The sequence below is a fragment of the Serratia sp. BW106 genome (assembly GCF_002607755.1).
Taxonomy (GTDB): Bacteria; Pseudomonadota; Gammaproteobacteria; order Enterobacterales; family Enterobacteriaceae; genus Serratia; species Serratia proteamaculans.
On sequence record NZ_MCGS01000002.1, the window covers coordinates 1 to 86,704 of the forward strand.

The following is an 86,704-nucleotide window of genomic DNA, read 5'->3' on the forward strand; positions in this document are numbered from 1 at the left end:
GGTTTTCTGGGCACAAAAAAACGGGGAACACGCAATGCGCATTCCCCGTTTCGGCTACCCGGTCAAGGCTTAACGTTGACCTTGCGGATGAGCCCGTTCATTGTGCGGCAGTTGCTGGTAGTGCTCGCGCCAGGCGGCCCCTTCCGGCAGTAACCAAACACGCTGATGCAAGCGCGATAACGCAACGGGATCGCTTAACAGCTCCAGGCGTTTGCCCTTCACCAGCTTCTCCGGCCCCAGTTGCAATGCCTCGTTCACCCGCTCTTCACGGTTGTGCTCGATAGCACCCCGCAGGTGGTGACGCGCGGTCGCCAGCGCAGCCGCCAAAGCATTGAACGACGGGTTAACCACCGCGTGCATAAAGCCATTGGCCAGAGCACGTTCACGGTTAAGCTGCAAATACTCTTCGGTCGCCAGCAGTTCACGCGGCGGAGAGTACTCTTCCGGGATCAGGAACAGTTTGGCTCGCTTGCTTTTGATACCCAGCGTCGCCCGGCTCGACAGAGACGAAACGATCGGTGACAGGATCAGCGAGAACACGATCGGCGATAACCACCACAGGAAGCGCAGATCCAGCCAGGCCATACCACCGGCCCAGACCAGACCGAGCAGCATCTGTGAACCGTGGCGTTTAAAGGCTTCGCTCCATGGCGTGTCATCGTCGTCACGCTGCGGAGAGTTCCACACCACTTCCCAACCGAGGAAGGCGCTGACCACGAACACCGTATGGAATAGCATACGTACCGGTGCCAACAGCACCGAGAACAGCATTTCCAACAGCATCGACAGGAACAGACGCACACCCCCACCGTATTCTTTGGCGCCCTTCGCCCAGATCAGCACGATACTGAGCAGCTTAGGCAGGAACAACAGCACCAGAGTGGTAGAGAACAGTGCTATCGCCAGTTCAGGACGCCACTGCGGCCAGACCGGGAACAGCTGACGTGGCTGCAGGAAGTACTGCGGCTCCATCAGGGTATGCACCACCTGCAATGCGGTAGACAACGCCAGGAACATAAACCACAGCGGTGCCGACAGGTATGACATCACGCCGGTCAGGAACACCGCACGGTGCACCGGGTGCATGCCTTTCACCAGGAACAGGCGGAAGTTCATCAGGTTACCGTGGCACCAGCGACGGTCACGCTTTAGTTCGTCCAGCAGGTTCGGCGGCAATTCTTCATAGCTGCCCGGCAGATCATAAGCAATCCACACGCCCCAACCGGCACGGCGCATCAGCGCGGCTTCCACAAAGTCATGCGACAAAATGGAACCGGCAAAGGAGCCTTCGCCCGGCAGCGGTGCCAGTGCACAGTGTTCGATAAACGGCTTCACGCGGATAATCGCGTTGTGACCCCAGTAGTGCGACTCACCCAACTGCCAGAAGTGCAGACCGGCGGTAAACAGCGGCCCGTAAACGCGGGTAGCAAACTGCTGCACGCGAGCATACAACGTATCCATACCCGAGGCTTTCGGCGCAGACTGGATGATACCGGCGTTCGGATTGGCTTCCATCAGGCGCACCAGACCGGTGAGACACTCACCGCTCATCACGCTGTCGGCATCCAGGATCACCATGTAGCTGTACTCGCCACCCCAGCGACGGCAGAAGTCGTCGATGTTGCCGCTTTTACGTTTCACACGGCGACGACGGCGGCGATAGAAGATACGGCCATGGCCTTCTACGTCACGGCACAGTTCCATCCAGGCCTTCTGTTCCGCCATGCAAATATCCGGGTCGTAGCTGTCGCTCAGCACGTAGATATCGAAATGTTCGAGCTGACCGGTGGCGGCAACCGACTCATAGGTCGCACGCAGGCCAGCGAACACCCGTTCGACGTCTTCGTTACAGATCGGCATGATCAACGCGGTGCGGTGCGCCGGATTGATTGGCTCATCGCCCTTGATGGTGGAAGAAATACTGTATTTGTCTTTGCCGATCAGCAACTGCAGGAAGCCCATCAGCGCGGTCCAGAATCCGGCCGACACCCAACAGAACAGAATGGCGAACAGGATCAGAATGCCGGTTTGCAACACGTAAGGCAGCAGTTGCAGCACCGACTGCATCAGATCCTGGTCCAGCATCGCCAGCGGATCGATCAGCGCCCAGCCCTGATATGGCAAGATGGTTTTCATGTACCAGGTAGCGATACCGGTCTGCACCAGCATCAGCACCAACAGCACATAACGGCGCATCGAACCGACCACGCGCCAGCGGTTTTCCGCGGCGGCTTCCTCTTTGGAAGCATGACGGTTGTGCGGCGAGCGCCCCAGCAGAGAATCCCAGAAGCGCGCCACCGGGTTGGTGCGCCAGGCTTCCGGGAACATGCTGGTGCGTTTAATCGGCGGCGTGGCCTTCAGAATACTGCGGCCTTCCACGTCATTGTCAAAATCGTCGTCGCTGACCGCATCCGGCCAAGCGCTTTCGATACGCGCCTTGACCGAGGCCAGCGCCACGTCATCCGCCGACAGCGTATTGACGTTGGCATCGGCGGCGCCCATCTTGCGATGCAGCGCCTCCAGTGCCTGGGCGTCATCCGCTCCCGGCTGGGGTTTAAGCGCCTCTGACTGCTGAGCAGTCAGAGGCATTGCCGCAAGATAATCCTGGGCAAGTTGAGTAGGCTTATTCATTGGCAGGTAGCTGATAGCTCCAGGTTTCCGACAGGGTCTTATCACCATTGACCAGCGCTGCGCGCATTTCTACCGGCTTCTTGTCGTCTTTCACTTTCAGACGCACCGTCAGACGCCAGCCTTTGGTCACTGGATTATAGCGGACATTGTTTTCTACCATTTCACCGTTGTCACCGATGCTCACCTGAGCGGCAACCGGCGTCGCCGCGTCCAGACCTTTCAGTACCGGGCCAACGAAGTCAACCAGGAATGCCACGCTGCCGTCTGGCTCGCGGATCAGGTTAGACTGCTTCACATCACCGGTAGAACGCATGGTCTGGCTGACGTAGGCAATGTCCTGCGAATGCAGTTTGTCTTCGTCACGGGTGAAATGCAGGCGATAGTTTAGTGCCAGCGGCGTTTTGGCATCCGGCAACACGTCCGGAGTCCAGAAGGCCACGATGTTGTCATTGGTTTCATCCGCCGTTGGGATCTCCACCAGCTCAACTTTCCCCTTGCCCCAGTCGCCACGCGGTTCGATCCAGGCGCTTGGACGCAGATCGTAACGGTCGTCCAGATCTTCGTAATCCTTGAAGTTACGGCCACGCTGCAGCAGACCGAAACCTTTCGGGTTCTCGACCTGATAGGTGCTGACGGACAGGTGCTTCGGATTATTCAGCGGACGCCAGATCCATTCGCCGTTGCCGGCATGGATAGACAGACCGTTAGAGTCATGCAGCGCCGGACGGTAGTTCAGCGTCGGAGAAGGCTGGTTTGGCCCGAACAGGTACATGCTGGTCAGCGGTGCCATACCCAGTTTGCCGACCTTGTCGCGCAGGAACACTTTAGACTCGACGTCCACCGTGGTATCGCGGCCTGGATAGACCACAAAACGGTAAGCCCCGGTAGCACGCGGTGAATCCAGCAGCGCGTAAATCACCAGATGTTTGTCGCCCTGCTTCGGACGTTCAACCCAGAATTCGCGGAAACGCGGGAACTCTTCACCGGACGGCAATGCAGTATCAATCGCCAGGCCACGTGCGGAAATACCGTAAACCTGCCCTTTACCCACCACGCGGAAGTAACTCGCGCCCAGCAGGCTCATAATTTCGTCGTTCTTGTCCGCACTGTTGATCGGATAAATCACCTTGAAACCGGCAAAGCCGAGGTTTTTTACCGAATCCGGATCGTGCTTCACCGAACCAAAGTTGAAGTAGTCCGGGTTGTACTTGATCTGCTTCACGGTGGTCGAGGTGACTTCATTGATTTTCACCGGCGTGTCGAAGTACATCCCCTGATGATAAAACTCAAGCTTGAATGGGGTTTTCAGCTTGCTCCAATAGGCTTTATCGTGATTGAACTGAATTTGCTGATAGTCCGCGAATTTCATCTCACGGAATTGAGAAGGAAGGTTGCTCTTCGGAGCCTCAAAGCCTTTTCCTGCCAGATCCTGTGCCTGCTTGGCCACATCATCAATAGAAAAAGCCCATGCCGGCGAAGTAAACAGCGTGAACAATACGGTCGCACCTAACCAACGTACGCTCGCGGCGCGTGGTTTCTTGGATAATATATTAACTAGCACATCCCCCCCTATTCGTGTGCTCAAATCATTTAAATCCATATTAATGGATTATTCAGCTTTCCGACAACATGATAAATGGATGGTTCATGTTTATGGCTCATAGTTTAAGCAGCTGACTAAACACCAGCGTAGCAAGCCCCGCAACAAGACGCTATGGAAAAATGTGAAACGCTATAGTAGGGTTTGAGGTTCGATTTAACCATTGCCGACTTATTAAGCGTGTTAATGACCATTCGATAAAATCACCAGCGGTAACCTATGACTAAAGGCAGCAACCAACGCGAGTTTTTCCTCGATTCGATCCGGGCTTATTTGATGTTGCTCGGCATCCCTTTTCATCTGTCCCTGATCTATTCCAGCCACGCCTGGGCGGTAAACAGCGCTACGCCTTCCTTCTCGCTAACGGTGCTGAACGACTTCATCCATGCCTTCCGCATGCAGGTGTTCTTCGTGATTTCCGGCTACTTCTCGTACATGCTCTACGAGCGCTATGAGCGCCATAAGTGGTTGAAGGTCAGGCTGGAACGGGTGGCGATCCCGCTGCTGAGCTCGATCCCGTTAATTACGGTGCCACAGTTTTTCATGCTGAAATACTTCACCGATAAATTAAACGGCTGGGAAAATTTTTCGCTCTATCAGAAAATAAATGTCACAGTTTGGGAACTGGTTTCTCATCTGTGGTTTTTATTAACCCTGACATTGCTGACCACCCTTTGTTTTTATCTGTTCAAAAAAATCAAGGCGATTAAAAGCAATACCCTTCCCTATCCAATAAATAAAATGACTGGATTAGGAAATATCTCACTGCTCTTTCTTATTTATGCTTTATTCTATTCGGCCGCGCACCGCATTATTTTAATTTTCGCACCGCATTTACTCTCCAATGGCCTGTTCAATTTCGTGGTGATGGAGACCATGTTCTACCTGCCGTTCTTCATCCTGGGTGCTTACGCCTTTAAGTATGTGTGGCTGAAAGAGATTTTTCTCAAGCCCTCACTCTGGTCGCTGCTCGGCTCGCTGCTGTTGTTCATTGCCTACATGCTAAATCAGAAGTATCTGGCCCACAGCAGCTATATGTTCGAGCTGGAAGTGGTGATCAAAACCCTGCTGGGGATCCTGATGGCGAACGTGGTTTTCTCATTCGGACATAACCTGCTGAACTATCACTCACCCCGAATCACTTATCTGGTCAATGCATCGCTCTTTATATATCTGGTGCACCACCCACTGACCTTGATATATGGCGCTTTTGTGACGCCGTATATCGACAATAATCTGCTGGGTTTCGTGCTCGGTCTGGTGTTTGTCTTCTCCTGTGCCTTTGTCTTATATGAGCTGCACAAACGCATTCCCCTGCTGCGGTTCCTGTTCTCCGGAAAACCGCAATAAGCCAATGGCCCAGTATACTGGGCCGTTTGCTGTCATACGTCTGTACGCCTTAACCGATATCATGATTTCGCATACCCGTACCTCAGCCTGTTTGAGCCACTGAGCACACATTGCTCACCCTGAAGGTGAAAGTTAAGGCAAAGTTATGCTGGAGCATATTGCCGCTAGTTGTTATAACTACAACGCATAAGTGGAAATCCACATCCCTGCCTTACGGTAGCGATTGGGCTCAATGAACCCTGAGGGACGGCGTTGTCGCTATCATTACGACAATGTTTGCAGTATCTCCCTTCCGTCACGACAGAGAGGATTTTTAATGACTGATAAAGACACTTCGGCTCCGGAAGCCGTACCAGAAAACGCCACCCTGCTAAAAATTCTTGGCCGATTGCTGTCCGCACTGGATGCGTCGATCGGCGGCAAGGACCGCAGTATTCTGGTCACCGAGCTTTCCAGCCTTAACCTTGACGGTATTTCGGAGTCAGAACGCAAACTGGCTGCCGAGCTGATCAAGCGGGCTTTGCAATCACTCGATCATTAATCACACCACGCCTGCAAACCATTAAGCCTCCTGACGGGGGTTTAATGGTTTTTCCTCCACCGTCGCAATGGAAATTGAGGTTTATTGTCAGGACAGAACCACAGTAAGCTGATAAATATAGATAAAAGTAAGAAGTTCACCGATTTATCCCCACTTCCTCACGCTTTCCTTCTTAAATGACAATAAATGCCAAACTGTTTTGTAAATCAGCCTTGGCGTTTTACCTAAAAAACAGGCTATCATCATGGGGTATCTGCGCCCGCGCGCAACGCCTTTCCCCCAGCCTGCAGGAGAACGTTATTTTGGATGCCAGCACCATTAACAGTTTGTTCATCATCGGTGCCGTGTTGGTGGGAGCAAGTATTCTTCTCAGTTCATTTTCCTCACGCCTGGGGATCCCCATTCTGGTGATCTTCCTGGCTATCGGCATGCTGGCGGGGGTCGATGGCCCTGGCGGTATCGTTTTCAGCAATTACCCTGTGGCCTATCTGGTCAGTAACCTGGCACTGGCCGTGATCCTGCTGGACGGTGGTATGCGCACCCGTGTCAGCTCATTCCGCGTGGCACTCTGGCCGGCACTTTCCCTCGCCACCGTCGGCGTGGTGATCACCGCCGGGCTTACCGGGCTGGCGGCCGCCTGGCTGTTCAACCTCGACTTGCTGCAGGGCATGCTGATTGGCGCCATTATCGGCTCTACCGATGCCGCCGCGGTATTTTCACTGCTGGGCGGTAAAGGGCTTAACGACCGCGTCAGCGCCACGCTGGAAATCGAATCCGGTAGCAACGATCCGATGGCGGTGTTTCTTACCATCACCCTGATTGCGATGATCTCCGCCGGCGAAACCACGCTGAGCTGGATGTTCCCGCTCCATTTGCTGCAGCAGTTCGGCATGGGGATTGTCTTTGGCCTCGGCGGCGGTTGGCTACTGTTGACGCTAATCAACCACATAAAACTGGCGGAAGGCCTGTATCCGCTGTTGGCCGTCAGCGGTGGCATTTTGATTTTTGCCCTGACCACCGCGCTGGACGGCAGCGGCATTCTGGCGGTCTATCTGTGCGGCCTGATGCTGGGCAATCGCCCGATCCGCAACCGGCACGGGATTGTCCAGACCTTCGACGGACTGGCCTGGCTGAGCCAAATCGGCATGTTCCTGGTGCTGGGGCTGCTGCTCAATCCGCACGAGTTGTTGCCTATCGCCATCCCTGCCCTGCTGCTGTCGCTGTGGATGATTTTGTTCGCCCGACCGCTTTCGGTGTTTATCGGGCTGTTGCCGTTCCGCAGTTTTACCCTGCGTGAACGCAGCTTTATCTCATGGGTTGGCCTGCGCGGTGCCGTGCCGGTCATTCTGGCCGTCTTCCCGATGATGGCCGGATTGCCGAATGCTCAGCTTTTCTTCAACGTGGCCTTCTTTGTGGTACTGGTCTCACTGTTACTACAAGGCACAACGCTGTCGTTCGCCGCGAAGAAAGCCAAGGTAATCGTGCCGCCGGCACTGGCGCCAATTTCGCGGGTTGGGTTGGACGTACACCCTGAAAACCAATGGGAACAGTTTGTTTATCAGCTGTCGTCAGAAAACTGGTGTGTGGGTGCTGCACTGCGTGAGCTGAAAATGCCGCCGGGCACGCGCATTGCCGCATTGTTCCGTGGCAAAGAGTTGTTGCACCCCAGCGGTAGTACGCGACTGCGTGAAGATGACATTCTGTGCGTTATCGGCCACGAACATGACTTACCGGTGCTGGGCAAACTGTTTAGCCAGGCGCCGGTGGTCACCATGGATGAGCGTTTCTTCGGTGACTTTATCCTGCAGTCGGACGCACGCCTGAGCGATATTTCACAGGTGTATGGGCTTAACCTGCAGGAAGGCGTGGACGAACAACAAACACTGGGGCAATTCGTCCTTAAACTGATTGGCGGCGAGCCCGTGGTCGGCGACCAGGTAGAATGGGATGGTCTGACCTGGACCATCGCCGAAATGGATGGCAACGCCATCAGTAAAATTGGCGTAAGAATTGTTACTGACTGATTTTTCCGCATCACCAGCCGCTGCGGAGCAACACACGCAGCGGCCCCCTCAAAACAGACGGAACTTATGGTCCTGGAAAGGTTCTTAAACTCTGTAATTATCAAAAGCGGGCGTTCAGCCCCGGCGGTTTAACCTTTACTCTGGGAACACTGCATCGCGGTGATGGGTATTGATTTGAACAGTAAAACTCGATTTCTATCAGCCATGCTGGGGATTGCACTGACGGTCATAGTGCTGGATCTGGGTATCGCCGATTTGGTCCACAGGCTCTTAATTGGATAATTTTAACGTGGCACAGCAGCAACAAGAAAAAGACATTCTGGGAAAAATACTGATAACCGTCTCCACGCTCTGCCTGGTTACCGTGGCGGCGCTGCTGATTTGGGGATTTGTGCTGGATTAATCGTTGACCTGGTGGGCGTAACACGGGAACACAACAACAACTATTTTGTTACAATACGCCCACATCTCTTGCCGACCATTACGCGTATGCTAAGCGCAGTCGGTAATAAAAATAAACCCTCATACTACTTAAGTGTTGGCCCGCCTGAAACGGGCTTTTTTTTGCCTGAAACACGGATTTTGGGCATAAAAAAACCGCCGCAGCGGTTCTTTATTAACGATGGCAATCAGATCTTGCAGCCTTCGCAGTCCGCCTCATCCTCAAGGATTTCTGGCAGTTCTTTGACTTTCTGCGCCGCTTTCTCTTCTGCTTGCGCCAATTCGGCATCGATATCAAAATCGAAAATGTCATCACTCATCGTAAATTCCTCACGCTTAACGGGCTTCAATGCGTGAGTATAATCGACAACCGCGCAGGCGGAAACCCTTCAGTTAAGCACCGCCACCTGCGGCTGCTCATCCTGTGGCTTCTTTGAATACGCCAGATCGTAAACGTCATAGAAATCAATCTCGCCCTTATTGGCGATGATTTCCTGCATCCGGGTTTTCATCGCAGCACCGATCGACGGCTCATCCAAAAGCGCCTTCACCGACTGCGGCGACAGTGCGCGAGTGAAATACCACTCGCCGTTATAACATACGCGCAGATCCAGCACGCCGATGTCCTCGAAACGATACACCGGTTTGATTTCAATCAGCAGCATGGCGAACATGAACAACACGAAGGCGGTAAAAGCCAAAAAGGAGATGAAACCCATGTAGGGGACCTGATACATCACGGCGATCACGGCAAAATAGCCGGCAAACATGGCGAGGCACAGGTAACGGTGATCGCGGGCAAATTCGCTGTTAAAACGCAGCTTGCCGTCGCGCCCTTCCTGCCGATTGATCCGCTCTATTTCTTTTACCAAGATGCTTTTAATCGCGTCCATCGCTACAACCTTATGCCTGGGGGACATTATTGCTATCAATAATCATTCCTCAAACTAACACAGGTACAGTTTGCCCGGGTAGATCAGTTATGCAATTTAAAATCGGCAACTGTTATACCTATGCTGGCTAACGTTGCAGGGAGTTTTTACCTTGGGCAAACATAAACATCCGCTGAGCGATATCGTCAGCCTGCTTGATTTTTTGCTTTTGCGGCTCATTGCAGCGCTGAATGGCGCGAGCATAGGCAAGTTCATGCGCCTGGTCGATCATCGCAATAATCTTGTCACGGTCCTGTTTCTCCAGGTTACCGAGCATGGTAGTGATAATCGCCTGATAGGCATTGGAGGCGGCGGTCAGCGACTGTTCGCGGGCTTCAAGTGCCGCTACGCGTTGCAATAATTCCTGCAGTTGATCGGACTCAGACATAGCGATCTCCTGTTGCCGGGCAGCATACCTGCCTGATTACAGTTTAGCAAAGATCGATGGAACAGAAGAAAACATAAAGAAAGGAGAGGAAACGGTTACGGCAAAGCACACCCGAAAAACCCAACAAGGAGCCGATAGTGCAAATCAACCCGGGTGCACTTTACGGTAACAGTTCACGAAAGGAAGCTGGCGCGCTATGCAGGACTCGAACCCGCGTCTATCAATTTTGTAGCCAAAAAAGCATTTTAAAACCAACCACTCTGCCAACTGAGTTAATAGCGCATTCCGTTGCTTCGGGTTGGTATTATCCATATTAATGCTACGGGTTCAAGTTATTGACCTATGAATGGCTGATTTTGCAGAGAAATCTTATATTTTCGCCTATTTAACCTGCAGCGTGGGATTGCTTTCAGATAGTGATCATTAACCATCGCCATTTTATCGCCCGTCTGCAGCGTGTTTATTGTTAGTTAAAGCGCTGGATGCCACTATAGCGCCTTCTGGGATCATCGTTTTCTGTTATGGATAACACTATGAAAGTCACTCCGCGCCGTTTGGCGTTTATCCTGGCCGGCGCCTTGCTGGTCATACTTGCCCTGGTGGCCGTGTTCTCTTTGCAAAGCTCCTCTCAGACCGCCTCGGTCACGGTACCGGCTCGTCTGGGCGATATAGAAAATGCTGTACTGGCCACCGGCAAGCTTGATGCAATAGAACGGGTCAATGTCGGGGCGCAGGTTTCCGGCCAGGTCAAATCCCTGAAGGTTAAACTGGGCGACCGGGTCACCAAGGGCCAGCCTATCGCCGACATCGACGATCTGCCGCAACGTAACGATCTGCGTAATGCCGAAGCGGCGCTGAACGTCGCCAAGGCGGATTTACAGGCTAAACAGGCGCTATTGAAACAGGCCGAGTCTCGCTTTAAGCGCCAGAAACGCATGTTGAGTGATGAAGCCGGCTCCCGCGAAGATTTTGAGGCGGCGGAAGCCACGCTCGCCGCGACCCGCGCCGAACTGATCGCGTTAAATGCACGCATCGTGCAAGCGCAGATTGAGGTGGACAAGAAAAAGGTCGACCTGAGTTACACCCGAATCCTGGCTCCGATGGACGGCATCGTCATCGCAGTGATTACTCAACAGGGCCAAACGGTGAATGCCAACCAGAGCGCCCCCACCATCGTCAAACTGGCTCAGTTGGACGTGATGACCATTAAGGCGCAGATTTCCGAGGCCGACATTACCCGCGTTTCGCAGGGGCAAAAAGCCTACTTCACCATTTTCTCCGAACCGGACAAACGTTACGACGCCACGCTGCGCACCGTCGAGCTGGCGCCGGAATCGGTGATGAAAGACGACTCAATCTCCGGCGGCAGTTCGTCCTCCGGTTCCGGCACCTCCAACGCCTCGGTGTATTACAACGCATTATTGGATGTACCTAACCCGGATAACCGCTTGCGGATTGCCATGACGGCTCAGGTTTCATTACTGCTCGGTGAGGCAAAAAACGCGCTGTTAGTACCGATCCAGGCGGTGCATAAAACTGCAGATAAAAAACAGCAGGTGCAAGTGCTGACCGCGGACAACCGGTTGGAAATGCGCGAGGTGAAAACAGGCATCACCAATAACGTCGATATTCAAATCCTGTCCGGGTTGAAGGTGGGTGAAAACGTAGTGCTGGTGCAGGAAAGTGCCAGGCCAAGCGAGGAAGGCCTCTCACTGTGAACACTATCATTGAGCTGAAAGGCATCGGCCGCACCTACACCAACAGCAGCCAGCCGCTGACCGTGTTGAAAAACATCAACCTGAGCATCGCTGCCGGGGAGTTGGTCGCTATCATAGGCGCTTCAGGCTCTGGCAAATCCACGCTGATGAACATCATCGGCTGTCTGGACGTACCGGACCAGGGTGACTATTACATCAACGGCCAAAATGCGGCTCACCTGTCGCCGGATCAATTGGCCAGGCTACGTCGTGAGCATATCGGTTTTATCTTCCAGCGTTATCATCTGATGCCGGATATCAGTGCGCTGGGCAACGTCGAAATCCCCGCGATTTACGCCAACAGCAAGCGTGATCAACGCCGTCTGCACGCGGCGCAACTGTTGGCCCGACTGGGGCTGGAAGGCCGTGAGCACCATAAACCTGGGCAGCTCTCCGGTGGCCAGCAACAGCGCGTCAGTATCGCTCGTTCGTTAATTAACGGTGCTGAAATCATCCTGGCGGATGAGCCCACCGGTGCCCTGGACTCCCGTTCCGGCCAGGAAGTACTGGAGATCCTCAGCGAACTTAATCAGCGTGGCCATACTGTCGTGATCGTCACCCACGATATGAAGGTGGCGCAGCACGCACAACGCATCATCGAACTGCAGGACGGTGAGATCGTCGCCGACAGGGGCCGTCAAACGACGGCCCCACTGCCGAAGATGCAAAAGACCCCACCGGCGGCACAAGGCTACTGGCAGAGTCTGCTCGATCGTACCCGTGAGTCGCTGCAAATGGCGCTGAAAGCCATGAATGCCCACCGCCTGCGTACCGCTCTGACCATGACCGGCATTATTTTCGGCATTGCTGCGGTCGTGACGGTGGTCGCGCTGGGCGAAGGCGCCAAACAACGCACGCTGGAGAGTATTAAAAGTCTCGGCACCAACGTGGTCAGCATCTACCCCGGCCGTGATTTCTTTGATGATGCCATCGACAGCATCCGTACTCTGGTTCCGGCAGATGCCGACGCGCTGGCCAGTCAAAGCTTTGTCGACAGCGTCAGCCCTGAAGTCACGGCCTCGGACAGCATTCACTTTCGCAGCAAGTCAGCCAATGCGTCGATCAGCGGCGTTGGACGCGATTATTTACGTGTTAACGGTTTCACGCTGGTGCAAGGTCGCAACTTCCGGGATGACCGTAATGCGCTGCAGGAAGTGATCATTGACGAAAACGCCCGTCAGTCGTTGTTCGGTGATTTCGGCGTAGAGCCGCTGGGCCAAATTGTGTTTCTTGGTGCCGTGCCGGCCCGGGTGATTGGCGTGGTGCAAAGTAACCAGGACTCGGCCCCCAACCGTATCAGAGTGTGGATGCCCTATAGCACCGTGATGTATCGCATGGTGGGCAAAACCACGCTGAGCAGCATCAGCGTCCGGTTGAAAGATGACGTCGCCAACGAGGCTGCCGTCGCCGCCATTAACCAGTTGCTGACCCAGCGCCACGGCGTTAAAGACTTTATGCTGTTCAACCTCGACAAGTACCGTAAATCGATCGAACACACCTCAATGACCCTCAGCCTGCTGATCCTGATGGTGGCCTCAATTTCTCTGATTATCGGCAGCCTTGGCGTGATGAACATCATGCTGGTCTCGGTGACCGAACGGACGCATGAAATTGGCGTGCGTATGGCTGTAGGCGCACGTCGCAGCGACATTATGCAGCAATTTATGATTGAGGCCGTGCTGGTCTGCCTGATCGGCGGGGTGCTGGGCATTTTGCTGTCCTTCGCCGCCGGCTCGCTGTTTACCCTGCTGGCGGGCGGCATGCTCACCGCCATCTATTCCTGGCAGGCCGCCGCGGTAGCCTTCTTCTGCTCCACCTTGATCGGTATGATCTTCGGTTATCTCCCGGCCCGCAAAGCGGCGCGGATGGATCCGGTCATTTCACTGGCCAGCGAGTAACTTATGAAAATTTTATCCCCCCTGGCGTTATGCCTCGCCGCCCTGCTCAGTACCGGCTGCGGCAACGCGCTGAAAAGCGAATATCAGCCAGTGAAGGTAGACTACCCGTCCCAATGGCCGGACAGCAGCGATGCCGCCGCCACGCCGGTGCCTTTTGACTGGCACGATTTCCACGATCCCCAGTTAGACCGTTGGTTGCAACAGGTCATGCTGGCCAATAACGACCTGGCCGCTGCCGCGCTGCGCGTTTACCGCGCCCAATTGACGGCACAACAGACCGATATCGCCACCGAGCCAAGCGTCAATGCTACGCTCAATAGCCAAGCCAGCAACGCCCTTGCCAATTCATCACCCTGGAATAAAAGCAGCAGCGCCAACCTTGGCGTCAGCTACGAGGTCGATCTGTGGGGCAAACTGGCGCGACAGCGTGACGCCGCAGAATGGGCCAGTCAGGCCACCCAACAGGATTTGCAAAGTGCGCGTTTGGCCTTGCTCGCCAACGCCAGCAAAAATTACTGGCGCATAGGCTTTATCAACCAACGGATCAGCGTCAGTCAGCAAAATATCGCTTACACCCGGCAGACCTTACAGTTGGTCAATGCCCGCTATCGTGCCGGCAGCATCTCTTCACTGGACGTGGTGGATGCCGAGCAAAATCTGATCAATCAGGAAAGCAGTCATCTGGCGCTGCTGCGTGAGCGTCAGCAGGCGTTGAACGAACAGACGGTATTACTGGGCGCACCGCCGGGCAATGCGCTGGTGGAACCTGGTGGTTTGCCGACCGGTCCGCTGCCGCAAATCAACGCCGGTATCCCGGCCAGCGTGCTGCGCCACCGCCCGGATATCAGCGCCAAAGAGTTGCGATTGCGCGAAGCGCTGGCCAACGTCGATGTGAAACGCACTCAGTACTATCCGGCCTTTAGCCTGACAGGTTCATTGGGTAGCAGCAGTAGCGCATTGCTGGAATTTCTGCGCAATCCGTTGGCCTCGGTGAGCGCAGGACTAACGTTACCGTTCCTTGAGTGGCGGAAAATGGACGTTGATATCAAAATCGCCCGCAGCGACTACGATCTGCAGGTGCTGGAATTCAAACAGACGCTATATAAAGCCATGGCCGATGTAGACGATGCCTTGTCGTTGCGTACGCAACTGATGGCACAGGAAAAACACTTGCAGGCTTCGTTGGCGTTGGCACGCAAATCTGAGCGCTTGAATGAGAGCCGTTACCGGCAAGGTGCCGTCCCCATCACCTTCTGGCTGGATGCACAAAACCGTCGCAGGCAGGCGGAGCAGGCGCTGGATGAAAATCGCTTTAGCCAATACCAAAATCTGGCACAACTCTATTTAGAATTTGGCGGTTCCCCGCAATAATTCGCCGGCCTGGCGTCTGCGTCAGGCCTTTTTCTTCGCCCGAAAAATGCATTAATTTTGCCGTTTTTTGCTGCAGTTGTTCCTATACTTAACGCATCCCCCACCAGACAAAAAACCAGCAAAATGCACAATAGTTAACCTGTTTATGCGCTAAATTGGTGCAAATCCATAAGATAAACTGCTAAATTTGATCGCCATCAGATATAACGTTAAGCTATAGATGCAAAATAATTAGTCACCTAAATGACATATTCCCGGTGAAAATTGAAACATTACGTGATTCGCATCACACAAAAAATGGCAATGGGGGATCTCTGCGCATAGCGTTTAGATTAACCAAACTGATAACTGGGCAGAAGGATCGCGAATTCACGTACGACTAGAATTGATTAAGGGATGATTATATGAAGTTAAGAAAAAAACGACATAAGCCGATGTTGATTAATGACATCACCATTATTGACGACAGCAAACTGAAAAAGGCGATCACCGCGGCTGCATTGGGCAACGCAATGGAATGGTTCGACTTTGGTGTTTACGGCTTTGTCGCCTACGCCCTTGGGCAAGTCTTTTTCCCTGGCGCCACTCCCGGCGTACAGATGATTGCCGCACTGGCAACCTTTTCCGTTCCCTTCCTGGTACGTCCGTTAGGTGGCATCTTCTTTGGTTCGATGGGCGATAAGTTCGGTCGACAAAAAGTCCTTTCCATCACCATTATTATTATGGCGGTGAGCACCTTCTGTATCGGTCTGATCCCCTCTTATGCGTCGATCGGTATTTGGGCACCGGTGCTGCTGTTGGTAGCCAAGCTGGCACAGGGCTTCTCGGTCGGTGGCGAATACTCCGGCGCAGCGATCTTTGTCGCCGAATACTCCCCGGACCGAAAGCGTGGCTTTATGGGCAGTTGGCTTGATTTCGGCTCGATTGCCGGCTTCGTGCTGGGTGCCGGCGTCGTGGTGCTGATTTCCAGTATCGTCGGTGAAGCTAACTTCCTCGACTGGGGCTGGCGTATTCCGTTCTTCATCGCCGCACCATTAGGCCTGATCGGCCTGTACCTGCGTCATGCGCTGGAAGAAACTCCGGCGTTCCAGCAGCACGTGGAAAAGATGGAGAAAGAAGACCGCAACGCCATCGAAAATCCGCCGAGAACCTCGTTTAAAGAGATCGCGGCCAAGCACTGGAGAAGCCTGCTGGTGTGCGTCGGTATCGTGATTTCGACCAACGTGACCTATTACATGTTGCTGACCTACATGCCGAGCTACCTGTCGCATAACCTGCACTACTCGGAAGATCACGGCGTCCTGATCATTATCGCCGTCATGATCGGCATGTTGTTTGTGCAACCGGTCATCGGCCTGACCAGTGACCGTATCGGCCGTAAGCCGTTTATTATTGGCGGCAGTATCGGCCTGCTGGCGCTGGCTATTCCGTGCTTTATTTTGATCAACAGTAATGTGATCGGCCTGATCTTCGTCGGCCTGTTGGTGCTGGCGGTGCTGTTGAACTGCTTCACCGGCGTCATGGCTTCGATCCTGCCGGCGATGTTCCCAACACACATTCGTTACAGCGCGTTGGCAATTTCGTTTAACATCTCGGTACTGGTTGCCGGTGCAACACCCACGGTAGCCGCCTGGTTGGTCGAATCCTCCGGGAACCTGTATATGCCGGCCTACTACCTGATGGTGGTCGCCGTGATCGGTTTGATCACCGGCCTGTATATGAAGGAAACCGCCAATAAGCCGCTGCGTGGTGCTACCCCGGCCGCCTCGGATCGCTCGGAAGCCAAAGAACTGCTGCAGGAAAACTACGATAACATCGAACAGAAAGTCGATGACATCAACGAGCAGATTTCCGAGTTGGAAAAGAAAAAACAGATGTTGATCGACCAGCATCCAAAACTGGACTAAACAACGTTCTGACGACAAGCCACCTGCGGGTGGCTTTTTTTTGGCTATCAACGCCGAAGGGTTACTCTGCGTGCCGTGGGTTAATCAACGAGGTCAATACGTGATCTTGCCAGCGGCCGGCAATTTTAAGATAGGATTTCGCGTAACCTTCTTTCTCAAACCCCAGGCGCAACAACAGCTTTTCGCTGCGAGCATTGGTCGGAATATAAGCGGCCATAATGCGATGCAGATCCAGTTCAGCCAACATGTAGTCAAGGGCCGTAGTGAGCGCCAGGGTCATTATCCCCTTGCCTTGATGGCAGGCAGCTATTGAATACCCCAGATGGCAGGCCTGAAAGGGACCACGAGCTATATTGGAAAAGTTGCAGGCGCCCAACATCTCCGTGCCGGTGCCATTGATAATGCCAAACTGATAAGCCACTCCCTGCTCGGCATCCCGCTGCGCATGCCACAACCGCTGGTGGATCACCTCTGCACTGTAAAAATCGGCAGGTCGCTTCGGCTCCCAGGGGGAAAGGTGCTGCTGGTTCTCCTGGAAGTAACGATGAACGATGTCCGTATTCGCGTCCGTCAGGATCTTTAGACGTAGGTCATTTCCCACGATAGTTAATGCTTTCACCACCATCCTCCTGATTCACTGAACCGACACAATAGCGCAACGGTTCCTCCCCCGGAGAACATTTTTGCATGCCGAACTGTAGTCACAGTAGCCAGATATTTTATCCCCGGGGCGTTTGATGCTAGGCTGGGAATCCTGTTAACCCATTGAAGACGATAGCCAATGAGTAAAATGGATTTACCGGTTGTGATTGGGGTGGCCGTCATGATTGCCGTCTGGATAGGCGCAATGTTTAACATCGGTGATATCACCCCCAGCCTGGCACGCATCTTCCACTGGATAGAAAGCCTTCGCTAACCTGCTTTACCGCCCGCTTTAGCCAAAAAAAACCGCCTTGCGGCGGTTAGTCATTCTGCAATGGGCTCAGTTAACCTGACACCAGTTGTGCTGTTTCACAATGCCGCCGTCCGGTGAGGTATAACCGATGCAGCCGAGAATACTGTCGAACAGCTTCTCGTGGAAAACCGGCGTTTTTGCCCGCTGTAGCGCTTTCAACTGATTAAAGGCCGCCTGATGATCGGGCTGGCTGAGAAACTTGTCCGATGCCCAGACCATGATCGGAATGGTACGTTGCGCCTTTGGTGCATGGTCACGCGGGGTACCGTGAAAATGCATATTTTCCGAGATCGACTCACCGTGATCCGAAGCGTAGAACACGATGGCATTACGATTACGCAACTGATTGAAAACCTGCTCAAGGACGTAATCGGTATACAGCAGGCTGTTGTCGTAAGAGTTAACCATCGATTGCGTAGAGCAAGTGTCGTCAATACCCTGGCATTCCGGCTGGTAGCGGGCGAAAGCGCGAGGGTAGCGCTCGGTGTACATATAGTGCGAGCCTTTGGTATGCAGGATCACCAAGTGCTTGCCCTGCGGGTGACGATCTAACGAATCCCGCAACTCATCAATCAACGCAATATCATCCACAGGTTTGCCGGCATTGCGTTTTTCCGCCTGAATACTTTCTCTGAGCGCGTAATCATCCGCCTGGGTTTTGTTATAAAACCAGGCTTCACTCTGCATCGAGAATAGCTCTGAGGAAAAGCCCTGCTTTTTCAGCACTGAGAACACGTTCATTTCCTTCAGCGTCCGCTCGGGGGCTTCCGACGCACCGCCTTCTCGCACGAACATGCAACGTAGCGAGAGTTTGGTCGAGGTGTCGCAGGAATACCCTTGCAACACCGCAAGGTTGGTTTCCTTATCCAGATTCGGCGTGTTGTCACGCTGGTAACCGTAAATGCCCATATGGTCACGTCTGGCGCTTTCGCCGATCACAAACACCACATACAGATCATTCACGTCTTTTGGCGCTTGATAGGTAAAATGTGCTGCCGGATCAAACAGATTACGGCTGTCCTCTGCCTGGCTGTATGAGCTGTAGGTCAACAGCCCCAACGCCGAGAGCCAGTTGGACGGTGAATAACTGCCGGCCACCACGCCACCATAGCTGGCCATCATTTGATTATTATCCCGATCGTGGCGGTCCTGCACCTGGCCCATGAGTTTCAGTGGTAACCAGCACAGCAGTGCAGCGCTCAGCATCACGCCGCCCTTTTTGAACCAAGCCAGGTGGTTACCGCGCTTATAACTGGCCTCATGCATCGGCACCAACCAAATCAGCAGCAACGGCAACAGGCTAACCAGCACCACCCACACGCCAAAATGCCAGCCCACCGACTCCCTGGACAAGTCAACGTCAGTGGTCATCACCGCCGCCAGAATGCCGTAACCAATATCGACATGGAATAGCACCATGTAGTAGCTGGCAGCAACCGAACTCAATACCAATAACGAAGCCAAAATACGGAACAGTCTGCGCCCCAAAAACGAGATCAGTAGCGTGATGAAACACACCAGGCAGAAGGCGGCGACCACTTCAATGCCGATCGACAATAAATTGTCATAATGAAGTTGCTGATACCGGCGGTAAAATATGGGGATATTGAGTAACACACCGAGATAGAAAGCGATAAAGAAAGAGACCTGTAACTGGGTCCAGCGTCGGAACTTCTGCATTGTTGATACCATTCTTGCCAAAGTGAATTCATAACCGTTTGCCAGATACAGGTTATTGTTGAGAGTTTTCTCTCTCCTGCTGCTGGATGGTTATCTGACAGGCAATTTAGGCGGGCGTTGCTGCGGTGGCAAAAATTAACGTTGTTATAATGTAACAAGTCGTGTGTAAACCCTTTTTCATTCCCTTGCTGCGACGGCGACCTGTACGATCACCGCCGCAGAAAGTGCCTATTTTATGGTGTCTGCGGTTGCTCATCAGCCACGGCGTTTGGTACTGGCACCGCCGCCTGATTTTCTTCACGGTATTTTTGCTTATCCCAGGCACGGAAGAAGGGATAGTAAATTGCCATTGAAATCAACAGATTGACCACCTGGATCACCGTTCCCGAAATATGGCCACCGGTCGCCAGATAGCCACTGATGAAAATCGGTGTGGTGAACGGCAAGGCAATCCCCACCGGAGGTGTTACCAATCCGGTCGCCATCGCGCTGTAGGTCACGATCACCAGCACCACCGGGGTCAGGATAAACGGCAGGAAGAAGTACGGGTTCATCACCAGCGGGATCCCGAACACCATAGGTTCGCTGATATTAAACAGACAACCCGGTGCGGCGATTTTCCCCAACTGTTTCATCTGTGCACTACGGCTGCGCAACAGCATAAAGATCACCAACCCCAACAGAGCACCCGTGCCGCCGGGCGCAATCCACAGGTCGTAAAATTGCTGGGTAATAATGTGTGGGATCGGCTGATTGCTCTGAAACGCCACCAGGTTTTCTGACATATTCGCCAGCCACACCGGTTGAATAAACACCAGTACAATGGCGTCACCATGCAGCCCCAGCGTCCACAGCAGGCCGATCAGGATCACCGAGAAAATCATCCCCGGCAGCGTTCCCCCCACGTGATGCATTGGAATGCCGATCAGGGTGGCGATCATGGTATTGATATCGCCAAACGGCGTGGCCTCAACGATCAAACGCAACAACAAGATCACTGCCAACACGCAGAACCCCGGGATCAGCGCCAGGAAAGATTTCGCCACCGCCGGCGGTACCCCTTCCGGCATGTTGATCACCAGATTACGGTTATGCACAAAACGGTAGATTTCCGTCGACAGTAGTGCCACAACGATTGCCACAAACAGTCCCTGACTACCGATAAAATTCATCGGCAGCACGCCTTTAACAATTTGCTCCGCAGCCCCTTTCACCGGCGCAAACAGCGTATGCTGGGGAATGGTCATGATAAACGCCACCAGCGAAACTGCACCGGTACTGAGCGGATCCATCCCGCGGTATTTCTCCGCCAGCCGATAGGCAATACCAAAGCTGGAGATAATCGCCATGATGTCGTAAGTCGCCTTGACCGGATACAGCAACTTGTCCCGCCATGCTGCACCAAACACCTCGCCCATCAGATTGGCGTAGCTGGGGATCGGTAAATAAGCGAAGATCAGGAAAAATGACCCGATTAACATAAACGGCATGTTGAGAATTATGCCGTCCCGCACTGACAAAATATGTTTTTGCCCGGCGATTTTTAACGCCGTCGGCAACACGTAACGTTCCAGAATACTATTTAGACCCGCCATCATCCCCCCTGCCCGGCAAAGCCGGCTGTCGTGATTGTTATTATGGAATATCGACTTAATTAAACTGCGGTAAATAGGCCTGGTTAAGGCTCAACACTTCGTCCAGCAAGGGTTGTGCGATGCCGACACCGCCAATCAGCGGGTTCACCACCAGCGCCAACAGCGCACTCTGGCGATCGCCATGCACCGCCGCCTCTATGGTCAGCCGTTCAAAATCTTTAACCTGCTGGGTCAAGCCGTTCATGGCCAGTGGCAACGGGCCGAAACTCAGCGGGTGAGCGCCTTGCGCATCGATCACACAGTTGGTTTCAATCACCGCATCATCCGGCAGGCCCTGAATGGCGCCGTTATTACGGGTATTCACCACCAGCACCTTGCCGCTGTTATTGTGAATGGCGCGGATCAATTCGACCGCCACCTCAGAATAGAAAGCACCGCCACGAAAGCTCAGTTGCTCCGGTTTTTTATCCAGTGTCGGGTCGGCATACAAGGCAAACAGCTCCGCCTCAACCTTCATTACCTGTTCGGCGCGAGTGCCCTGAGCCGCGGCCGCTTCCATCTCTTCTTCCAGCATGCCGGCGGTTTGATAAAAATAGCGGTGATACGGACAAGGGATCGCTCCCAGCGCCTGCAAAAATGCCGGTGGCCACGGCAGGTCTTTGATGTTGTTCATTGACAGCGTTTCGCCATTGCTCAGCATCTCCAGCACTTTGGCGGTCACATCCTTACCGCTTTGTGTGACCTGATGCACCCACACCATATGGTTCAGCCCGGCGAAACGCAGATCCACCTGATCGTGCGGTGCTTTCAACATATCGGCGATCATGTGGTGCATGGTGATCGGCACGTTGCACAGACCAATAATCTTCGCCTTGCTGTAACGTGAGACCGCTTCGGTGACGATCCCGGCCGGATTGGTAAAGTTGATAATCCAGGCATCCGGCGCCACAGTTTCTACCACGCGCGCCACTTCCAGCATGACCGGAATGGTACGTAGTGCCTTGGCGAAGCCGCCGATGCCGGTGGTTTCCTGCCCCAGCCGCTGGTATTTCAGCCCCAGACGCTCATCGGCAGCACGGGCGGCCAGTTGCCCCACCCGCAACTGGGTCAGCACAAAACTGGCACCGCGAATGGCCGGCTCCAGTGTGAAATGCACCGAAACCACCACCTGCTCCAGCCCATTGCGCTTAAGCATTCTTTTGGTCAATTCGGCAATGATGCTCACTTTCTCACGGCCGGATTCCACATCGACCAGCGCCAGCTCGGTTAACGGAACGTCCTGATAATGCGCGATCAATCCTTCGACCAGCTCCGGCGTGTAGCTGCTGCCCCCGCCGATTACGGTGATTTTAGTCATTGCCTGTCCCCTGGGGTAAACGACGATAAAGTTCGATCATGTCGGTGGCCAGATCCTGGATCAGCATCGCATTCATCAAATGATCCTGCGCATGCACCAGAATTAAACTGACCGGTACCTTTCCACAGCCTTCATCCATACCAATCAGCTCCGTCTGCATGCCATGTGCCCGGCCGATAGCGGCCTTCGCCTCTTCCAGCCTGTCGCCAGCGGCCTCAAATTCACCGCGACGCGCTAATTGCAATGCAGAAAGCAGCGAACTTCGCGCACTGCCGGCATGAACCAGCAATTCCATCACGCTAGTTTCCAAATCCATCATTCCCTCCCCCGCCTGATGACAGGCACGGTGATCCCACTACGGGTCAGTGATATAACCCGCAATAAATCAATAAATAAACGAATGTGAGAAGCCTGGTTCCCGAAGGATTTTCAGGCCAGCAGGCCGAGCGCCTTGTCCAGTACCTTGTCGCCGCGCATGGTGCCGTAATCCATCATGTCGATAACCGCCACGGTTTTGCCCAAGGGCGCCGCCAGTTCAGCAAGCCGCGCATGTTCATATTTAACCTGCGGCCCCAACAGGACGATATCCGCCCGGCCGACGATACGTTCAAAATCCGCTACCGGTACAGCTTCAATCTCGATATCCAGCGCCCGTTTTTGGGCTTCGATTTTCATTTTTTGTACCAGCATGCTGGTAGACATTCCTGCGGCGCAGCATAAGACGATTGTTTGCATTTTTCAGTGTCCCGGTTGTTAGCCACCACGGCTGTTCAAATATAAAACAGCTATGTAACACGCTTGTAAATACCTTAGATCCATACGATTTGATTATGATTTTTATTTAATTGTTTAAAAACATACAGTTATATAAAAATCGTCATGAAAATTTTTTTCAACACTGTGATCGGCGATCGAGTTATGCTCGACTAAAAATTTCAATTTAGAGTTTTATCGTTTAAAAACAGCAGGATAAATAACCAGCGAATAAACATTGAGAGCAGCGTCGTGTTTTCCCACAGGGTATATTGAAAATTATTTTCATTGGCTTATTCTGCGGGTTATCGCTTTATGCCGTGCGAAAAACAGGCTAGCTTGAAGCACAGGTGCCGGTTGGCATAACAGAAGGGACACTGCAGTCATGGATCTCGTTTACCACATTCAGTTTCGCCAGAGTCCGTTCAGCCGCCAGGAGGCGAAAATTGCCCGGACTATCCTGGACAACCTCAGCTTCACTTCAACGGCGACCATTGAACAGTTGGCGGAGCGAGCCGGCGTCAGTACCGAGATCGTCGCTCATTTTGCTAAAACCCTGGGCTGCCAGGATCTTAACGACTTTATCTCGCTGATGCGTACCCAACCTGTGCCGGCAAACCAGCCGGCAGCAGTAGCACAACCCGTGCTGGGCGGCATGGATATCGCCTTCGCCTCAGCCGCCGGTATTGGCAAGCTGCCCGGCGTCAGCCCCACGACTTTGAGTCGCTTTGCCAAATCCATCGGCTGTGAAGATATCGGCGACATCGTCTATCAGATCCGCGCGCGGCAAAACCAATTCAGTCAGCAGGAAGCCAAGGTCGCACAGACCATTCTGGACGATATCGCCTTCGCCTCTTCCGCCACTATAGAGCTACTGGCCAGTCAGGCTGGGGTCAGTCCGGCGACCATCACCCGCTTCGCCAAAACCATCGGTTGTGATGATATTCGCGATCTGCGTATGAAGCTGGCGCAGGCCAGCGTCAGTGGCTCACGCTATTTGAGCACCCAATCCACGCCCAATGGGCCTCCTCGTTTGTGGCTGCAACGTGTCAACGACGTGGAGACTACGCTGCATCAACAGCTGCAACAGGTAGAGCATTCGTCGTTAATCGACGCCAGCCAACAGGTGAGCCAGTCCAAAAGTGTGCATATTTTTGGCGTAAACAGCATGGCGCTGTACGTCAACGAGCTGCAACAACGCCTGGTGGGTTTGGGCTACCCTGCCTTTGCCTGCCAGGATGCGGCACTGATGCGCATGACCGCCTCTACTCTGAGCACACAGCAGTGCGTGATATTGCTGTCGATGAGTGGGGAAAATACCGATTTGCTCAATGCTGCCAGGCTGGCCGGCGCCACGGGGGCTTATCGCATCGCCCTTACCCCGGCAGGTAGCACGCTGGCGACGCTGGCAGATAAGGTATTGCCGCTCAGTGGCGGCAGCGCAGCTCGCTACGGGCTGATGCTGACCCTGGACCTGCTGCTGGCACAGCTGCTGCCCGAGAGTTTGGGCGCACAAACAGAAGATTAAATCCGCACTGCCGCACCGTTCAGGTTTCCTCAGGATCTGCCCGTCAGGCCAGGGCAACGACCTGAGGATTTTCCTAATTAGCCATCCAGATTGCCGCTGCCTATTGATAGGAATATTCTTACTACGCTATCGTTAACCTTCCACCTGGATATCACCCTAAGTGGAATTTGCACGATTTTATTTTTTATATGGCTTCTCTGCCAGCTTCGGCTGGCGCTTTAAATTTCATCAGCGGTAAAATTCCATGATCGATTACACCCTTTACGGTCTCAACGATAAAGATATCGAGACGTACCGTGAACAAATCTACAACTTGCTCGGTAAGGGCATTATTCAGGTGCTCTCCGCCAATCAACCCATCAGCAAGCAAAACATTCTCGCTTATCTGATCAAAGAGATCGAAAGACAACCCGATGACTACGGCCAAAAGCTGCACCGAGCGGCAATCGAAGTCATTGGCGTCACTGGCCGCTAAGGAACGGCATATGCAGTACCATCATCTCCATCACCGCCACAGATAAGCACAACCCCGGCTCAACGGCCGGGTATTTTCGCCAGGCCAGAATGATGATTGTCGTTTGGCCGTCAGGAAATGATTTGGCGTTTGAATAGGGTAAAGGGATATCAGGAGGGTATGGCGAAGGGGGTCAGAAACAAAAAAACCGCCTCACGGCGGCTACGACATTACTACTTATTGCTTTGTTATTCTTGAATTTATTTTCCTGGTACCCGGGGCGGGACTTGAACCCGCACAGCCATAAGCCGAGGGATTTTAAATCCCTTGTGTCTACCGATTTCACCACCCGGGCTCGGGAAAATTGGAGGCGCGTTCCGGAGTCGAACCGGACTAGACGGATTTGCAATCCGCTACATAACCGCTTTGTTAACGCGCCTAAATTCTATTTGCCTTTTACAGGCTAAAGCTCGTAAAACACCAGCTTTATTAAATTTGGAGCGGGAAACGAGACTCGAACTCGCGACCCCGACCTTGGCAAGGTCGTGCTCTACCAACTGAGCTATTCCCGCATTAATCAGAACTTACTGATTTTTTTGCTATCTTTCGGCAAATCACTGCTGCCGTCTGATGCGATGCATTCTACTTACCTGACGTAATGAGTCAATAAAATTGTTGGCTCATTACGTTTGTTTGACGATTTTTGCAGCGCTTTGATCAGGGTTCCAGCAAATCTTTGCGGGCAGCGTTCAAATATTGGAACATTGACCAGAAAGTCAGCACCGCCGCGATGTACAACAAACCAAAGGACACATACTCAACGGTCCGGTCCGGGCGCCACAGCAACCCGACCAGCGACATCATTTGCGCCATGGTTTTCACTTTACCAATCCAGGACACCGCCACGCTGCTGCGCTTACCGATCTCCGCCATCCACTCACGCAGTGACGAGATGATAATTTCACGGGCAATCATGGTCGCCGCAGGCAGGGTAATCCACCAGACATGGTAGTGTTCTGCCACCAGAACCAGCGCTACCGCCACCATCACCTTGTCCGCCACCGGGTCGAGGAACGCCCCAAAACGGGTAGTTTGCTTCCAGCGACGGGCGAGGAAACCATCGAACCAGTCGGTTATGGCAGCAAACACAAAGATGACGGCGCAAACCATCGGAGCCCAGGTGAACGGCAGATAAAATGCCAGAACAAAGAATGGGATCAGAACTACGCGAAACAGAGTAAGCCAAGTCGGTATATTCAATTGCATAATGCTACGGTAACTATCTGGCTGGAGTGGGAATTAAGAGTATGTTGCTACATTGCCCTCAGTGTTTCAATGCATTGTAGATCTTTTCTGCCAATGCTTGTGAAATACCCGGCACTTTTGCAATTTCCTCAACGCTGGCGTTCAATAATGGTTGAAGTCCGCCCATATACTTCAACAGCACCTGTCGCCGTTTTGGTCCAACGCCGTCGATCAGTTCCAACGCGCTGGTATTTCTTACTTTTGCCCTTCTCTGACGGTGCCCGGTGATCGCGTGGTTATGCGAATCATCGCGGATGTGCTGGATCAGATGCAGCGCCGGTGAATCCGACGGCAGGGCAATGCCCTCACCTTCCGGCACAAAGAACAACGTCTCCAACCCGGCTTTGCGGTCAGCGCCTTTGGCGATGCCAATCAGCAAGGGTTTGTTTTTATCCCAGCTCACGTTCAGCGAATTAAACACATCAATCGCCATACCTAGCTGCCCTTTACCGCCATCAATAAAGATAACGTCGGGGATTTTTTTCTCTTCCAGAGCCTTACCATAGCGGCGTTTCAGCACTTGCGCCATCGCCGCATAGTCATCCCCCGGTGTAATGCCGGTGATATTATAGCGCCGATACTCAGAACGCAGCGGCCCATTCGCGTCAAACACCACGCAAGAAGCGACGGTTTGCTCACCCATGGTATGGCTGATGTCGAAGCACTCCATGCGGTTAATCTCGGAAAGATTCAGTACCTTCGTCAATTCTGCCAATCGCTGATGAATGGTCGACTGCTGAGAAAGCTTGGTGGTCAAGGCAGTCGCTGCATTGGTACGCGCCAGTTTGAGGTAGCGTGCGCGATCCCCTCGCGGTTTGCTCTGGATCTGGATTTTACGACCGGCCAGTTCAGAGAGCGACTCGGCCAACAGGTCTTTCTCCGGCAAGGTGAAATCCAACAGGATTTCTGCCGGCAAGGTACGCATCTGGCTGCCCTGTAGATAGAACTGACCGACAAATGTCTGTACCACTTCGCTCATTTCGGTGCCGCCCGGCACTTTGGGGAAGTAACTGCGGCTGCCCAACACTTTACCCTGGCGAATAAACAATACGTGCAGGCAGGCCATACCAGACTCGAATGCCACACCGATCACATCCAGATCGTCGCTGTTACCGGACACGAACTGCCGCTCCGTCACTCTGCGTACTGCCTGGATCTGATCGCGTATCCGCGCGGCCTCTTCAAAGTTCAATGTCTTGCTGGCGTTTTCCATCCGTTCAATCAACTGATGCAGCACCTGTTGATCCTTGCCGGACAGAAACAGGCGCACATAATCCACCTGCTGGCGATACTCATCTTCACTCACCAACCCGGCGACACAGGGCCCCAGGCAACGACCGATCTGGTATTGCAAACAGGGGCGCGAGCGGTTGCGATACACGCTGTTCTCACACTGACGTATCGGGAACAGTTTCTGCAGCAGCGCCAGCGTCTCACGCACGGCATAGGAATTGGGGAATGGGCCGAAATACTCCCCCTTGGCGTGTTTGGCACCACGATGTACGGCCAGCCGTGGGTGGCTGTCCGCACTGAGGAAAATCAGCGGATAAGATTTATCGTCTCGCAAAAGAACATTGTATCGCGGCTGGTATAACTTTATGTAGTTATGTTCCAGTAATAGCGCCTCTGTTTCGGTATGCGTAACAGTTACGTCTATTTGAGCGATATTTTTAACCAGCGTCTCAGTTTTACGGCTACCCACCTGCTGGCGGAAGTAACTGGCGAGGCGTTTTTTCAGATCTTTGGCTTTACCGACGTAGATAACCGTGCCAGTAGCGTCGTACATTCTGTAGACGCCAGGCTGGCTGGTTACGGTGCTTAGAAATGCTTTGGCATCAAAACGGTCACTCACTGCTTAACAACGTCTCCGCATTGAACAATCCGTGTCGGATAGCCAGGTGGGTCAATTCAACATCACCGCTGATATTCAGCTTGCTGAACATACGGTAGCGATAACTGTTCACCGTTTTAGGGCTGAGACTCAGTTGTTCCGAGATCTCGTTAACCTTTTTACCTTTGGTGATCATCAGCATAATCTGCAGCTCGCGCTCAGAAAGGCAGCTAAACGGCGTTTCCGTCTGCGGCTCCAGCTGACTCAACGCCATTTGCTGGGCAATATCGGACGCGATATAGCGCTGTCCGGCCTGTACCGCACGAATGGCATTGACCACATCCTGTGGTGCAGCGCCCTTACTCAGGTAGCCCGCGGCCCCAGCCTGCATCACTTTGGCAGGCAATGGGTTCTCGGTATGAATAGTCAGCATGATAACTTTCACGTCGGGCGCATAACGCACAATCTTGCGCGTGGCTTCCAGCCCGCCAATACCCGGCATGTTCATATCCATAAGAACGATATCTACAGCATTGCCACGGCACCATTTCACGGCGTCTTCACCGCACTGGGCCTCCCCGACAACTTTTATACCTTTGATATCTTCAAGAATGCGTCGTATCCCTGCGCGCACCAGTTCGTGGTCATCAACAAGAAGAACGCTAATCAAGGAAAAATCTCCAAAAAGAAGGGAGTAACGCAATCAGCCTCTGTTATAGCCTGAGATATTACTTGTTTTTCAGACAAGAATGAACACAGATTAATACTTACTCCCGATTAACTTTGCGGAATGGGCCTGATTTTTGAATTTTAGCCGCCCAATGCAGCCCGATAAAACCATGGATTGCAGAGGAAAAGCCGACGATGGAAATATTACCATGTGCAGTCCTGACCTTATGATAGTGCGTCTACCCTAAACCGCAGGTAAAATCAGTGTAAGCAATCGCAACACAAATAATAGTAATGCCACTCAATGTGATTGTAATCCATTGAAACAAAACAATATGGTAACTTTGCCTTTATCTCACAGGGCTAAAACCATTGCAAAAGAAATTATTCACCCCGCGTCCGGGCACGTCAGGCAAGGGGCTAATGTTGATCATTTAAATAATCGGAACAAGTAAACAATAAACAGGCGGACAAATACTTATTAACACAGAAAAAATAACCTGGCGGTATTGTTTGGCAAGCTGATTAATTAATCAATAGTGAGTATGCACTATAATGTGAAATCGGTTAAATCCCGGATAGATACCAGGTTAACCACCACGGTCCCCGATCCAGCGCTATCAGTGCAGATGGATACCTGGATGCTATGCTATACTCCGCGCCCAGTTAAATACGCATCTGCAGGTCCGAGTGAATGACATCGGTGTGGGTGCGCATAAAAATGTACATTGCTTCAGGCTTCGGCCTCAAAAATCAGGAGAGAAAATGAGCAACGTTGATTTCACTACGTCTGCAAACCCGGAAACGCTGGCGACAGAAGTTGCCTGCCTTAAAGCCACACTGACGCTGATCCTGAAATCGATCGGTCAGGCCGATGCCGGGAAAGTCATTATCAACATGGAACGCTTTATCGCACAGATTGAAGATCCGGCCCAGGCCGAAATCTTTAAAAACAGCATCCAACAGATTAAGCACGCTTACCGTCAATAATCTGTCGCCCTTCCGGCCTGCCGTCATTGCGGGCCCGTTTCCTCTGCGGGGATGGTGGCAAGGGCGTTGATTGCGCCCCGCCTGAATTACGGCTTACTGGCCTGCAACACAAAGCCGCGCTGCATATCACCCGCAATGCGGAAATAGCGGCTCTCACCGGCGCGCAGCGTCATTGGCAAGCGCCCGCTGGTATCACGCCAGATGCACAGGCTATTTTCGATCATATCCTGCCCAATGCTAATTTCATTATTGCCTACCGGCACCCGGAACTCGGCCTTTTCTTTGGACGCCAGCGATGCGGCAAATTCTCCGTTGATATAAACCCCGGTCCGGCAACTTCCTGCCAGCATCCCACTGTCGCGCACTACCACTACCGTGGCAAAAGGCGTTTGCGGGACATTCTGATACAGCATCAACCGGCTGGGAGGCGGTGATTCAGCCTGCTGTAAGGGGACCGCCTGAGTGGCACAGCCAGACAACAGCACGGTGGTAACGAATAACGCAGCGTAATGCTTCATCCTGAACTCCTGAAATAAACCCATCCTCATACTAGCAAGAGAACTGCCACTGACTGTAGCATCGGGACATCATCAATGAAAAATTAGGATAACTTCCAGTGAACTGGAGAAATTCTGGGAGGTAACAATACCTCGGTGCCGACCGCCTTGCCTGTCAGGCAAGGCAACCGACCACCATAAGAAGATTCTGTGGTTAGCGTATTGAAATGAGTAAGATTTTTATGATTTCTTAAAGCTTAACCATGCGTTTTTTGATGTCATCACGAAATACACTGCCCACATAGTTAAAGCCATCCTCAGTCACATAGACCCGCGAGTAGCCGTTTTCTGACAGCGTCGTCACCATATAACCGGCGTTAATCATCTCCGTAGAAGGTGCATTCATAAGGGTAAGAAAACCGCGTCCTCGGCACCATTGATAAAAGCGAGTGCGGCCATAGCCAAATGAATCACCGACATCAGAAAGGTTTCTCAACCTGTCACAATCATCTGATAATGAAGGTAAATCACCACTGTCTTTAGGTATCTCTGATTTATTCGCCAAAATAAAACTCCCTTTAATTTCTTCATCATCATGATGAATCACTCATCCTTGCTGAATCTAAAAAATTTGTACATAAATTGCAATCGTATTACCGGCGAATTCAATAATGGCTTTAATTGTGATTATTTTGAAAAAGCAATATAAACATCCCAACTTTAATTCCCCACTGAATAAATATCCTTTTGCAGCCAATAATAAGAAAAAATCCTTAGGTAAATATCTTAAGGAATAAGTCGGATATATCATCAGAAAAAACTTAGCACGAATATGATAACAAATAAGTATTATTTCACTTCCAGATACTCATCCTTGCTACCCGTCACCTCAACCTTTTCTAAACAATAACTATTATCATTTCCAATTTTTGCCTCAGTTTATTACACTCACGCCCCACCTCGCCTAGGAAGATTCTTAGCGAGTGCTTTTAGGATGAAATGAAGAGTTAGGGATATCATGAAGACGTATAGATTTTTGATTTTATTACCATTAGTTACATTGACGGCCTGCACTCAATGGGAGAGAGCCGGTGCCGGGAACGCCACACGCGAGGCGGAATATGCGGAGTGCAAGGGACGAGGCTACGAACGTTTCCCCCCCGATGTGGTGAGAGATTTCGAGTTTAGCTACGAAAACCAATACCATAGCTGTGAGAAAGACAAGAAAGACTGCCCGAAAGGCTACCGTTACGATAAACAACCTTCGTTTAAAACGGTGCAAAATGATCGCAATGAAGGTGCCCGTTCGGCGACCATCGAAGCCTGTATGTATGGCAAAGGCTGGCATGAGAAAACCTATTACTGGCCACAGTAACAGGAGCAACAACGGACTTGGTGTCTGGGCCCGTTAGCACAACTTGCCGCCGGAGATGACTCATCATCACCGTGCGGCGTGCCTGAGTGCAGTTAGTTGGCTTATCCGTCAGTCTCGCTGCGCCCCAAACGGGCCAGAGTGGCGACCCTGACTGGCGTCAGCGGGACCCTCGGAGCCGGCAGTGGCCAGTCGAGTAAATGGCGTGCCGCTGTCGCACAGATTTTGCCCTGGCAAGCGCCCATACCGCAGCGGCTGCTCAACTTGGCCGCTGTCCAATCTGCAAATTCACTGCACTGATGCAAAGACACATCCTCACAACGACACAAGAGCGTTTCCGGTGTCGCCAGCGTTTTCAGCACTGGATTGAGCGCAAAGGTTCGCGCCACCGCACCGGCAAATCGCCGCCACTTATCGCATTGCGCCATCAAGGCTTGTGCCTGCACCAGGTTGCCGGTTGCGGCATAGCCGGCAATCGCCCCCTCCGTCAACGCCAACTCGCTGCCGCCGATCCCAGTACATTCACCGGCTGCATAAATCTGTGGCTGACTGGTTTGCTGGTAAAGATCCACGGCAACCGCGTCATTTTGGATACGGCACCCCAACAACATCGCCAGTTCGATATTCGCTACCAACCCAAAACCGCAGGCCAGACGATCGCAATCTAGCGTGACCTCACGAGCCCCTTTTTGGATATGAATCGCCGTCAGTCGCTGTTCGCCCAACGCTTCCAGCACGTAGCTGTCAGGACGATAATGCCGGTTGAACAGGCTAAAGGACTGACGCAGTTTCACCGGCCAGCGCCACAAACCACCGGCAAAGGCCGCCAACCGAGCGACAGGGGCCTGTTCCGCCAACATCACCACTTCGCCACCAGCTTTCACTACGCTGGCAGCCACGGCCAACAACAGTGGCCCACTACCGGCAATGACGACCCGCTCCCCTTTGATAGACAACCCTTGCTTAATCTGCGCCTGCAATCCACCGGCCCCGGTCACCCCTGGCAGTGTCCAGCCGGGAAATGGCAGCAGAAGTTCCCGGGCACCACAGCACAGGAGCAACGCTTGATAATCCACCGTCCCGCTGCCCGCCGCATCTTCATAGAGAATTTTCTGCGGCCCGCACTGGGCGACAATCTTCACGCCGTTAAGCAGCGTCACATTATCCAGCCCCCCGACAACCTGCCGATATTGCAGAGCCAGTGCCGGCAATGCCACGTTCGGCCCGTCACGCCAGATCTGCCCACCGGGGCGCAGGTTATCGTCGAGCACCAACACCGACTGACCACTCTCTGCCGCAGCACCGGCTGCCGCCAACCCTGCCGGGCCGGCTCCGATAATCAGCACATCGCACGCGAGATCACTCATTTTCTGTCCTCTCAATACGCATGCCAGGCTGGCACAACGTCTGGCACGCCAAACGCCGCACACCATTCACCGTGACGCGGCATTCCTGGCAGATGCCCATGCCGCAAAACGGCGCGCGGGGTTGCCCATTGACCGAGATGCGGCAGCTATCCCGCCCGCTCAGACTGAGCGCCGCGGCCACGCTGGAACCCTCAGGTACGCAGAGGCTTTCACCGTCAAGGGTCAATGTCAGTAAATTCTGTTTTTGGCTCATACCGGCAAGGCCTCCTTACGGAACATTCGTGCCGCCAGATAAGGGGTATCGTCAATCGCCGGTCGATGGTTATGGATCTGCGCCGTAATCAGCGCAGCACTGCCCAGCGCGGTGGTGACGCCCAGGCCTTCATGCCCCAAGGCCAGCCACAGCCAGCGATGTTGTGGATGCGGCCCGAGTAACGGCAAACCGTCTGCAGACGCGGCGCGCTGGCCGGTCCAGCAGCGGATAATGTTCATCTGCGCCAATGTGGGCAAAAAAGTGGTAGCCCGTGCCAGCATGGCGGCCAGTAACGGCATATCGATGCTGCTGTCGGGGGCATCAAACTGGCGGGAAGAGCCGATCAACAGTTGGCCTGTTGGCCTGGCCTGAACGTTAAATGCCACCGAGGTACCGTCGCTGGCGTGAGCACTGGCACCATACCCCAGCTCGACCAACTGGTGACGTACCCGTTGCGGATAGCGATCGGTGATCGCCAGATGCCCTTTCTTGGCGCGTAGCAAGGGTTGTTCCAGTAACTTGTCAGCCTGTAACCCACAGGCCACCACCACCACCGGTGCCGTCAACCGTTCGCCTCCCGTCAGCGCCACCGCCTGCTGTTCCAACGCGGTAACATCACCCACAACCACCCTGACCGCCGGTCCGGCGTCGGCCACTAACCAGCGGGCGACATTGGGCGCATAAACAATGCCGTCGCCTGGTACACGCAAGCCACCGGCCAGTCCGGGCCGCAGCATGGGTTCATGAGCAGCAACCTGCGCGGCGCTCAGTGCTTCGCTCGCCACACCGTATTCCGCCATGCGTTGCAGTTTACCTTCGGCAATCGCCATTTCATCGTCCCGCTCCGCCAACCACAGCGTACCGCAGCCGCGCCAGGCACAGTTTTCCGGCATGCGATCCACCAGGTTGCGCCACAGTTGCAATGAATAGGCGCTTAAAGCCAACTCGGCGGGATTATCGTCCATGCAAACCAGGTGCCCCATACCCGCCGCCGTCGCCCCGGCACGCTGGTTGTCCACCAGCAGCACTTGTAACCCTTGCTGCGCCAACTGCCAGGCGCAGGCGGCACCGATGATACCGGCGCCCACCACTATCGCATCTGCCCGCCTGTCGGCAACCATCAGCGGATCCCCCAAACGAAGGGATCGCGCTCGTCCAGCAGCAGTTGGCTGTCGGCACACACGTAGGCCTGACCGCGAATAAAGGGGGTCACGCGATCGCCACTGCGTTGGTAATAGCCGCTGAACTGGCTGCCAATCACGCTCGCCTGGTGCCAGATCTCACCCGGCTGCAATTTGCCGTCGGCCGCCAGACAGGCCAGTTTGGCGCTGGTGCCGGTACCGCAAGGCGAGCGATCATAAGCTTTGCCAGGACACAGCACGAAGTTGCGACTGTCGGCCTGCGCGTCATCAGAAAAGAGTTCGATATGATCGATAACACCGCCGTCTTCCCCATAAATCCCTGCGCTCTCGATCGCCTGACGCACCGCCCAGCTAAAGGCGGTGAGCGCCTCCAGATTTTGCGTATTGATCGCCAGATGATGCTCACCGATCAGGAAAAACCAGTTACCGCCCCAGGCGATATCCCCCACCACCAGCCCATAGCCGCTGACCTCAACCCTGACCTGTTGGCGATACCGATAGGCCGGGACGTTTTCCACCGTCACGCTGCCGTCCTGGTGCAAGGTGGCGTTCACCGTACCCACCGGGGTTTCTATCAGGTGCTCACCGACGCCAATTCGCCCCATGTAGGCCAGTGAGGCCACCAGACCTATGGTGCCATGACCGCACATCCCCAAATAACCGCTGTTGTTGAAGAAAATCACCCCGGCGGCGGCCTGCGGTGAGCAGGGCTGACACAGCAAGGCCCCCACCAGCACGTCGTTGCCGCGAGGTTCCAGAATGATCGCGCTACGCCAGTCGTCATACTGCTGTGCAAACAGCGCCTTGCGCTCAGCCATGCTGCCGGTGCCCAAATCGGGGAATCCTTCGACAATCAGTCGGGTGGGTTCCCCGGCGGTATGGGAATCGATCGCCCGCAGCGCGGTGAAATGCGAAGAAAGTGCCATCGGAGTCTCCTGGGTTAATGAAATGTTACCGATGGGGCTAGACTGACCGAATATGCTGACGGCGGCTTGATGGATTTCGGCGTGGCGAATGCAGAAATCGGCACAATCCTCCAGGCGGGATGGTGTCGGGCCGGTACACCCCAGGGAACAAAAGTATGCGGTCATCCGCATAATTGGCAGCTAAGCTTGAAAAGTTATAAGAAAGTTAATATTGATTAAGCGCGCCAAAAACGGCCTGTCCGGCCGCCTCAGACTCTGAGTCACCCAGCGGGAAAAGGTAATGCTATGCGTTTAGCCCAGGATCATCAGGTTGTTACGGCTCCTCTCCCCCTTATCGAGGAACCGGAAGAGGACATTTTTGCCGTAGAACAACTGTCCCGCTGGTGTGATGGACTGGCGCAACAACGTCCGAACACCCTGCACGATCTGCTAAATTCACTGGCTTTGATTGCACCGCTGCTCAACGCCATTCCCAACGTGGTGTTCTTCATCAAAGACCTGCAAGCGCGTTACCTGCTGGCCAACCTGACGCTGGCCAAACGTTGCGGCTTTAAAACCGTCACCCCCCTGCTGGGGAAAACCTCGGCGGACGTGTTTCCGACCCAATTAGGGTCAGGTTATACCGAGCAGGATCTGCGCGTGCTGCGCAACGGCGTGCTGATCCAGGACCAACTGGAGATGCACCTGTACAGTGGGCGCGAGACCGGCTGGTGCCTGACGCAAAAACTGGCGTTGTTCGATGCGCAGGGCAAAATCATCGGCATGGCGGGCATCTCGCACGATCTGCAGGAGGCCAAAGCCAACCACCCAGCCTATCAGCGGCTGGCAGCGATCGACGTCTATATTCGTCAACATTACGCCCGACCGATTGCCCTTGAGGAATTAACCGCACTCACTGCCCTTTCCGTGGCGCAGATCGAACGTTACTGCAAACGTATTTTTCACCTCACGCCACGCCAGATGATCCACAAGGTTCGGCTGGAAAAAGCCACCGAACTGCTGGCAGGCGACTTGCCGATTACCGACATTGCCCTGCAGTGCGGCTACACCGATCACAGCGCATTCAGCCGCCAATTCAAAGCCATGACCGGGTCTACACCGCGCGACTTCCGCACCACCCTATCACCTTAACCCTATGATTTAATTTATTAACAAACTTCACTTCGGCGCTTTTAAGGTCAGGCTTTTCGCCGCCTGATGCGTAGTGCCACTGTGCCAATTTCGTCATGGCATTCGGAGAAAACCGTCAAGCCCCTGCGAACAATACAGGTCAATCTGTGATTGGATTTTACCAATAATTCACCATTGATTAACAAACTTGGACGACAGGACAAACATTATGAGCCATAAAGCCATTAGCTGGAGCGGCGTATTCCCGGCGGTCAGCACTCAGTTTCGTAGCGATTTCTCTCTGGATCTCGACGCCACCCATACGGTGATCAAAAACCTGGTCAAAGACGGCGTTTCTGGCCTGGTGGTGTGCGGCACCGTGGGCGAAAACACTTCGATGACCGTTCAGGAAAAACTCTCGGTGATTGAAGTGGCGCGCGATGCGGCGCAAGGCAAGGTCCCGGTGATTGCCGGCATTGCCGAATTCACCACTGCCTTTGCCCGTGACATGGCGCGTGAAGCGCAAAAGGTCGGCGTTGACGGTATCATGGTCATGCCTGCGCTGGTCTACTCCGCCAAACCTCACGAAACGGCCGCCCACTTTCGCAGCGTCGCCACTGCCACCGATCTGCCGATCATGGTCTACAACAACCCGCCGATTTACAAAAACGACGTGACGCCGGACATTCTGACGTCGTTGGTCGACTGCGAAAATATCGTGTGCTTCAAGGACTCTTCCGGCGATACCCGCCGCTTTATCGACCTGCGTAACGAGGTCGGCGATCGCTTTGTGCTGTTCGCCGGGCTAGATGACGTGGTGCTGGAAAGCATCGCCGTCGGTGCCGAAGGCTGGATCTCCGGCATGTCCAACGCCTTTCCGCGTGAAGGCGAAACCCTGTTCCGTCTGGCGAAGCAAAAACGCTTTGAGGAAGCACTGGCGCTGTATAGCTGGTTTATGCCGTTGCTGCATCTGGATGCGCGGCCGGACCTGGTGCAGTGCATCAAGCTGTGTGAAGAGCTGGTAGGTCGCGGCAGCGCCATCACCCGTCCACCCCGCCTGGCGTTGCAGGGCGATACGCTGGCCGAAGTCACCGCCGTGGTTAAAAAAGCGCTGGCAAACCGCCCTGCGCTGCCAGACGTCGGCCTGTAATTGCCACTCTCGCCCGGCCACCTGCCGGGCCCAGCCACTTGCCTATTGGGGGAACCCATGCCCAACGCCCATACCATCAGCGGTCAACAGTTTATTGGCGGCCAACGCCGCGCCAGCGGTGAGGCCGAACTGGTCAGCCTGCGCGCCGATAACGGCCAGCCGACCGGCCACCGTTTTTTCTCGGCCAGCATCGCAGAAACCGCCGCCGCCGCCGATGCCGCCGCACAGGCGTTCACCGCCTATTCTCAACTCAGTGCCGAACGCCGGGCTGACTTTCTTGAGGCGATTGCCGAGCAGTTGGATGCACTGGATGAGGAATTCTTTACCTTCGCCATGCAGGAAACCGCCCTGCCATTAGCGCGGCTGAGCGGTGAACGTGCCAGAACCAGTGGCCAGATGCGGTTATTTGCCACCCTGTTACGCCGTGGCGATGTACATGCTGTGCGTATCGACGGCGCGTTACCCCAGCGGACGCCGCTACCCCGTCCGGATCTACGCCAATACCGCACGGCACTCGGTCCGGTGGCGGTGTTTGGCGCCAGCAATTTCCCACTGGCCTTCTCTACCGCGGGCGGTGATACCGCCGCCGCACTGGCCGCAGGTTGCCCGGTGGTGTTCAAGGCGCACGGTGGCCATATGATCACCGCCGAGCTGACCGCACAGGCGATTGAACGGGCCAGAGAACAGCAACAGATCCCGGCCGGGGTATTCAACATGATTTACGGCGACCGCATTGGCGCGGAACTGGTACAGCACCCGGCCATTCAGGCGGTGGGCTTTACCGGCTCGCTACGCGGCGGCAGAGCCTTGTTCGATCTGGCCATGCGCCGTCCGCACCCCATCCCGGTCTTTGCCGAGATGTCGAGCATCAACCCGCTGATCATCATGCCGCAGGCATTAGCCCAACGTGGGCAACAGATCGCACGCGATCTGGTGGCCTCTTTCACGCTGGGTTGCGGCCAGTTCTGTACCAAGCCGGGGCTGATCATCGGCCAACGCGGCGAAGCATTCAGCCAGTTTATCCGTGAATTAACCGAGCGGGTGAACGCCGCCGCCCCGCAACCGATGCTCAATGCCGGCACGCTGGCACATTACCGCAGCGGATTGGCGGCACTGGATCAGCACCAGGGCATTTGCCATCTGGCCGGTGATCCTGAGGATCGGCCTCATCTGGCGGCGCCACAACTGTATCAGACCGACAGTCATTTACTGCTCAGCGGGGATCCGCTGTTGCAGGAAGAAGTGTTTGGCCCGGCAGCCATTGTGGTGACGGTAGAAAACCACCAGCAACTGACCGCCGCGTTGGAAAGCCTGCAAGGGCAACTGACCGCCACGCTGCTGACCGACGCTGACGATCTGGCCGACGCCGCGCCGCTGGCGCAACTGCTGACCCGTAAAGCCGGACGAGTGCTGTTCAACGGCTACCCAACCGGAGTGGAAGTGTGCGACGCCATGGTTCACGGCGGCCCTTATCCGGCCACCAGCGATGCCCGTGGCACCTCGGTCGGTACGTTGGCCATTGAGCGTTTCCTGCGCCCGGTCTGCCTGCAAAATTACCCGGCTGCGTTATTGCCGCCACCGTTGCAAGACAGTAATCCGCTTGGCCTGCTGAGGCTGGTTAACGGTATTTACACCCGAGATCCGATCCACTCACCTGCCAGCAACTAGCCCGGCCGCATCTGCATGCCACCTAATAACAAAAGGGTAAACCCATGACAACCCAAGGCAAATTCAAGAAGCAGCTTACGCTCACCGATTTGACGTTTATCGGCCTGGGCGCAATTTTTGGTTCCGGCTGGCTGTTCGCTGCCAGCCACGTCTCTTCCATCGCCGGTCCCGCCGGCATCTACTCCTGGCTGATCGGCGGTTTAGCCGTGCTGTTGCTGGGCATTGTTTACTGTGAACTGGGTGCGGCGCTGCCCCGTGCCGGCGGCATTATCCGCTACCCGGTGTTCTCCCACGGCGAACTGATGGGCTATCTGCTGGGGTTTATTACCCTGATCGCCTTCTCCAGCCTGATATCGATTGAGATCGTCGCGGCCCGCCAGTACGCCGCCGCCTGGTTTCCCTTTCTGAGCCAGCCCGGCTCCGGTAACCCGACGCTGATCGGCTGGCTGGTCCAGCTCCTGCTGCTGTGCTTTTTCTTCGCCCTGAATTACTACAGCGTCAAAACTTTTGCCAAATCCAACAATCTGATCAGCGTGATTAAATTCGTGGTACCCCTGCTGGTGATTGTGGTGCTGTTCAGCTTCTTCAAACCCGAAAATCTGCACAGTCAGGGGTTTGCGCCCTTTGGCTCCGCCGGGGTGGAAGCGGCCATTTCCGCCGGGGGGATTATCTTCGCCTATCTGGGTCTGACGCCGATCATCTCGGTCGCCAGCGAGGTGCAAAATCCGCAGCGCACCATTCCTATCGCGCTGATCCTGTCGGTGGTGTTGTCCACCATCATTTACGTGCTGTTGCAGGTGGCCTTCCTAGGCAGTATTCCCAGCGAAATGCTGAGTGGCGGTTGGGCCGGTATCAGCCAGCAATTTTCCCTGCCTTATCGTGACATCGCCATCACCCTGGGTATGGGCTGGCTGGCGTTTCTGGTGGTGAGCGATGCGATTATCTCACCGAGCGGCACCGGCAATATTTACATGAACGCCACCCCACGCGTGGTGTACGGCTGGGCCCGTGCAGGTACCTTCTTCAAGATCTTTACCCGCGTCGACGGTGAATCCGGTATTCCACGCCCTGCACTGTGGCTGACCTTTGCACTGTCGATCTTCTGGACGCTGCCCTTCCCCTCCTGGGAGAAGCTGATCGGTGTAGTCTCCGCCGCGCTGGTGCTGAGTTACGCCATTGCACCGGTCACCGCTGCCGGTCTGCGGCGCAATGCGCCGGATCTGCCGCGTCCCTTCTTCGTGCGCGGGTTCTGCGTACTCGGGCCGGTATCATTTATCATTTCAGCGCTGATCGTATACTGGTCCGGCTGGAATACCGTGTCCTGGCTGCTCGGCCTGCAGATCCTGATGTTTGTGGTTTATATCCTGTTCAAAAATAAGGTACCGACCCACGCCGTCAGCCTGAAGCAACAGATTTGGTCGTCGCTGTGGCTGATTGCCTTCTACGCCTTGATCATTGCCGCGTCCTACCTCGGCAGTTTTGGTGGCATTAATGCCATTGGCCACCCGTGGGACACCATCACGGTGGCGGTCATTGCGTTGGCAATCTATTACTGGGGCGCCTATACCTGTTTACCTCAGGCGAATTTTGCCGGTGATGAAGAAGAGTAACCGCAAAGGAGATAGCTGATGACACAAACCCAGAGCCTGAGCTTGAAAGAGGCCTATGATCTTGCGCTCCGCGCACTGCGCAGCAACGGTTTCAGCGCCGAACATGCCGATGCCGTTGCGCAGAATGTGACGGCCGGTGAACGCGACGGCTGCGCATCGCACGGTCTGTACCGGGTGCTTGGCTGCGTGCGCTCGCTGCTGGCCGGCAAGGTGTCCGCCGATGCGCGCCCGACGCTGGTCGATCAAGCCCCGGCCATCCTGCGGGTAGATGCCCACGACGCCTTTTCGCTGCTGGCCTACCGTACCGCGCTACCGGCGTTTATTGATAAGGTGCGCACTAACGGCATCGCCGCGTTGGCGATTAATCACTGCGTACATTACTCCGCGCTGTGGGCCGATATCGAGCCCCTGACCGATCGGGGATTGGTGGCACTGGCCTGTACTCCGAGCCATGCCTGGGTGACGCCGGCGGGGGGAACCCGGCCGCTGTTTGGCACCAATCCGATTGCCTTCGGCTGGCCGCGTCCGCAGCTTCCACCCTTTATTTTCGATATGGCCACCAGCGCGGCGGCACGCGGCGAGATTGAGCTGCATCGCCGCGCAGGGACACCACTGCCGCCGGGTTGGGGCATCGATCAACAGGGGGAACCTTCTACCGATGCCGCCAGCGTGTTGCAGGGTGCAATGCTGACCTTTGGCGGTCATAAGGGGTCGGCGCTGGCGGCCATGGTTGAGCTGATCGCCGGGCCGTTGATTGGCGATATGACCAGTAAGGAATCGCTGGCCTACGATCGGCAAACCGGCTCCTCCCCTTACGGTGGCGAGCTGATCATCGCGATGGATCCCGATCGTTTCCTGGGGGCGGACAAAGCGCTGCATTTGGCCAGGGCGGAAGCCTTATTTGCGGATATGAGCGAGCAAGGGGCGCGTATTCCGGGAGAACGGCGTTTTCAGCGGCGGCAGTACAGCGAGCAGCACGGTATTAGCTTACCGCAGACGCTGTATGACGAGATTGTGGCTCTCTGCCGCTAATAGTCCCCCTCTCCTGTGGGAGAGGGGGACTCTCACCTAAGCTACGTCTAAAAGATTACCTGACCACCATCACCGAGATATTGGCGTGACGCACAATGGCTGCGGCGTTGGAGCCCAGCAGGTAGGTTTTCACACTCGGGCGGCGTGAGCCGATGATGATCAGATCGGCCTCGATTTCCTCTGCCAGCACCAGCACTTCATCGCGCGGTGAACCAAAGCTGACGGTGTAATCCAGGCGATCCAGCGGAATGTCGATTTCTGACATGATCTTCTTGAGTTTATCCACCGCCTTCACTTCCGCCTGATTCTCAAACTCCTTGATACCGAAAGAATAAGCGGTAACGAATGCCGAGGCATCCGGCAACGCATGGAAGAAATGCACTTTGGCACCGGATATTTTCGCCAGGTACTCAACATGTTCCAGCGCATGCTCGGTCAACAGATCTTCTTCAATATCTATCGGCACTAATATGGTCTTGTACATATCACATCCCTTCTATGTCACCTTGGTGACTACAGGGTACTGCCGGGAAGGATAAGGGTGAACCGCTTTCTCGCGCTTTTGTGATCGGCGGTAAATACTGGTTAGGATAATTCCTTATTTAACAAAATATAAACGTCACATGTCTAACGGCTAGCCGCTTAATTATTTCAAACCGGGTTAAATAAGCTGTAAATACACCGCTTTCGCCGTGGCGGCAGTTTTATTGGCCACCGACAGCTTTTTAATCGAATTACCAATGTGGAAATTCACTGTACGCTCACTCAGCCCCATTAACAGAGCGGTTTCTTCTGAGGTTTTACCTTCGCTGCACCAACGTAAAATATCCTTCTCGCGCAGTGTCAGCACATCTTTGATCGCCTCGTCGTTCACCGATATTAATGCTTCACGCAGCGTTTTATGAACAATCTGCGCCAGCCACAAGAAGAAAGTTTCGTTACGTGCGCTGGCCTGTGGTGACTGAACGGGAATACTTTTGCCGGCAAAGGTGAGGATCCCCAGCCGGCCATAGCAATCCTTGATTGACTGCGACCAGCCTTCACGGATGCCAAACTGCGCCATGCGCCACCACAGCTCCGGCTTGTCCTGGTAGAAGCGTTCATCCCAATGAAATTGCAGCGTAGAGTGATGGGCCTGCTCAATCACCGGATCCTGCAGGTAGACCCGCAGCTTGCGGTAGTCCTCCAGGTAGGACTCGGGGAAATTCCCCTCTATCAGCATTTTGGGGCGGCTGGCCGGGTAGCAGGAAAAGACCGTGTAAGAAAAGTATTCAAAACCCAACGCCTGGGCACAAGGTTCCAGTTGGCTTAAAAAAGCCTCGCGATCTGGCAGACGGGTCAGTAAGGCTTCCATCAAAGGCTGAAGGTGGGTGTCCATAAAACAGGTTCTCCAGAAAGCCGCACCGGGTTATCGATAAGTAAGATTAACTATAGTGGAGGGCTCAGGGTGACAACAGCCGTTTCATAGTATAAAAAATTCCATGGCTATAACAAAAACAGCTATTCCCCCTCGATTATGAATAAATAACGCCCTTTAAATGGCGTTAATTCCAGAAATTACGCGAATAACATAAAGCCGATTTATTGTAAACCTGTCACTTCTACCGTTAGACACTGACAGCGCCGCCCATTACCTTCGCCATAGGCACCTGGTGCTTTTTAAATCCGAATAAATAATAAGCAATTGCGAATTTCGCAAGGCAGAAAAATACTCACGGGGATTTTTATGGCAGAGAATAATTCGGCAATCCATTCGGTCGCTGTTATTGGTGCCGGAACCATGGGCAGAGGTATTGCCTATCTTCTGGCGCAGAACGGCATACGAACCCTGCTTTATAATCGTAGCGGTAATAATCTGGATCAGGCCCGCGACTATATTATCCGTGACCTGGATAAGAAAATAGACAACGGGAAAATAAGCCAACAGAAAAAAGGCGAAGTATTGGCCAACCTGGTTTTCTCTCCCATTTTCGACGCTATCGCCGACAGCGACCTGGTGATTGAAACCATCGCGGAGCATGAGACCACCAAGCATGAAATCCTCGCGGCGATTGCGGCCACGGTGAAACAAGAGGCCATTATCGCCACCAACACCTCATCGCTGTCGTTGAATAAGCTGGCGGCAGGCGTCGAAAACAACGCCCGTTTTATCGGCCTGCACTTCTTCAATCCGGCCCCGCTGATGAAACTGATCGAGATTATTCCGTCCTATTTTACCAGCCGGGCCACCAGCCTGCGCTGCCAGCAGTTGGTGACGGCGCTAGGCAAACAGTTTGTGGTCTGCAAAGCCACGCCGGGTTTTATCGTCAACCGGATGGCACGGCCTTTTTATCTGGAAGGATTCCGGCTGTTGGAAGAAAACGTAGCATTGGCACCGCAGATCGACCGCGCCCTCAAGGCCGGTGGCCACTTTCGCATGGGCCCTTTAGAGCTGACCGACTTTATCGGCCAGGATATTAACTATCAGGTCAGCAGCCAGATTTGGCAGGACATGCAGTACGACCCTCGCTATACCCCCGGCCATTTGCAACGTTCGCTGGTGGATGCCGGGTTGTTGGGGAAGAAAAACGGCCGATCCTTTTTTGCTGCCCCTTCTTCCGAATCGAACCCCCTCGACGCAGGCAACGGCACGCTGACTTCCCTGCATTTTTATGGCGAACATACCCTGTTTGACCTGCTGCAACAGCGCGCCTTGGCTATCTGGCCAACGCTGCAGATTATTCACCAGCCGGAACGGCCGACGCTGGGACGCTTTATCCGGGTGAATGACGCATTGGCCGTCAAAATCACCGATGGTCGCACCGCCAATCTGCTCGCTGAATTGACCGATCTCGACACCTTTGTGATCGACGCCGCACTGAATTACAGCGATACCGCCTATCTGGTGGCCGCCCACAATCAGGACGCCGCCGAGGCCAATAAAGCGCTGTTTCTGTCGCTGCTGCAAACGTTGATCCCGCAGGTGGAGTTTATTAAAGACTCTCCAGGCCTGATCGTCGCCCGGGTTCTGAGCAGTCTGATCAATGAGTCGGTGATCATGGTGGAGAGCGGGGTTTGCAGCCGGGCAGATATCGATATTGCCGCCGTGGCGGGCGTTAACTATGCCGATGGCATCTTTGCCTGGCTGACGCAGCTCGGGCAAAAAAACGTGAAATCAACGCTGGATAATATGGCGCAACTGCTGCATTCCGCCCGCTATTACCCGCATTACTCATTGCTGAATGCCCCCCGGCCCGAACTGGCCGTCGCGCCGTAAGGAAAAATGATGACGATTAAAGACGATGGGGTCTATCTGATCGACGGCACCCGCACGGCAATCGGTGCCTATGGTGGCAGCCTGGCGTTAACCCGTCCGGACGACATGGCGGCCTCTATTATCCGGGCGCTGCTGCAACGGCATCCTGAAACCGAGCCGGATATTGATGAAGTGATCCTCGGCTGCGCCAATCAGGCCGGTGAAGACAACCGCAACGTTGCCCGCATGGCGGCGCTGCTTTCCGGCCTGGATCAGGCAGTGCCGGCGATTACCCTTAACCGCCTGTGCGCTTCCGGGCTGGATGCGGTGATCTACGCCAGTGCAAAAATAAAAAGCGGCCTCAGCGATCTGGTGCTGGCCGGTGGTGTGGAGAGCATGAGCCGCGCGCCCTACGTGATGGGCAAAAGCGAAACGGCTTTCGACAAGGGAGTCAAACTGTACGACACCACGCTGGGCTGGCGTTTTGTCAATCCGCAGTTGGCGCAGCGCTATGGCAGCGATCCGCTGGGCATAACGGCGGAGAACGTCGCGCAGCAGTACAGGATTTCCCGCGAAGATCAGGATGCCTTTGCCCTGGCCTCGCAGCAGAAGGCCTGGCGGGCGATTGAAAATGGCCGTTTAGCCAGGGAGATAACACCGCTTGAGGTGCAGGCCGATCGTAAAACCCGCAAAACCTTCGAACAGGATGAGTTCCCACGACAGACCACGCTGCAAAAATTGCAGGCGCTGAAGCCGGCCTTTACCGCCGAGGGTTCGGTCACCGCCGGTAATGCCTCCGGCATCAATGACGGTACCGCGGTGTTGCTGCTGGCCAGCGGCCGCTATGTGAAAAGCAAGTCGCTGCAACCGCTGGCCGAGATTGGCGACAGCGCCAGCGCCGGCGTCGCCCCTTCACTGATGGGCATTGGGCCGCTCGCCGCTACTGACCGGCTGCTGGCACGAACCGGCTTTACCCTGAATGATTTTGACGTGATTGAAATTAATGAGGCGTTTGCCGCACAGGTACTGGCGACGCTGCAAGGCTGGCGTATCGACTTCAACGATACGCGGGTCAATCCGAACGGTGGCGCCATCGCCCTCGGGCATCCGTTGGGCATGTCCGGCGCGCGGCTGGTGCTTTCCAGCGCGCTGGAGCTACATGCCCGGCAATTAAACAATGCGCTGGTGACAATGTGTGTCGGTGTCGGCCAGGGTGTTTCATTAGTTATTAAAGCCCTCTAATGCAAGGAACTTCGTATGAGCGTATTGAACATTCTTGAAGAAAAACTGGCCGAAACCAAAAAACAGGGCCGGTTCCGTGAGTTCCTTAATCTGGAACGCAGCGTGTTGGATAAACCCTGGGCCACCAGCCACGGTCAGGATGGGGAACGCCGTCTGAACGTCTGGTGCTCCAACGACTATCTGGCGATGAGCCATCATCCCAAAGTCATTCTGGCCACCACTGAGGCGGTAAACCGCGTCGGTCTGGGCACCTGCGGCGCACGCAGTATTTCCGGCACCTCGATCTACCACAGCGAGCTGGAAACTTTGCTGGCCAGCGCCTATGGCAAAGAGTCCGCGCTGCTGTTTACCACCGGTTTCGGTGCCAATGACGCCACATTGTCCACCCTGTGTGACGCCATTCCCGATCTGATTGTGTTTTCCGATGAGCTGAACCACGCCTCGATGATTTACGGTATCCGCTACAGCAAGGCGGAGAAAAAAATCTTCCGCCACAATGACGTTGCGCATCTGGCTGAACTGCTGCAGGCGGCGGATCCGCATCGGCCCAAACTGATCGCCTTCGAGTCGCTCTATTCGATGGACGGTGACTTTGCGCCGCTGGCGCAAATTGTGGAACTGGCTGAGCAATATCAGGCGCTGACCTATCTGGACGAGATCCACTCCGCCGGCGTTTACGGTCATCGCGGGCTGGGCTATGCCGAACAGCTTGGCCTGTTGGACAAAATCACCATTATCCAGGGCGGCTTTGGCAAATCTTACGGCGCGGCCGGTGGCTACATCGCCGCCCCCCGCGTGGTGGTTGAGGCGGTGCGTAGCTGGTCGCCGGCGTTTGTCTTCAGCACCTCATCCCCTGCACCGGTGGTGGCGGCCGCGCTGGCCAGCTTCAAATACAACCTGGAGCATGACAACCAACGCAAACACCTGCTGGCGATTATCGACCATTTGAAATCCGGTCTGCGCGCCGCCGGCATTCCGCTGGTCTCGGAGGACAGCCATATTCTGCCGATACTGGTCGGCGATCCGCACCGTAACAAGCACATCAGCAAGCAGCTGCTCGATGAATACGATATTTACGTACAGCCGGTGAACGCCCCAACGGTTCCGGCCGGTAGCGAGCGTTTGCGCGTTACGCCGACCTCTGCCCATACTCATGAGGACGTGGAATATTTCCTGGCGGCATTAAGCAAAGTCTGGACCGCCAACCAGTTACGGAGAGCGGGATGAAGTTGACGGACTATAACGGCCATTTTCTTACGCTGTGTCTGATGGCGACCGGCACCTTCGCCATCGGTACCGATGCGTTTATCGTCGCCGGCATACTCGACGAGATTTCCGGCACCTTTGCCGTCAGCCCCGCGCAGGCGGGGCAGTTAATCTCAATCTTTGCCCTGGCCTATATGCTGTTTGCTCCGCTAACTGCCTGGCTGCTGGGTAATCTCAACCGCAAGCATATTTTGCAGTTGGCCCTGGTGTTATTTATCGCCGGGAATCTGGTCTGTGCCTACGCCGACAGCTTTTTGCAAATGTCTGCCGGGCGCGTGCTGGCGGCGCTGGGCGCGGCTTGCTATACGCCACAGGCCGCGGCGGCAGCGGTTGGATTGGTAGCGGAAAAACGCCGCGGGCTGGCGATATCGATTGTTTACGGCGGCATGACGTTGGCCATCGCCCTCGGTATTCCCTTCGGCACCTTCCTGGCCAGGTTGATTGGCTGGCGGGAAATCTTTTTGCTGATTGCCCTGTTAGGCGCGGTCTCACTGCTGGGGCTTTCGCTGGCGCTGAGCGCCATCGCGGCACCGGGTAAACATACGCTGAAAGAACGGCTTGCCCCGCTGCGGCAAAAAGCGGTGCTGACCACCTTGTTGATCACCTTTTTCGCCGTCTGCTCCGAGCATATTGTTTACAGCTATGTGAGCGTACTGCTGAAAAACACCCAGTTTGGCCCGGAGGCTATTTTGCCGATCGCGCTGCTGGTGTTCGGTATCGGTGCCGTGATCGGCAACTTCGTTTCCGGCCTGCTCACCGATACCTTCGGCAGCAAGTTTGTTTTGCTGTTTTCGGTGTCGATTCAAACCGTTTCTCTGTTCCTGCTGACTTTTTACGTCAGCTCCCCCTGGTGGGTACTGGCAATCTTTCTGGTCTGGGGCATTACCGGCTGGATGTATCTGGTGCCGATCCAGCACCACTTATTGTCACTGTCAAAGCGCTTTGGCGCGCTGACCGTTTCACTCAACAGCTCGGTACTCTATGCCGGCATCGCCGCGGGTGGCATGCTCGGTGGCCTGACGCTGTACAGCCTGCCGGCGTTTTATCTCCCGCTGTTTTCCCTGCCGTTGGGAGCCATCGCCCTGCTGCTGACGCTGTTCTTCTTCCAGGGAGAAAAAGCCAATGACTGACCAGCCACTCCCCGTGCAGTATCAGCAAGATGACGCCATTGCCGTGATCACCCTGAACCGGCCGGAAAAAAAGAACGCCATCAATCTGGCGATGGCGCAACTGATCCAGGGCTATCTGCTACGGGCCGAACAGGATGAGCAAATTCAGGTAATAGTACTGACCGGCCTGCCGCAGGTGTTCTCCGCCGGCATGGACGTCAGGGCCTTCCAGCAGGGTGAACTGCCGGTGGTCGAACCGGGGGGATTTGGCGGGCTGGTGCATGCCCAACTCACCAAGGTCATTATTGCCGCGGTGGATGGCATCGCCTTCGGCGGCGGTTTCGAGATAGCGCTGGCCTGCGACCTGATCGTCGCCAGCCGTAACGCACAGTTCAGTTTCCCGGAAACCGGGCTGGGGCTGGTTGCCGCGCAAGGGGGTTGTTCACGGCTGCCAGCGCGGATCTCCCCCTATATTGCTCTCGACTGGTTACTCACCGGCCGAATCATCACCGCACAGGAAGCCTGGCAACAGGGTGCCATTTCCCGCATCAGCGAGGGCAGCGCATATGAGGAGTCGCTGAATCTAGCCCGGCAGATTGCGCAGAAAAATCCGCTGGCAAGTCAGGCGGTGAAGGCCATCGTCCGCCATGGATTAAACCGACACGAAGCCCCCACCTTTGACTACCAACAAAGGTGGGTAGACCGGGTGCGTCAGGCGGCAATATCCTTTTAAGAACATTCTGAATGAATGGTAATCATTCGCAGTCTAATTTTTAATCACTACAAGACAGTGTTTGAGAAGCCATTAACCCCGCTCTGCGGGGATTTTTTTGCTCCCTTAGCCCTTCACCGAGGCAAATGGCTGCATAAACAGGAAGGTGCAGGGTTTACTTTGATGCTGGTTAATCAACGGCACCAGACGCCTGAAATGTTCCGTTTGGCAATGTGCATCCAGCGCGGCGCGATCGGGCCACTCCTCGACGAAAATAAAATGCCCTGGGTCCTGATGATCGATAAACAGCTCATAGGAGAGACAAAGCGGCTCCTGCCGGGTTTTCTCCACCAGTTCCTGATACAACGGCATCACCGTTTCAACGCAATCGAGCTTGATAAAATCTTCAGCAATCACTTTTAACATTGTTACCTTCCCTGTTTGTTTTACCAAGTGTCGCGCGACGCTCGGTCGCGGCCTCTCAGCATGATGAACCTATTCAGCTAATAAAACCTAATTGACCATTTATTGAAGTTACGAATGGGACACTGGTCACCTGACGACAAATTTTTCAAGGTGGCCGATGGAACAACTCACACAAATGATCGCCAAATACAGTCCGGAACCTGAATTCCTGTTGTTGATTATCTTCTTATTTTCGCTGGGCAAGTCAGTGATTTTCATTTCCTCGCTGCTGCCACCAGCATCGGTCACACTGATGCTGGGTATCGTTGCCGGTAAACCGGTACTTTCCGACATCCATGTTTGGGCGGCGATTACCCTGGGCGCCCTGCTTGGCTCCGTTTTATCCTTCCATTGCGGCGCGCTGTTCTGCCGTCGGGGATCGCTCAAAAGGTTGCCGATCCGATTTCAGGCCCCTCTGCACCGGGCACAAACCGCACTGCAGAAGAAAGGCATGCCACTGCTGTTTATGTCACGTTTTTTGGCGGTGATGCGCTACACCGTGCCCTTGGTCGCCGGTATCATTGCACTGCCGCTCAAGCAGGTTTATTGCGCCAGCGCGCTGTCCGCCGGGATTTGGGCCATGGCTTTGATGTGGGTTAGCCGGGTATTTTGAATCGCCAGCATCGGGTTATTGGGGGCGAAACACCAATACGGCATTTTTAAAATCACCATACACAACCTGTGACGGCGGTTTGGGAAAGCGGGCGTTTGTGGTTGCTTTTATCGCTGCGCGGCAAAGAGCAGGATCACCACCTTCAGCCCGGACGCCGATAAGCATGCCATCCGGAGCCAGCGTGATCCTTAAAGAGCATTCTTTACCGACGTATAAACCGGCATCGTGCAAATGACTTTGAATAGCAGACATGATCTGCATGGCATACGTATTGACCCCGTCCGCAGGTGCAGGCGCTGTTTTGCCTTCCAAAGTAGCAAAAAGATCATCAACACCCTCTCCAGACGCCCCTGACTTTATCTCTGGATGGGTCTTCGAGCACCCCGCCAGCATCATCACGCCCAGAGCAACTATTAGCGATTTACGCATATCTATATCCCTATAGGTAAAACTTAAAAAAATAACAAATCTCAATGACGAGATTACGAGATTACGAGATAAAGCAGGAGTCTGAAAGCAAAAACAGACCTTGTGGACCGGGGTCGAAAAACGTCAAAGGCCTGTTTGATAACTACCGTGAAGTTAAGCGAATACGCTTTGCAGCGAATTTTGGCATTACCCGGCAGGCTGATGCGGCTTATAATAAGAAAATATTATCTTTGGCGGGATCCGCCACGTCTCCAAAAGCCATGAGTTTCTGATAGTCCATGTATCAATACCCTGAACATCTGACCGGAGAGGTCGCCAACCTGCCGCAGACCTGCGGGGTCTATCTCTTTCACGGGGAGAACTGTGCCCACCCGCTATACATCGGTAAGAGCGTCAACATTCGCCGCCGGGTACAGTCTCACCTGCGTAATCCACGTGAAGCTCGGTTGCTTTCCGCCACCCGTCGCATCACCTTCATCGAGACGGTGGGTGAGATTGGCGCGCTACTGCTTGAATCATCCCTGGTTAAACAACAAAGCCCGCTTTACAACAAGCGACTGCGTAAAATTCGTCGGCTCTGTGCCTTGCAGGTTCAGGACTCTCAAACGCGTATCGTCTACAGCGACGCGCTGGATTTCTCGCGAACACCGGACTTGTACGGCCTGTTTCTACGGCGCGCGGCGGCCGTCGACTTTCTACTCGACATTGCCGATCGGGAACGGCTCTGCCTGACGTATCTGGATATTGAAAAGGGCCGTCCGGGACAACCCTGTTTTCGCCACCAGTTAGGCAAGTGCGCCGGAGTCTGCTGCGGGAAGGAGACCCCACAAGCACACCAAACCAGACTGCTTGGTGCCCTGACACAAGCCCAGGTGCGGCACTGGCCCTTCCCCGGCAGGATCGCCATCGAGGAACGACAGGGCCAACTTAAGGCCTTCCACGTCATCAGTAATTGGTTCTACCTTGGTACCTCCCCCTCTCTGCATGCAGCAGAAGCACTCAGTCTCCCGGCCGATGAGTTCGACCGCGACTGTTACCGTATTCTTTGTCGACGGCTATTCCATGAAAACCGTGAGCACATTCACCTGATTGATACACCCTGAACCGTACGTAAGCATATTCATGCCTTAAGGTACGGCTGAGCCCGTTGGTTCATCCCGCCAAAAGTCCCATTACCAATTTTGTAGGAAATCTACGTTTAGAGTTCGAGATAAATCGGCTGTCGGTAGGCTCAGTTTGCGCCAGATCACTTAACTGAATATTCACGCGGGGGAATGCATTTTTTGTGGGGTGGGTCTCAATCAGGTATTAATCTTAAAAAACCATCAAGAAAAAATAACCGATAACACATTGATTTAGTTAATAGGAAGCGCTGCTTTCGTCCCTGTAATCAATTGAATAAGCGTCAGCAACTCTGCCCGTTGAACTAACGCTCCAGGGAGTTAGCGTTTTTGTTTCCGCCCCCTGAATGTCAAACGCTTACACTCATTAGTTTTTCTCATGCGGTATTTTTAACACCCTGTTTTATCAATAAGATAAGCCGCAGCAGGGCTATTAATCTGCCAGAACCCAGAGTAATCTTCCGCCCCCAAGACGTCCGATTTGCCTCCGCAGTGTAAAGAACAATCGACTTTTATCCCTCGCATAAATGTTGTAAACATGTTGCACAAAGGTGGCGTTATTGCTCTACCTTACTAAATCTGGCGCGACCGGATAATCGTATAAAAAAGAGCCACTTCAGAGCTCGCTATTTCACTCATGACAGGTAAAACAGGACATCATAAGATGGTAGATCACTCTAAAATAGCCGCAGAGGCGTCGCCCGAATCAGAAGATCATCTACGTAGAAACCTAACTAACCGACATATTCAACTGATCGCCATCGGCGGTGCTATTGGTACAGGTCTGTTTATGGGTTCAGGCAAAACTATCAGCCTGGCAGGCCCTTCCATTATCTTCGTGTACATGATCATCGGCTTTATGCTGTTCTTCGTGATGCGCGCCATGGGCGAGCTGCTGCTCTCCAACCTGGAATACAAATCCTTCAGCGATTTTGCCGCCGACCTGCTCGGCCCCTGGGCCGGATTTTTCACTGGCTGGACCTACTGGTTCTGTTGGGTGGTCACCGGTATTGCCGACGTGGTGGCGATAACCGCCTATGCGCAGTTCTGGTTCCCCGGGCTGTCGCAGTGGATCGCCTCGTTGCTGTGCATTTTGCTGTTGCTGGGCCTGAACCTGGCGACGGTGAAGATGTTTGGTGAGATGGAGTTCTGGTTCGCGATGATCAAAATCGTCGCCATTGTCGGGCTGATCATCGCCGGGCTGGTGATGATCGCCATGCAGTTCCAGTCGCCTACCGGTACCGTCGCGTCGTTCTCACATCTGTGGAATGACGGCGGTATGTTCCCGAAAGGCATCAGCGGCTTCTTCGCCGGCTTCCAGATTGCAGTGTTCGCCTTTGTCGGCATTGAGCTGGTAGGCACCACTGCGGCTGAAACCAAAGATCCGGAAAAAGTGCTGCCACGCGCCATTAACTCGATTCCTATCCGCATCATCATGTTCTACGTGTTCGCCCTGATCGTGATTATGTCGGTCACGCCATGGAGTTCAGTGGTCGCCGACAAGAGCCCGTTCGTGGAACTGTTCGTGCTGATTGGCCTGCCTGCCGCAGCCAGCGTGATCAACTTTGTGGTACTGACTTCCGCCGCTTCTTCCGCCAACAGTGGCGTATTCTCTACCAGCCGTATGCTGTTCGGTCTGGCACAGGAAGGCGATGCACCCAAGTCGTTCGCCCACCTGTCCAAGCGGGCAGTACCGGCGAATGGCCTGACCTTCTCCTGTATCTGTCTGTTGGGTGGGGTGGTGCTGATTTACCTGATCCCGAACGTGATGACAGTCTTCACGCTGGTGACCACCGTCTCGGCGATCCTGTTTATGTTTGTCTGGACCATCATCCTGTGCTCGTATCTGGTTTACCGTAAGCAACGCCCGGCGCTGCACCAGAAATCGATCTACAAGATGCCGGCCGGCAAACTGATGTGCTGGGTCTGTATGGCGTTCTTCGCCTTTGTGTTGGTGCTGCTGACGCTGCGCGAAGATACCCGCCAGGCGCTGATCGTCACGCCACTGTGGTTTGTGGTGCTCGGCCTGTCCTACGTGTTCCTGCGCAAGAAGAAAACCGCTTAATATGCTGCTGGGGGATAGTCCGCTATCCCCCTTCCCACTCCTGGCGCTTAGCGCAGCCGAATACCCTCGATAATCACCCGCTGCACGTTCTCCACCGTCTGCTGAAAAAACGCCTCATCGTCCAGGGTCTTGCCGGTCACCGCTTCCACCTGCACCCAAAAATCAGCGTAATGCTGAGTGGTTGCCCACAGCATGAAGATCAGATGGTGTGGCTCTACCGCCGCGATATGGCCTTCGGCAATCCAGCGCTCGATCATGGCGGACTTCTCGTCCACCAGCGCCTTCAATCCGCCCTGCAGCTCCAGTTTCAACAAGGGTGCCCCCTGGATCATCTCCAGACAAAACAGCCGTGAAGCCTGCGGATGATGACGGGATACCTCAAGCTTCAGCCGAATATATTCGCGAATGGCCTGCAAGGGTTCCTGATCGGCACGCAGCGCTTTAAGCGGTGCCAGCCACACCTCAAGAATGCCTTTCAGCACCGCCACGTACAGCTCTTCTTTGGAAGGAAAGTAATACAGCAGATTGGTTTTGGAGACGTCGGCGCGTTCCGCCACCTGATCCAGACTGGTGCCATGAATACCGTACAGCGAGAAAAATTCCAGCGCCGCATCCATGATGGTGCTGCGTTTTGCAGCCACCGCACGCGAGCGGCGCGTGGGGGGGTTAACGGCTTGTGGCTTCACTGCGACTCCTTGGCGCAACCTGATTCGAGCCAGCATAACAAAGCCATTGGGTGAAACCCACGCTTTTGCCTACCCCTTCCGAGTGATTCTTTGCACCTTTAACGCGCAGTCGCGCCTGTTTTTTGTGCAGCCATTTTTGACCAAATGGTCTGTTTTGGACCATTCACTCAACAAAAAAATTACACCTCAAAAACAATTTGTTGATAAATAAGCCATTTTAAAAACTGGCACTCCACTTGCAATAGCCGTCGTATCCAGCGCTGTCCGGCGAGAAGCATTCAGGCAGCACATGAACCGTCCCATTCGCAGACCCGAGGTGTTCAAATGAAAATTGGCGTATTTATTCCTATCGGCAACAACGGCTGGCTGATTTCCAGCAATGCCCCGCAGTACCAACCGACGTTTGAACTCAACAAAACCATCGTGCAGAAGGCCGAGCACTACAACTTCGACTTCGCCCTGTCGATGATCAAACTGCGCGGCTTCGGCGGCAAAACCGAGTTCTGGGACCACAACCTGGAATCCTTCACCCTGATGGCCGGGCTGGCGGCCGTCACCTCACGCATCAAGATCTACGCCACGGCGGCCACGTTGACCATGCCACCGGCGATCGTCGCCCGTATGGCCTCCACCATCGACTCCATTTCCAACGGTCGCTTTGGCCTGAACGTGGTCACCGGCTGGCAAAAACCGGAATACGAGCAAATGGGCATGTGGCCGGGTGACGATTACTTCGGTCGCCGTTACGACTATCTGGCGGAGTACGTCAATGTGCTGCGCGATCTCTGGGGCACCGGTAAATCCGATTTCAAAGGCGAGTTCTTCCAGATGGACGACTGTCGCGTCAGCCCGCAGCCGCAGGCGGACATCAAGGTGATCTGCGCCGGGCAGAGTGACGCAGGCATGGCCTTCTCGGCCAAATATGCCGATTACAACTTCTGCTTTGGCAAGGGCGTCAACACCCCGACCGCCTTTGCACCGACGGCGGCTCGCCTGAAAATTGCGGCGGATAGCGAAGGCCGCAGCGTGGCCTGCTACGTGCTGTTTATGATCATTGCCGATGAAACTGACGAGGCCGCCCGCGCCAAATGGGAAAGCTATAAAGCGGGGGCCGATACCGAAGCCCTGGCCTGGCTGACCGAACAAAGCGGCAAGGACACCAAATCCGGCGCCGACACCAACGTGCGCCAGATGGCGGATCCCACCTCAGCCGTCAACATCAACATGGGTACGCTGGTCGGCTCCTATGCCAACGTGGCGCGCATGATGGATGAAATCGCCACCGTCCCCGGTACCGAAGGCGTGCTGCTGACCTTCGATGACTTTGTCAAAGGGGTGGAAGACTTTGGCGAACGCATCCAGCCGCTGATGAAAAGCCGCGCCGACGTTTGCCCGCAAACCGCTGCAAGCCGCGAGGTCGCATGATGAAAATTGTTGAAAACCAAGCGGTGGTGCGCCGTCAGTCACCGCAGGCCGGCGCCACCGTCACCCTTCCCGCCCGTCCGGAGGCTATCGCCTTTGCGCCGCAGGAAACCGCCTTGATCGTGGTCGATATGCAAAATGCCTACGCTTCGCAGGGCGGCTATCTGGATCTCGCCGGTTTTGATGTTTCGGCCACCGCCCCGGTGATCGCCAACATCAAACGCGCTATCAACGCTGCCCGTGCCGCCGGTATCAAAGTGATCTTCTTCCAGAACGGTTGGGACAACCAGTACGTCGAGGCCGGCGGCCAGGGTTCCCCCAACTGGCATAAATCCAACGCGCTGAAAACCATGCGTAAACGCCCGGAACTGATGGGCAAGCTGCTGGCCAAGGGCGACTGGGATTACGATCTGGTGGACGAACTACAGCCACAGCCCGGCGATATCGTGATCCCGAAACCGCGCTACAGCGGCTTCTTTAACACCCAGCTCGACAGCCTGCTGCGCTCGTATGGCATTCATCATCTGGTGTTTACCGGCATCGCTACCAACGTCTGTGTCGAGTCCACGCTACGCGACGGTTTTTTCCTCGAGTATTTCGGCATCGTGCTGGCCGACGCCACTCACCAGGCCGGGCCGCAGTTCGCCCAGCAGGCGGCGCTGTACAACATCGAAACCTTCTTTGGCTGGGTGTCGGACGTTGACAGCTTCTGTGACGTGCTAGCCGCCCCACTCAGCCAGACGGCATGAGTTTTGCTTTTATTCACCAAATATTAAATTTTCACCAGGAGTACCACTATGCCAAAAACAATCATTACTCCGCCGGGCACCGGCAAACCACTGGCCCCTTTCGTGCCCGGCACCCTGGCCGACGGCGTGGTTTACGTCTCGGGCACGCTGGCATTCGATAAAAACAATAACGTGGTACACGTCGGTGACGCGGCGGCGCAAACCCGCCACGTGCTGGAAACCATCAAAAGCGTGATCGAAACCGCCGGTGGCAACATGGACGACGTGACCTTTAACTCGATCTTCCTCACCGACTGGCAAAACTATGCCGCCGTCAATCAGGTGTATGCGGAGTATTTCCCCGGCGACAAACCGGCACGCTACTGCATTCAGTGCGGGTTGGTGAAGTCGGACGCCCTGATTGAAATCGCCACCGTGGCCCATATCGGCCGCTGAGTCATTATTCGCTGAGGATCGAGCATGTATTTTGAGATTTTGGGGAAAGACACACCGCTGGCACCCACGCTGGTACTCTCCGCCGGGCTGGGTGGCGCAGGCAGTTTTTGGCAACCGCAGATTAACGCGCTGAGCGAGCATTTCCGGGTAGTGGTTTACGATCACTTCGGTACCGCACACAGCAAAGGTGAGGTACCGGACGGCTACAGCATGGCCGATATGGCCGATGAGGTAGCGCAGTTGCTGAATTCACTCAGCGTAGAACGCTGTTATTTCGTCGGCCATGCCCTTGGCGGCATGATTGGCCTGCAATTGGCGCTCACGCACCCGCAGTTGATCGAAAAACTGGTGGTGGTCAACGGTTGGCCGACGCTGGACAGCCAGACCCAGCGCTGCTTCAAAGTGCGTCAGGATCTGTTGCTCAACAGCGGCGTGGAAGCCTACGTGCGTGCCCAACCGCTGTTCCTGTTCCCCGCCGACTGGCTGTCGCAACACCAGGCCTTGCTCGATGAGGAACTGCAGCACCAGACCGCGCATTTTCAGGGCACCGAAAACCTGCTGCGCCGTCTGAATGCGCTGATGAATACCGATTTCCGTCCGCATTTGGCGGACATCACCACGCCGACCCTGGCGCTGTGCTCCCGCGACGATCTGCTGGTGCCCTATCACTGCTCACATCAGTTGGCGGCCGGTCTGCCGAACGGCGAACTGGCAGAGATGGCGTACGGCGGCCATGCCATGAGCGTGACCGACACAGAGAACTTTAACCGCATTTTGCTGGGCTGGCTGTTGAAAACACCGCACGCCAACACCCGCCTTGTATCCTAGACCCGGAGACACCTCATGCAAAGCCAAACGCTGCTTGCCGATGCGCCACTAGCGCCACCGTACGTAGAAAAACAGGATTTCCGCGACGCCATGGCGCGCCTGGGTTCGGCGGTCAATATCATCACCACCGATGGGCCCGCCGGCCGTGCCGGCTTTACCGCCTCGGCGGTATGCAGCGTCACCGATACGCCGCCAACGCTGTTGGTGTGCCTGAATCGATCCGCCTCGGTCTATTCGGTGTTTAAGCAAAACCAGACGCTGTGCGTCAATACCCTGGCGGCGGAGCACGAGTCGCTGTCGAATTTGTTTGGCGGAAAAACGCCGATGGACCTGCGTTTCTCTGCCGCGCGCTGGTCTACGCTGGCGACCGGCTCCCCCATTTTGCACGGTGCGGTGGTCTCGTTCGACTGCCAGATCAGTCAGATTGTCAGCGTCGGCACTCACGACATTCTGTTCTGTCAGGCGGTAGCGCTGACGCGTAATGACGACAGCCATGGCCTGGCCTACTTCGACCGACGCTATCACGCGTTGCCAAAGCAGGCAGCGACGGATAATCGCTAAACACGCACTCACCAGTCACCCTAACCTGCACTCAACATTTTGGAGATAACGATGGCGAATACCTGGTTTCCCCAATGGCGTATGAAACAAGGCAATCTGGATGGCGCGATCGTCGCGCCCGATGAACGATTGCCACTGGCGCAGACGCTGGTGATGGGTTTGCAACATGCGGTGGCGATGTTTGGTGCCACGGTACTGATGCCGCTGCTGATGGGCTTTGACGCCAATCTGGCTATTCTGATGTCCGGCATCGGCACGCTGCTGTTTTTCCTGGTGGTTGGCGGCCGGGTACCGAGTTACCTCGGCTCCAGCGCGGCGTTTGTCGGGCTGGTGATCACCCTGACCGGTTACAGTGGCCAGGGCGCTAACCCGAATATCGCGTTGGCACTCGGCGGCATCATCGCCTGCGGCCTGGTGTATCTGCTGATCGGCTTTGTGGTGATGAGCGTCGGTACCCGCTGGATCGAACGTCTGATGCCGCCGGTGGTGACCGGTGCCGTGGTGATGGCGATCGGCCTGAATCTGGCCCCGATCGCCGTACGCAGCGTCTCGGCATCCAATTTTGACAGTTGGATGGCGGTGGTCACCATCCTGTGTATTGGCTCGGTAGCGGTATTCACCCGTGGGCTGATGCAGCGGCTGTTGATCCTGGTGGGATTGATTGCCGCCTATTTGATTTACGTGGTGGCGACCAATGGCTTAAGGCTTGGCAAACCGGTGGATTACAGCGCACTGAGCCAGGCGGCCTGGTTCGGTCTGCCGCAGTTCACCGCGCCGGTGTTTAACCTGCACGCCATGCTGCTGATTGCCCCGGTGGCAATTATTCTGGTGGCGGAAAACCTCGGGCATGTCAAAGCGGTGGCGGGCATGACCGGCCGCGATCTCGACCCTTATATCGGCCGCGCCTTCGTCGGGGACGGTCTGGCGACCATGCTCTCCGGCTCGGTGGGTGGTACCGGAGTGACCACCTATGCTGAGAATATCGGCGTGATGGCGGTGACCAAGATTTACTCTACGCTGGTGTTTGTCGCGGCGGCGGTGGTGGCGATTGTATTGGGCTTTTCACCGAAGTTCGGTGCGTTGATCCACACCATTCCCGGCCCGGTGCTGGGCGGTGCCTCGGTAGTGGTGTTCGGTTTGATCGCCGTCGCCGGAGCGCGCATTTGGGTGCAGAACAAGGTGGATCTGGGTGATAACGGCAACCTGATTATGGTGGCGGTCACGCTGGTACTGGGTGCGGGGGATTTTGCACTGACCATTGGCAACTTCACCATGGGCGGGATCGGCACTGCCACTTTCGGTGCCATTATCCTCAATGCCCTGCTGCGCAAGCGCAAAGCACTGCCGCTGGCAGACAGTCCCGTACGTTAATCCATCGCAAAGGCCCGGTAATCGGGCCTTATTCGGCCAGCGCCGCCGCTTTTCCCTTGCGACGGATGCGCAGTTCGCTAACCAGCACTCCCAACACGATTAGCGCACAGCCTAACAGGGCTACGCCGGGCAAACGTTCGCCGGCAATACGTCCGACCAACCCGGCCCAGACCGGTTCACCGGCATAGATGACCGTGGCACGCGTCGGTGAAACGCTGCGTTGCGCCCAATTCATTGTTACCTGAATAATGGCGCTGGCCATCCCCAGACCGATTGCGCTGTACAACAGATAGCTGCTGTACGGCGGCACCGACTCACCGGTCGGCACCATCATCAGGAACGAGGCCAGCGAGGCGGTCGCCAGTTGCACCAACGTCACCCGCTTAACATTCACCTTACCCGCATAAGCGCCAATCAAAATGATCTCGGCGGCCATGCCCAGCGTACCAATCAGCGTCAGTATCTCACCCACGCTGAGCGTCATATCGGTGCTGCTCGGCGCCGCCAGCAGCATCAGGCCGCTGAATGCCAGCAACACGCCGACCCAGGCCATCACGCCGGGAAAACGCCCCAATACCAGCCACTGCAGCAGCGGCACCATAGGCACATACATGGCGGTAATAAACGCCGACTGACTGCTGCTGATGGTTTGTAGCCCCACGGTTTGCAGACCATAGCCGAACATAATGGCCACGCCGATAAACACGCCTGCTTTCAGTTCATACCAGGTCAGTCCGCGCAGACTGCGCAGCGAAAACAACATCAGCACCAGCGTGGCGGCGGCGAAGCGCAAACCAACGAAAAAGAACGGCCCGCTGACCTGCATGGCAAGATGCACCGCCAAAAAGGTGCCGCCCCAGATCATGGTGATGAAAATCAGCACCGCTTCCTGTCGTTTTATCTTGGGAATGAAGGCGGAAATAAAGGATTTTTTTACTGCGGACACCGGCTTGCCCTTCCTGCTGGGTGCAATATAATGCACAGATCCTGCCAGTATGAGGTAAAGCCTGCGGATGAGCAATACAGTGAACAGCGGCAAACATGAAGCGCCCAAAGTGCTGCAATACCTGAGCAGTAACCTGCGCGGTTATCGCCAACAGGCGGGGCTCAGTCAGGTGGCGCTGGCACAAAGATCCGGCGTCAGCCGCCGCATGCTGGCCGGCATTGAAGCCGGTGACCGTAACGTCAGCCTGGCGGTGCTGGACAAACTGGCCGATGCGCTGAATATCGCCTTCACCGATCTTATCCAGGCACCCGAAGCGCGTGGCAACCATTTGGTGGGTGAACTGGCCTGGCAAGGGGTTCAACCGGCAAGTCAGGCGCTGTTCGCCGCCAGCGTGCCTGCGCGCCAGCGGGTTGAACTCTGGGAATGGACGCTGATGCCGGGCGAGCACTACGACTCGGTGCCGGATGCCGAAGGCTGGAGCGAAATTATCTACGTCATCGCCGGGAGCCTGACGCTGGTACTGGAACAACAAACCTTGACGCTGGAAGCTGGCCAAACCCAAGTGTTCAACAGCGATCAACACTACGCTTACGCTAACCACAGCCAGCAACCCTTACGTTTTATCCGCAACGTCACCTTCTAGTCGCCACAACAGCCCGCATTTTCAGTGGGCTGTCACCCGTCTGTCGTGCACATGTCATGCTAGTGTCGTGGCGGTCGATGCTGCCAGCCCCTACACTTTGTCTCATTGAGGGTTCATTTTGGAGAACGCAATGCAAACTTACCGCATCAGGCCATTACGGCTGGAAAAGGGCTGGTCACAAGAGCAATTGGCCACCATTGCCGGCCTCAGTAGCCGCACGGTTCAACGTATTGAAAATGGTGAACAGGCCAGTCTGGAGACCCTGACCGCCATTGCCGCAGCCATGGGGCTGCAGGTCAGCGATCTTTACCAGCCGACACAGCAGGAAAAAGCTGACAATAATCATCAGGCAGAACAGGCCATTCGCCGGCAGGTCGCGGCGGAAACCAAGCTGTTGAGTATGGCGGTACGGTTTGCCTGCATCAGCCTGATGCTGTTTGCCATCAACTGGTTTACCCATCCGCAATATCTGTGGTCGCTGTGGGCCATCGGCGGCATGAGCATCGCACTGGTCATGCGTGCCACCCGTACTCTGCTGTTACGTGATGTTTTCAGTCGCTGGCAACAACAACGCCTGGCAGAAAAACTCAGGCGCATGCCGTAAGCTGTAGCCAATCCGTCAACCGGGCCAGCGCACTGCCCGGCCGGATTTCTAGCGGCGTCAGCAAACAGTAACCACTGCCGTCCGACGAAAAACCAAAAGGTGCGCACAGCAACCCGCTAGCGACATCATCACGCACCTGTTGCCACGGGCCGATGGCAATACCTATTCCCGCCACCGCCGCCTGTAAACTGAAGTAGAAATGATCAAAGCGCTGTTCCGATCGCCCCGCCAGCGCGACGCCCTGTGCTTGCGCCCACTGTCGCCAGGCATCGGGTCGAGTGGCCGAGTGCAATAGCACCGCATCTTGGCTCAACTGCGGCTGGCCGCCATTGGCGGTCACGAAACGCCGTAGCATTTCAGGTTTGCACACCGGCCCGACCCGTTCGTTGAACAACGCCACGCTGTGCAGCTTATCGCCCCAGTCAAAATCGTTGCGACGGATAGCGGCGCTAATCCCATCGTGAAACGAAAACTGCCCACCGCCAGCCACCAGTTGCAGGTTGATGTCCGGGTGTGCCAACTGAAATGCCGGCAGACGCGGTATCAGCCAGCGCATCAATAGCGTCGGCTCGCAGGACAATATCAGCGGTGCGTCCTGCGCCTGCTGCCGCAGCGTTTGTGCGCTGTGCTCCAGAATGCCGAATGCCTGTTGTGACGCCTGCAATAGCGTACGTCCGGCTGCCGTCAGGTACACCCGCCGATGGCGGCGTTCAAACAATGCCACACCGAGTTCATCCTCCAGCCCTCTGACCGCGCGGCTAACCGCACCGTGCGTCAAACTCAGGCTGTTCGCCGCCTGAGTAAAACTTTCCAGTCGCGCGGCGGCCTCAAAACAACGCAGCCCTCCCAGCGACAGCGGTCGATTAACACTAGGTGAGTTTTTCTCACCGATACGGTCAGTTTTCATCGTTTGTCACCATCGGTCATTTCTCTTATAAATCAGCCACTCTTTTCTGATTTATTGCCAGGATAACTATGACCGAACTCCTCGCTGTCGTCACCATCACTTTACTCGCCGTCATCAGTCCAGGGCCGGACTTTGCCATGGTGTCACGCAACAGCCTGCTGCTCTCCCGCCGCGCCGGGGTAGTAACCGCCTGTGGCATTGGCGCTGGCGTGCTGATCCATGTCAGCTATACCCTGATTGGGGTCGGTGTGTTAATCCAGCAGTCGCTGTGGTTATTCACCCTGCTGAAGGCGATTGGCGCCGCCTACCTGATCTATCTTGGCGTCAGTATGCTGCGTAGCGCCGGTGCCCATTCAGCCCCATCTTCCAGCACGCCAGCCGCCGTCAACGATATTGTCGCGCTGAAAACCGGCTTTTTAACCAACCTGCTCAATCCGAAAACCACCATTTTTATCGTCAGCCTGTTTATGCAGGTGGTTAACCCGCAGACACCGCTCAGCGTACAAATCGGTTATGGGCTGTTTATTTCACTCGCCCATATTCTCTGGTTCAGTGCCGTCGCGCTGCTGTTTTCCGCCCCCCGCATCAATGCGCGCCTGTTGCGCATGCGCAAAGGTATCGACAGAGCCTTTGGCGGCCTGCTGATTACCTTCGGCACACTGCTGGCGATGGCCGGAATAAAATAAAACCGCGAGGATAAGTTCTTCATTCACTCCTATGCTTAGGGGGGCATATCTTGCAATCACCAGAGCGGAGAATGGAACATGGCGAAAATACTGGTCCTTTATTACTCAATGTACGGACATATTGAAACCCTGGCAGAGGCGGTAGCGGAAGGCGCTCGCCGGGTCAGTGGCGTTGAAGTGACCCTGAAACGCGTGCCGGAAACCATACCGGCAGAGGCCTTTGCCAAAGCCGGCGGTAAACAAGATCAAAAAGCACCGGTAGCCAGCCCGCAGGAGTTGGCCGATTACGACGGCATTATCTTCGGCACCCCAACCCGCTTTGGCAATATGGCCGGCCAAATGCGTACCTTCCTCGACCAAACCGGTGGGTTGTGGGCTTCCGGTGCACTGTACGGCAAAGTGGGCAGCGTCTTCTCCTCGACCGGAACCGGCGGCGGTCAGGAGCACACCATCACCTCCACCTGGACCACGCTGGCGCACCACGGCTTTATTATTGTGCCGATCGGCTATGCCACTCCGGAACTGTTTGATGTCTCGCAAACCCGCGGCGGTACCCCTTATGGCGCAACCACCATCGCCGGCGGCGACGGTTCACGCCAACCCAGCCCGGAAGAGCTGACCATTGCCCGTTATCAGGGTGAACACGTGGCGAAAATCACCGCCAAGCTGAAAAGTTAAGCGATAACCTTCAGTTACCTGCTCTCTGGGGCCGTTGATTCCTTCGGCCCCATCTTGTTGCCAACCCGCAGCAAGGTTAAAATGCCGCTCAGCCTGCCATTCACTACCTGAACGTCACGGTCGAAATTCGTTCTGCCCGTCAATCACCGGCCTGTGCCCTGATGACGGGCGTTCTGTTTTTGCGCATAGCGAAGGGAAATAAGTCAGTGTCTAAAGATTTTGATGAACTAATAAGAGACCTGGATCTTATTATTGAAAATGTAGACAGTTTCAAGGCTATGGCCCCGCGCGCACCCGAGCCACCCGCGGCGCCGCCTGCGGTCCATCACTACGATTCGTTCTGCGAGAATGTGGCGCTGAAAGTGGTGTTGAAGGTACTGCTCTCGTCGGTGGATAAAATCGTCAAGGTGCAGATTGCCAATAAGGTCGAGCAGGAAATTGCCCAGATTGAACAGCAGGTCGTCCATGCCGGTGGCGGACCGGTGTCACCCGAAGATCTGGCGCAGATGACGCAATACGTGCGTCGCACCGTAAACAATCTGTTGGAATAATCACCACCACGGTTAAAAAACGTGCCAACCTTCGCAGACGATATGAATTTTTACGCTTTTTTTATATCGTCTGCCTTATTCTTTATATACTTAAAGAATAAATTGACTCATTGCCGACTGGCAACTCGGGCGCAAGTATGGTCAAGAATAAACAGATCCTGGTCGTTATTCATCTTTGCAGTTTTTTAGTTTTCCTTTACAGCCTGTCAATGATTCCCCCCCTGTTGGTGGCGTTGTTGTATAAAGAAAAAAGCGTTTTTTCCTTCTTCTATACGCTGGTGATTGCCGGCTCTCTCGGCGGATTGGGCTGGTTCAGCACGCGGCAGTCCAAGGTGCAGCTTCGCACACAGGACGGTTTTCTGATTATTGTGTTGTTCTGGCTGCTGTTTTCTATGGTCAGCGCCCTGCCGTTGTGGATGGATGACACGCTTAATATCAGCCTGACCGATGCCATGTTCGAAGGCGTTTCCGGCATCACTACCACCGGCGCATCGGTACTTAATGATGTCTCCGGTTTACCTAAGTCTTTTCTCTACTACCGCTCCCAGCTCAATTTTATCGGCGGCCTCGGCGTCATTGTGTTGGCCGTCGCGGTGCTGCCGCTGTTGGGCATTGGTGGCGCCAAACTTTATCAGTCGGAAATGCCGGGACCGTTCAAAGAAGAACGTCTGACTCCGCGGCTGGCCGACACCTCGAAAAACCTGTGGCTGATTTATCTTGGCCTGGGGTTGGCCTGTACGGTGGCGTTCCGTATTGCGGGCATGCCGTGGTTTGATGCACTCTGCCATGGGATCTCCACCGTTTCGCTCGGGGGCTTTTCTACCCGTAATGAGAGCCTGGGTTTTTACGACAGCTCAGCGGTGGAAATGGTCGGCGGGATCTTTTCGATTCTGGCCGCAGTGAATTTCACCCTGTATTTCGTCGCCGTGGGCCGCCGCAGCCTGAAGCCGCTGTATAGAAACCCGGAACTGCGCTTTTTCCTGTTGGTGCTGGCGATTATCGTGGCCATTGTCTGTTTCGAGCTGTACCGCTCCGGTATGTACGGTGCCAAAGACTCTTTCGTACACGGTTTTTTCCTCACCAGTTCGATGATGACCGATAACGGGCTGGCCACCGCTGACTATGCCAAAATGCCCTCCCACACCATTATGTTGCTGTTGGCAGCGAGCTTTTTTGGTGGCTGCGTCGGTTCAACCTGCGGCGGTATCAAGGCACTGCGTTTTCTGATCATGTACAAGCAGAGCCGACATGAGATCAACCAACTGGTCCATCCCAACGCCATTTTCACCATCAAGGTCGGCAACGCGCCGATTCAGGATCGGGTGTTGCGTTCGGTCTGGAGCTTCTTCTTTCTCTACGTCTTCTTCAGCTGTTTTTTTGTCTGGCTGCTGAATCTGATGGGCTATGACCTGGTCACTTCCTTCGCTACCGTCGCCGCCTGTATCAATAATATGGGATTAGGCTTTGGTGAAACCGCCGCCGGGTTTGGTACGCTCAGCGATGCGGCCAAATGGCTGATGTGCTCGGCGATGCTGCTGGGCCGCCTTGAGATCTACCCTATGCTGATTTTGTGCTCACGCGCTTTTTGGCGTTTTTGATACCTCCGCGGCCCTGTCGCCGTATAGCCTGTTTTTCCTCAACTTTGCTGTACCAACGCTGACACATTCGTAACGTGAATGTGTTGCATTGTTGTATTCGTTTCATTGCGATAAGTTAATTTTACTGTAAATACATACAGTATTATTTTAACTTATTGAGGACATGAATATGCGTTTTAACAAGATGTTAGCTCTGGCCGCCCTGTTGTTTGCCGCTCAGGCTTCCGCCGAGGCGCTGGAATCCATCGACAACTGTGCGGTCGGTTGCCCAACCGGCGGCAGCAGCAACGTGTCGATCGTTCGCCATGCTTATACGCTGAACAACAACAGCACCACCAAGTTTGCCAACTGGGTGGCTTATCACATCACCAAAGACACACCGGCCAGCGGTAAAACCCGCAACTGGAAAACCGATCCGGCGCTGAACCCGGCGGATACCCTGATCCCGGCAGACTACACCGGTGCCAATGCGGCGCTGAAGGTTGACCGTGGGCATCAGGCACCGCTGGCCTCACTGGCGGGCGTGTCTGACTGGGAGTCGCTGAACTACCTTTCCAACATCACGCCTCAGATGGCCGACCTGAACCAGGGATCCTGGGCGCGGTTGGAAGATCAGGAACGCAAGCTGATTGACCGCGCAGACATCAGTTCGGTGTATACCGTGACCGGGCCGCTGTACGAACGCAATATGGGCAAATTGCCAGGCACCCAAAAAGCGCACACCATTCCCAGCGCTTACTGGAAGGTGATTTTTATTAACAACAGCCCGGAAGTGAACCACTATGCGGCGTTTCTGTTTGATCAAAACACCCCGAAAAGCGCCGATTTCTGTCAGTACCGCGTAACGGTCAGTGAAATCGAGAAACGCACCGGGTTGATTATCTGGGCGGGTCTGCCAGAGGACGTCCAGGCGTCGCTGAAGGCTAAACCGGGCGTGCTGCCGGAATTGATGGGTTGCAAGAGTTAACGCATAAACCGGAAACCCGCTGCGGCGGGTTTTTTATTCTTTACGTGCTGTTTTGTCATGGCATCTAAGCAAGTTTATTGCTGGAAAGTTATCGCCAAGTTAATATCCCGCCAAATTATTAGATACAAAACCATAAGCAATGGAGTTATTCCATTGTTGACTATTTTTTATCCCTCTTTACCCGCTCCCTTTTGCCTTATTCGGCACTAACACCTGTTGTGAGAAAAACACATGGAAAATTTGTTATCAGACGATGGTGGGCTACCAGCCAAAAATGGAACCGGTTTCAGTCGACGTGAAGTGCTGCTGGGGCTGGCCTCAACCCTGCTGGCCGGCTCGCTGCTCAGTTATCCTTTCCTCAGCCTGGCTGAACAACAAACCGCTGCAGCCAACCCCTTGCAGTTTGCTCGCTTCTTCAAAATATCTCAGACATTGACCGAACATCAGGATATCGATCAGGGAATGTCGGCGCGTATTTTTACTGCGCTGCATAATCAGAATGCCCAGTTCACTGCACAGGTTGAGCAACTCGGAGGTCTGTTACAAGCGGGCCAAAGTGCGCAACAGTTGCAGCAGCAGGCGATCCAGGCCGGCTTGCAGGAAGTGGTCACCGCGATTATCACCGCCTGGTATACCGGCACCGTCGGCCATGGCCAAACGGCGCAGCTGATTGCCTACAAAGATGCGTTGATGTATCGCCCCGCCAGCGACGCGCTGATCGTTCCCACTTACTGCGGCAATGGCCCGCTGTGGTGGACCGCGGCTCCGCCTGCCGTCAATGTTTCCCTGTGATCTGAGAGCCTTCTGATGAAAAAACCTGTATTTACCGCCGATGGCAACGCCTCGGCCGATATTGTGATCGTGGGTTCCGGCATTGTCGGCGGCATGATGGCCGATCAATTGGTCAGCCAGGGGTATTCTGTGCTGGTACTGGAGGCGGGCCTGCGCATCGAACGCGGCCAGGCGGTAGAGAACTGGCGCAATATGCCTTTTGACAACCGCGCCGGCTCTGATTACCAGGGGCTGTATCCGCAATCGGAGTTCGCCACCGCACCGCTCTACTTCCCGGAAAACAACTATGTGGCCCTGAGTGGCCCCAGCGCAGGCAGTTTCAAGCAGGGTTATCTGCGTACCGTCGGCGGCACCACCTGGCACTGGGCCGCTTCCTGCTGGCGTCATCTGCCCAGCGATTTCCAAATGAAAACCCTGTATGGCGTGGGTCGCGACTGGCCGATTTCCTACGACGAGCTGGAACCCTACTATTGCCGGGCCGAAGAAGAAATTGGCGTAGCTGGCCCTAACGATCCGCAACAGCAGTCCCCGGTTGAGCGCAGTAAACCCTACCCGATGGATATGGTGCCCTGGGCTCACGGCGATATCCGCTTTGCCGAAGTGGTCAACCCGCACGGCTACCGGTCGGTTCCGATCCCGCAGGGGCGCAGTACCCATCCGTGGAAAGGCCGTCCGACCTGCTGTGGTAACAACAATTGCCAGCCCATCTGCCCGATAGGCGCCATGTACAACGGTATTCATCACGTTGAACGCGCAGAGATGAAAGGCGCGGTCGTGCTGGCGGAAGCGGTGGTGTACAAAATCGACACCGATGAACAGAATCAGGTGACTGCGGTACATTGGCTGGACAGCAAAAAACAGTCCCATCAGGCCACGGCCAAGGCTTTTGCGCTGGCCTGTAATGGCATAGAAACCCCACGCCTGCTGCTGATGGCCGCTAATGAGCGCAATCCGAACGGCATCGCCAACGCTTCCGATCAGGTGGGCCGCAACATGATGGACCATTCAGGTTTTCACTGCACTTTCCTGGCGAAAGAACCTCTGTGGCTGGGCCGTGGTCCGGCGCAAAGCAGCTGTCTGGTTGGCCCGCGTGATGGTGAGTTCCGTAAAGACTACTCGGCCAATAAAATGATCCTCAACAACATCAACCGGGTGGTACCTGCAACCCAACAGGCGTTGGAAAAAGGGTTGGTCGGCAAAGCGTTAGATGCCGAGATCCGCCGTCGCGCCGCCTATGGCGTCGATTTGTCCATTAGTCTGGAACCGTTACCAGACCCGAATAACCGCCTGACGCTGAGCAAAACCCGCAAAGATGCCCATGGCCTGCCTTGCCCGGACATCCACTACGACGTTGGCGACTACGTGCGTAAAGGTGCAGAGGCCGCGCACAAACAACTGGAGCACATTGGTCAGCTGTTTGACGCCGATGAGTTTAATATCACCACCAGCCTGAACGCCAACAACCATATTATGGGCGGCACCATCATGGGCCACAGCCCTGAAGATTCGGTGGTGGACGGTAACTGCCGGACTCATGACCATGCCAATCTTTGGTTGCCGGGCGGTGGTGCCATTCCTTCCGCCAGCGTGGTGAACAGTACCCTGACCATGGCGGCGTTGGGCATCAAGGCCGCCGATGACATTGCGCGCAAGCTGGCGGTGAAGTCATGAGAAAACAGGCGAGACTGACGCTGCTATCCCTGCTGTTACTCGGCAGCAGCGCCGCACAGGCGGCAAACGAAGCTGACCTGAGCGGCGTGGCGTTGATTAAGAAAGGCGAACAGATTGCCATCGCCTCCGACTGCCAGGCCTGCCATACCAAACCGGAAGGCGGTACGCCGTTTGCCGGCGGCTATGGTATCAGTTCCCCCATGGGGGTGATTTACGCCACTAATATCACCCCGTCCAACGTCGAGGGTATTGGCAGTTATAGCGAACAGCAGTTTGCCCGCGCGGTCAGGGACGGTATTCGTGCCGATGGCACCCACCTCTACCCCGCCATGCCCTATACCTCTTACACCCGGTTGAGCGACGCGGATATCACGGCGCTGTATGCCTACTTTATGCACGGCGTGAAACCGGCCGATCAGAAAAATACGCTGACCGACCTGCCATTCCCGTTCAACCTGCGCTTTAGCATGGCCGCCTGGAATCTGTTGTTCCTGAAAGACGGTCGCTTTGCGCCCGATGCCAACAAGAGCGAACAATGGAACCGCGGGGCCTATCTGGTCAATGGTCCGGGGCACTGCGACACCTGCCACACCCCACGCAACCTGCTGATGGCTGAAGACGATAGCCAGGCGCTGGCGGGCGGTATGGTGGGCAGTTGGTATGCCCCCAACATCACTTCAGATCCGATCAGCGGCATCGGCGGTTGGAGTCAGCAGCAATTGGTCCAGTACCTGAAAACGGGCCAGGTGGCCGGCAAGAATCAGGCGGCGGGCGGCATGGCGGAGGCTATCGAAAACAGCCTGCAGTATTTTTCCGATGAGGATCTATCGGCCATCGCCGTTTATCTGAAAAGCACCACGCCGATCCGCGACCTCAACGACAGCCAGGCTGCCGACAGCTATGGCAAGCCATCGAGTGTTGAGCCTCAGTTGCGCGGGTTACAGCCTGCCACGGCGAATAACACCCTGACCGACGGCGCCGCACTGTTCAGCGGCAACTGCGCCAGCTGTCATCAGCCGGACGGCAGCGGCAGTAAAAATCAGGCTTACCCTTCGTTGTTCAACAATACCGCCACCGGTGTCGGCAACCCGGCTAACCTGATTTCGGCCATGCTGTTTGGCGTTGAGAGAAGGGTCGGCAGTCAACACGTGCTGATGCCAAACTTTGGCCCACAGTCGTATGTGAATCCACTGAACGATCAACAGATCGCCGCTATCAGCAACTTTGTCCTGCAACAGTATGGTAACCCGGCGGTTAAAGTCAGCGCCGCGGACGTCGCCATATTGCGCCAAGGCGGCCCGATCCCACTGCTGGCGCGGTTGCAGCCTTATATGGCTCCGGCAATCGGCATTGCGGTACTGGCGTTGCTGATTCTGGTATGGCGGGTAGGGAGAAAACGGCGTTAAATACTGTGACTGCAGGCTGGGGAGCTATCCCTGGCCTGCTGGCATGGCCGCAAGTCGCACAGGGATAGTTTCTGCATTTATTCCGGCGTAAGGTGCGGTTATTGAGTTTGATTCTCCACACGGGTGATGCCGTGTTTGTTCATCACTTCTTCCATGGTCAGATTGTCATCATCCGGCGTTTCGTCAATGACAACATCTTGCGGGCGAACGTAAGGTTTAGTGGCACGTTTGAACATCCACCACCAAACGAACACCAGAAACGCACCGGACTTCAGAAAAATCATGGTCCACAATGCTATTTGATACCAGCTCATCTCTATCTCCATGAAAGCGTTAAGCGCGATCGCGTCGCTCTATTTTACCCTCTGTATGACTCTGATCAAGCGCCAACGGCACATCCCTCTGGTTCAAGCCGCTGTTATAGGGGTTTCTCTCATGATCTGCTCTACCCCGCCGCTAAAAGCTCCTTTCCTACCACTGACGCCCGACAGCCGCAGTCTGCTGCGGTGTTGATGTACATACAGGCATTACTCGGCCAGGCTGTCTTATCCCTTCGAAAAGAGTGAATTGTCTTTCCTGAGCGCTCTCTTTTCATATAGCTAAAACATCTAACAAAACCACTTAAAATAGCCGTTTTAACCAAAAAATGTCAATTACCTCGTTTTTTCGCTATACTCGCCGAGTTAAATTTCTCGGGCAGCTGTTCGCCCACTTTTTATGGAGCTGTTTTAAAGGATTAACCCCCATTCCCTAACGGACTAGCTAGAAGGTATTCTATGAGCCAAAACGACACTGAAATTGTGGCACGTCGTAGCCATATCAATCCTCCGGTATTTTTTATCTCTGCCGCTTTAATCATCATCCTGGTGGCCTTTGCCGCCCTGTACCCCGAGTTAGCCGATCGCAAATTCAAAGCGTTGCAACAGGGTATTTTCACCAACGCCAGCTGGTTTTACATTCTGGCGGTCGCACTGATCCTGCTGAGCGTGACCTATCTGGGTTTGTCGCGTTACGGCAATATCAAGCTTGGGCCGGATCACGCCCAACCCGACTTTAGTTATGTTTCATGGTTCGCCATGCTATTTTCCGCCGGGATGGGCATCGGTCTGATGTTCTTTGGTGTCGCCGAACCGGTGATGCATTACCTTTCTCCCCCTGTCGGAACGCCGGAAACAGTGGAAGCGGCTAAACAGGCCATGCGCCTAACCTTCTTCCACTGGGGCCTGCATGCCTGGGCGATTTATGCCATCGTGGCGTTGATTCTGGCCTTCTTCAGCTATCGTCACGGCCTGCCGCTGACGCTGCGTTCCGCGTTGTACCCGATTATTGGCGATCGCATCTATGGGCCGATTGGCCACGCGGTAGATATTTTTGCGGTGATCGGTACCGTGTTCGGCGTCGCCACCTCATTGGGCTACGGCGTCTTACAGGTCAATGCCGGTCTTAACCACCTGTTTGGCTTGCCGATCAACGCCACGGTACAGGTGGTGCTGATCGTGGTGATCACCGGCCTGGCGACGCTGTCAGTGGTGTCCGGGCTGGATAAAGGCATCCGCATTCTGTCCGAATTGAACCTCGGCCTGGCGGTGCTGCTGCTGGTCCTGGTGGCTGCACTCGGCCCAACCGTGCTGTTACTAAAATCCTTTGTAGAAAATACCGGCGGTTATCTTTCTGACATCGTCAGCAAGACTTTTAACCTGTATGCCTACGAGCCAAAATCCAGTAACTGGCTGGGCGGGTGGACGCTATTGTATTGGGGCTGGTGGTTGTCCTGGTCGCCTTTCGTCGGCATGTTTATCGCCCGCGTTTCACGCGGACGTACCATCCGTGAATTCGTCACCGGCGTGCTGTTCGTTCCCGCAGGTTTCACACTGCTGTGGATGACGGTGTTCGGTAACAGTGCCATTAATCTGATCATGGCCGAAGGGGCGCGCGATCTGGCTGACACGGTGCAAAATGACGTAGCACTGGCGTTGTTCAACTTCCTGGAACATTTCCCGTTCTCTAATATTCTGTCATTTATCGCCATGGCGATGGTGGTGGTGTTCTTCGTCACGTCGGCGGATTCGGGGGCGATGGTGGTAGATACCCTGGCTTCCGGTGGTACCGACCAAACGCCGGTCTGGCAGAGGATTTTCTGGGCCGCCATGATGGGTCTGGTCGCCATTGCCCTGCTGCTCGCAGGTGGGCTAAGCGCGCTGCAAACCGTGACCATCGCCAGTGCCCTGCCGTTCTCGATGATCTTGCTGGTGTCGATCTACGGGCTATTAAAGGCCTTGCGTATCGACGCCTATAAGCGCGACAGCCAGGTGATGACCACTATTGCACCGACTGCCGCACGCAATCCGATCTCATGGCAACGGCGCTTACGTAATATCGCCTACTTCCCTAAACGCTCTCAGGTAAAACGGTTTGTCGGTGAAGTGGTTCAACCAGCCATGACGCTGGTAGAAGCAGAATTAGCCAAGCAAAACACCACGTCCTCGATTGATGATTCACAGGACGATCGCATCCGTTTCGAAGTCGATTTGGGTGAAGACCTGAACTTTGTCTATGAGGTGCGCCTGCGGGCTTACATTCAACCGGCCTTTGCCCTGGCCGGGTTGAAAGACGAAGAACGTGATGAAGAACATAAGTACTACCGGGGTGAAGTCCACCTGAAGGAAGGGGGCCAGGATTACGATGTGATGGGCTGGACGCAAGAACAGATCATCCACGATATTCTCGACCAGTACGAGAAACACCTGCACTTCCTGCATTTGGTACGCTAGTTCCCTGCGCTACTGTTCTATTCAGCCGCCCCATCCGGGGCGGTTTTTTTATGCCATAAGCACTATGACATCAGCGCAACAAGCCATCTTTAGGACATAAAAAAACCCCGCGCTCTAAGAGCACGGGGTCATAATTTATGGCGGAGGAGCAGAGATTCGAACTCTGGAACGGTTTCCCGTCGACGGTTTTCAAGACCGTTGCCTTCAGCCACTCGGCCACCCCTCCGCAACGAGCCGAACTATAAACACAGCTGATCCGCTTGTAAAGCCCATTACCGTTCAATCGAGCGAAAAAACAGCAACTGACGTGCAAGCGTTGAAGAAACCACCAACGCCGGTTCAATGTTGCAGCAATGATGACTAAGGGTAAAGATTGGTAAACAAACTTTAATCAAATGCTTGCGCTGCCTATCATCGTCACTAATTTTGTGATGACCTGATAAGAGAGATCATTATGGACCGTATTGTCGTCTCATCCTCCTCGCGTGACTCGTTACTGAGTACACATAAGGTTCTGCGTAACACCTATTTCCTGCTTTCGCTGACGCTGGCTTTCTCTGCGCTTACCGCAACGGCCAGCACCATGCTGGGGCTGCCGGCGCCGGGCCTGTTGCTGATGCTGGTCGGTTTCTATGGGCTGATGTTCCTGACCCATAAGCTGGCGAACAGCCCAGCGGGCATTCTGGCGGCCTTCGCGCTGACCGGTTTTATGGGTTACGCCCTGGGGCCGATCCTCAGCTCGTTCATTAATACCGGAGCCGGCGACCTGATCATGCTGGCACTGGGTGGCACCGCGGTGGTGTTCTTCTGCTGTTCGGCCTACGTGCTGACCACGCGCAAGGATATGTCGTTCCTGTCCGGGATGATGATGGCCGGTTTTGTGGTGCTGCTCGTTGCCGTCATCGCCAACCTGTTCCTGCAGATCCCTGCCCTGCATCTGGCCATTAGCGCGCTGTTTATCCTGTTCTCCGCCGGTGCCATCCTGTGGGAAACCAGCAACATTATCCACGGCGGCGAAACTAACTACATTCGCGCCACCGTCAGTCTGTACGTGTCGCTGTACAACATGTTCATCAGCCTGTTGAGCATTCTGGGCTTCGCGCGCAGCAACTGATTCAACGTCTGAGAAATACCCAAAGCCCCGCTCCGGCGGGGCTTTATTTTTTGCAGCGACAAAAGTTTGCTAAACTGGCGGCCGTTCTGAATTACCCGTTACCGAGGCAGTATGTTGGAGTATGAAGGTCAGGTTATTGAAACCGACGCACAGGGTTACCTGAAAAACAGCGCGGACTGGCATGAGGCCCTGGCGCCACTGCTGGCCGCACAGGAAGAGATAATACTGAGCGAGGCACATTGGGAAGTAGTGCGTTTCGTCCGCAGCTTTTACCTGGAATTTAATACTTCACCGGCGATCCGCATGCTGGTCAAAGCCATGGCGCAGAAATACGGCGAAGAGAAAGGCAACAGCCGTTATCTCTACCGTCTGTTCCCCAAAGGTCCGGCCAAGCAGGCCACCAAAATTGCCGGCCTGCCGAAACCGGTAAAATGCATCTGATACCCGGCTAATAGCGAATGCTGAAGCCTTGATAATCGGCGGTGCCTCGCGGTTCCACCAGCACGCGATCAACACGTGCGCTGCGCGGGCCGCCATTTTTCAGCCATTCCACCAGTTTATCCACCTGAGGTTGTTCGCCGCAGGCCACCACTTCTACGCTGCCGTCATCAAGATTACGTGCGTAACCGCTCAATCCCAACGCCGTCGCATGATGCTGGGTGTTATAGCGAAACCCAACCCCTTGCACTACGCCATAGGCATACGCAGCAATGCAAACTTGTGTCATAATCGCCCCCTTATCGACTTACATTTATGGTATTGCCTGTGCGTTTGCACGGCGATGTCACTCTTTTTATCTAGCTGGCAGCATTCTTAATTATGACCGTACGCCTGTATCTCGCCAAAGGACGTGAAAAGTCCTTACTCCGTCGCCACCCATGGGTATTTTCCGGCGCTGTTCAACGTATTGAAGGTAAAGCCCTTTCTGGCGAAACCATCGATATTCACGACGCCCAGGGCAAATGGCTGGCACGCGGTGCCTACTCGCCGGAGTCGCAAATCCGCGCCCGCGTCTGGACTTTCCAGCAAGAAGAAGAGATTAACATCGAATTCTTCATCCGCCGTTTACAACAGGCGCAAACCTGGCGTGATTGGGTTGCCAAACGTGATGGGCTGGACAGCTACCGTCTGATTGCCGGTGAATCCGACGGTATGCCGGGCATCACTATCGATCGCTTCCAGAACTTCCTGGTGCTGCAGTTACTGTCCGCCGGTGCTGAATATCAGCGTGCCGCGTTGATTACCGCTTTGCAGCATTGTTACCCGGAATGTGCCATCTACGATCGTTCAGACGTAGCAGTGCGTAAAAAAGAAGGTTTACCGTTAGCCCAAGGCCAGGTGCTGGGCGATCTGCCCCCTGCTCTGCTGCCGATTACCGAACATGGCATGAAACTACTGGTAGATATTCAGCAAGGCCATAAGACCGGTTTTTACCTCGACCAGCGCGACAGCCGTCTGGCAGCACGTAATTACTCCGCCGGCCGTCGCGTACTGAACTGCTTCTCCTATACCGGTGCCTTCGCCGTGTCTGCCCTGATGGGTGGCTGTACGCAGGTGATCAGCGTTGATACGTCGCAAGCCGCATTGGATATCGCCAAACAGAACGTCGAGCTGAACAAGTTAGACCTGAGCAAAGCCGAATTTGTCCGTGATGACGTGTTCCAACTGCTGCGCGCCTACCGTACTCAGGGTGAGAAATTCGACCTGATCATTATGGATCCGCCGAAGTTCGTCGAAAACAAGAACCAACTGGCCGGTGCTTGCCGCGGCTACAAAGATATCAACATGTTGGCGCTGCAATTGCTGAACCCGGGCGGTATTTTACTCAGCTTCTCTTGTTCCGGCCTGATGCCAACCGATTTATTCCAGAAAATTTTAGCCGATGCCGCTGTAGATGCCGGGCGTGATGTACAATTTATAGAGCAGTATCGTCAGGCTGCCGATCACCCGGTTATCGCGACTTATCCTGAAGGGCTGTATTTGAAAGGGTTTGCGTGTCGGGTGATGTAACTTGAAATACGCTGTTTTGCCCTCATATAGAGAGCAAGGCACTGTTTCTCAGGAGGTCATCATGATTGCCAGCAAATTCGGTATCGGGCAACAGGTTCGGCATAAGCTGCTGGGGTATTTGGGGGTGGTGATTGATATCGACCCTGAATACTCTATGGACCAGCCTAAAGCTGATGAAATAGCGGCGAATACCGATCTACGGTTCGCTCCTTGGTACCACGTGGTGATGGAAGACGAAGAAGGCCAACCGGTGCATACCTATCTGGCGGAAGCACAGTTAGATGGGGAAGCCCAGGACGCTCATCCTGAACAACCATCGCTGGACGAATTGGCGGAGTCTATCCGACACCAGCTACAAGCCCCACGCCTGCGCAACTGATGCGCCAGGCCTGAGAAACACCCGATAAGAGCCTGGCACTATGCCAGGCTTTTTATTTTTCAGCGCTCCAGCCCCAGACGCGGGATTTCGATTTTAGGACAGCGATCCATCACCACCTTCAACCCCGCTTCGCTTGCCAATGCCGCTGCCTGTTCATTAATAACGCCGATTTGCAGCCACAGAGCCTTGGCACCGATCGCAATGGCCTCTTGCGCTACCGTGTATGCCGCTTCTGAATTACGGAACACGTCAACCATGTCCACCGGATGCGGAATATCTTTCAATGTGCCATAGGCCTGCTGACCTAGCAGCGTTTTTCCGGCCAGTTTTGGGCTGACCGGCGTAACCTGATATCCCTGTGCAAGCAGATAGGCCATCACACCAAAACTGGGTCGTGCCGGATTGTCACTGGCACCCACCAGCGCAATGGTTTTCACCTGCTGCAACAGACCGGCAATCTCGTTGTCTTGCATTTTCCGCTCCCAATGATCAACGGGGGATTTCCCTATTTCGAGTGTAACCCATTGACCTTAAATCGGCTAAACCTGGGGTCCCGGAAACTCCCGGCGACTTTTGCGGTCTGATGCTGTCACTGCCAGCATATGCCGGTTTAAAAAGTGTCAAAATGAATATAAGTGTGTACATTTGTAACTTAAACCATGATGCTGAAAAACTTTGACACAACCTGTGGCGTGTTCAACACTGATAGCGATGCTACTTATAAGGAGATAACAATGAAATTTGGTCTGATGGTTGCGGGGCTGCTCAGCATCAGTATTAGCATGCCTGCCGTGGCTACGACCCTGAAACTCTCCCCTGACATCGACCTGCTGGTGGTCGACGGCAAGAAAATGACAGGATCGTTGTTAAAAGGCGCCGACAGCCTGGAGCTGGATGGCGGGCAACATCAGTTGCTGTTTAAAGTGGTCAAATCTGTACGCTCAGGGCAAAACGATCAAACGGCCTATACTTCACCACCGCTGATCGCCACCTTCAATACGCAAAATGTCAGCTCCGTCGCCATTGAGCTGCCGCGCATTGAAAATGTTCGGGACGGTCAGCGATTTGACAAGACGCTAAATTATCAGGTGATTGATAAAAACGGCAACGCGCTGGTGATGAAACACGATGTATTGCACCCCGATGGCGTCACGCTCAGCGTCGATCTGGAAAAGGTAATGGCGGATTATAACAGTCAGAAACGCCCTGCCTCCGTACCGGCCTTCACCCACGCACGCTCCACTGCCTCCTCCTCACTGGGTAGCGCAGTGTTAAACTCCCCCACGGTGACGCTGAAAGGTGAAAACGTTTCCGAACAGATGCTGCAATACTGGTATCAGCAGGCGGACAAAGAAACGCAGAAGCGTTTTCTCCACTGGGCCAATAAACAGGCAGTGCGTTAAGTAAGATTGCCGACGCCTTTATTTAAAGGCGCGCTTTCTTCGCATTTTCAGGTGTAAACGCTAGGCAGTGAAAAGCAGTTTCAGTAATCTGTCGCACATCCCCTGATTAGCGAAGGAAATCCAGATGGAATTTACCACCCGCACTATCGCCGCGCGCAAACACATTGCGCTGGTGGCGCACGATCACCGTAAACAAGCCCTGCTGGCATGGGTAGAAGACAATAAGGCCTTGCTGGAACAACACCAACTTTATGCCACCGGCACCACCGGTAACCTGGTGCAACAAGCCAGTGGTATTCCGGTGCATAGCATGCTGAGCGGGCCGATGGGGGGCGACCAGCAAGTTGGTGCACTGATTGCCGAAGGCAAAATCGATATGTTGATCTTCTTCTGGGATCCCTTGAACGCGGTCCCCCATGATCCGGATGTGAAAGCCCTGCTGCGCCTGGCGACCGTGTGGAATATCCCCGTCGCCACCAACCGCTCAACCGCAGATTTTCTGATTGGCTCTTCACTGTTCAAAAGCGAAGTAGAAATCGCCATCCCTGACTACCAACGCTATTTGCAGGATCGCCTGAAATAACCCTTAAGGCCTGGTTTCCGCCAGGCCTTAAGTTCAGGGTTTTTTCTGCGACGGTACGCCAAGATCCTGAAGTTGTTCCACGAACACCGACGGACGCTCGCGATCCTGTAAGAGCCATACCTGATGCTTGGCGCGAGTCAGCGCCACATACAGCAAGCGTCGCTCCTCTGCATCCGGGAAATCTTCCGGTTGCGGCAACAGCACATCTTCCAATATCGACTCACGCGCAACCGCGGGGAAGCCATCGTTGCCTTCATGCAAACCAGCGATAATCACATACTCAGCCTGCTGCCCTTTGCTGGCGTGGATGGTCATAAACTCAATGGTCAATTTAGGCCAGCGGGTCGCCGCTTTTGACAACACTTGCGGTTTCAGATGATGGTAACGCGCCAGCACCAGGATCCTTTCTTCCGGCTTGGCATAACCGCTTAGCTTATCCAACAAATTTTCAAGCTGTTCATGCGGTAACAGAACTACCGATTTCTTATTACCTTTACTCAAGCTGTTCAACGGTTTTTTCAACTGATGCGGGTTCTGCTGTACAAAGCGGTTTGCCACCTCACCGATGCGCTCATTGAAACGGTAAGTCGTATCAAGCGCGCACTGGGCACCTTCGCCAAAGTTATCGGCAAACGCCGTGGTTAACGTCAGTTCGGCCCCGCTGAAGCGGTAAATGGCCTGCCAGTCGTCACCCACCGCAAACAAACAGGTTTGCTTGTTTTGTTTACGCAGCGCCGCCAGCAATTGCGCACGCTGTGGTGAGATATCCTGAAACTCATCCACCAGAATGTGCTTCCACGGGCTGACAAAACGCCCTTTCTCCAGAATATTGACCGCCTGGTGGATAAGACCGGAGAAATCAACCGCCCCTTCCTCTTTCAGCGCGCCTTTCCAGGCCTTGAGCAAGGGTGCCATCAGCCGGATACGTTTTGAGAACAGGTCACGGATCTCTTCATCCGCCTGTTCTATCATTTCGGCCTGGCTACCGCCGTGCATCCTCATCAGCCCCAGCCAGCGTTCGAGACGACCTGCCAGCCGTTCAGCCAAGCGTTTATCCTGCCAAAAATCGCCTTCAGGCACTTCCCATTCCAGCTCTTCAATCAACCATTGCCGCCACCCTTTGGCCTGGGCTTTTTTCTCGGCACACTGCTGCTGCCAATGCGCTATCAACAAAGCTCGTCGAGCCTTGCTGTCTGTTTCCAGCTTACTGATCGCCGGCACTTTACGGTTACCCTGCTGAATAATTTGCAGCGCCAGCGCGTGGAAAGTTTTGGCCTGAATCGCCACGCTACCCAAGCGCTCCTGAATACGCTCGTTCATCTCTTCCGCCGCCTGACGACCAAATGCCAGCAACAGTATTTGCCCGGGTTCAGCCTCCTGACGACGCAGCAGCCAGCCGGCTCGCGCCACCAGCACCGAGGTTTTACCGCTACCAGCCCCAGCCAGCACCAGCACCGAGTCTTCACCATTGACCACTGCGCGGCTTTGCGAGTCGTTCAGCGGTGAAGTTTCGATGTTCTGGAAGAAATCGTGGTAGGCCTCCAGCATACGTTCGGTCCACTGCTGATTACGCAGCCCTACGCTGCGCAACCCCTGCTGCAGCCATTGCTGGCAAAGCTGATAATCATCCCGGCAATTGTCGAATTGATCCAACCGTGCCACCGGCATGGGTAAGGCGCCGAAAGACTCGCGGATTTGTTGCTGCAACTTGCCCAGTTCGGATTTTTTAAACCACTTATCCTGCTGTTCAATACGCTGAATATGTTCAACCTGCTGGCGCAACACGCCGGCGCTGACTTCGCTCATCTCGGCGCTCCACTGTTGCCAGGCCTGCTGGAGATGATGATAGAAGCGCTGAGTTTCCTGCCATTCGGTACCGTGCAAGCGCACCACTTTTTCATCCGGCAGCTCAAACTCCAGCTCGCCCCAGACGATGCCTCGCTTACACCTGACATGAATCAACTGATTGAAAGGAATGAGATATTCATGTTTTTCACCGCTCACCTCGACACCGGCGTGCAGCAACCGCACACGGTTATAAGGATGCTGAGCCAGGTGTTTCCCCAGCGATGTCGCTTTAAGTTCCATATCTTCGCGCCATGACTATGTTGAGATTAAATAACGGATATCTGCCAGTTTACCTGTGATAAGCAGTGACACTCTAGCGCTAAAAAAAGGGTAGAATAGATTTTGCGTTTTGATAGCAAACGCAACCGCATCGCGGTTTGGCCATCATTAGAGCAGAATGACGACTATGCGTACTGTACTGAATATTCTTAATTTTGTGTTAGGCGGCTTTTTCACCACCCTTGGCTGGCTGGTCGCAACGGTGTTTAGCGTGCTGCTGATCATCACCCTACCGTTAACCCGCTCCTGCTGGGAAATCACCAAACTATCGTTACTGCCTTTCGGCAACGAAGCTATTCACGTTAATGAATTGTACCCGGAAAAAAGCAACGCGCTGCTTTCCGCCAGCGGTTCACTGCTGAATATTGTCTGGCTGATCCTGTTCGGCTGGTGGCTGTGCCTGTCACATATTGCTGCCGGTATTGTGCAGTGCGTGACGATTATTGGCATTCCGGTAGGCATAGCCAATTTCAAAATCGCCGCTATTGCCCTGTGGCCGGTTGGACGCCGTGTGGTGTCCGTTGAGATGGCGCAACAGGCCAGAACTGAAAATGCCCGACGTCAGTACCAGCAGCGTTAATTTTTTCTCCGCCTGAGGAGTTTTTCGTGCTCTCTTTTGCACCAGCAATACGCCGTTATGCCTACAACAGCAATCTGCTTTATGACCTGCGTATTTTTATTGCGCTGGCCGGCGCTGCCGCCGTACCCTGGTGGCTCGCCATTCCCAAGCTCACCATTCCCCTGACTCTGGGGGTGGTGGCAGCGGCATTGACCGATCTGGATGATCGCCTGACTGGCAGACTGCGCAATCTGCTGATCACGTTGGTGTGTTTTTTTGTCGCCTCCGCCTCCATTGAACTGTTGTTCCCTTATCCCTGGCTGTTCGCGCTCGGCCTGACCACTTCCACCTGCGGTTTTATTTTGCTGGGTGCGCTCGGGCAACGCTACGCCACCATTGCGTTTGGTGCTCTGCTGATCGCGGTCTATACCATGCTCGGCACTTCAATGTACGACGCCTGGTATCAACAACCGATGCTACTGATCATCGGTGCCCTGTGGTACAACCTGCTGACGCTGATTGGACACCTGATCTTCCCTATCCGCCCATTGCAGGAAAACCTGGCACGTTGTTACAATCAGTTGGCGAATTATCTGGATGCCAAAGCCAACCTGTTTGATCCCGACGTCGAGCATGATGCAGACCTGCCGTGGATGGATGTTGCCATGGCCAACAGTGCTCTGGTGACCATTCTGAACCAGACCAAAGTTTCATTGCTGACGCGGTTAAAAGGCGATCGAGGTCAACGCGGTACCCGCCGCACGTTGCATTATTATTTCGTTGCCCAGGATATCCATGAGCGCGCCAGTTCCTCTCACGTTCAATATCAAGCCCTGAGCCGACAATTCCGCCACAGTGATATTCTGTTCCGATTCCAGCGTTTGCTCAGCATGCAAGCACGCGCCTGTCAGCAGTTGGCACAGTCGATTTTGCTGCGGCAGAAGTATCAGCACAACCCTCGCTTTGAACCGGCCTTTGCCCGTATTGAAGAAGCTCTGACTCGCATCGCCATCACCCCGGAAAATCGTGAGTTAACCAAAGCGCTGTCACACCTGTTAAAAAACTTACGCGCGATTGACGCACAATTGGCGAATATTGAGTCCGAACAGGCATTGGCCAACGGTCAGGTGGAAGAGAATAGCCTGTCGGATGACCGGATCACCGGCTGGAGCGACATCCGCTTGCGTATCAGCCGCCATCTGACACCTCAGTCGGCCTTATTCCGCCACGCCATCCGCATGTCAGCGGTGTTGTGCGTGGGTTATGCCTTTATTCAGTTTACCGGCATGCAGCACGGTTATTGGATCCTGTTAACCAGTCTGTTTGTCTGCCAACCGAATTACAATGCCACGCGTCGCCGGCTGGCGCTTCGAATTATCGGCACGCTTGCTGGTATTCTTATCGGTCTGCCGATCCTCTATTTTGTGCCTTCACTGGAAGGCCAGATGGTGCTGATTGTTATCAGCGGCGTGCTTTTTTTTGCTTTTCGAACCGTGCAATATGCACACGCCACCATGTTTATTACCCTACTGGTATTGCTGTGCTTTAACCTGCTGGGTGAAGGTTTTGAAGTCGCCGCGCCTCGCGTTTACGACACGATTTTAGGGTGTGCCATCGCTTGGGCGGCAGTCAGTTTTATCTGGCCAGACTGGAAGTTCCGCCAACTGCCGGCAGTTGTCAGCAAAACGCTGAACGCCAACTGCCGTTATCTGGATGCCATTCTGGTGCAATACCATCAGGGCAAAGATAATGGCCTTCCTTATCGTATCGCTCGCCGGGATGCACACAACAGTGATGCAGAGTTGGCTTCGGTGATATCCAACATGTCTGCCGACCCCAAAGCCAATAAGGAAGTTCAGGAAGCCGCCTTTCGCCTGCTGTGTTTAAACCACACCTTATTGAGTTATATCTCTGCGCTGGGCGCCCACCGTGAGCGCCTGAACAACCCTGCTACGTTGGATCTGCTGAATGATGCAGTTTGTTATGTCGATGGCGCCCTGCATTGGGAAGAACAGGACGAACAACGCATCACTCAGGCGTTGGAAAGTCTGGCAGAACGTATTCAGCACGCAGCGCCGGAACCGGAAAGCAAAGATCAATTGGTATTACAGCAGATTGGATTGGTGATTGAATTGCTTCCGGAACTCACGATGCTCAATGCGCAAATTGGCAAATCGGCCTAATCACCCGGGGCCTTTTATCAGGCCCCGAACTCCCGGGTTATGTCCGTGGCTAAGCAACGACATGGTTCGCTCAAACCAATGAGTCAGCTCACTACGCATTTCCGAGGGTAAGGCAGCATGATGATAACCGGCAATGGCTCCCCCCAGAGAAAGCAGTACCCGTAGGCCCAAATTGCGTTGCTGCTGCAACAGACGGAGATAGCTGCGCTTGGCACCGTTCAGACGTAAATCATAAACATTGCGAATGCCCGCCCGCCAGAGTAAACGTTCCATATTGATGTCGATGTTCGGCAAGGCCTTCAGACGCCCCTGGTTATCCGTTTTCACCTTAAGTTCCCGGCGTGCTTCCCGAATTGCCTGCCAGGCTAACCCTACAAGTTCTCCACGATCCCGCCATAGCGTTTCATCAACCCAGTAATAACGCATGGTTATGGGTACTCCACGCTTGGAGTAAACCATATTAACCATTCCGCGTTCGCGGAAGGCTGGCTCCAGGCTATCCGTCGCGCGAAGATACAGCTCCCCTTCGGCAATCACCGCGAACATGACGCCATCGGCCAGTATCCCGTACCCACCGAATTGTGAGCGTGTTGTGATGCCACCTAATGCGTAAAAATAAGCTTTGGCCTGTACGATCCTTCCCGTTGATGTCCCTTTCATAGCGTTCTCCTGGTGTAGGTTACCCTTCTATTATTCCTCTCATCAATGAAATAAAGGTAACGTGAACAAGTAATTAGAAAAATACGCACTATCCGCAGTCATGCCAATCACAAAAGCCCGTCGTATAAAAAATAATCGCAATTATGCGAGGTACCACGAAGATTTGGGTTGATCTTAATCACAATAGGATATACTGTATAAACATACAGTGACACTACGGGCGGGATACTTTATGCGTACTCAATCACTCTACAAAACCAATTTCAGCCACAGCTCTTTTGCGGTGAATAATGCTGCAGAAAGCACGGATGCCGGCAAAGAGAATGGCCTTATCAGTGAACTTGTTTACAACGAGCATCAGCCCGCAGTGGCGCAACTATTGCTGCCACTGTTGCAGCAGTTGGGTATGCAGTCACGCTGGCTGTTATGGCTGACCCCACAGCAAAAACTGAGTAAGTTGTGGCTACAGCAATCCGGTTTGCCGGTGGGGAAAGTGGTGCAACTGAGTCAAATTCATCCGTTGGACACGGTTGAAGCGATGGAAAAAGCGCTGCTGACGGGTAACTACAGTGTAGTTCTTGGATGGCTGCCCGATCTTACAGAAGAAGATCGTCTAAAATTAAGGCGTGCGGCAGAATTAGGTAACGCTTATGGGTTCATAATGCGTCCTCAACGTGACATAAACCCGATTCACGGACACTGTTCCACCCTAAAAATTCACTCTTCTTTGTATCATTAAGTAAATTTAGGATTTTTCCCATCATTTTCATCTCCCTGCAAGGGAACCTTTATGGGATCAGGGACAAAGCGAGTGCGGCTGCGGTTCCGCGACCTAAATCCAAGGTCAAAATGCTCGCTTTTTTGCCGGTTAATGTTAGTAAATATGTATGTTTCTGCGTTTTTTTTTAGAGCTTTATCACATCACACTTGTAACTTTCGCGCCACGTTGTAGACTTTACATCGCCAAGGTTGCTCTATAACGCCAGATAAACTGGCCGAGTAACAAACGAGGGCTCAAACCTTGGCGAAGGAATTTAACCAAGGGCTTAAACAGCTTTAAAGCTCATTGCCTA

At 54.5% G+C, this 86,704-nt stretch carries 84 protein-coding genes and 5 tRNA genes; 52 read left to right on the forward strand and 37 right to left on the reverse strand.

The annotated features are described in order from the left end of the window. Positions 1-69 precede the first annotated feature (69 nt). Entirely contained in the window at positions 70-2,631 is a 2,562-nt protein-coding gene (gene mdoH, locus BEI65_RS00515; RefSeq protein ID WP_099061645.1) for a glucans biosynthesis glucosyltransferase MdoH, read from the reverse strand. Next, on the reverse strand, positions 2,624-4,192 hold the full coding sequence (locus BEI65_RS00520) for a glucan biosynthesis protein G (RefSeq protein ID WP_176980288.1): 1,569 nt from the start codon (positions 4,190-4,192) through the stop codon (positions 2,624-2,626). Before BEI65_RS00520 ends, mdoH begins: the two co-directional genes overlap by 8 nt. A 258-nt stretch (positions 4,193-4,450) precedes the next feature. On the opposite strand from BEI65_RS00520, the gene mdoC reads away from it, so the two are divergent. The 4 genes from mdoC (at position 4,451) to BEI65_RS27325 (ending at position 8,549) form a co-directional block, all read left to right on the forward strand. After that, a complete protein-coding gene (gene mdoC, locus BEI65_RS00525) occupies positions 4,451-5,581 on the forward strand; it encodes a glucans biosynthesis protein MdoC (RefSeq protein ID WP_099061647.1) in 1,131 nt (376 codons plus the stop codon). A gap of 316 nt (positions 5,582-5,897) precedes the next feature. Continuing rightward, positions 5,898-6,122 (forward strand): hypothetical protein, encoded by a 225-nt coding sequence (locus tag BEI65_RS00530; RefSeq protein ID WP_085116203.1) that lies wholly within the window; start codon positions 5,898-5,900, stop codon positions 6,120-6,122. 302 nt (positions 6,123-6,424) lie between these two features. Continuing rightward, a complete protein-coding gene (locus BEI65_RS00535; protein ID WP_099061648.1) occupies positions 6,425-8,146 on the forward strand; it encodes a potassium/proton antiporter in 1,722 nt (573 codons plus the stop codon). Between the two features lie 274 nt (positions 8,147-8,420). Continuing rightward, positions 8,421-8,549: a hypothetical protein gene (locus BEI65_RS27325; protein WP_255408972.1), complete on the forward strand. Its 129-nt coding sequence runs from the start codon at positions 8,421-8,423 to the stop codon at positions 8,547-8,549. Between the two features lie 226 nt (positions 8,550-8,775). On the opposite strand, the gene BEI65_RS27330 is transcribed toward BEI65_RS27325, so the two are convergent. The 4 genes from BEI65_RS27330 to BEI65_RS26670 all read right to left on the reverse strand — a co-directional run bounded on the left by BEI65_RS27330 (position 8,776) and on the right by BEI65_RS26670 (position 10,189). Further along, positions 8,776-8,907 (reverse strand): hypothetical protein, encoded by a 132-nt coding sequence (locus BEI65_RS27330; protein ID WP_012006291.1) that lies wholly within the window; start codon positions 8,905-8,907, stop codon positions 8,776-8,778. Positions 8,908-8,976: 69 nt separating this feature from the next. Further along, the gene (locus BEI65_RS00540; RefSeq protein ID WP_085116201.1) at positions 8,977-9,480 is read right to left on the reverse strand and encodes a YlaC family protein; all 504 of its coding nucleotides are present in this window, start codon (positions 9,478-9,480) and stop codon (positions 8,977-8,979) included. A gap of 127 nt (positions 9,481-9,607) precedes the next feature. Then, complete coding sequence (locus BEI65_RS00545; protein WP_085116200.1) at positions 9,608-9,907, reverse strand: hypothetical protein; 300 nt, start codon at positions 9,905-9,907, stop codon at positions 9,608-9,610. Between the two features lie 187 nt (positions 9,908-10,094). Beyond that, positions 10,095-10,189: transfer RNA gene (locus BEI65_RS26670), tRNA-OTHER, on the reverse strand. Between the two features lie 251 nt (positions 10,190-10,440). On the opposite strand from BEI65_RS26670, the gene BEI65_RS00550 reads away from it, so the two are divergent. The 4 genes from BEI65_RS00550 (at position 10,441) to proP (ending at position 16,840) form a co-directional block, all read left to right on the forward strand. Continuing rightward, entirely contained in the window at positions 10,441-11,625 is a 1,185-nt protein-coding gene (locus tag BEI65_RS00550; RefSeq protein WP_099061649.1) for an efflux RND transporter periplasmic adaptor subunit, read from the forward strand. After that, the gene (locus BEI65_RS00555; RefSeq protein WP_099061650.1) at positions 11,622-13,562 is read left to right on the forward strand and encodes a MacB family efflux pump subunit; all 1,941 of its coding nucleotides are present in this window, start codon (positions 11,622-11,624) and stop codon (positions 13,560-13,562) included. The genes BEI65_RS00550 and BEI65_RS00555 overlap by 4 nt, the downstream gene beginning before the upstream one ends. Before the next feature lie 3 nt (positions 13,563-13,565). Next, positions 13,566-14,933: a TolC family protein gene (locus BEI65_RS00560; RefSeq protein ID WP_099061651.1), complete on the forward strand. Its 1,368-nt coding sequence runs from the start codon at positions 13,566-13,568 to the stop codon at positions 14,931-14,933. Positions 14,934-15,337: 404 nt separating this feature from the next. Continuing rightward, positions 15,338-16,840, forward strand: a complete 1,503-nt coding sequence (gene proP / locus BEI65_RS00565; protein WP_099061652.1) for a glycine betaine/L-proline transporter ProP — start codon at positions 15,338-15,340, stop codon at positions 16,838-16,840. 61 nt (positions 16,841-16,901) lie between these two features. Here the strand turns inward: proP and BEI65_RS00570 are convergent, their stop codons facing one another. Then, positions 16,902-17,459, reverse strand: a complete 558-nt coding sequence (locus BEI65_RS00570; RefSeq protein WP_099061815.1) for a GNAT family N-acetyltransferase — start codon at positions 17,457-17,459, stop codon at positions 16,902-16,904. A 171-nt stretch (positions 17,460-17,630) separates the two neighbouring features. Between BEI65_RS00570 and BEI65_RS27335 the strand changes: the two genes are divergently transcribed. Beyond that, positions 17,631-17,756, forward strand: coding sequence for a hypothetical protein (locus tag BEI65_RS27335; RefSeq protein ID WP_255408973.1), 126 nt, complete (start codon positions 17,631-17,633; stop codon positions 17,754-17,756). A gap of 66 nt (positions 17,757-17,822) precedes the next feature. On the opposite strand, the gene eptB is transcribed toward BEI65_RS27335, so the two are convergent. The 5 genes from eptB to BEI65_RS00595 form a co-directional block, all read right to left on the reverse strand. Further along, the gene (gene eptB, locus BEI65_RS00575) at positions 17,823-19,475 is read right to left on the reverse strand and encodes a kdo(2)-lipid A phosphoethanolamine 7''-transferase (protein WP_099061653.1); all 1,653 of its coding nucleotides are present in this window, start codon (positions 19,473-19,475) and stop codon (positions 17,823-17,825) included. Between the two features lie 233 nt (positions 19,476-19,708). Then, the gene (celB, locus tag BEI65_RS00580) at positions 19,709-21,070 is read right to left on the reverse strand and encodes a PTS cellobiose transporter subunit IIC (protein WP_099061654.1); all 1,362 of its coding nucleotides are present in this window, start codon (positions 21,068-21,070) and stop codon (positions 19,709-19,711) included. Positions 21,071-21,125: 55 nt separating this feature from the next. Next, on the reverse strand, positions 21,126-22,427 hold the full coding sequence (locus tag BEI65_RS00585; RefSeq protein ID WP_099061655.1) for a 6-phospho-beta-glucosidase: 1,302 nt from the start codon (positions 22,425-22,427) through the stop codon (positions 21,126-21,128). Then, positions 22,420-22,746, reverse strand: a complete 327-nt coding sequence (locus BEI65_RS00590; RefSeq protein ID WP_099061656.1) for a PTS lactose/cellobiose transporter subunit IIA — start codon at positions 22,744-22,746, stop codon at positions 22,420-22,422. Before BEI65_RS00590 ends, BEI65_RS00585 begins: the two co-directional genes overlap by 8 nt. 110 nt (positions 22,747-22,856) lie before the next feature. Further along, positions 22,857-23,162, reverse strand: coding sequence for a PTS sugar transporter subunit IIB (locus tag BEI65_RS00595; RefSeq protein WP_099061657.1), 306 nt, complete (start codon positions 23,160-23,162; stop codon positions 22,857-22,859). A 403-nt stretch (positions 23,163-23,565) separates the two neighbouring features. Between BEI65_RS00595 and BEI65_RS00600 the strand changes: the two genes are divergently transcribed. Further along, complete coding sequence (locus tag BEI65_RS00600; protein WP_099061658.1) at positions 23,566-24,708, forward strand: MurR/RpiR family transcriptional regulator; 1,143 nt, start codon at positions 23,566-23,568, stop codon at positions 24,706-24,708. A 244-nt stretch (positions 24,709-24,952) separates the two neighbouring features. Next, positions 24,953-25,183 (forward strand): biofilm development regulator YmgB/AriR family protein, encoded by a 231-nt coding sequence (locus tag BEI65_RS00605; RefSeq protein WP_099061659.1) that lies wholly within the window; start codon positions 24,953-24,955, stop codon positions 25,181-25,183. 248 nt (positions 25,184-25,431) lie between these two features. Here the strand turns inward: BEI65_RS00605 and BEI65_RS00610 are convergent. The 6 genes from BEI65_RS00610 to uvrY all read right to left on the reverse strand — a co-directional run bounded on the left by BEI65_RS00610 (position 25,432) and on the right by uvrY (position 28,968). Then, positions 25,432-25,517 (reverse strand) — tRNA-Leu (locus BEI65_RS00610). Between the two features lie 10 nt (positions 25,518-25,527). Further along, a tRNA-Cys gene (locus tag BEI65_RS00615) sits at positions 25,528-25,601 on the reverse strand. Between the two features lie 57 nt (positions 25,602-25,658). Beyond that, positions 25,659-25,734 (reverse strand) — tRNA-Gly (locus BEI65_RS00620). 145 nt (positions 25,735-25,879) lie between these two features. After that, the gene (gene pgsA / locus BEI65_RS00625) at positions 25,880-26,428 is read right to left on the reverse strand and encodes a CDP-diacylglycerol--glycerol-3-phosphate 3-phosphatidyltransferase (protein WP_017892379.1); all 549 of its coding nucleotides are present in this window, start codon (positions 26,426-26,428) and stop codon (positions 25,880-25,882) included. 58 nt (positions 26,429-26,486) lie between these two features. Further along, positions 26,487-28,319: an excinuclease ABC subunit UvrC gene (gene uvrC / locus BEI65_RS00630; RefSeq protein ID WP_099061660.1), complete on the reverse strand. Its 1,833-nt coding sequence runs from the start codon at positions 28,317-28,319 to the stop codon at positions 26,487-26,489. Beyond that, a complete protein-coding gene (gene uvrY / locus BEI65_RS00635) occupies positions 28,312-28,968 on the reverse strand; it encodes a UvrY/SirA/GacA family response regulator transcription factor (protein WP_012006273.1) in 657 nt (218 codons plus the stop codon). The genes uvrC and uvrY overlap by 8 nt, the downstream gene beginning before the upstream one ends. A gap of 764 nt (positions 28,969-29,732) precedes the next feature. On the opposite strand from uvrY, the gene BEI65_RS00640 reads away from it, so the two are divergent. Further along, positions 29,733-29,957, forward strand: coding sequence for a DUF2594 family protein (locus BEI65_RS00640; protein WP_006321715.1), 225 nt, complete (start codon positions 29,733-29,735; stop codon positions 29,955-29,957). Between the two features lie 86 nt (positions 29,958-30,043). Here BEI65_RS00640 and BEI65_RS00645 read toward each other — a convergent pair whose 3' ends face one another. Both BEI65_RS00645 and BEI65_RS00650 read right to left on the reverse strand, forming a co-directional pair. Continuing rightward, complete coding sequence (locus BEI65_RS00645) at positions 30,044-30,475, reverse strand: hypothetical protein (RefSeq protein WP_099061661.1); 432 nt, start codon at positions 30,473-30,475, stop codon at positions 30,044-30,046. A gap of 229 nt (positions 30,476-30,704) precedes the next feature. Beyond that, positions 30,705-31,061, reverse strand: a complete 357-nt coding sequence (locus BEI65_RS00650; protein ID WP_198404385.1) for a hypothetical protein — start codon at positions 31,059-31,061, stop codon at positions 30,705-30,707. Between the two features lie 411 nt (positions 31,062-31,472). Here BEI65_RS00650 and BEI65_RS00655 point away from each other — a divergent pair, with 411 nt between their 5' ends. Next, positions 31,473-31,829 (forward strand): hypothetical protein, encoded by a 357-nt coding sequence (locus BEI65_RS00655; RefSeq protein ID WP_085116186.1) that lies wholly within the window; start codon positions 31,473-31,475, stop codon positions 31,827-31,829. Between the two features lie 101 nt (positions 31,830-31,930). Here BEI65_RS00655 and BEI65_RS00660 read toward each other — a convergent pair whose 3' ends face one another. Genes BEI65_RS00660 through BEI65_RS00675 form a run of 4 tightly spaced genes read right to left on the reverse strand, consistent with a single transcriptional unit; the run spans position 31,931 to position 35,514 of the window. Then, positions 31,931-33,193 carry an FAD/NAD(P)-binding oxidoreductase gene (locus BEI65_RS00660; protein WP_099061662.1) on the reverse strand — a complete coding sequence of 421 codons (1,263 nt, stop codon included), beginning with the start codon at positions 33,191-33,193 and terminating at the stop codon, positions 31,931-31,933. After that, positions 33,186-33,446: a (2Fe-2S)-binding protein gene (locus BEI65_RS00665; RefSeq protein WP_099061663.1), complete on the reverse strand. Its 261-nt coding sequence runs from the start codon at positions 33,444-33,446 to the stop codon at positions 33,186-33,188. Before BEI65_RS00665 ends, BEI65_RS00660 begins: the two co-directional genes overlap by 8 nt. Beyond that, entirely contained in the window at positions 33,443-34,567 is a 1,125-nt protein-coding gene (locus BEI65_RS00670; protein WP_099061664.1) for an FAD-binding oxidoreductase, read from the reverse strand. Before BEI65_RS00670 ends, BEI65_RS00665 begins: the two co-directional genes overlap by 4 nt. Next, positions 34,567-35,514 (reverse strand): 4-hydroxyproline epimerase, encoded by a 948-nt coding sequence (locus BEI65_RS00675; protein WP_099061665.1) that lies wholly within the window; start codon positions 35,512-35,514, stop codon positions 34,567-34,569. The genes BEI65_RS00670 and BEI65_RS00675 overlap by 1 nt, the downstream gene beginning before the upstream one ends. Before the next feature lie 285 nt (positions 35,515-35,799). Between BEI65_RS00675 and BEI65_RS00680 the strand changes: the two genes are divergently transcribed. From BEI65_RS00680 to BEI65_RS00700, 5 genes are all read left to right on the forward strand, one after another. Beyond that, entirely contained in the window at positions 35,800-36,645 is an 846-nt protein-coding gene (locus BEI65_RS00680) for an AraC family transcriptional regulator (RefSeq protein ID WP_099061666.1), read from the forward strand. 208 nt (positions 36,646-36,853) lie between these two features. After that, positions 36,854-37,774: a dihydrodipicolinate synthase family protein gene (locus tag BEI65_RS00685; RefSeq protein ID WP_099061667.1), complete on the forward strand. Its 921-nt coding sequence runs from the start codon at positions 36,854-36,856 to the stop codon at positions 37,772-37,774. A gap of 57 nt (positions 37,775-37,831) precedes the next feature. Then, positions 37,832-39,442, forward strand: a complete 1,611-nt coding sequence (locus BEI65_RS00690; protein ID WP_099061668.1) for an aldehyde dehydrogenase (NADP(+)) — start codon at positions 37,832-37,834, stop codon at positions 39,440-39,442. 44 nt (positions 39,443-39,486) lie between these two features. Next, the gene (locus tag BEI65_RS00695) at positions 39,487-41,052 is read left to right on the forward strand and encodes an APC family permease (RefSeq protein WP_099061669.1); all 1,566 of its coding nucleotides are present in this window, start codon (positions 39,487-39,489) and stop codon (positions 41,050-41,052) included. 18 nt (positions 41,053-41,070) lie between these two features. Beyond that, positions 41,071-42,084 carry an Ldh family oxidoreductase gene (locus tag BEI65_RS00700; RefSeq protein WP_099061670.1) on the forward strand — a complete coding sequence of 338 codons (1,014 nt, stop codon included), beginning with the start codon at positions 41,071-41,073 and terminating at the stop codon, positions 42,082-42,084. Positions 42,085-42,139: 55 nt separating this feature from the next. Here BEI65_RS00700 and BEI65_RS00705 read toward each other — a convergent pair whose 3' ends face one another. After that, positions 42,140-42,568, reverse strand: a complete 429-nt coding sequence (locus BEI65_RS00705) for a universal stress protein (RefSeq protein ID WP_085116177.1) — start codon at positions 42,566-42,568, stop codon at positions 42,140-42,142. A 177-nt stretch (positions 42,569-42,745) separates the two neighbouring features. Next, positions 42,746-43,462 (reverse strand): autoinducer binding domain-containing protein, encoded by a 717-nt coding sequence (locus BEI65_RS00710; protein ID WP_099061671.1) that lies wholly within the window; start codon positions 43,460-43,462, stop codon positions 42,746-42,748. Between the two features lie 348 nt (positions 43,463-43,810). Between BEI65_RS00710 and BEI65_RS00715 the strand changes: the two genes are divergently transcribed. Genes BEI65_RS00715 through BEI65_RS00735 form a run of 5 tightly spaced genes read left to right on the forward strand, consistent with a single transcriptional unit; the run spans position 43,811 to position 49,669 of the window. After that, positions 43,811-45,340 carry a 3-hydroxyacyl-CoA dehydrogenase NAD-binding domain-containing protein gene (locus BEI65_RS00715; protein WP_099061672.1) on the forward strand — a complete coding sequence of 510 codons (1,530 nt, stop codon included), beginning with the start codon at positions 43,811-43,813 and terminating at the stop codon, positions 45,338-45,340. A 9-nt stretch (positions 45,341-45,349) separates the two neighbouring features. Beyond that, the gene (locus BEI65_RS00720; RefSeq protein ID WP_099061673.1) at positions 45,350-46,561 is read left to right on the forward strand and encodes an acetyl-CoA C-acyltransferase; all 1,212 of its coding nucleotides are present in this window, start codon (positions 45,350-45,352) and stop codon (positions 46,559-46,561) included. A 15-nt stretch (positions 46,562-46,576) separates the two neighbouring features. Beyond that, entirely contained in the window at positions 46,577-47,788 is a 1,212-nt protein-coding gene (hemA, locus tag BEI65_RS00725; protein ID WP_099061674.1) for a 5-aminolevulinate synthase, read from the forward strand. Then, a complete protein-coding gene (locus BEI65_RS00730) occupies positions 47,785-48,957 on the forward strand; it encodes an MFS transporter (protein ID WP_099061675.1) in 1,173 nt (390 codons plus the stop codon). Before hemA ends, BEI65_RS00730 begins: the two co-directional genes overlap by 4 nt. Then, positions 48,950-49,669, forward strand: coding sequence for an enoyl-CoA hydratase-related protein (locus tag BEI65_RS00735; protein WP_099061676.1), 720 nt, complete (start codon positions 48,950-48,952; stop codon positions 49,667-49,669). Before BEI65_RS00730 ends, BEI65_RS00735 begins: the two co-directional genes overlap by 8 nt. A 105-nt stretch (positions 49,670-49,774) precedes the next feature. On the opposite strand, the gene BEI65_RS00740 is transcribed toward BEI65_RS00735, so the two are convergent. Further along, positions 49,775-50,074: a putative quinol monooxygenase gene (locus tag BEI65_RS00740; protein WP_099061677.1), complete on the reverse strand. Its 300-nt coding sequence runs from the start codon at positions 50,072-50,074 to the stop codon at positions 49,775-49,777. A gap of 157 nt (positions 50,075-50,231) precedes the next feature. Here BEI65_RS00740 and BEI65_RS00745 point away from each other — a divergent pair, with 157 nt between their 5' ends. Further along, the gene (locus tag BEI65_RS00745; protein WP_099061678.1) at positions 50,232-50,726 is read left to right on the forward strand and encodes a DedA family protein; all 495 of its coding nucleotides are present in this window, start codon (positions 50,232-50,234) and stop codon (positions 50,724-50,726) included. 15 nt (positions 50,727-50,741) lie between these two features. On the opposite strand, the gene tolA is transcribed toward BEI65_RS00745, so the two are convergent. Beyond that, positions 50,742-51,155, reverse strand: coding sequence for a cell envelope integrity protein TolA (tolA, locus tag BEI65_RS00750; RefSeq protein ID WP_099061679.1), 414 nt, complete (start codon positions 51,153-51,155; stop codon positions 50,742-50,744). A gap of 278 nt (positions 51,156-51,433) precedes the next feature. Between tolA and BEI65_RS00755 the strand changes: the two genes are divergently transcribed. Continuing rightward, on the forward strand, positions 51,434-52,258 hold the full coding sequence (locus BEI65_RS00755) for an endonuclease (RefSeq protein WP_099061680.1): 825 nt from the start codon (positions 51,434-51,436) through the stop codon (positions 52,256-52,258). 682 nt (positions 52,259-52,940) lie between these two features. After that, entirely contained in the window at positions 52,941-54,341 is a 1,401-nt protein-coding gene (cycA, locus tag BEI65_RS00760; protein ID WP_099061681.1) for a D-serine/D-alanine/glycine transporter, read from the forward strand. Between the two features lie 47 nt (positions 54,342-54,388). Here cycA and rutR read toward each other — a convergent pair whose 3' ends face one another. After that, complete coding sequence (gene rutR, locus BEI65_RS00765) at positions 54,389-55,063, reverse strand: HTH-type transcriptional regulator RutR (protein WP_099061682.1); 675 nt, start codon at positions 55,061-55,063, stop codon at positions 54,389-54,391. A 288-nt stretch (positions 55,064-55,351) separates the two neighbouring features. Between rutR and rutA the strand changes: the two genes are divergently transcribed. The 6 genes from rutA to rutG are packed head-to-tail and all read left to right on the forward strand — an operon-like array spanning position 55,352 to position 60,393. Further along, on the forward strand, positions 55,352-56,452 hold the full coding sequence (gene rutA, locus BEI65_RS00770) for a pyrimidine utilization protein A (protein WP_085116164.1): 1,101 nt from the start codon (positions 55,352-55,354) through the stop codon (positions 56,450-56,452). Next, on the forward strand, positions 56,452-57,198 hold the full coding sequence (gene rutB, locus BEI65_RS00775) for a pyrimidine utilization protein B (RefSeq protein WP_099061817.1): 747 nt from the start codon (positions 56,452-56,454) through the stop codon (positions 57,196-57,198). The genes rutA and rutB overlap by 1 nt, the downstream gene beginning before the upstream one ends. Before the next feature lie 48 nt (positions 57,199-57,246). Next, the gene (gene rutC, locus BEI65_RS00780; protein WP_099061683.1) at positions 57,247-57,633 is read left to right on the forward strand and encodes a pyrimidine utilization protein C; all 387 of its coding nucleotides are present in this window, start codon (positions 57,247-57,249) and stop codon (positions 57,631-57,633) included. Between the two features lie 24 nt (positions 57,634-57,657). Next, positions 57,658-58,461 carry a pyrimidine utilization protein D gene (rutD, locus tag BEI65_RS00785; RefSeq protein ID WP_099061684.1) on the forward strand — a complete coding sequence of 268 codons (804 nt, stop codon included), beginning with the start codon at positions 57,658-57,660 and terminating at the stop codon, positions 58,459-58,461. Between the two features lie 15 nt (positions 58,462-58,476). Beyond that, positions 58,477-59,022, forward strand: coding sequence for an NADH-dependent FMN reductase RutF (gene rutF / locus BEI65_RS00790; protein WP_085116160.1), 546 nt, complete (start codon positions 58,477-58,479; stop codon positions 59,020-59,022). 51 nt (positions 59,023-59,073) lie between these two features. Then, complete coding sequence (gene rutG / locus BEI65_RS00795) at positions 59,074-60,393, forward strand: pyrimidine utilization transport protein G (protein ID WP_099061685.1); 1,320 nt, start codon at positions 59,074-59,076, stop codon at positions 60,391-60,393. A 28-nt stretch (positions 60,394-60,421) separates the two neighbouring features. Here the strand turns inward: rutG and BEI65_RS00800 are convergent, their stop codons facing one another. Further along, positions 60,422-61,339 carry a DMT family transporter gene (locus tag BEI65_RS00800; RefSeq protein ID WP_099061686.1) on the reverse strand — a complete coding sequence of 306 codons (918 nt, stop codon included), beginning with the start codon at positions 61,337-61,339 and terminating at the stop codon, positions 60,422-60,424. Between the two features lie 67 nt (positions 61,340-61,406). Between BEI65_RS00800 and BEI65_RS00805 the strand changes: the two genes are divergently transcribed. Together BEI65_RS00805 and BEI65_RS00810 are read left to right on the forward strand one after the other, a co-directional pair. Further along, complete coding sequence (locus BEI65_RS00805; RefSeq protein WP_099061687.1) at positions 61,407-61,982, forward strand: helix-turn-helix domain-containing protein; 576 nt, start codon at positions 61,407-61,409, stop codon at positions 61,980-61,982. Between the two features lie 130 nt (positions 61,983-62,112). Continuing rightward, entirely contained in the window at positions 62,113-62,586 is a 474-nt protein-coding gene (locus BEI65_RS00810) for a helix-turn-helix domain-containing protein (protein WP_099061688.1), read from the forward strand. On the opposite strand, the gene BEI65_RS00815 is transcribed toward BEI65_RS00810, so the two are convergent. Continuing rightward, a complete protein-coding gene (locus BEI65_RS00815) occupies positions 62,570-63,493 on the reverse strand; it encodes a LysR family transcriptional regulator (protein ID WP_099061689.1) in 924 nt (307 codons plus the stop codon). The genes BEI65_RS00810 and BEI65_RS00815 overlap by 17 nt on opposite strands. Positions 63,494-63,561: 68 nt before the next feature. Between BEI65_RS00815 and BEI65_RS00820 the strand changes: the two genes are divergently transcribed. From BEI65_RS00820 to BEI65_RS00855, 8 genes are all read left to right on the forward strand, one after another. Next, positions 63,562-64,179 (forward strand): LysE family transporter, encoded by a 618-nt coding sequence (locus BEI65_RS00820; protein WP_099061690.1) that lies wholly within the window; start codon positions 63,562-63,564, stop codon positions 64,177-64,179. A 78-nt stretch (positions 64,180-64,257) separates the two neighbouring features. Further along, complete coding sequence (gene wrbA, locus BEI65_RS00825; RefSeq protein WP_085116155.1) at positions 64,258-64,857, forward strand: NAD(P)H:quinone oxidoreductase; 600 nt, start codon at positions 64,258-64,260, stop codon at positions 64,855-64,857. Positions 64,858-65,096: 239 nt separating this feature from the next. After that, a complete protein-coding gene (locus tag BEI65_RS00830) occupies positions 65,097-65,408 on the forward strand; it encodes a hypothetical protein (RefSeq protein ID WP_085116193.1) in 312 nt (103 codons plus the stop codon). 137 nt (positions 65,409-65,545) lie between these two features. Further along, positions 65,546-67,006: a TrkH family potassium uptake protein gene (locus BEI65_RS00835; RefSeq protein ID WP_099061691.1), complete on the forward strand. Its 1,461-nt coding sequence runs from the start codon at positions 65,546-65,548 to the stop codon at positions 67,004-67,006. Positions 67,007-67,175: 169 nt separating this feature from the next. Continuing rightward, a complete protein-coding gene (locus BEI65_RS00840; protein WP_099061692.1) occupies positions 67,176-67,973 on the forward strand; it encodes a DNA/RNA non-specific endonuclease in 798 nt (265 codons plus the stop codon). 231 nt (positions 67,974-68,204) lie between these two features. Further along, positions 68,205-68,765 (forward strand): sugar dehydrogenase complex small subunit, encoded by a 561-nt coding sequence (locus BEI65_RS00845; protein WP_099061693.1) that lies wholly within the window; start codon positions 68,205-68,207, stop codon positions 68,763-68,765. A 15-nt stretch (positions 68,766-68,780) separates the two neighbouring features. Further along, entirely contained in the window at positions 68,781-70,436 is a 1,656-nt protein-coding gene (locus tag BEI65_RS00850) for a GMC family oxidoreductase (protein ID WP_099061694.1), read from the forward strand. Continuing rightward, the gene (locus BEI65_RS00855; RefSeq protein ID WP_099061695.1) at positions 70,433-71,842 is read left to right on the forward strand and encodes a cytochrome c; all 1,410 of its coding nucleotides are present in this window, start codon (positions 70,433-70,435) and stop codon (positions 71,840-71,842) included. The genes BEI65_RS00850 and BEI65_RS00855 overlap by 4 nt, the downstream gene beginning before the upstream one ends. Before the next feature lie 98 nt (positions 71,843-71,940). Here the strand turns inward: BEI65_RS00855 and BEI65_RS00860 are convergent, their stop codons facing one another. Further along, the gene (locus BEI65_RS00860) at positions 71,941-72,156 is read right to left on the reverse strand and encodes a hypothetical protein (RefSeq protein WP_099061696.1); all 216 of its coding nucleotides are present in this window, start codon (positions 72,154-72,156) and stop codon (positions 71,941-71,943) included. A gap of 462 nt (positions 72,157-72,618) precedes the next feature. On the opposite strand from BEI65_RS00860, the gene BEI65_RS00865 reads away from it, so the two are divergent. After that, entirely contained in the window at positions 72,619-74,613 is a 1,995-nt protein-coding gene (locus tag BEI65_RS00865; RefSeq protein WP_085116149.1) for a choline BCCT transporter BetT, read from the forward strand. 138 nt (positions 74,614-74,751) lie between these two features. On the opposite strand, the gene BEI65_RS00870 is transcribed toward BEI65_RS00865, so the two are convergent. After that, positions 74,752-74,839 (reverse strand) — tRNA-Ser (locus tag BEI65_RS00870). A gap of 228 nt (positions 74,840-75,067) precedes the next feature. On the opposite strand from BEI65_RS00870, the gene yccA reads away from it, so the two are divergent. After that, positions 75,068-75,727 (forward strand): FtsH protease modulator YccA, encoded by a 660-nt coding sequence (gene yccA, locus BEI65_RS00875; protein ID WP_004942825.1) that lies wholly within the window; start codon positions 75,068-75,070, stop codon positions 75,725-75,727. A gap of 111 nt (positions 75,728-75,838) precedes the next feature. Then, positions 75,839-76,168: a sulfurtransferase TusE gene (gene tusE, locus BEI65_RS00880; RefSeq protein WP_099061697.1), complete on the forward strand. Its 330-nt coding sequence runs from the start codon at positions 75,839-75,841 to the stop codon at positions 76,166-76,168. A 7-nt stretch (positions 76,169-76,175) separates the two neighbouring features. Here tusE and yccX read toward each other — a convergent pair whose 3' ends face one another. Further along, a complete protein-coding gene (gene yccX, locus BEI65_RS00885; RefSeq protein ID WP_099061698.1) occupies positions 76,176-76,454 on the reverse strand; it encodes an acylphosphatase in 279 nt (92 codons plus the stop codon). 92 nt (positions 76,455-76,546) lie between these two features. Here yccX and rlmI point away from each other — a divergent pair, with 92 nt between their 5' ends. Next, a complete protein-coding gene (gene rlmI, locus BEI65_RS00890; protein ID WP_099061699.1) occupies positions 76,547-77,737 on the forward strand; it encodes a 23S rRNA (cytosine(1962)-C(5))-methyltransferase RlmI in 1,191 nt (396 codons plus the stop codon). 61 nt (positions 77,738-77,798) lie between these two features. Further along, positions 77,799-78,116, forward strand: coding sequence for a heat shock protein HspQ (gene hspQ / locus BEI65_RS00895; RefSeq protein WP_085116120.1), 318 nt, complete (start codon positions 77,799-77,801; stop codon positions 78,114-78,116). 59 nt (positions 78,117-78,175) lie between these two features. On the opposite strand, the gene BEI65_RS00900 is transcribed toward hspQ, so the two are convergent. Continuing rightward, positions 78,176-78,589, reverse strand: coding sequence for a CoA-binding protein (locus BEI65_RS00900; protein WP_099061700.1), 414 nt, complete (start codon positions 78,587-78,589; stop codon positions 78,176-78,178). 261 nt (positions 78,590-78,850) lie between these two features. Here BEI65_RS00900 and BEI65_RS00905 point away from each other — a divergent pair, with 261 nt between their 5' ends. Continuing rightward, positions 78,851-79,519: a DUF2057 family protein gene (locus BEI65_RS00905; protein WP_099061701.1), complete on the forward strand. Its 669-nt coding sequence runs from the start codon at positions 78,851-78,853 to the stop codon at positions 79,517-79,519. Positions 79,520-79,643: 124 nt separating this feature from the next. Further along, a complete protein-coding gene (locus BEI65_RS00910) occupies positions 79,644-80,102 on the forward strand; it encodes a methylglyoxal synthase (RefSeq protein ID WP_099061702.1) in 459 nt (152 codons plus the stop codon). 33 nt (positions 80,103-80,135) lie between these two features. Here BEI65_RS00910 and helD read toward each other — a convergent pair whose 3' ends face one another. Continuing rightward, positions 80,136-82,190, reverse strand: coding sequence for a DNA helicase IV (helD, locus tag BEI65_RS00915; RefSeq protein ID WP_099061703.1), 2,055 nt, complete (start codon positions 82,188-82,190; stop codon positions 80,136-80,138). Between the two features lie 166 nt (positions 82,191-82,356). Between helD and BEI65_RS00920 the strand changes: the two genes are divergently transcribed. Further along, a complete protein-coding gene (locus tag BEI65_RS00920; protein ID WP_099061704.1) occupies positions 82,357-82,809 on the forward strand; it encodes a YccF domain-containing protein in 453 nt (150 codons plus the stop codon). Between the two features lie 26 nt (positions 82,810-82,835). After that, the gene (yccS, locus tag BEI65_RS00925) at positions 82,836-84,971 is read left to right on the forward strand and encodes a YccS family putative transporter (protein WP_099061705.1); all 2,136 of its coding nucleotides are present in this window, start codon (positions 82,836-82,838) and stop codon (positions 84,969-84,971) included. Here the strand turns inward: yccS and BEI65_RS00930 are convergent, their stop codons facing one another. Then, positions 84,972-85,631 carry a TfoX/Sxy family DNA transformation protein gene (locus BEI65_RS00930; protein ID WP_099061706.1) on the reverse strand — a complete coding sequence of 220 codons (660 nt, stop codon included), beginning with the start codon at positions 85,629-85,631 and terminating at the stop codon, positions 84,972-84,974. It lies immediately after the preceding gene. A gap of 232 nt (positions 85,632-85,863) precedes the next feature. Here BEI65_RS00930 and sulA point away from each other — a divergent pair, with 232 nt between their 5' ends. Beyond that, complete coding sequence (gene sulA / locus BEI65_RS00935) at positions 85,864-86,370, forward strand: SOS-induced cell division inhibitor SulA (protein WP_099061707.1); 507 nt, start codon at positions 85,864-85,866, stop codon at positions 86,368-86,370. Positions 86,371-86,704: the final 334 nt, after the last annotated feature.

Excerpts from the sequence above, each read along its gene's own strand:
- BEI65_RS00810 (WP_099061688.1), top strand. The coding sequence starts at position 62,113 with ATGCAAACTTACCGCATCAGGCCATTACGGCTGGAAAAGGGCTGGTCA.
- rlmI (WP_099061699.1), top strand. The coding sequence starts at position 76,547 with ATGACCGTACGCCTGTATCTCGCCAAAGGACGTGAAAAGTCCTTACTC.
- BEI65_RS00640 (WP_006321715.1), top strand. The coding sequence starts at position 29,733 with ATGAGCAACGTTGATTTCACTACGTCTGCAAACCCGGAAACGCTGGCG.
- BEI65_RS00740 (WP_099061677.1), bottom strand. The coding sequence starts at position 50,074 with ATGTTAAAAGTGATTGCTGAAGATTTTATCAAGCTCGATTGCGTTGAA.
- mdoC (WP_099061647.1), top strand. The coding sequence starts at position 4,451 with ATGACTAAAGGCAGCAACCAACGCGAGTTTTTCCTCGATTCGATCCGG.
- proP (WP_099061652.1), top strand. The coding sequence starts at position 15,338 with ATGAAGTTAAGAAAAAAACGACATAAGCCGATGTTGATTAATGACATC.
- tusE (WP_099061697.1), top strand. The coding sequence starts at position 75,839 with ATGTTGGAGTATGAAGGTCAGGTTATTGAAACCGACGCACAGGGTTAC.
- BEI65_RS00840 (WP_099061692.1), top strand. The coding sequence starts at position 67,176 with ATGCGTTTTAACAAGATGTTAGCTCTGGCCGCCCTGTTGTTTGCCGCT.
- rutF (WP_085116160.1), top strand. The coding sequence starts at position 58,477 with ATGCAAAGCCAAACGCTGCTTGCCGATGCGCCACTAGCGCCACCGTAC.
- BEI65_RS00755 (WP_099061680.1), top strand. The coding sequence starts at position 51,434 with ATGTATCAATACCCTGAACATCTGACCGGAGAGGTCGCCAACCTGCCG.
- sulA (WP_099061707.1), top strand. The coding sequence starts at position 85,864 with ATGCGTACTCAATCACTCTACAAAACCAATTTCAGCCACAGCTCTTTT.
- yccA (WP_004942825.1), top strand. The coding sequence starts at position 75,068 with ATGGACCGTATTGTCGTCTCATCCTCCTCGCGTGACTCGTTACTGAGT.
- BEI65_RS00905 (WP_099061701.1), top strand. The coding sequence starts at position 78,851 with ATGAAATTTGGTCTGATGGTTGCGGGGCTGCTCAGCATCAGTATTAGC.
- BEI65_RS00910 (WP_099061702.1), top strand. The coding sequence starts at position 79,644 with ATGGAATTTACCACCCGCACTATCGCCGCGCGCAAACACATTGCGCTG.
- BEI65_RS00705 (WP_085116177.1), bottom strand. The coding sequence starts at position 42,568 with ATGTACAAGACCATATTAGTGCCGATAGATATTGAAGAAGATCTGTTG.
- BEI65_RS00655 (WP_085116186.1), top strand. The coding sequence starts at position 31,473 with ATGAAGACGTATAGATTTTTGATTTTATTACCATTAGTTACATTGACG.
- BEI65_RS00700 (WP_099061670.1), top strand. The coding sequence starts at position 41,071 with ATGACACAAACCCAGAGCCTGAGCTTGAAAGAGGCCTATGATCTTGCG.
- hemA (WP_099061674.1), top strand. The coding sequence starts at position 46,577 with ATGAGCGTATTGAACATTCTTGAAGAAAAACTGGCCGAAACCAAAAAA.
- BEI65_RS00920 (WP_099061704.1), top strand. The coding sequence starts at position 82,357 with ATGCGTACTGTACTGAATATTCTTAATTTTGTGTTAGGCGGCTTTTTC.
- BEI65_RS00815 (WP_099061689.1), bottom strand. The coding sequence starts at position 63,493 with ATGAAAACTGACCGTATCGGTGAGAAAAACTCACCTAGTGTTAATCGA.
- rutR (WP_099061682.1), bottom strand. The coding sequence starts at position 55,063 with ATGCTGGCTCGAATCAGGTTGCGCCAAGGAGTCGCAGTGAAGCCACAA.
- BEI65_RS00560 (WP_099061651.1), top strand. The coding sequence starts at position 13,566 with ATGAAAATTTTATCCCCCCTGGCGTTATGCCTCGCCGCCCTGCTCAGT.
- BEI65_RS00900 (WP_099061700.1), bottom strand. The coding sequence starts at position 78,589 with ATGCAAGACAACGAGATTGCCGGTCTGTTGCAGCAGGTGAAAACCATT.
- rutB (WP_099061817.1), top strand. The coding sequence starts at position 56,452 with ATGAAAATTGTTGAAAACCAAGCGGTGGTGCGCCGTCAGTCACCGCAG.
- BEI65_RS27335 (WP_255408973.1), top strand. The coding sequence starts at position 17,631 with ATGGATTTACCGGTTGTGATTGGGGTGGCCGTCATGATTGCCGTCTGG.
- rutD (WP_099061684.1), top strand. The coding sequence starts at position 57,658 with ATGTATTTTGAGATTTTGGGGAAAGACACACCGCTGGCACCCACGCTG.
- celB (WP_099061654.1), bottom strand. The coding sequence starts at position 21,070 with ATGGCGGGTCTAAATAGTATTCTGGAACGTTACGTGTTGCCGACGGCG.
- eptB (WP_099061653.1), bottom strand. The coding sequence starts at position 19,475 with ATGCAGAAGTTCCGACGCTGGACCCAGTTACAGGTCTCTTTCTTTATC.
- BEI65_RS00695 (WP_099061669.1), top strand. The coding sequence starts at position 39,487 with ATGACAACCCAAGGCAAATTCAAGAAGCAGCTTACGCTCACCGATTTG.
- BEI65_RS00685 (WP_099061667.1), top strand. The coding sequence starts at position 36,854 with ATGAGCCATAAAGCCATTAGCTGGAGCGGCGTATTCCCGGCGGTCAGC.
- rutC (WP_099061683.1), top strand. The coding sequence starts at position 57,247 with ATGCCAAAAACAATCATTACTCCGCCGGGCACCGGCAAACCACTGGCC.
- BEI65_RS00730 (WP_099061675.1), top strand. The coding sequence starts at position 47,785 with ATGAAGTTGACGGACTATAACGGCCATTTTCTTACGCTGTGTCTGATG.
- hspQ (WP_085116120.1), top strand. The coding sequence starts at position 77,799 with ATGATTGCCAGCAAATTCGGTATCGGGCAACAGGTTCGGCATAAGCTG.
- BEI65_RS00670 (WP_099061664.1), bottom strand. The coding sequence starts at position 34,567 with ATGGTTGCCGACAGGCGGGCAGATGCGATAGTGGTGGGCGCCGGTATC.
- BEI65_RS00550 (WP_099061649.1), top strand. The coding sequence starts at position 10,441 with ATGAAAGTCACTCCGCGCCGTTTGGCGTTTATCCTGGCCGGCGCCTTG.
- BEI65_RS00805 (WP_099061687.1), top strand. The coding sequence starts at position 61,407 with ATGAGCAATACAGTGAACAGCGGCAAACATGAAGCGCCCAAAGTGCTG.
- rutG (WP_099061685.1), top strand. The coding sequence starts at position 59,074 with ATGGCGAATACCTGGTTTCCCCAATGGCGTATGAAACAAGGCAATCTG.
- BEI65_RS00605 (WP_099061659.1), top strand. The coding sequence starts at position 24,953 with ATGATCGATTACACCCTTTACGGTCTCAACGATAAAGATATCGAGACG.
- BEI65_RS00595 (WP_099061657.1), bottom strand. The coding sequence starts at position 23,162 with ATGCAAACAATCGTCTTATGCTGCGCCGCAGGAATGTCTACCAGCATG.
- BEI65_RS00665 (WP_099061663.1), bottom strand. The coding sequence starts at position 33,446 with ATGAGCCAAAAACAGAATTTACTGACATTGACCCTTGACGGTGAAAGC.
- BEI65_RS00675 (WP_099061665.1), bottom strand. The coding sequence starts at position 35,514 with ATGGCACTTTCTTCGCATTTCACCGCGCTGCGGGCGATCGATTCCCAT.
- pgsA (WP_017892379.1), bottom strand. The coding sequence starts at position 26,428 with ATGCAATTGAATATACCGACTTGGCTTACTCTGTTTCGCGTAGTTCTG.
- wrbA (WP_085116155.1), top strand. The coding sequence starts at position 64,258 with ATGGCGAAAATACTGGTCCTTTATTACTCAATGTACGGACATATTGAA.
- BEI65_RS00720 (WP_099061673.1), top strand. The coding sequence starts at position 45,350 with ATGACGATTAAAGACGATGGGGTCTATCTGATCGACGGCACCCGCACG.
- BEI65_RS00745 (WP_099061678.1), top strand. The coding sequence starts at position 50,232 with ATGGAACAACTCACACAAATGATCGCCAAATACAGTCCGGAACCTGAA.
- BEI65_RS00820 (WP_099061690.1), top strand. The coding sequence starts at position 63,562 with ATGACCGAACTCCTCGCTGTCGTCACCATCACTTTACTCGCCGTCATC.
- cycA (WP_099061681.1), top strand. The coding sequence starts at position 52,941 with ATGGTAGATCACTCTAAAATAGCCGCAGAGGCGTCGCCCGAATCAGAA.
- BEI65_RS00540 (WP_085116201.1), bottom strand. The coding sequence starts at position 9,480 with ATGGACGCGATTAAAAGCATCTTGGTAAAAGAAATAGAGCGGATCAAT.
- helD (WP_099061703.1), bottom strand. The coding sequence starts at position 82,190 with ATGGAACTTAAAGCGACATCGCTGGGGAAACACCTGGCTCAGCATCCT.
- BEI65_RS00715 (WP_099061672.1), top strand. The coding sequence starts at position 43,811 with ATGGCAGAGAATAATTCGGCAATCCATTCGGTCGCTGTTATTGGTGCC.
- BEI65_RS00690 (WP_099061668.1), top strand. The coding sequence starts at position 37,832 with ATGCCCAACGCCCATACCATCAGCGGTCAACAGTTTATTGGCGGCCAA.
- BEI65_RS00590 (WP_099061656.1), bottom strand. The coding sequence starts at position 22,746 with ATGATGGATTTGGAAACTAGCGTGATGGAATTGCTGGTTCATGCCGGC.
- BEI65_RS27330 (WP_012006291.1), bottom strand. The coding sequence starts at position 8,907 with ATGAGTGATGACATTTTCGATTTTGATATCGATGCCGAATTGGCGCAA.
- yccX (WP_099061698.1), bottom strand. The coding sequence starts at position 76,454 with ATGACACAAGTTTGCATTGCTGCGTATGCCTATGGCGTAGTGCAAGGG.
- mdoH (WP_099061645.1), bottom strand. The coding sequence starts at position 2,631 with ATGAATAAGCCTACTCAACTTGCCCAGGATTATCTTGCGGCAATGCCT.
- tolA (WP_099061679.1), bottom strand. The coding sequence starts at position 51,155 with ATGCGTAAATCGCTAATAGTTGCTCTGGGCGTGATGATGCTGGCGGGG.
- BEI65_RS00645 (WP_099061661.1), bottom strand. The coding sequence starts at position 30,475 with ATGAAGCATTACGCTGCGTTATTCGTTACCACCGTGCTGTTGTCTGGC.
- BEI65_RS00680 (WP_099061666.1), top strand. The coding sequence starts at position 35,800 with ATGCGTTTAGCCCAGGATCATCAGGTTGTTACGGCTCCTCTCCCCCTT.
- BEI65_RS00860 (WP_099061696.1), bottom strand. The coding sequence starts at position 72,156 with ATGAGCTGGTATCAAATAGCATTGTGGACCATGATTTTTCTGAAGTCC.
- BEI65_RS00585 (WP_099061655.1), bottom strand. The coding sequence starts at position 22,427 with ATGACTAAAATCACCGTAATCGGCGGGGGCAGCAGCTACACGCCGGAG.
- BEI65_RS00835 (WP_099061691.1), top strand. The coding sequence starts at position 65,546 with ATGGTCAAGAATAAACAGATCCTGGTCGTTATTCATCTTTGCAGTTTT.
- BEI65_RS00735 (WP_099061676.1), top strand. The coding sequence starts at position 48,950 with ATGACTGACCAGCCACTCCCCGTGCAGTATCAGCAAGATGACGCCATT.
- BEI65_RS00545 (WP_085116200.1), bottom strand. The coding sequence starts at position 9,907 with ATGTCTGAGTCCGATCAACTGCAGGAATTATTGCAACGCGTAGCGGCA.
- BEI65_RS00660 (WP_099061662.1), bottom strand. The coding sequence starts at position 33,193 with ATGAGTGATCTCGCGTGCGATGTGCTGATTATCGGAGCCGGCCCGGCA.
- BEI65_RS00850 (WP_099061694.1), top strand. The coding sequence starts at position 68,781 with ATGAAAAAACCTGTATTTACCGCCGATGGCAACGCCTCGGCCGATATT.
- BEI65_RS00855 (WP_099061695.1), top strand. The coding sequence starts at position 70,433 with ATGAGAAAACAGGCGAGACTGACGCTGCTATCCCTGCTGTTACTCGGC.
- BEI65_RS00930 (WP_099061706.1), bottom strand. The coding sequence starts at position 85,631 with ATGAAAGGGACATCAACGGGAAGGATCGTACAGGCCAAAGCTTATTTT.
- BEI65_RS00845 (WP_099061693.1), top strand. The coding sequence starts at position 68,205 with ATGGAAAATTTGTTATCAGACGATGGTGGGCTACCAGCCAAAAATGGA.
- BEI65_RS00530 (WP_085116203.1), top strand. The coding sequence starts at position 5,898 with ATGACTGATAAAGACACTTCGGCTCCGGAAGCCGTACCAGAAAACGCC.
- BEI65_RS00710 (WP_099061671.1), bottom strand. The coding sequence starts at position 43,462 with ATGGACACCCACCTTCAGCCTTTGATGGAAGCCTTACTGACCCGTCTG.
- rutA (WP_085116164.1), top strand. The coding sequence starts at position 55,352 with ATGAAAATTGGCGTATTTATTCCTATCGGCAACAACGGCTGGCTGATT.
- BEI65_RS00600 (WP_099061658.1), top strand. The coding sequence starts at position 23,566 with ATGGATCTCGTTTACCACATTCAGTTTCGCCAGAGTCCGTTCAGCCGC.
- BEI65_RS00865 (WP_085116149.1), top strand. The coding sequence starts at position 72,619 with ATGAGCCAAAACGACACTGAAATTGTGGCACGTCGTAGCCATATCAAT.